This is a genomic window from Pseudomonas sp. RA_5y_Pfl1_P24 (genome assembly GCF_963970945.1).
In the GTDB taxonomy this organism is placed as follows: domain Bacteria; phylum Pseudomonadota; class Gammaproteobacteria; order Pseudomonadales; family Pseudomonadaceae; genus Aquipseudomonas; species Aquipseudomonas tritici.
Genome location: NZ_CAXAOJ010000003.1, coordinates 281,962 through 396,013, shown reverse-complemented (window position 1 = coordinate 396,013; position 114,052 = coordinate 281,962). Strand labels below are relative to the sequence as shown.

The 114,052-nt window shown below is 58.8% G+C and carries 103 protein-coding genes, 5 tRNA genes and 1 pseudogene (2 of these 109 running past the window's edge); 64 read left to right on the top strand and 45 right to left on the bottom strand.

Annotation, left to right across the window (positions count from 1 at the left end; genetic code table 11):
- On the bottom strand, window positions 1-233 hold the 5' end (the start) of the coding sequence (locus AACY30_RS06555; protein WP_339540028.1) for an NAD(P)/FAD-dependent oxidoreductase. 754 nt of this gene lie to the left of the window's left edge; only the first 233 of its 987 coding nucleotides appear in the window; it begins with the start codon at window positions 231-233; its stop codon lies off the left edge, out of view.
- A gap of 209 nt (window positions 234-442) precedes the next feature.
- Here AACY30_RS06555 and AACY30_RS06550 point away from each other — a divergent pair, with 209 nt between their 5' ends.
- The gene (locus tag AACY30_RS06550) at window positions 443-1,342 is read left to right on the top strand and encodes a TIGR01777 family oxidoreductase (RefSeq protein WP_339540027.1); all 900 of its coding nucleotides are present in this window, start codon (window positions 443-445) and stop codon (window positions 1,340-1,342) included.
- A gap of 14 nt (window positions 1,343-1,356) precedes the next feature.
- Window positions 1,357-2,382: a ferrochelatase gene (gene hemH / locus AACY30_RS06545; RefSeq protein ID WP_339468364.1), complete on the top strand. Its 1,026-nt coding sequence runs from the start codon at window positions 1,357-1,359 to the stop codon at window positions 2,380-2,382.
- 82 nt (window positions 2,383-2,464) lie between these two features.
- Here the strand turns inward: hemH and AACY30_RS06540 are convergent, their stop codons facing one another.
- Both AACY30_RS06540 and algW read right to left on the bottom strand, forming a co-directional pair.
- Entirely contained in the window at window positions 2,465-4,561 is a 2,097-nt protein-coding gene (locus tag AACY30_RS06540; protein ID WP_339540026.1) for a TonB-dependent siderophore receptor, read from the bottom strand.
- A 112-nt stretch (window positions 4,562-4,673) separates the two neighbouring features.
- Window positions 4,674-5,828 (bottom strand): Do family serine endopeptidase AlgW, encoded by a 1,155-nt coding sequence (gene algW / locus AACY30_RS06535; protein ID WP_339468366.1) that lies wholly within the window; start codon window positions 5,826-5,828, stop codon window positions 4,674-4,676.
- 102 nt (window positions 5,829-5,930) lie between these two features.
- Here algW and AACY30_RS06530 point away from each other — a divergent pair, with 102 nt between their 5' ends.
- From AACY30_RS06530 to cysN, 4 genes are all read left to right on the top strand, one after another.
- Window positions 5,931-6,689: a Nif3-like dinuclear metal center hexameric protein gene (locus AACY30_RS06530; protein WP_339540025.1), complete on the top strand. Its 759-nt coding sequence runs from the start codon at window positions 5,931-5,933 to the stop codon at window positions 6,687-6,689.
- Between the two features lie 245 nt (window positions 6,690-6,934).
- Window positions 6,935-7,852: a sulfate adenylyltransferase subunit CysD gene (gene cysD, locus AACY30_RS06525; RefSeq protein WP_049710083.1), complete on the top strand. Its 918-nt coding sequence runs from the start codon at window positions 6,935-6,937 to the stop codon at window positions 7,850-7,852.
- A gap of 104 nt (window positions 7,853-7,956) precedes the next feature.
- Window positions 7,957-8,298, top strand: a complete 342-nt coding sequence (locus tag AACY30_RS06520) for a four helix bundle protein (RefSeq protein ID WP_339468368.1) — start codon at window positions 7,957-7,959, stop codon at window positions 8,296-8,298.
- A gap of 53 nt (window positions 8,299-8,351) precedes the next feature.
- Window positions 8,352-10,250, top strand: coding sequence for a sulfate adenylyltransferase subunit CysN (gene cysN / locus AACY30_RS06515; protein ID WP_339468369.1), 1,899 nt, complete (start codon window positions 8,352-8,354; stop codon window positions 10,248-10,250).
- A gap of 106 nt (window positions 10,251-10,356) precedes the next feature.
- Here cysN and AACY30_RS06510 read toward each other — a convergent pair whose 3' ends face one another.
- The 3 genes from AACY30_RS06510 to AACY30_RS06500 all read right to left on the bottom strand — a co-directional run bounded on the left by AACY30_RS06510 (window position 10,357) and on the right by AACY30_RS06500 (window position 13,726).
- Window positions 10,357-11,256 carry an acyltransferase gene (locus AACY30_RS06510; protein ID WP_339468370.1) on the bottom strand — a complete coding sequence of 300 codons (900 nt, stop codon included), beginning with the start codon at window positions 11,254-11,256 and terminating at the stop codon, window positions 10,357-10,359.
- Entirely contained in the window at window positions 11,257-13,356 is a 2,100-nt protein-coding gene (pta, locus tag AACY30_RS06505) for a phosphate acetyltransferase (protein ID WP_049710079.1), read from the bottom strand. It lies immediately after the preceding gene.
- Window positions 13,357-13,435: 79 nt separating this feature from the next.
- Window positions 13,436-13,726 carry a DUF3565 domain-containing protein gene (locus AACY30_RS06500; RefSeq protein ID WP_339419699.1) on the bottom strand — a complete coding sequence of 97 codons (291 nt, stop codon included), beginning with the start codon at window positions 13,724-13,726 and terminating at the stop codon, window positions 13,436-13,438.
- Here AACY30_RS06500 and AACY30_RS06495 point away from each other — a divergent pair.
- Window positions 13,725-14,210 (top strand): FKBP-type peptidyl-prolyl cis-trans isomerase, encoded by a 486-nt coding sequence (locus AACY30_RS06495; RefSeq protein WP_058412780.1) that lies wholly within the window; start codon window positions 13,725-13,727, stop codon window positions 14,208-14,210. The genes AACY30_RS06500 and AACY30_RS06495 overlap by 2 nt on opposite strands.
- Before the next feature lie 245 nt (window positions 14,211-14,455).
- Here the strand turns inward: AACY30_RS06495 and rpsT are convergent, their stop codons facing one another.
- Window positions 14,456-14,734, bottom strand: a complete 279-nt coding sequence (gene rpsT / locus AACY30_RS06490; protein WP_003188401.1) for a 30S ribosomal protein S20 — start codon at window positions 14,732-14,734, stop codon at window positions 14,456-14,458.
- Between the two features lie 253 nt (window positions 14,735-14,987).
- On the opposite strand from rpsT, the gene murJ reads away from it, so the two are divergent.
- From murJ to ispH, 6 genes are all read left to right on the top strand, one after another.
- Window positions 14,988-16,526, top strand: coding sequence for a murein biosynthesis integral membrane protein MurJ (gene murJ, locus AACY30_RS06485; RefSeq protein ID WP_339468371.1), 1,539 nt, complete (start codon window positions 14,988-14,990; stop codon window positions 16,524-16,526).
- 119 nt (window positions 16,527-16,645) lie between these two features.
- Window positions 16,646-17,584, top strand: coding sequence for a bifunctional riboflavin kinase/FAD synthetase (gene ribF, locus AACY30_RS06480; RefSeq protein WP_339468372.1), 939 nt, complete (start codon window positions 16,646-16,648; stop codon window positions 17,582-17,584).
- Between the two features lie 14 nt (window positions 17,585-17,598).
- Window positions 17,599-20,430, top strand: a complete 2,832-nt coding sequence (gene ileS / locus AACY30_RS06475) for an isoleucine--tRNA ligase (RefSeq protein ID WP_339540024.1) — start codon at window positions 17,599-17,601, stop codon at window positions 20,428-20,430.
- Complete coding sequence (gene lspA / locus AACY30_RS06470; protein WP_339468374.1) at window positions 20,423-20,932, top strand: signal peptidase II; 510 nt, start codon at window positions 20,423-20,425, stop codon at window positions 20,930-20,932. Before ileS ends, lspA begins: the two co-directional genes overlap by 8 nt.
- A 7-nt stretch (window positions 20,933-20,939) precedes the next feature.
- Window positions 20,940-21,377 carry an FKBP-type peptidyl-prolyl cis-trans isomerase gene (locus AACY30_RS06465; protein WP_179678478.1) on the top strand — a complete coding sequence of 146 codons (438 nt, stop codon included), beginning with the start codon at window positions 20,940-20,942 and terminating at the stop codon, window positions 21,375-21,377.
- Window positions 21,378-21,570: 193 nt separating this feature from the next.
- Complete coding sequence (gene ispH / locus AACY30_RS06460; RefSeq protein WP_339468375.1) at window positions 21,571-22,518, top strand: 4-hydroxy-3-methylbut-2-enyl diphosphate reductase; 948 nt, start codon at window positions 21,571-21,573, stop codon at window positions 22,516-22,518.
- On the opposite strand, the gene AACY30_RS06455 is transcribed toward ispH, so the two are convergent.
- Complete coding sequence (locus AACY30_RS06455; protein ID WP_339468377.1) at window positions 22,472-23,053, bottom strand: GspH/FimT family pseudopilin; 582 nt, start codon at window positions 23,051-23,053, stop codon at window positions 22,472-22,474. The genes ispH and AACY30_RS06455 overlap by 47 nt on opposite strands.
- Window positions 23,054-23,246: 193 nt before the next feature.
- Here AACY30_RS06455 and pilV point away from each other — a divergent pair, with 193 nt between their 5' ends.
- From pilV to thiO, 5 genes are all read left to right on the top strand, one after another.
- Complete coding sequence (pilV, locus tag AACY30_RS06450) at window positions 23,247-23,732, top strand: type IV pilus modification protein PilV (RefSeq protein ID WP_339540023.1); 486 nt, start codon at window positions 23,247-23,249, stop codon at window positions 23,730-23,732.
- Window positions 23,729-24,436: a PilW family protein gene (locus tag AACY30_RS06445; RefSeq protein ID WP_339540022.1), complete on the top strand. Its 708-nt coding sequence runs from the start codon at window positions 23,729-23,731 to the stop codon at window positions 24,434-24,436. Before pilV ends, AACY30_RS06445 begins: the two co-directional genes overlap by 4 nt.
- A gap of 6 nt (window positions 24,437-24,442) precedes the next feature.
- Window positions 24,443-24,973: a pilus assembly PilX family protein gene (locus AACY30_RS06440; protein ID WP_339540021.1), complete on the top strand. Its 531-nt coding sequence runs from the start codon at window positions 24,443-24,445 to the stop codon at window positions 24,971-24,973.
- An 11-nt stretch (window positions 24,974-24,984) separates the two neighbouring features.
- Window positions 24,985-25,386: a type IV pilin protein gene (locus tag AACY30_RS06435; protein ID WP_339419521.1), complete on the top strand. Its 402-nt coding sequence runs from the start codon at window positions 24,985-24,987 to the stop codon at window positions 25,384-25,386.
- 62 nt (window positions 25,387-25,448) lie between these two features.
- Complete coding sequence (thiO, locus tag AACY30_RS06430; protein WP_339540020.1) at window positions 25,449-26,558, top strand: glycine oxidase ThiO; 1,110 nt, start codon at window positions 25,449-25,451, stop codon at window positions 26,556-26,558.
- Here thiO and AACY30_RS06425 read toward each other — a convergent pair.
- Together AACY30_RS06425 and AACY30_RS06420 are read right to left on the bottom strand one after the other, a co-directional pair.
- On the bottom strand, window positions 26,551-26,778 hold the full coding sequence (locus tag AACY30_RS06425; RefSeq protein ID WP_339540019.1) for a PP0621 family protein: 228 nt from the start codon (window positions 26,776-26,778) through the stop codon (window positions 26,551-26,553). The two genes, thiO and AACY30_RS06425, sit on opposite strands and share 8 nt — an antisense overlap.
- A gap of 124 nt (window positions 26,779-26,902) precedes the next feature.
- Window positions 26,903-27,928, bottom strand: coding sequence for an outer membrane protein assembly factor BamD (locus AACY30_RS06420; protein WP_339468382.1), 1,026 nt, complete (start codon window positions 27,926-27,928; stop codon window positions 26,903-26,905).
- Between the two features lie 149 nt (window positions 27,929-28,077).
- Between AACY30_RS06420 and rluD the strand changes: the two genes are divergently transcribed.
- The 7 genes from rluD to AACY30_RS06385 all read left to right on the top strand — a co-directional run bounded on the left by rluD (window position 28,078) and on the right by AACY30_RS06385 (window position 33,187).
- Window positions 28,078-29,040: a 23S rRNA pseudouridine(1911/1915/1917) synthase RluD gene (rluD, locus tag AACY30_RS06415; RefSeq protein ID WP_049710064.1), complete on the top strand. Its 963-nt coding sequence runs from the start codon at window positions 28,078-28,080 to the stop codon at window positions 29,038-29,040.
- Window positions 29,037-29,762 (top strand): peptidoglycan editing factor PgeF, encoded by a 726-nt coding sequence (pgeF, locus tag AACY30_RS06410; protein WP_339540018.1) that lies wholly within the window; start codon window positions 29,037-29,039, stop codon window positions 29,760-29,762. The genes rluD and pgeF overlap by 4 nt, the downstream gene beginning before the upstream one ends.
- A gap of 130 nt (window positions 29,763-29,892) precedes the next feature.
- The gene (gene clpB, locus AACY30_RS06405; protein ID WP_339540017.1) at window positions 29,893-32,457 is read left to right on the top strand and encodes an ATP-dependent chaperone ClpB; all 2,565 of its coding nucleotides are present in this window, start codon (window positions 29,893-29,895) and stop codon (window positions 32,455-32,457) included.
- 316 nt (window positions 32,458-32,773) lie between these two features.
- Window positions 32,774-32,849, top strand: a tRNA-Asn gene (locus AACY30_RS06400).
- Between the two features lie 9 nt (window positions 32,850-32,858).
- Window positions 32,859-32,935 (top strand) — tRNA-Pro (locus AACY30_RS06395).
- A 5-nt stretch (window positions 32,936-32,940) separates the two neighbouring features.
- A tRNA-Lys gene (locus AACY30_RS06390) sits at window positions 32,941-33,016 on the top strand.
- Window positions 33,017-33,110: 94 nt separating this feature from the next.
- Window positions 33,111-33,187 (top strand) — tRNA-Pro (locus AACY30_RS06385).
- Between the two features lie 121 nt (window positions 33,188-33,308).
- On the opposite strand, the gene AACY30_RS06380 is transcribed toward AACY30_RS06385, so the two are convergent.
- Genes AACY30_RS06380 through AACY30_RS06370 form a run of 3 tightly spaced genes read right to left on the bottom strand, consistent with a single transcriptional unit; the run spans window position 33,309 to window position 35,525 of the window.
- Window positions 33,309-34,607, bottom strand: a complete 1,299-nt coding sequence (locus AACY30_RS06380; protein ID WP_339540016.1) for an NAD(P)/FAD-dependent oxidoreductase — start codon at window positions 34,605-34,607, stop codon at window positions 33,309-33,311.
- A 60-nt stretch (window positions 34,608-34,667) separates the two neighbouring features.
- A complete protein-coding gene (locus tag AACY30_RS06375) occupies window positions 34,668-34,841 on the bottom strand; it encodes a DUF3094 family protein (RefSeq protein ID WP_339540015.1) in 174 nt (57 codons plus the stop codon).
- A 54-nt stretch (window positions 34,842-34,895) separates the two neighbouring features.
- Complete coding sequence (locus AACY30_RS06370; protein ID WP_339417397.1) at window positions 34,896-35,525, bottom strand: DUF1780 domain-containing protein; 630 nt, start codon at window positions 35,523-35,525, stop codon at window positions 34,896-34,898.
- 103 nt (window positions 35,526-35,628) lie between these two features.
- Here AACY30_RS06370 and AACY30_RS06365 point away from each other — a divergent pair, with 103 nt between their 5' ends.
- From AACY30_RS06365 to AACY30_RS06355, 3 genes are all read left to right on the top strand, one after another.
- Window positions 35,629-36,096: an FAD/FMN-containing dehydrogenase gene (locus AACY30_RS06365; protein WP_339468385.1), complete on the top strand. Its 468-nt coding sequence runs from the start codon at window positions 35,629-35,631 to the stop codon at window positions 36,094-36,096.
- Window positions 36,093-36,782, top strand: coding sequence for an energy-coupling factor ABC transporter permease (locus AACY30_RS06360; RefSeq protein WP_339540014.1), 690 nt, complete (start codon window positions 36,093-36,095; stop codon window positions 36,780-36,782). The genes AACY30_RS06365 and AACY30_RS06360 overlap by 4 nt, the downstream gene beginning before the upstream one ends.
- Before the next feature lie 74 nt (window positions 36,783-36,856).
- On the top strand, window positions 36,857-37,072 hold the full coding sequence (locus AACY30_RS06355; protein WP_003171680.1) for a hypothetical protein: 216 nt from the start codon (window positions 36,857-36,859) through the stop codon (window positions 37,070-37,072).
- Here AACY30_RS06355 and yacG read toward each other — a convergent pair.
- Genes yacG through AACY30_RS06335 form a run of 4 tightly spaced genes read right to left on the bottom strand, consistent with a single transcriptional unit; the run spans window position 37,069 to window position 39,957 of the window.
- A complete protein-coding gene (yacG, locus tag AACY30_RS06350; protein WP_003188437.1) occupies window positions 37,069-37,269 on the bottom strand; it encodes a DNA gyrase inhibitor YacG in 201 nt (66 codons plus the stop codon). The two genes, AACY30_RS06355 and yacG, sit on opposite strands and share 4 nt — an antisense overlap.
- Entirely contained in the window at window positions 37,266-37,889 is a 624-nt protein-coding gene (coaE, locus tag AACY30_RS06345) for a dephospho-CoA kinase (RefSeq protein WP_339468390.1), read from the bottom strand. Before coaE ends, yacG begins: the two co-directional genes overlap by 4 nt.
- Entirely contained in the window at window positions 37,886-38,752 is an 867-nt protein-coding gene (locus tag AACY30_RS06340; protein WP_339468392.1) for a prepilin peptidase, read from the bottom strand. The genes coaE and AACY30_RS06340 overlap by 4 nt, the downstream gene beginning before the upstream one ends.
- Window positions 38,749-39,957 (bottom strand): type II secretion system F family protein, encoded by a 1,209-nt coding sequence (locus AACY30_RS06335; RefSeq protein ID WP_339468394.1) that lies wholly within the window; start codon window positions 39,955-39,957, stop codon window positions 38,749-38,751. Before AACY30_RS06335 ends, AACY30_RS06340 begins: the two co-directional genes overlap by 4 nt.
- A 202-nt stretch (window positions 39,958-40,159) precedes the next feature.
- Between AACY30_RS06335 and AACY30_RS06330 the strand changes: the two genes are divergently transcribed.
- The 4 genes from AACY30_RS06330 (at window position 40,160) to AACY30_RS06315 (ending at window position 42,582) form a co-directional block, all read left to right on the top strand.
- Window positions 40,160-40,573 (top strand): pilin, encoded by a 414-nt coding sequence (locus AACY30_RS06330; RefSeq protein WP_339417595.1) that lies wholly within the window; start codon window positions 40,160-40,162, stop codon window positions 40,571-40,573.
- A 35-nt stretch (window positions 40,574-40,608) separates the two neighbouring features.
- On the top strand, window positions 40,609-42,009 hold the full coding sequence (locus AACY30_RS06325) for an O-antigen ligase family protein (RefSeq protein ID WP_339540013.1): 1,401 nt from the start codon (window positions 40,609-40,611) through the stop codon (window positions 42,007-42,009).
- A gap of 48 nt (window positions 42,010-42,057) precedes the next feature.
- Window positions 42,058-42,130, top strand: a tRNA-Thr gene (locus AACY30_RS06320).
- Between the two features lie 146 nt (window positions 42,131-42,276).
- On the top strand, window positions 42,277-42,582 hold the full coding sequence (locus tag AACY30_RS06315) for a DUF6388 family protein (protein ID WP_339468396.1): 306 nt from the start codon (window positions 42,277-42,279) through the stop codon (window positions 42,580-42,582).
- Between the two features lie 51 nt (window positions 42,583-42,633).
- Here AACY30_RS06315 and nadC read toward each other — a convergent pair whose 3' ends face one another.
- Window positions 42,634-43,482 (bottom strand): carboxylating nicotinate-nucleotide diphosphorylase, encoded by an 849-nt coding sequence (gene nadC / locus AACY30_RS06310; RefSeq protein WP_339540012.1) that lies wholly within the window; start codon window positions 43,480-43,482, stop codon window positions 42,634-42,636.
- 191 nt (window positions 43,483-43,673) lie between these two features.
- Here nadC and AACY30_RS06305 point away from each other — a divergent pair, with 191 nt between their 5' ends.
- The 6 genes and pseudogenes from AACY30_RS06305 (at window position 43,674) to AACY30_RS06285 (ending at window position 50,014) form a co-directional block, all read left to right on the top strand.
- Window positions 43,674-45,824: a DUF1631 domain-containing protein gene (locus AACY30_RS06305; protein WP_339540011.1), complete on the top strand. Its 2,151-nt coding sequence runs from the start codon at window positions 43,674-43,676 to the stop codon at window positions 45,822-45,824.
- Window positions 45,825-45,885: 61 nt separating this feature from the next.
- Window positions 45,886-46,449, top strand: a complete 564-nt coding sequence (gene ampD, locus AACY30_RS06300; RefSeq protein WP_339468399.1) for a 1,6-anhydro-N-acetylmuramyl-L-alanine amidase AmpD — start codon at window positions 45,886-45,888, stop codon at window positions 46,447-46,449.
- Window positions 46,446-47,282, top strand: a complete 837-nt coding sequence (gene ampE / locus AACY30_RS06295; RefSeq protein WP_339468401.1) for a regulatory signaling modulator protein AmpE — start codon at window positions 46,446-46,448, stop codon at window positions 47,280-47,282. The genes ampD and ampE overlap by 4 nt, the downstream gene beginning before the upstream one ends.
- Window positions 47,283-47,290: 8 nt before the next feature.
- Window positions 47,291-48,598: pseudogene (locus AACY30_RS27355) on the top strand (HAMP domain-containing protein); the annotation flags it as partial.
- A gap of 144 nt (window positions 48,599-48,742) precedes the next feature.
- Window positions 48,743-49,456: a methyl-accepting chemotaxis protein gene (locus AACY30_RS27350; RefSeq protein WP_445261420.1), complete on the top strand. Its 714-nt coding sequence runs from the start codon at window positions 48,743-48,745 to the stop codon at window positions 49,454-49,456.
- 126 nt (window positions 49,457-49,582) lie between these two features.
- A complete protein-coding gene (locus AACY30_RS06285; RefSeq protein WP_339468403.1) occupies window positions 49,583-50,014 on the top strand; it encodes a hypothetical protein in 432 nt (143 codons plus the stop codon).
- Here the strand turns inward: AACY30_RS06285 and AACY30_RS06280 are convergent.
- Together AACY30_RS06280 and cra are read right to left on the bottom strand one after the other, a co-directional pair.
- On the bottom strand, window positions 49,961-50,737 hold the full coding sequence (locus AACY30_RS06280; protein WP_339540009.1) for a TatD family hydrolase: 777 nt from the start codon (window positions 50,735-50,737) through the stop codon (window positions 49,961-49,963). The two genes, AACY30_RS06285 and AACY30_RS06280, sit on opposite strands and share 54 nt — an antisense overlap.
- Before the next feature lie 2 nt (window positions 50,738-50,739).
- Entirely contained in the window at window positions 50,740-51,735 is a 996-nt protein-coding gene (cra, locus tag AACY30_RS06275) for a catabolite repressor/activator (RefSeq protein ID WP_339540008.1), read from the bottom strand.
- 292 nt (window positions 51,736-52,027) lie between these two features.
- Between cra and ptsP the strand changes: the two genes are divergently transcribed.
- From ptsP to AACY30_RS06260, 3 genes are read left to right on the top strand one after another with little or no spacing between them, the layout of a single operon-like run.
- A complete protein-coding gene (ptsP, locus tag AACY30_RS06270) occupies window positions 52,028-54,886 on the top strand; it encodes a phosphoenolpyruvate--protein phosphotransferase (RefSeq protein ID WP_339437872.1) in 2,859 nt (952 codons plus the stop codon).
- Window positions 54,887-55,807, top strand: coding sequence for a 1-phosphofructokinase (pfkB, locus tag AACY30_RS06265; protein ID WP_339540007.1), 921 nt, complete (start codon window positions 54,887-54,889; stop codon window positions 55,805-55,807).
- 11 nt (window positions 55,808-55,818) lie between these two features.
- Window positions 55,819-57,525 (top strand): PTS fructose-like transporter subunit IIB, encoded by a 1,707-nt coding sequence (locus tag AACY30_RS06260; protein ID WP_339540006.1) that lies wholly within the window; start codon window positions 55,819-55,821, stop codon window positions 57,523-57,525.
- A 108-nt stretch (window positions 57,526-57,633) separates the two neighbouring features.
- Here the strand turns inward: AACY30_RS06260 and AACY30_RS06255 are convergent, their stop codons facing one another.
- Window positions 57,634-58,575: a LysR family transcriptional regulator gene (locus AACY30_RS06255; protein WP_339540005.1), complete on the bottom strand. Its 942-nt coding sequence runs from the start codon at window positions 58,573-58,575 to the stop codon at window positions 57,634-57,636.
- A gap of 458 nt (window positions 58,576-59,033) precedes the next feature.
- On the opposite strand from AACY30_RS06255, the gene AACY30_RS06250 reads away from it, so the two are divergent.
- The 7 genes from AACY30_RS06250 to AACY30_RS06220 all read left to right on the top strand — a co-directional run bounded on the left by AACY30_RS06250 (window position 59,034) and on the right by AACY30_RS06220 (window position 67,506).
- The gene (locus AACY30_RS06250) at window positions 59,034-59,996 is read left to right on the top strand and encodes a proline dehydrogenase family protein (RefSeq protein ID WP_339468415.1); all 963 of its coding nucleotides are present in this window, start codon (window positions 59,034-59,036) and stop codon (window positions 59,994-59,996) included.
- On the top strand, window positions 59,947-61,068 hold the full coding sequence (locus AACY30_RS06245; protein WP_339468416.1) for a threonine aldolase family protein: 1,122 nt from the start codon (window positions 59,947-59,949) through the stop codon (window positions 61,066-61,068). Before AACY30_RS06250 ends, AACY30_RS06245 begins: the two co-directional genes overlap by 50 nt.
- A complete protein-coding gene (locus AACY30_RS06240; protein ID WP_339468417.1) occupies window positions 61,065-62,369 on the top strand; it encodes a hypothetical protein in 1,305 nt (434 codons plus the stop codon). The genes AACY30_RS06245 and AACY30_RS06240 overlap by 4 nt, the downstream gene beginning before the upstream one ends.
- Entirely contained in the window at window positions 62,366-63,586 is a 1,221-nt protein-coding gene (locus tag AACY30_RS06235; protein WP_339468418.1) for an MFS transporter, read from the top strand. Before AACY30_RS06240 ends, AACY30_RS06235 begins: the two co-directional genes overlap by 4 nt.
- Window positions 63,583-64,698: an aminotransferase class V-fold PLP-dependent enzyme gene (locus tag AACY30_RS06230; protein WP_339468420.1), complete on the top strand. Its 1,116-nt coding sequence runs from the start codon at window positions 63,583-63,585 to the stop codon at window positions 64,696-64,698. The genes AACY30_RS06235 and AACY30_RS06230 overlap by 4 nt, the downstream gene beginning before the upstream one ends.
- 203 nt (window positions 64,699-64,901) lie before the next feature.
- Window positions 64,902-65,885, top strand: a complete 984-nt coding sequence (gene gntB, locus AACY30_RS06225; protein ID WP_339540004.1) for a guanitoxin biosynthesis L-arginine gamma (S) hydroxylase — start codon at window positions 64,902-64,904, stop codon at window positions 65,883-65,885.
- A gap of 79 nt (window positions 65,886-65,964) precedes the next feature.
- A complete protein-coding gene (locus AACY30_RS06220; protein WP_339540003.1) occupies window positions 65,965-67,506 on the top strand; it encodes an alkaline phosphatase D family protein in 1,542 nt (513 codons plus the stop codon).
- Window positions 67,507-67,576: 70 nt separating this feature from the next.
- On the opposite strand, the gene AACY30_RS06215 is transcribed toward AACY30_RS06220, so the two are convergent.
- Both AACY30_RS06215 and AACY30_RS06210 read right to left on the bottom strand, forming a co-directional pair.
- Window positions 67,577-70,102 carry a sulfite reductase flavoprotein subunit alpha gene (locus AACY30_RS06215; RefSeq protein WP_339540002.1) on the bottom strand — a complete coding sequence of 842 codons (2,526 nt, stop codon included), beginning with the start codon at window positions 70,100-70,102 and terminating at the stop codon, window positions 67,577-67,579.
- 136 nt (window positions 70,103-70,238) lie between these two features.
- Window positions 70,239-72,524 (bottom strand): TonB-dependent receptor, encoded by a 2,286-nt coding sequence (locus AACY30_RS06210; protein WP_339468425.1) that lies wholly within the window; start codon window positions 72,522-72,524, stop codon window positions 70,239-70,241.
- Between the two features lie 204 nt (window positions 72,525-72,728).
- Here AACY30_RS06210 and AACY30_RS06205 point away from each other — a divergent pair, with 204 nt between their 5' ends.
- Both AACY30_RS06205 and AACY30_RS06200 read left to right on the top strand, forming a co-directional pair.
- A complete protein-coding gene (locus AACY30_RS06205; protein WP_339468426.1) occupies window positions 72,729-73,409 on the top strand; it encodes a Fe2+-dependent dioxygenase in 681 nt (226 codons plus the stop codon).
- Between the two features lies 1 nt (window position 73,410).
- Complete coding sequence (locus AACY30_RS06200; protein ID WP_339417431.1) at window positions 73,411-74,160, top strand: tetratricopeptide repeat protein; 750 nt, start codon at window positions 73,411-73,413, stop codon at window positions 74,158-74,160.
- Between the two features lie 49 nt (window positions 74,161-74,209).
- Here AACY30_RS06200 and AACY30_RS06195 read toward each other — a convergent pair whose 3' ends face one another.
- From AACY30_RS06195 to AACY30_RS06175, 5 genes are all read right to left on the bottom strand, one after another.
- A complete protein-coding gene (locus tag AACY30_RS06195) occupies window positions 74,210-75,373 on the bottom strand; it encodes a type III PLP-dependent enzyme (protein WP_032861941.1) in 1,164 nt (387 codons plus the stop codon).
- Between the two features lie 412 nt (window positions 75,374-75,785).
- Complete coding sequence (locus tag AACY30_RS06190; RefSeq protein WP_339468427.1) at window positions 75,786-76,943, bottom strand: osmoprotectant ABC transporter ATP-binding protein OsmV; 1,158 nt, start codon at window positions 76,941-76,943, stop codon at window positions 75,786-75,788.
- On the bottom strand, window positions 76,940-77,593 hold the full coding sequence (locus AACY30_RS06185) for an ABC transporter permease (protein WP_339417433.1): 654 nt from the start codon (window positions 77,591-77,593) through the stop codon (window positions 76,940-76,942). The genes AACY30_RS06190 and AACY30_RS06185 overlap by 4 nt, the downstream gene beginning before the upstream one ends.
- Before the next feature lie 15 nt (window positions 77,594-77,608).
- Window positions 77,609-78,502 carry a glycine betaine ABC transporter substrate-binding protein gene (locus AACY30_RS06180; protein WP_339540001.1) on the bottom strand — a complete coding sequence of 298 codons (894 nt, stop codon included), beginning with the start codon at window positions 78,500-78,502 and terminating at the stop codon, window positions 77,609-77,611.
- A gap of 19 nt (window positions 78,503-78,521) precedes the next feature.
- Window positions 78,522-79,211 carry an ABC transporter permease gene (locus AACY30_RS06175; protein ID WP_339468670.1) on the bottom strand — a complete coding sequence of 230 codons (690 nt, stop codon included), beginning with the start codon at window positions 79,209-79,211 and terminating at the stop codon, window positions 78,522-78,524.
- Window positions 79,212-79,570: 359 nt separating this feature from the next.
- Between AACY30_RS06175 and AACY30_RS06170 the strand changes: the two genes are divergently transcribed.
- Together AACY30_RS06170 and AACY30_RS06165 are read left to right on the top strand one after the other, a co-directional pair.
- On the top strand, window positions 79,571-81,154 hold the full coding sequence (locus tag AACY30_RS06170) for a peptide chain release factor 3 (RefSeq protein WP_339417435.1): 1,584 nt from the start codon (window positions 79,571-79,573) through the stop codon (window positions 81,152-81,154).
- Window positions 81,155-81,312: 158 nt separating this feature from the next.
- Window positions 81,313-81,558 (top strand): hypothetical protein, encoded by a 246-nt coding sequence (locus AACY30_RS06165; RefSeq protein ID WP_339468430.1) that lies wholly within the window; start codon window positions 81,313-81,315, stop codon window positions 81,556-81,558.
- 131 nt (window positions 81,559-81,689) lie between these two features.
- On the opposite strand, the gene AACY30_RS06160 is transcribed toward AACY30_RS06165, so the two are convergent.
- The 4 genes from AACY30_RS06160 to AACY30_RS06145 form a co-directional block, all read right to left on the bottom strand.
- Entirely contained in the window at window positions 81,690-82,244 is a 555-nt protein-coding gene (locus AACY30_RS06160) for a phosphatase domain-containing putative toxin (RefSeq protein ID WP_339540000.1), read from the bottom strand.
- Window positions 82,245-82,332: 88 nt separating this feature from the next.
- Window positions 82,333-83,322: a hypothetical protein gene (locus tag AACY30_RS06155; RefSeq protein ID WP_339468432.1), complete on the bottom strand. Its 990-nt coding sequence runs from the start codon at window positions 83,320-83,322 to the stop codon at window positions 82,333-82,335.
- Window positions 83,323-83,526: 204 nt separating this feature from the next.
- Window positions 83,527-84,528 (bottom strand): alpha-xenorhabdolysin family binary toxin subunit B, encoded by a 1,002-nt coding sequence (locus AACY30_RS06150; protein WP_339468434.1) that lies wholly within the window; start codon window positions 84,526-84,528, stop codon window positions 83,527-83,529.
- 17 nt (window positions 84,529-84,545) lie between these two features.
- The gene (locus tag AACY30_RS06145) at window positions 84,546-85,646 is read right to left on the bottom strand and encodes an alpha-xenorhabdolysin family binary toxin subunit A (RefSeq protein ID WP_339468435.1); all 1,101 of its coding nucleotides are present in this window, start codon (window positions 85,644-85,646) and stop codon (window positions 84,546-84,548) included.
- A gap of 533 nt (window positions 85,647-86,179) precedes the next feature.
- Between AACY30_RS06145 and AACY30_RS06140 the strand changes: the two genes are divergently transcribed.
- Window positions 86,180-86,437, top strand: a complete 258-nt coding sequence (locus tag AACY30_RS06140) for a hypothetical protein (protein ID WP_339468436.1) — start codon at window positions 86,180-86,182, stop codon at window positions 86,435-86,437.
- A 147-nt stretch (window positions 86,438-86,584) separates the two neighbouring features.
- On the opposite strand, the gene AACY30_RS06135 is transcribed toward AACY30_RS06140, so the two are convergent.
- The 10 genes from AACY30_RS06135 to AACY30_RS06090 form a co-directional block, all read right to left on the bottom strand.
- The gene (locus AACY30_RS06135) at window positions 86,585-87,556 is read right to left on the bottom strand and encodes a peptide ABC transporter ATP-binding protein (RefSeq protein WP_016976250.1); all 972 of its coding nucleotides are present in this window, start codon (window positions 87,554-87,556) and stop codon (window positions 86,585-86,587) included.
- Window positions 87,556-88,524, bottom strand: coding sequence for an ABC transporter ATP-binding protein (locus tag AACY30_RS06130; RefSeq protein WP_339417438.1), 969 nt, complete (start codon window positions 88,522-88,524; stop codon window positions 87,556-87,558). The genes AACY30_RS06135 and AACY30_RS06130 overlap by 1 nt, the downstream gene beginning before the upstream one ends.
- Window positions 88,525-88,534: 10 nt before the next feature.
- Window positions 88,535-89,446 (bottom strand): ABC transporter permease subunit, encoded by a 912-nt coding sequence (locus AACY30_RS06125; protein WP_339437877.1) that lies wholly within the window; start codon window positions 89,444-89,446, stop codon window positions 88,535-88,537.
- Between the two features lie 10 nt (window positions 89,447-89,456).
- Window positions 89,457-90,467, bottom strand: a complete 1,011-nt coding sequence (locus tag AACY30_RS06120) for an ABC transporter permease subunit (protein ID WP_003171721.1) — start codon at window positions 90,465-90,467, stop codon at window positions 89,457-89,459.
- 76 nt (window positions 90,468-90,543) lie between these two features.
- On the bottom strand, window positions 90,544-92,142 hold the full coding sequence (locus AACY30_RS06115) for an ABC transporter substrate-binding protein (RefSeq protein ID WP_339539999.1): 1,599 nt from the start codon (window positions 92,140-92,142) through the stop codon (window positions 90,544-90,546).
- A gap of 80 nt (window positions 92,143-92,222) precedes the next feature.
- Window positions 92,223-93,617 (bottom strand): OprD family outer membrane porin, encoded by a 1,395-nt coding sequence (locus AACY30_RS06110; RefSeq protein WP_339468439.1) that lies wholly within the window; start codon window positions 93,615-93,617, stop codon window positions 92,223-92,225.
- Between the two features lie 170 nt (window positions 93,618-93,787).
- Window positions 93,788-95,332 carry an ABC transporter substrate-binding protein gene (locus AACY30_RS06105; RefSeq protein WP_445261419.1) on the bottom strand — a complete coding sequence of 515 codons (1,545 nt, stop codon included), beginning with the start codon at window positions 95,330-95,332 and terminating at the stop codon, window positions 93,788-93,790.
- A gap of 364 nt (window positions 95,333-95,696) precedes the next feature.
- On the bottom strand, window positions 95,697-97,325 hold the full coding sequence (locus AACY30_RS06100) for an ABC transporter substrate-binding protein (RefSeq protein WP_339468442.1): 1,629 nt from the start codon (window positions 97,323-97,325) through the stop codon (window positions 95,697-95,699).
- Window positions 97,326-97,583: 258 nt separating this feature from the next.
- Window positions 97,584-99,185 (bottom strand): ABC transporter substrate-binding protein, encoded by a 1,602-nt coding sequence (locus tag AACY30_RS06095; RefSeq protein WP_339468444.1) that lies wholly within the window; start codon window positions 99,183-99,185, stop codon window positions 97,584-97,586.
- A 90-nt stretch (window positions 99,186-99,275) separates the two neighbouring features.
- Window positions 99,276-99,989, bottom strand: coding sequence for an SIMPL domain-containing protein (locus AACY30_RS06090; protein ID WP_339468446.1), 714 nt, complete (start codon window positions 99,987-99,989; stop codon window positions 99,276-99,278).
- Window positions 99,990-100,187: 198 nt separating this feature from the next.
- Here AACY30_RS06090 and AACY30_RS06085 point away from each other — a divergent pair, with 198 nt between their 5' ends.
- From AACY30_RS06085 to AACY30_RS06075, 3 genes are all read left to right on the top strand, one after another.
- Window positions 100,188-101,450, top strand: a complete 1,263-nt coding sequence (locus AACY30_RS06085) for an ATP-binding protein (RefSeq protein ID WP_314569373.1) — start codon at window positions 100,188-100,190, stop codon at window positions 101,448-101,450.
- Entirely contained in the window at window positions 101,443-102,003 is a 561-nt protein-coding gene (locus tag AACY30_RS06080; protein WP_339417449.1) for a response regulator transcription factor, read from the top strand. Before AACY30_RS06085 ends, AACY30_RS06080 begins: the two co-directional genes overlap by 8 nt.
- Window positions 102,004-102,103: 100 nt before the next feature.
- Window positions 102,104-103,828 carry an ABC transporter ATP-binding protein/permease gene (locus AACY30_RS06075; protein ID WP_339468448.1) on the top strand — a complete coding sequence of 575 codons (1,725 nt, stop codon included), beginning with the start codon at window positions 102,104-102,106 and terminating at the stop codon, window positions 103,826-103,828.
- A gap of 183 nt (window positions 103,829-104,011) precedes the next feature.
- Here AACY30_RS06075 and AACY30_RS06070 read toward each other — a convergent pair whose 3' ends face one another.
- The gene (locus tag AACY30_RS06070; RefSeq protein ID WP_004372274.1) at window positions 104,012-104,449 is read right to left on the bottom strand and encodes a YhcB family protein; all 438 of its coding nucleotides are present in this window, start codon (window positions 104,447-104,449) and stop codon (window positions 104,012-104,014) included.
- A 147-nt stretch (window positions 104,450-104,596) separates the two neighbouring features.
- Between AACY30_RS06070 and AACY30_RS06065 the strand changes: the two genes are divergently transcribed.
- From AACY30_RS06065 to zapE, 3 genes are all read left to right on the top strand, one after another.
- Complete coding sequence (locus tag AACY30_RS06065; protein WP_049710016.1) at window positions 104,597-105,226, top strand: alpha/beta hydrolase; 630 nt, start codon at window positions 104,597-104,599, stop codon at window positions 105,224-105,226.
- A 24-nt stretch (window positions 105,227-105,250) separates the two neighbouring features.
- Window positions 105,251-106,606, top strand: coding sequence for a tryptophan--tRNA ligase (locus AACY30_RS06060; protein WP_339539998.1), 1,356 nt, complete (start codon window positions 105,251-105,253; stop codon window positions 106,604-106,606).
- Between the two features lie 79 nt (window positions 106,607-106,685).
- Window positions 106,686-107,780, top strand: coding sequence for a cell division protein ZapE (gene zapE, locus AACY30_RS06055; RefSeq protein WP_339539997.1), 1,095 nt, complete (start codon window positions 106,686-106,688; stop codon window positions 107,778-107,780).
- A gap of 67 nt (window positions 107,781-107,847) precedes the next feature.
- Here zapE and AACY30_RS06050 read toward each other — a convergent pair whose 3' ends face one another.
- Window positions 107,848-108,768 carry a GlxA family transcriptional regulator gene (locus AACY30_RS06050; protein WP_339455585.1) on the bottom strand — a complete coding sequence of 307 codons (921 nt, stop codon included), beginning with the start codon at window positions 108,766-108,768 and terminating at the stop codon, window positions 107,848-107,850.
- A 220-nt stretch (window positions 108,769-108,988) separates the two neighbouring features.
- Here AACY30_RS06050 and AACY30_RS06045 point away from each other — a divergent pair, with 220 nt between their 5' ends.
- Complete coding sequence (locus tag AACY30_RS06045) at window positions 108,989-110,125, top strand: acyl-CoA dehydrogenase family protein (protein ID WP_339468453.1); 1,137 nt, start codon at window positions 108,989-108,991, stop codon at window positions 110,123-110,125.
- Between the two features lie 127 nt (window positions 110,126-110,252).
- On the opposite strand, the gene AACY30_RS06040 is transcribed toward AACY30_RS06045, so the two are convergent.
- Window positions 110,253-111,293 (bottom strand): NADP(H)-dependent aldo-keto reductase, encoded by a 1,041-nt coding sequence (locus tag AACY30_RS06040; RefSeq protein ID WP_339417456.1) that lies wholly within the window; start codon window positions 111,291-111,293, stop codon window positions 110,253-110,255.
- Window positions 111,294-111,541: 248 nt separating this feature from the next.
- On the opposite strand from AACY30_RS06040, the gene rplM reads away from it, so the two are divergent.
- From rplM to AACY30_RS06020, 4 genes are all read left to right on the top strand, one after another.
- Window positions 111,542-111,970: a 50S ribosomal protein L13 gene (gene rplM, locus AACY30_RS06035; protein WP_003171742.1), complete on the top strand. Its 429-nt coding sequence runs from the start codon at window positions 111,542-111,544 to the stop codon at window positions 111,968-111,970.
- 14 nt (window positions 111,971-111,984) lie between these two features.
- The gene (gene rpsI / locus AACY30_RS06030; protein WP_003216038.1) at window positions 111,985-112,377 is read left to right on the top strand and encodes a 30S ribosomal protein S9; all 393 of its coding nucleotides are present in this window, start codon (window positions 111,985-111,987) and stop codon (window positions 112,375-112,377) included.
- A gap of 265 nt (window positions 112,378-112,642) precedes the next feature.
- A complete protein-coding gene (gene petA, locus AACY30_RS06025) occupies window positions 112,643-113,239 on the top strand; it encodes a ubiquinol-cytochrome c reductase iron-sulfur subunit (RefSeq protein ID WP_339417458.1) in 597 nt (198 codons plus the stop codon).
- A protein-coding gene (locus AACY30_RS06020; protein ID WP_032877803.1) for a cytochrome b crosses the window boundary here: on the top strand, window positions 113,236-114,052 show its 5' portion. Its footprint extends 395 nt past the window's final position; the window shows 817 of its 1,212 coding nt (coding positions 1-817); its start codon is at window positions 113,236-113,238; the stop codon falls past the right edge of the window. Before petA ends, AACY30_RS06020 begins: the two co-directional genes overlap by 4 nt.

Sequence of the window (114,052 nt, the reverse complement as noted above, 5' to 3'; positions counted from 1 at the left end):
GCCCAACCGTTACTTTGCCAGCGCTGGACTTCGTTGACGAAGCGCCGGTCGCGGGCGGTGAAGTACTGCGCACCCATGTCCAGGGCACCGGCATCGCTGCGCTTGCTGGACATGCGGCCACCGCTGCCGCGGCTTTTATCGAAGAGTTGTACAACGTGCCCCGCGTCTTGTAACGCTCGGGCGGCGGAGAGACCGGCGATGCCGGTGCCGATGATCGCGATGGGAACAGTCATGGGAGGCCTCGTTTTACCGTTGGGTACAGACTACGCCGACACCAATAGCTGTACAATATTGTTTTTTGGTATAAGTTTTGGCTTACCTGTTCTTAGGCGTGACCTATGGTTAACCCAGAGGCTTAATCCAACGTTACGCCCGTTCAAATTGATCCCTGCTTATAAAATAGACCAGTGATCGGCGGCGAACGTTACATGAGGAGCGTCCCATGCACATTTTGCTGACCGGCGGTACTGGCCTGATCGGCCGCCAACTCTGCCAACACTGGCTTGCACAGGGCCATCGCCTGACGGTGTGGAGTCGTCATCCGGACCAGGTCGCCAAGTCGTGTGGCGACCAGGTGTCGGGGGTTGGTCGCCTACAAGAGGTTATCGGCCCGGTGGATGCGGTCATTAACCTCGCCGGCGCCGCCATCGCCGATCGCCCCTGGACCCATAAGCGCAAGGCCTTGCTGTGGAGCAGTCGTATCAGCCTCACCGAAACCTTGCTGGCGTGGCTTGAAGGCCTGGCACAAAAACCAGCGGTGTTGATTTCCGGCTCGGCGGTGGGCTGGTATGGCGATGGCGGTGAACGCGAATTGACCGAAGCCAGCGGCCCCGTGCAGGACGATTTCTCCAGCCAGCTGTGCATCGCCTGGGAGGAAACCGCCCAGCGCGCCGAAGCCTTGGGCATTCGCGTAGTGCTGGTACGTACCGGGCTGGTGCTGGCGGCTGAGGGCGGCTTTTTGTCGCGGCTGTTGCTGCCTTTCAAACTGGCGCTGGGCGGGCCTATCGGTAATGGTCGGCAGTGGATGCCGTGGGTCCATATAAAGGATCAAATCGCCCTGATTGATTTTCTTCTGCACAAGCCTGACGCCGGCGGTCCTTATAATGCCTGCGCGCCACACCCGGTGCGCAATCGCGAGTTTGCGAAAACCCTGGGCCAGGTGCTGCACCGCCCGGCGTTCATGCCGATGCCGGCCTTTGCGTTGAAGGTGGGCCTGGGCGAGTTGTCCGGCCTTTTGTTGGGTGGGCAGAAGGCGGTGCCCGAACGGTTACTGGCCGCTGGTTTCACTTTCCAGTTCACTGAGTTGCGCGCGGCTCTGGACGACTTGTCCAGCCGCCTCTAGAGATAGGATGTTGCATGACGGATCACGCGTTGTTACTGGTCAATCTGGGCTCGCCAAAGTCCACTTCGGTGGCCGATGTGCGCAGCTACCTCAATCAATTCCTGATGGACCCTTATGTGATCGACCTGCCGTGGCCGGTGCGGCGCTTGCTGGTGTCGCTGATCCTGATCAAGCGCCCCGAGCAGTCGGCGCACGCCTACGCCTCCATCTGGTGGGACGAGGGCTCGCCGCTGGTGGTGCTCAGCCGCCGTCTGCAACAGCAGATGACCACGCAGTGGACCCAAGGCCCGGTGGAGTTGGCGATGCGCTACGGCGAGCCGTCCATTGGAACTGTGCTGACGCGCCTCGCCGCCCAAGGCATCCGCAAAGTGACCTTGGCGCCGTTGTATCCGCAGTTTGCCGACAGCACGGTGACCACTGTGATTGAAGAGGCCAAGCGGGTTGTACGCGATAAACAGTTGGACGTGCAATTCTCGATCTTGCAGCCGTTCTACGATCAGCCGGAATACCTTGATGCTCTCGCGGCGAGCGTGCGGTCCTATGTGGAGCAGGATTACGATCACCTGCTGCTGAGTTTTCACGGCCTGCCCGAGCGCCATCTGACCAAGCTCGACCCGACGGGCCAGCATTGCTTCAAGGACGCCGATTGCTGCAAGAACGCATCGGCTGAGGTGCTGCAGACGTGCTACCGCGCGCAATGCTTCAGCGTCGCCCGCGATTTCGCCGAACGGCTGGGCTTGCCGGAGGGCAAATGGTCGGTGGCCTTCCAATCGCGCCTGGGTCGGGCGAAGTGGATCGAACCCTACACCGAAGCCCGCCTGGAAGCCCTGGCCCAGCAAGGTGTGAAAAAGCTGCTGGTGATGTGCCCGGCGTTTGTCGCCGATTGCATCGAGACGCTGGAAGAGATCGGCGATCGCGGGCTGGAGCAGTTCCGCGAGGCTGGGGGCGAAGAGTTGGTGCTGGTGCCGTGCCTGAATGATGATCCGCAGTGGGCGAAGGCGCTCAATACCTTGTGTGAAAGAGCGCCCACGACGCTATAACTTAAGCTGAATGAACATCAAACTGTGGGAGCGGGCTTGCTCGCGAATCGTCGCTCCGGCGCTCCCACATTTTTTACTGTGTTTACAGCTTGAGGGTCAGGCTGACCGTGAGATTGCGCGGCTCACCCGGATTGATCCAATAGCTGCTGTAGGACCGCTCGTAGTACTTCTCATCAAACAGGTTGTTTAAGTTCAAACCCACGGTGACATTCTCCGTGGCTTTGTAATGGGCCAGCAGATCCACCGTGTGGTAAGCCGGCAGTTCGAAACGCGTACCTGCTTCGCCGGAACGATCGCCCACGTAGGTAAGCGCTGCACCCACATCGGATCCGCGCAACGCGCCATCCTGAAACTCATACACCCCCAACAGACTGCCGCTGCGCTTGGCCACGCCGAGAATCCGGCTGCCGGCTGGAATGGCTTTGTCGCCCTTGGTGACTTGGGCGTCGATGTAGGCAAACGCGCCGATCACCCGTACCGCATCGGTCACTTGCCCGGTCAGTTGCAGGTCAAAGCCCTGGCTGCGCGCTTTGCCCATGGCGCGATTCAGGTTGGTGGCAGGGTCCAGGGCCAGCACGTTTTCCTTTTCGATATGGAACGCGGCGAGGGTGGCGCTGAGGCGGTCGTCGAACAGCTCGCTCTTGATCCCCACTTCATAACCCACGCCTTCTTCCGGCTTGAAGGTTCTGCCATTGGCATCCAGGCCGCTGTTGGGTTTGAACGAGGTAGAGGCGTTGGCGAACACGCCGACGTCGGGCGTTAGCTGGTAGAGCAGGCCAGCGCGTTGGGTAAAGGCGTCGTGGGTTTGCCGGCTCTTGGCGTGATTGCGTGTGAAGTCGTCGGTGCTTTGTTCGAAATGCTCGAAGCGCGCGCCAACCATGCCGCGCAAGCGATCGGTGAAGATGATCTGGTCTTGCAGGTTCAGTGCCTGGCTTTTGGTCTGTTCGAAGAAGTCGGTGCCGGAGCGCACGCCGTTGGGTTTGGCCTTGCCGTAGACCGGGTTGTAGATGTCGATGGCATAGTCGCTGCCGCCGATAGCCGTCACGCGTTCCTTCTTGCGGTAGTCCTCGTATTCAGTGCCGACCAGCAGCTCATGCTGCCAGCTGCCAATGTCGAACAACCCACGCAGTTCAAGCTGGGTAATGCTGTCGTGCCAACCCATGGAGCGTTCGCGATAGCGGCGGTTGATAGTGTGGCCGTCGGGGTTCAGTGTGCGGTTTTCCGAAGCGTCGCCCCACAGGCTGCCTTGTTTGTAGTGGCTGGCCAGGCGCAGTTTCCAGGCGTCGCTGAGGTGATGTTCCAGCGTGGCCTGGATGCGGTTGTTGTGGTTGTCGATGTCGCCATCATTGGGCTCGCCGAGGAAGGTGGAGCGCGATACGCCGCTGGCGTCGACGATGCCGCGGTCGAAGGTAGAGCTGTGGCGGACGAATTCGCTTTCCACCAGCAAGCTCGTATCCGGGTCCAGTTGCCAACTGAACGAGGGCGCGACGAATACCCGCTTGCTCTGCACGTGATCGCGGAAGCTGTGGTTGTCTTCCACGGCCAGGTTGACCCGCGATAGCACGTTGCCTTCGCTGTCCAGCGGGGTGTTCACATCCACGGCGGTGCGGTAGCGGTCCCAACTGCCGGCGCTGGTTTGCACGGTGGTGAAGGCTTCCGGTTGAGGCTTCTTGGTGACGATATTCACTGTGCCGCCGGGGTCGCCACGTCCATACAGGCTGGCGGCGGGACCCTTGAGTACTTCAATGCGCTCGATGTTGGCCGTATCCGGTGTGCTCGGGTAGCCGCGGTTGGCGCTGAAGCCGTCCTGGTAGAACTCTGACGTGGTGAAGCCGCGCACACTGTATTCGTAGAGGGTGAGGCCGCCGAAGTTGTTTTGCTTGGACACACCGCCGGCAAATTCCAAGGCACGTTCCACGTTGTTACTGCCCAGGTCGTTGAGCACTGTGGCGGGAATCACGCTGATGGATTGTGGGATGTCACGAATGGCAGTGTCGGTTTTTGTCGCGCTGGCGGAGCGGGTGGCGCGGTAGCCGTTGACCGGGCCGGTGGCGGATTCATATGCATCGGTGGTGACACTGATGGTGTCGAGTTCCAGGGTGTTTTCTTCAGCGAAAGCGGGTTCGAGCAGCAAGCCTAAGGCCAGGCCAGCCAAGGGCGCGATTTTTCGAGACGGCATGATAGAGCGTTCCAATAGCGATATTGAAACAATATAACATGACCAATGAGAATGGATTGCTTTGAAACATAAACTTACAGGTGTCCTCTAGCGGACACCTGTATGAGTCGGCTTATTCCTCTTCTTTAACCGGCGCGGGCGGAGGGCGCAGGCCTATTTCTGCCAGTAGCTTGATCTCCTTGCCGTTGCGCATGACCTGGATCGCCACCTTGTCGGTCGGCTTGATCCGCGCGACCTGGTTCATCGACTTGCGGCCATCGCCTGCCGGTTCGCCGTTGATGCTGAGGATCACATCGCCCAGATGCAGGCCGGCTTTCTGCGCCGGGCCATCGCGGAAGATCCCGGCGACCACAATGCCTGGGCGCCCGGTCAAGCCAAACGATTCGGCCAGCTCCTTGGTCAACGGCTGTACTTCAATCCCCAACCAGCCGCGAATCACTTGGCCGTGCTCGATGATCGATTTCATCACTTCCATCGCCAGCTTTACCGGGATCGCAAACCCGATGCCCTGTGACCCGCCAGACTTGGAGAAAATCGCCGTGTTGATGCCGGTCAGGTTGCCATTGGCATCCACCAGTGCACCGCCGGAGTTGCCCGGGTTGATCGCGGCGTCGGTCTGGATGAAGTCTTCGTAGCTGTTGAGGCCCAATTGGTTACGCCCGGTAGCGCTGATAATGCCCATGGTCACCGTCTGGCCCACCCCGAACGGGTTGCCGATGGCCAGCGCCACGTCACCTACTCGCAAGCCGTCGGAACGGCCGAGGGTGATGGAGGGCAGGCTTTTCAAATCGATCTTCAGGACCGCGAGGTCGGTTTCCGGGTCGCTGCCCACTACGCGCGCCAGGGTTTCACGGCCGTCACGCAGGGCCACGACGATCTGGTCGGCGCCGGTTGTCACGTGGTTGTTGGTAAGGATGTAGCCTTCCGGGCTCATGATCACCCCGGAACCCAGGCTGGATTCCATGCGGCGTTGCTTGGGCCCGTTGTCACCGAAATAGCGGCGGAACTGCGGGTCCTCAAACAGTGGGTGCGCCGGTTTGTTGATGACCTTGGTGGTGTACAGGTTAACCACGGCAGGGGCGGCAATAACCACCGCATCGGCATAAGTCACCGGACCTTGCACCACCGCGTTGGTTTGCGGCGCCTGTTGCAGGTTCACATCAAGGCTGGGTAGACCCACCAGCTCGGGGAAACGCTGAATAATCAGCATCGCGATCAGCACGCCAGCCAACAATGGCCATCCAAAAAAACGCAGCGCCTTGAGCATCAAGTAAGTCCTGACAGGTTGCAGGGGGCGGGAGAGCGCCCATAATGTCGCGCATTATACGAGGCTGCGAGCGCCTTCGAACGGGATATTTAGGAGTCTTTTATGGCCGTCCCCCTTACCACCCTCGTCGAGGAAGCAGACCGCTACCTCGGCAGCGCAAAAATTGCTGATTATTGCCCCAATGGCCTGCAGGTCGAGGGCCGCCCGCAGGTGATGCGCATCGTGAGCGGCGTGACCGCAAGCCAAGCCTTGCTGGACGCGGCGGTTGAAGCCCAGGCCGACCTGATCCTGGTGCACCACGGCTATTTCTGGAAAGGCGAAAACCCTTGTATCACCGGCATGAAACAGCGCCGCTTGAAGACGCTGCTCAAGCACGATATCAGCCTGTTGGCCTACCATCTGCCACTGGACCTGCACCCCGACGTCGGCAACAACGTGCAGTTGGCGCGTCAACTCGACATCACCGTCGAAGGCCCACTGGACCCGGACAACCCCAAAGTCGTCGGCCTGGTCGGCTCCCTTGCCGAGCCCCTGTTGCCCCGCGACTTTGCCCGCCGGGTGCAAGAAGTCATGGGGCGCGAGCCGCTGTTGATCGAAGGCAGCGAAATGATCCGCCGCGTCGGCTGGTGCACCGGCGGTGGTCAGGGCTATATCGACAACGCGATTGCTGTCGGCGTCGACCTGTTCCTGAGCGGCGAGGCCTCGGAGCAGACCTTCCACAGCGCCCGCGAAAACGACATCAGCTTCATCGCCGCCGGCCACCATGCGACTGAGCGCTATGGTGTGCAGGCGCTGGGCGATTACCTGGCGCGGCGCTTCGCGCTGGAACATATTTTCATCGATTGCCCTAACCCGATCTGAGCCTCACCACGGGACAAACTGTGGGCGCAGGCTTACCTGCGAACGCATCGCTGCGGTTCACCTGACTGACCGCGGTGCTTGCATCACAGGCAAGCCAGCAGCCACAGGAAGCCCAAACTTGGGGGCATATTCATATACCGTTTCGATCTAGCTGGCGCCCTGAATAGAAGCAGGTGCTGTGCTAGCATGCCCCGCTCGAACACGGCCCGCTGGCCGTCCACAAGATCGTTTTTCCGTGAGTAACCATGGTCGACAAACTGACGCATCTGAAACAGCTGGAGGCGGAAAGCATCCACATCATCCGCGAGGTCGCCGCCGAGTTCGACAACCCGGTGATGCTCTACTCGATCGGTAAAGACTCCGCCGTGATGCTGCATCTGGCACGCAAGGCCTTCTTCCCGGGCAAACTGCCGTTCCCAGTGATGCACGTCGACACCCGCTGGAAATTCCAGGAAATGTACAAGTTCCGCGACAAAATGGTCGAAGAGCTTGGCCTGGACCTGATCACCCACATCAACCCGGATGGCGTGGCGCAGGGCATCAACCCGTTCACCCACGGCAGCGCCAAGCACACCGACATCATGAAGACCGAAGGCCTCAAGCAGGCCCTGGACAAGCATGGTTTCGACGCAGCATTCGGCGGTGCCCGTCGCGATGAAGAGAAATCCCGCGCCAAAGAGCGCGTGTACTCGTTCCGCGACAGCAAGCACCGCTGGGACCCGAAAAACCAGCGCCCGGAGCTGTGGAACGTCTACAACGGCAACGTCAACAAGGGCGAATCCATCCGCGTGTTCCCGCTGTCCAACTGGACCGAGCTGGACATCTGGCAGTACATCTACCTGGAAGGCATCCCGATCGTACCGCTGTACTTCGCCGCCGAGCGCGACGTGATCGAGAAGAACGGCACGTTGATCATGATCGACGACGACCGCATCCTCGAACACCTGTCCGACGAAGACAAAGCCCGAATCGTCAAAAAGAAAGTCCGTTTCCGTACCCTTGGCTGCTACCCATTGACGGGCGCGGTGGAGTCCGAAGCCGAGACGCTGACGGACATCATTCAGGAAATGCTCCTGACGCGAACTTCCGAGCGCCAGGGCCGTGTCATCGACCACGATGGCGCAGGCTCGATGGAAGATAAAAAACGGCAGGGGTATTTCTAAGCTTCGAGTTACAAGCTCCAAGCTGCAAGTTAAGGGCGGTATACGTAATTTTGTAGCTTGGTGCTTGCAGCCGGTTGTTGCGAGCCGCGATTGAGTGACTCGTAATGGATTTCGAGAAGTTGGTTGTTTGGCAGAGAAGCAAGAGTTTAGCGGTGGGAATCTATCGAGAGTTTGCGCAGTGCCGGGATCTGGGCTTCAAGGATCAGATTACCCGCTCAGCGCTTTCAGTGCCCTCCAACATTGCTGAAGGCATGGAGCGTTGCAGTGACAAAGAAAAGATCCGTTTTCTTTGGATTGCGAAGGCCTCTTATGGAGAGTTGCGTACGCAGATTCTCATCGGTAGTGACATTGCCTACATCGCCCAGCCGCTGGCTGATAACTGGATTACAGAAACTCGCGAGCTCTCAAAAATGCTCTGCGGCCTGATCAACAAAATTTCTGACTAGCTGTACGCCGACAAGCTTGCCGCTTGAAGCTTACAGCTCGGAGCTTAAACACAATGAGCCATCAATCTGATTTGATCAGCGAGGACATCCTCGCTTACCTGGGCCAGCACGAGCGCAAGGAAATGTTGCGCTTCCTGACCTGCGGCAACGTCGACGACGGCAAGAGCACCCTGATCGGGCGCCTGCTGCACGACTCCAAGATGATCTACGAAGATCACCTGGAAGCCATCACCCGCGATTCGAAGAAGTCCGGCACCACTGGGGACGACATCGACCTGGCGTTGCTGGTCGACGGCCTGCAGGCTGAGCGTGAGCAAGGCATCACCATTGATGTTGCCTATCGCTACTTCTCTACCGCCAAGCGCAAATTCATCATCGCCGACACCCCCGGCCATGAGCAGTACACCCGCAACATGGCCACCGGAGCGTCCACCTGTGACCTGGCGATCATCCTGATCGACGCCCGCTACGGCGTGCAGACCCAGACCCGACGCCACAGCTATATCGCCTCGTTGCTGGGCATCAAGCACATCGTGATCGCCGTCAACAAGATGGACATCAATGGCTTTGACCAAAGCGTATTCGAGTCGATCAAGGCCGATTACCTGAAGTTTGCCGATGGCATTGCCTTCAAGCCGAGCACCATGGCCTTTGTGCCGATGTCGGCGCTCAAAGGCGATAACGTGGTCAACAAGAGCGAGCGTTCGCCCTGGTACACCGGGCAGTCGCTGATGGAGATCCTCGAAACCGTCGAGATCGCCAACGACCGCAACTACACTGACCTGCGTTTCCCGGTGCAGTACGTCAACCGTCCGAACCTGAACTTCCGTGGTTTCGCCGGCACCCTGGCCAGCGGCATCGTGCACAAGGGCGACGAAGTCGTGGTGCTGCCGTCGGGCAAGAGCAGCCGCGTCAAATCCATTGTCACCTTTGAAGGGGAGTTGGAGCACGCCGGCCCTGGTCAAGCAGTGACGCTGACCATGGAAGACGAGATCGACATTTCCCGTGGCGACCTGTTGGTACATGCCGACAACGTGCCGCAAGTGACCGACGCTTTCGACGCCATGCTGGTGTGGATGGCCGAAGAACCGATGCTGCCGGGCAAGAAATACGACATCAAGCGCGCCACCAGCTACGTGCCGGGTTCCATCACCAGCATCGTGCACCGTGTGGATGTGAACACCTTGGCCGAAGGCCCGGCGAGTTCGCTGCAGTTGAACGAGATTGGCCGGGTCAAGGTCAGCCTCGACGCGGCCATCGCCCTGGACGGTTACGACAGCAACCGCACCACCGGTGCGTTCATCGTCATCGACCGCTTGACCAACGGCACTGTGGCCGCGGGCATGATCATCGCACCGCCAGTCACTCACGGCAGCGCGTCGCAGCACGGCAGGCTGGCCCACGTGGCCACCGAAGAACGTGCCCTGCGCTTCGGCCAGCAGCCGGCCACCGTTTTGTTCAGCGGCCTGTCCGGCGCCGGCAAGAGCACCTTGGCCTACGCAGTTGAGCGCAAGCTGTTCGACATGGGCCGTGCGGTGTTTGTACTGGACGGCCAGAACCTGCGTCACGACCTCAACAAAGGTTTGCCGCAGGACCGTGCCGGGCGCACCGAGAACTGGCGTCGTGCCGCTCACGTGGCGCGTCAGTTCAACGAAGCGGGCCTGCTGACCCTGGCCGCGTTCGTCGCACCCGATGCCGAAGGCCGTGAACAGGCCAAGGCGCTGATCGGCGATGACCGTCTGCTGACGGTGTACGTGCAAGCGTCACCGCTGGTGTGTGCCGAGCGTGATCCGCAAGGCCTGTACGCGGCGGGTGGGGATAACATCCCTGGCGAGTCCTTCCCGTATGACGTGCCGTTGAATGCCGATCTGGTCATCGACACCCAGGCCCTGTCGCTGGAAGACAGCGTCAAGCAAGTGCTGGAGTTGTTGCGTCAGCGCGGCGCGATCTAAGAGGGGAGCAGTGACAAGCTGCTAGTTTCAAGCGGCAAGAAAAAGCCCGCCACCGAGTCATCGGTGGCGGGCTTTTTACATTATCAAGCCCGCTCCCCCATTTTGATCACTGTTTGCCTGGGAATTCTGTGTGCAGTTTCTCCAGCAATTGATCCTTCTCTTCCCACAACCGATTGATCCACCCCTGGAACGCCAGCCGATACTCCCCCTCCTGCTCATAATTCTTTCCAATGAACTCAGCCGGGATCTGCACCTCTTCAAACTGCACCACCACGTCCTTCACATTCCCGCACAGCAAATCCCAATACCCAGGGCGCCCGGTAGGGTAGTGAATGGTCACGTTGACCAATGACTTCAATTGCTCACCCATCGCGTCCAGCACAAACGCGATACCGCCGGCCTTGGGCTTGAGCAAATAGCGAAACGGCGAGTTCTGCTGCGCATGCTTACCGGGGGTAAACCGCGTGCCTTCGGCAAAGTTGAAAATTCCCACCGGGTTGTCGCGAAACTTCGCACAAGTCTTGCGCGTAGTTTCCAGGTCCTTGCCTTTTTTCTCCGGGTGTTTTTCCAGATAAGCCTTGGTGTAGCGCTTCATGAACGGGAAGCCCAGCGCCCACCATGCCAGGCCGATGACCGGCACCCAGATCAGCTCCTGCTTGAGGAAGAACTTCAGCGGGCGGATCCGACGGTTCAGCACATATTGCAGCACCATGATGTCGACCCAGCTCTGGTGATTGCTGGTCACCAGGTAGGAGTGCTGGTAATCCAGGCCCTCGAGGCCTTTAAGGTGCCAGCGCGTGCGCCGGACCAGGTTCATCCAGCCCTTGTTGTTGGTGACCCAGGCCTCATGTGTGTGGTTCATCAGCCATTCGCTGAAACCCTTGGCAAACGGCAGCGCCTTGAACAGTGCGACGATAAACAAGAACGAGCACAGCAGGATCGTGTTCAGCGCCAGCAACAGCGATGCGATCACCCCGCGCACGGCGGCAGGTAGAAAATCCAGCATTTAGATATCCATAGGTCGGTTGGCGGCTTGGATCGCGGTGAGCGCGATCGTGTACACAATGTCGTCCACCTGGGCGCCACGCGGCAGGTCGTTGACAGGTTTGCGCAGGCCTTGGAGCATCGGCCCCAGGCTCACGCAATCGGCGCTGCGTTGTACCGCTTTGTGGGTGGTGTTGCCGGTGTTCAGGTCGGGGAACACGAACACCGTGGCCTTGCCGGCAACCAGGCTGTCGGGGGCCAGTTGGCGGGCCACGGCTTCGTTGGCCGCGGCATCGTATTGCAGCGGGCCGTCGATCAGCAGTGAGCTTTGCTGTTCATGGGCGAGCAGGGTGGCTTCGCGGACTTTCTCCACTTCCTCGCCGCTGGCCGAGTCGCCGCTGGAATAGCTGATCATCGCCACGCGCGGCGTGATGCCGAAGGCAGCGGCCGAGTCAGCGCTTTGCAGGGCGATCTCCGCCAGTTCGGCGGCGCTCGGGTGCGGGTTCATCACACAGTCGCCGTACACCAGCACCTGCTCAGGGAACAGCATGAAAAACACCGACGACACCAGCGTGCAACCCGGTGCGGTCTTGATCAACTGCAGGGCAGGGCGGATGGTATTGGCGGTGGAGTGGATAACGCCGGAAACCAGCCCGTCCACTTCATCCAGCGCGAGCATCATGGTGGCGATCACCACGGTGTCTTCCAGTTGCTGCTCGGCCATCGGCGCGTTGAGGCTCTTGCTCTTACGCAGCGCGACCATCGGTTCCACATAGCGCTGGCGGATCAGGTCCGGGTCGAGAATCTCCAGCCCTTCGGGCAATTCGATGCCTTGGGCGCGGGCGACCGCTTCCACATCCGCCGGCTTGGCCAGCAACACGCAGCGAGCAATGCCGCGTGCCTGGCAGATGGCGGCGGCTTGTACGGTCAGCGGTTCGCTGCCTTCCGGCAACACAATGCGCTTGTTGGCGGCCTGGGCACGCTGGATCAGCTGGTAGCGGAACACCGCCGGCGACAGGCGCATCTCCCGCGGCGTGCCGCAACGCTGGTGCAGCCAGCGCGCATCGAGGTGACTGGCGACGAAATCGGTGATGATTTCCGCGCGCTCGCGGTCATCGATGGGAATTTCTTTATTGAGGCTGTTGAGCTGGTTGGCAGTGTCGTAGGAACCGGTGCTCACCGACAGCACCGGCAGGCCGGCCTGGAATGCGCCTCGGCATAAATCCATGATGCGCGGGTCTGGCAGGGTGTCGCTGGTGAGCAACAGGCCTGCCAGCGGCACGCCATTGATCGCGGCCAGGCTGACGGCGAGGATGATGTCGTCGCGGTCGCCGGGTGTGACCACCAGCACGCCGGGCTTGAGCAATTCCACGGTATTTCGCATGGTGCGGGCGCAGATGATGATTTTGGTCATGCGGCGGGTTTCGTAGTCGCCGGCGTTGAGGATCTGCGCGCCCATCAGGTCGGCCACGTCGCGGGTGCGTGGGGCGTTGAGTTCGGGCTGGTAGGGGATGCAGCCCAGCAGGCGGAAATCACCGCTGCGCAACAGGGGCGAATGTTCCTTGAGGCGCGCGGAGAAGGCTTCCATGCTTTCGTCGGTGCGCACCTTGTTAAGGATCACGCCGAGTACTTTCGGGTCTTTCGGGCCGCCGAACAGTTGCGCCTGCAATTCCACGCGGCCGGAGAGTTCGGTGAGCACTTCGTTTTCCGGAGCCGAGACCAAGATCACTTCCGCATCCAGGCTCTTCGCCAGGTGCAGGTTGACCCGCGCTGCATAGCTGGCGCTGCGGGTCGGCACCATGCCTTCGACGATCAGCACGTCCTTTCCCACAGCGGCCTGTTGGTACAGCGTGATGATTTCTTCCAGCAACTCGTCGAGCTGGCCGTCGCCAAGCATCCGCTCGACATGGGCCAGGCCCAGGGGTTGTGGCGGCTTGAGGCCGTGGGTGCGCGCTATCAGTTCGGTGGAGCGTTCAGGGCCAGTGTCGCCCGGGTGTGGTTGAGCAATCGGTTTGAAAAAGCCGACTTTCAGCCCGGCTCGCTCAAGGGTACGCACCAGCCCAAGGCTGATGGAGGTCAGACCCACACCAAAATCGGTGGGCGCGATAAAAAAAGTTTGCATGCGAATTCTCTGGAGTTGCATGGCTTGGGTGGCGCTCTATGGCTGAGCGTCTACCGCGAATCAGATGCCAAGGTTATCGTTATTCGTGCACTTGCGCACACCAGCCGCAGGCAAAGGGCTGGCCTATTTTTTCAATACGTTGCGCGGGGTCAAGCACCCAGGCGCGCGACTGCCAGGGCGGCTGGTGGCGCAGGTGCTGAGTGTGGCCGCAGGAAAGCTCGGCAACCCAGTGCCGGTCTTCATCCTGATGAAAGCCGGTGATCGCCGAGTGGCTTGTCTGACCCCGTCCGTCCGGGTTCTGTTCGCTTTCGGGCAAATCCTTGTTTAGACTTGTCCGTTCTTCATTCTTATGCAAAAGGTCTCGCCCCATGACGATCGCCGCTAACAAGGCTGTCTCCATCGACTATACCCTGACCAATGACGCTGGTGAGGTCATCGACAGTTCCGCCGGCGGCGCGCCGCTGGTCTACCTGCAAGGCGCAGGTAACATTATCCCAGGCCTGGAAAAGGCGCTGGAAGGCAAGAGCGTCGGTGATGAGCTGACTGTTGCCGTAGAACCTGAAGATGCCTACGGCGAATACTCGGCCGAGTTGGTCAGCACGCTGAGCCGCAGCATGTTCGAAGGCGTTGACGAACTGGAAGTAGGCATGCAGTTCCACGCCTCCGCTCCGGACGGCCAAATGCAGATCGTCACCATCCGTGACCTGGACGGCGACGACGTTACCGTCGACGGCAACCACCCTCTGGCTGGCCAGCGCCTGAACTTCCAAGTGAAGATCGTTGCCATCCGCGACGCTTCTGAGGAAGAAGTGGCTCACGGCCACGTCCACGGTGAAGGCGGTCATCACCACTGATTGATGCATTGATCAGTTGCTAGCAAAAACGCCCCGACTGGTTCGGGGCGTTTTTTTGTCTGTCTGAAAGCGTTCAGTCGGATTGCCGGGCTTTTGTAGTGAGCGTGCGGTGCGACGATTCGACAAGCCCGCTCACACAGGAGGCAGTGGTAATTTTGGGGCACACACAAAAATGCCCCGTACCTTTCGGTACGGGGCATTTCTTAACTGTTTCACAACCTGGGTTGCGTTGCAGTTGTTACCACTTAGGCTGCAGCAGGAACGCTCAGAGCCTTGATGTGGCCATTCAGGCGGCTCTTATGACGAGCGGCCTTGTTCTTGTGGATGATGCCTTTATCGGCCATACGGTCGATAACTGGCACAGCCAGAACGTAAGCAGCTTGGGCTTTTTCAGCGTCTTTGGTGTCGATGGCTTTAACTACATTCTTGATGTAGGTACGAACCATGGAACGCAGGCTGGCGTTGTGGCTGCGACGCTTCTCAGCCTGTTTTGCACGTTTTTTGGCGGAAGGTGTGTTGGCCACCGTCGAGCTCCTCGAAAGACTTTTTAGGAAATAGCAAACAAAATAGGCCGCGAATCATGCCGATCACTTGATGTGTTGTCAAGAGCGGCTGATGCGAACTGCTGAGTGGTCGATCTGAAGAGGCGGGTGATTTATTTCCGGCGCTTGACCTGTAAACTCGCGAGCTTTGGCTCTGTGCTGTTGCAGGCGCGCAGTATCGCATAAGTGGGCGCTTCTTTCGCCTGCTGTTTATCTATAGGCGCAAACTCTTTCAATGAATCTGCTCAAATCGCTGGCCGCCGTCAGCTCTATCACAATGATCTCCCGGGTTTTGGGGTTTGTGCGTGACACCCTGCTGGCGCGCATTTTCGGCGCCAGCATGGCCACGGATGCCTTCTTTATTGCCTTCAAATTGCCCAACCTGTTGCGGCGGATCTTCGCCGAAGGCGCGTTTTCCCAGGCGTTCGTGCCCATCCTGGCGGAATACAAGACCCTGCAGGGAGAGGAAGCGACGCGCACCTTTATTGCCTATGTCTCGGGCCTGTTGACCCTGGTGCTGATGCTGGTGACCGTGCTCGGCATGCTTGCTGCTCCCTGGGTCATCTGGGCCACGGCCCCGGGTTTCGCCAATACGCCGGAAAAATTCGCGCTGACCACTGACCTGCTGCGCGTGACCTTTCCTTATATATTGCTGATCTCCCTTTCATCGCTGGCCGGGGCGATCCTCAATACCTGGAACCGCTTCTCGGTGCCGGCCTTCGTGCCGACCCTGCTGAACGTCAGCATGATCATCTTCGCGCTGTTTCTCACGCCGTACTTCGATCCTCCTGTGATGGCGCTGGGCTGGGCAGTGCTGGCCGGCGGCTTGGCGCAATTGCTCTACCAACTGCCCCACCTGAAAAAGATCGGCATGCTCGTGTTGCCGCGCCTGAACCTCAAGGACACAGGCGTCTGGCGCGTGATGCGCAATATGCTGCCGGCGATCCTCGGCGTCTCAGTCAGCCAGATTTCCCTGATTATCAACACGGCGTTCGCTTCGCTGCTGGTGTCCGGCTCGGTGTCGTGGATGTACTACGCCGATCGCTTGATGGAATTGCCGTCCGGCGTGCTCGGCGTGGCGCTGGGCACGATTTTGCTGCCGACCCTGGCGCGCACCTATGCCAGCAAGGACCGCCAGGAATACTCGCGCATCCTCGACTGGGGCCTGCGCCTGTGCTTCGTGTTGGTACTGCCATGTGCCCTGGCCCTGGGGATTCTGGCGGAGCCGCTGACCGTGTCGCTGTTTCAATACGGCCAATTCGATGCCCACGATGCATTGATGACGCAGTACGCACTGGTCGCCTATTCCGTAGGGTTGCTCGGCATTATCGTGATCAAGGTGCTGGCCCCAGGCTTCTACGCCCAGCAAAACATTCGTACACCGGTGAAAATCGCGATTTTCACGCTGATCGTCACGCAACTGCTCAACCTGGTATTTATCGGCCCGCTGGCCCATGCCGGCCTGGCGCTGGCGATCAGTGTCGGTGCGTGCATCAATGCCGGGCTGTTGTTTTACCAGCTGCGCAAGCAGCAAATGTTCCTGCCGCAGCCCGGTTGGGGCCTGTTTGCCCTCAAATTGCTGGTAGCGGTGGCGGTGATGTCGGCCGTGCTACTGGGCTTGATGCACTATATGCCCGCATGGGACGAGGGCCAGATGCTGCAACGCTTTATGCGCCTTGGCGTGCTGGTAGTCGCCGGCGTGGCGGTGTACTTCGGGATGTTGCTGCTGCAAGGCTTCCGCCTGCGGGATTTCAATCGCAAGTCACTGAGCTAGAGAGTTTGTCGCAATAAAACGGTTGTTTTATCGATTCGATCCATTTGGCCTGTGCTGTTGCCTGTCGTCCGGAGCCGGGTGTGGTTATAATCGACCACTTTATGAGCAAGAAGCGCGTTATGCAGCTGGTTCGAGGTCTCCACAACCTGCGCCCTGGACATCGGGGCTGCGTCGCCACTATTGGCAACTTTGACGGTGTTCACCGTGGTCACCAGGCTATCCTGGCCCGGCTGCGCGAGCGTGCAGTCGAGTTGGGCGTGCCCAGCTGCGTGGTGATTTTTGAGCCGCAGCCGCGTGAATACTTTACCCCCGAGACAGCGCCGGCGCGTCTTGCCCGCTTGCGGGACAAGCTGCAATTGCTGGCTGAAGAAGGTGTGGACCGCGTCCTTTGCCTGGCTTTCAACCAGCGCTTGCAAGGCCTGAGCGCCGCCGAGTTTGTCGAACGCATCCTGGTCGATGGTCTGGGCGTGCAGCATTTGGAGGTCGGTGACGACTTCCGCTTTGGTTGCGACCGCGTCGGGGATTTCGATTTCCTGCAACAGGCCGGCGCCAACCAGGGGTTTACCGTCGAAGCCGCGCAAACCGTCGAACTGGATGGCCTGCGCGTGAGCAGTACCCAGGTGCGTAACGCCCTGGCCGCTGCCGACTTCGCCTTGGCCGGGCGTTTGCTCGGTCGCCCGTTCCGCATTGCCGGTCGGGTCCTGCACGGCCAGAAGCTGGCGCGCCAATTGGGCACGCCAACCGCCAACGTGCAACTCAAACGTCGTCGTGTGCCGCTGACCGGGGTGTATCTGGTGAGCGTCGACATCGACGGCCAAGCGTGGCCGGGAGTCGCCAACATAGGCGTCAGGCCCACGGTTGCAGGTGATGGCAAGGCCCACCTGGAAGTTCACCTTTTGGATTTTGCCGGTGATCTGTATGACCGGCGTTTGACGGTGGTTTTCCACCAGAAGCTGCGTGAAGAGCAGCGTTTCGCCTCCCTTGAGGCGTTGAAAACGGCGATCAATGCGGATGTCGCCGCCGCCCGTGCACTAGCCGCACCTAGCGCCCATCGCTAACCGAAGAGCCTTAAATGACCGACTATAAAGCCACGCTAAACCTTCCGGACACCGCCTTCCCAATGAAGGCCGGCCTGCCACAGCGCGAACCGCAGATCCTGCAGCGCTGGGACAGTATTGGCCTGTACGGAAAGTTGCGCGAAATTGGCAAGGATCGTCCGAAGTTCGTCCTGCACGACGGCCCTCCTTATGCCAATGGCACGATTCACATCGGTCATGCGCTGAATAAAATTCTCAAAGACATGATCCTGCGCTCGAAAACCCTGTCGGGCTTCGACGCGCCGTACGTCCCGGGTTGGGACTGCCACGGCCTGCCGATCGAACACAAAGTCGAAGTGACCTACGGCAAGAACCTGGGCGCGGATAAAACCCGTGAACTGTGCCGTGCCTACGCCACCGAGCAGATCGAAGGGCAGAAGTCCGAATTCATCCGCCTGGGTGTGTTGGGCGAGTGGGACAACCCGTACAAGACCATGAACTTCAAGAACGAGGCCGGTGAAATCCGCGCCTTGGCCGAAATCGTCAAAGGCGGTTTCGTGTTCAAGGGCCTCAAGCCTGTGAACTGGTGCTTCGACTGTGGTTCGGCCCTGGCTGAGGCGGAAGTCGAGTACGAAGACAAGAAGTCCTCGACCATCGACGTGGCCTTCCCGATCGCCGAAGACGCCAAGTTGGCCCAGGCTTTCGGCCTGGCAAGCCTGAGCAAACCGGCTGCCATCGTGATCTGGACCACCACCCCGTGGACCATCCCGGCCAACCAGGCGCTGAACGTGCACCCGGAATTCACCTACGCCTTGGTAGACGTCGGTGACCGCCTGCTCGTGCTCGCTGAAGAAATGGTCGAGGCTTGCCTGGCGCGTTACGAGCTGCAAGGTTCGGTGATCGCCACCACCACCGGCTCTGCGCTGGAACTGATCAACTTCCGTCACCCATTCTATGACCGCCTGTCGCCGGTGTACCTGGCTGACTACGTCGAACTGGGTTCGGGTACTGGCGTTGTTCACTGCTCGCCTGCCTATGGTGTGGACGACTTCGTGATCTGCAAGAAGTACGGCCTGGTCAACGACGACATTATCAACCCGGTGCAGAGCAACGGCGTCTACGTGCCGTCGCTGGAGTTCTTCGGCGGCCAGTTCATCTTCAAGGCCGACCAGCCGATCATCGAAAAGCTGCGTGAAGTCGGTGCGCTGATGCAAACCGCCACCATCCAGCACAGCTACATGCATTGCTGGCGCCACAAGACTCCGCTGATCTACCGCGCCACCGCGCAGTGGTTCATCGGCATGGACAAAGAGGCGACCCGCGGCGACACCCTGCGTAACCGCGCGATCAAGGCTATCGAAGAAACCAAGTTCGTCCCGGCCTGGGGCCAGGCGCGCCTGCACTCGATGATCGCCAATCGTCCGGACTGGTGCATCTCCCGCCAGCGTAACTGGGGCGTGCCGATCCCGTTCTTCCTGAACAAGGAAAGCGGCGAGCTGCACCCACGTACCGTTGAACTGATGGAAATCGTCGCCCAGCGCGTTGAACAGCAAGGTATTGAAGCCTGGTTCAAAATGGACGCCGCTGAACTGCTGGGTGATGAAGCGCCGCAGTACGACAAGATCAGCGACACCCTCGACGTGTGGTTCGACTCCGGCACCACCCATTGGCACGTCCTGCGCGGCTCACACCCCATGGGCCACGAGACTGGCCCGCGTGCCGACTTGTACCTGGAAGGTTCGGACCAACACCGTGGCTGGTTCCACTCGTCGCTTCTGACCGGTTGCGCCATCGACGACCATGCGCCGTACCGCGAACTGCTGACCCACGGCTTCACCGTCGACGAGACGGGCCGCAAGATGTCCAAGTCGTTGAAGAATGTGATCGAGCCGAAAAAGATCAACGACACCCTGGGCGCCGACATCATGCGTCTGTGGGTAGCGTCGACCGACTATTCGGGCGAGATCGCCGTGTCGGATCAGATCTTGGCTCGTAGCGCCGATGCCTACCGCCGTATCCGAAATACCGCACGCTTCCTGCTGTCAAACCTGACCGGTTTCAACCCGGCCACCGATATCCTGCCGGCCGAGGACATGCTCGCCCTGGACCGTTGGGCTGTGGACCGTACCCTGTTGCTGCAGCGTGAGTTGCAGGAGAGCTACGGCGAATACCGCTTCTGGAACGTCTATTCGAAGATCCACAACTTCTGCGTGCAGGAACTGGGTGGTTTCTACCTCGACATCATCAAGGATCGCCAGTACACCACTGGCGCCAACAGCAAGGCACGCCGCTCGGCGCAGACTGCGCTGTATCACATCAGCGAAGCGCTGGTGCGCTGGATCGCGCCGATCCTGGCGTTCACCGCCGACGAACTGTGGGAATACCTGCCGGGCGAGCGTAACGAGTCCGTGATGCTCAACACCTGGTACGAAGGCCTGACCGAACTGCCGGCCGACTTCGAACTGGGCCGCGAGTATTGGGAAGGTGTAATGGCCGTCAAGGTTGCGGTGAACAAGGAGCTGGAAGTGCAACGTGCGGCCAAGGCTGTCGGTGGCAACCTGCAAGCCGAAGTCACGCTGTTTGCCGAGGAAGGCCTGACCGCCGACCTGGCCAAGCTGAGCAACGAACTGCGCTTCGTGCTGATCACCTCCACCGCGAGCCTGGCACCGTTTGCCCAGGCTCCGGCAGACGCGGTTGCCACCGAAGTCCCGGGCCTCAAGCTCAAAGTGGTCAAGTCGGCCTTCGCCAAGTGCGCCCGTTGCTGGCACTGCCGTGAAGACGTCGGCGTGAACCCGGAGCATCCGGAAATCTGCGGTCGTTGTGTCGACAACATCAGCGGTGCTGGTGAGGTTCGCCACTATGCCTAATGCCGGTCGTTTCGGACGTCTGGGCTGGCTCGTATTGAGCTTGCTGGTGCTGGTCATTGACCAGATCAGCAAGGCTCATTTCGAGGGCACTCTGGAAATGTTCCAGCAGATCGTAGTCATCCCGGATTACTTCAGCTGGACCCTGGCCTACAACACCGGCGCGGCCTTCAGCTTCCTCGCTGAAGGAGGCGGCTGGCAGCGCTGGCTGTTCGCCATGATCGCGGTGGTGGTCAGTGCGGTGCTGGTAGTGTGGCTCAAGCGTCTTGGTCGCGATGACACCTGGTTGGCGATCGCCTTGGCTCTGGTGTTGGGTGGCGCGCTAGGCAACCTGTACGATCGCATTGCCCTGGGCCATGTGATTGACTTCATCTTGGTGCATTGGCAGAACCGTTGGTACTTCCCAGCGTTCAATTTTGCCGACAGCGCCATCACCGTCGGTGCAATCATGCTGGCGTTGGACATGTTCAAAAGTAAGAAAACCGGAGAGACCGTCAATGACTGATCAGGTATTGGCTGAGCAACGCATCGGCCAGAACACGGAAGTCACCTTGCATTTCGCACTGCGCCTGGAGAATGGCGACACGGTCGACAGCACGTTCGACAAAGCCCCGGCTACCTTCAAGGTGGGCGACGGCAACCTGCTGCCGGGTTTCGAAGCGGCCCTGTTCGGCTTCAAGGCGGGTGACAAGCGTACCCTGCAGATCCTGCCGGAAAACGCCTTTGGCCAGCCTAACCCGCAAAACGTGCAAATCATCCCGCGTTCGCAGTTCCAGGGCATGGACCTGTCGGAAGGCCTGCTGGTGATCTTCAACGATGCGGCGAATACCGAGCTGCCCGGCGTGGTGAAAACCTTCGATGACGCGCAAGTGACCATCGACTTCAACCACCCGCTGGCCGGTAAAACCTTGACCTTTGACGTTGAAATCATCGACGTTAAAGCGCTCTGACCGAGGACGCGGTTAAAAATGTGGGAGGGGCGGTGCGACGTTTCGACTTGCTCGCGAATGCGCTCTGTCAGTTATGCATATGTCGACTGACCCACCGCTTTCGCGAGCAAGCCCGCTCCCACCTTTGATCTTCATTGTCAGTTGAGTTAGCGTCAAACTTGACCCTAAGTGGCTGCAAGACACGAGGCACAGCATGCAAATCAAACTCGCCAACCCCCGTGGCTTCTGCGCTGGTGTGGACCGGGCGATCGAAATCGTCAATCGCGCCCTGGAAGTCTTCGGGCCGCCGATTTACGTGCGCCATGAAGTCGTCCACAACAAATTCGTGGTCGAGGACCTGCGCGCGCGTGGTGCCATCTTTGTCGAAGAGCTGGACCAGGTGCCGGACGACGTAATCGTCATCTTCAGCGCCCACGGTGTTTCCCAGGCCGTGCGTACCGAAGCGGCAGGCCGTGGCCTGAAAGTCTTCGATGCCACCTGCCCGTTGGTCACCAAGGTACACATCGAAGTCGCGCGCTACAGCCGTGACGGTCGAGAGTGCATCCTGATCGGCCATGCCGGCCACCCGGAAGTTGAAGGCACCATGGGCCAGTACGATGCCAGCAATGGCGGGGCTATCTACCTGGTCGAAGACGAAAAGGATGTTGCCAATCTTCAGGTGCAAAACCCTGAACGCCTGGCGTTCGTGACCCAGACCACTTTGTCCATGGACGACACCAGCCGTGTTATCGACGCGCTGCGCAGTCGCTTCCCGGCCATTGGCGGGCCGCGCAAGGACGACATCTGCTACGCCACCCAAAACCGGCAGGACGCGGTCAAGCAACTGGCCAATGAATGTGACGTGGTCCTGGTGGTCGGCAGCCCTAACAGCTCCAACTCCAACCGCCTGCGTGAGCTTGCTGAGCGCATGGCAACCCCTGCGTACCTGATCGACGGCGCCGAAGACATGCAGCGCAGCTGGTTCGATGGCGTCGGGCGCATTGGTATCACGGCGGGCGCTTCGGCCCCGGAAGTGCTGGTGCGCGGCGTTATCCAGCAGTTGCATGCGTGGGGGGCCACCGGTGCGGACGAACTGGCTGGGCGCGAAGAAAACATCACGTTCTCCATGCCCAAGGAGCTGCGGGTTCGCTCGCTGCTCTAATTACCCGGGTGCCGGAGTAGCTCCGGCACAATGCCTGCTCGGCACGGTCGCTGCGCAGGCTGATGCGCCCGCTGGGCGCCAGTACGATCTGATACAAGCTCTGTGGCTGCTCCGAGTTGCACACATGCACAGTACCTGCACGAAATCCTCCCCCTGAAAATATTGGCTCGCCCAGCCTGCTGAAGCGCACCTGGTTCTTGAGCGGGCCATTGCCGACGATCGGTACCTTCCCGCTGTCCTGACGCTCCAGCAATACCGGGTTTTTATCGTCCAAGTGGCCGCGTCCGCTCTCATCCACGATCACCCGCCAACCCCGGCTCCAGTCGTCGTCCAGCGCGTGAATGACCACCGCTCGGTTGCGTGCGACGGCTTCGGTGCGTGCGTAGCGAAGCCCTCCCGCTAAGGACTGTGCCGCGCTATGTCTTTGCTGTGACTCCAGCAGGCTCTTGAAACTGGGCACTGCCAGGTTAGCCAGGATGCTGCTCACGATCAGTCCGAGTAGCAGTTCAATCAGGGTGAAACCTCGTTGTTGCATATGCCATCCCTCCATGGATTTGAGTACAGCCATAGGTATAGCGCCCGTGCTGTGGTGCTGGATGGTGGCCTTTATGTCCAAAGTATTTCGCTTTGTTCCGGGAGCAGCGCGGGCGAAAAACCGACGCTAGTCTTGGGCCGTACAGCAGATTTCAGCTGCTTTTTTCTGGCCTTCGACACGGATGACGACGGTAATGCTTGCCTGCCCAAACACCCGCTTTTCCCACGCCTTAGCGCGGCATCAGCTCGGCATGACGCTGATCGAGGTGTTGGTTGCGGTGCTGATTCTCACCATCGGGCTGTTGGGTGCGGCGGTGATCCAGCTCAATGCGCTGAAATACACCGACAGTTCCAGGATGACCAGCCAGGCCAGTTTCATTGCCTACGACATGCTCGACCGAATCCGCGCCAATTCCGCTGCCGACTACGCATGGGAGCGGTCCGAGCATGCCCCGGCGAGCAGCGCTACCGCCAGTGTGCGCGACCAGGACCTGCATGATTTCGAGGCTAATATTCTCGGCTTCGCTGGGGATAGCGCGAAGGGCGTGGTGTCGATCAGTGCAAACGAAGCCACTGTCAGTATCAGTTGGGATGACAGCCGAGGCGCTAACAGCCCGGGTGCTCGGGAAACATTCATTCTGACCAGTCGCGTCAGTGATAAGCCGGGGGTGACGCAATGAGCCATCGCACTCGAGGTTTCAGCTTGGTGGAATTGCTGTTGGCTTTGGCGATGGGCTTGGTGCTCGTGCTAGGGGTCAGCCAGGTGGCGATCAGTTCCAGGACCACCCACGACAGCCAGCAGGCCGCCATGATGCTGCAGGATGATGCGCGGTTCTTGCTGGGCAAGATGACCCAGGATATCCGTCAGGCGGGCATGTTTGGCTGTTTGGCCGCGGAGTTTATCGACAACGCTCCTCCGGCCTTTGATCGGCCTGTCAGTTGGAGTGCCGGGGCGGGTGCAAAGTCGCTGACGCTGGTGACCGCGGATGTCGGCAATGAGAGTGGCAAACCCGATTGGACGGTGCTATCTGACTGCACAGGCAGCGCCCAAGCGTATGCCGGAAATTCCCCTGTGCCTGCACCCGGACAGATCCGTTTTGCACTGCGCCAGCTCACGTACATCTTCGAAGCAGGCCAATTAAAGGTCAGCACGCCTGCGGCACCCGCCAAGACAGTGCTGGTGGATAACGTGCAGGCTTTTGATATCAGCTTTGGCGTGGTGGCCAAAGCCGCATCAACGGAGGTAGTGCGCTACGACTCGAGTCCCGCCGATGTATCCCTGATACGCAGTGTTCGCATCCTGATGACGCTGCGAGATCCGGCCGAACGGGTTAAAGATCAAACCTACAGCGTCGTGGCGGCGCTGCGAAACCGTCTGGGGTAAGCCACCATGATGCTCACGGAGGGTATTCGTTTGCGCCAGGCGGGCATGGTTCTGCTGACCAGCCTGGTGTTCCTGTTGCTGGTCTCGCTGATCGGTTTGTCGTCGATGCAAGGCGCAGTCACCCAGCAAAAGATCGCCGGTAGTCTCTGGCAGCGCAATCAGTCGCTGCAAAGTGCCGAGAGTGGCTTGAGGCGCGGTGAACAGGCCATACAGCAGTCATTCGCGGCGCTGCCGTTGTGCCAGTCGATGGTTGCCTGCGCGCCGCCGCAAGCAGCATTGTCAGTGGTCGGAGCGGGAGTGGACCCCGTTTCTGGCGTCACCTGGGTTGCGCTTAAGGGCGGTGTATACGGCATTCAATTCCTGGGCCCTGCAGTAGGGGTGGCCCATTTACCGCCGCAAACCCGCGCTGCGGTGTATCGAGTGACAGCTGTGGGGCTGAGCGGCCAGTTGCGCACGGTGCTCGAGAGCGTCTACGTACGGGTGGACGAGGAGGGTGGCTCGCGTTTTCGGCGTGTGGCATGGCGGCAACTTCAATAAGGAGCAATGTAATGGGCATGGATAGCCAGGGTTTCACCCTGATCGAGTTACTGATCGCTGTGGCGCTCATCGCGGTTCTCGCTGGGATCGCTTATCCCGGATACACCGGCCATATGAAAAGGGTGTATCGCGCTGAAATCGTCGCGTTGTTGACCGAGCAAGCTCAACACCTGGAGCGCTTTTATACGAGGAATGGCACTTTTATTGACGCGAACGGCGTCAGTGCGGGCAATGATCGCTATAGAATCAGCGCTGCATTGAACCCTCAGGATTTCCAGTTGGTGGCTACGCCTGCTGTCGACTCGATAATGGTCGGCGACCCTTGCGGCGACTTCAGCCTGACCAGCACCGCTGCGCGGTCCAATCCGGGCGCGGCGCCGGACATGTCGCGCAAGCTGTGCTGGGGGCAATAATGAGGGTGCTGGATGATTGGGCGCCGGGTGCGCTTGTTCCTATTTATCGGCTGGATCAAATGATGGCAGAGCAACAGCAGGTAGTGATAGTCGGTGGCGGGGTCATCGGCTTGTTGACGGCGTTCAACCTGGCGACCCAAGGGCAAGCGGTGGTGCTGCTGGAGCGTGCGGGGTTGGGGCAGGAGTCTTCCTGGGCGGGCGGCGGGATTGTTTCGCCGCTGTATCCGTGGCGCTATAGCCCGGCAGTCACCGCGCTGGCGCATTGGTCCCAGGATTTTTATCCACAGTTGGCAGAGCGTTTGTTTGCTGCGACGGGTGTCGACCCTGAGGTGCACACCACTGGGCTGTACTGGCTGGACCTGGACGACGAAGCCGAAGCCTTGGCTTGGGCTGCACGTGAAGGCCGGCCATTGAGCAAAGTGGATGTATCAGCCGCCCATGATGCCGTTCCGGTGCTGGGCAGCGGGTACTCCCAGGCGATCTACATGGCCAACGTCGCCAATGTGCGCAACCCGCGCCTGGTCAAATCCCTCAAGGCTGCACTGCTGGCGTTGCCCGGTGTGACCCTGCATGAACAGTGTGAAGTAACCGGGTTTGTCCTGGACGCTGGCAATGTGGTGGGCGTGAAGACGGCCGATGGCCCGATCTTCGGTGATCAGGTCGTCCTTGCGGCGGGCGCCTGGAGCGGTGAGTTGCTGGGCACGCTGGGCTTGGCGCTACCGGTGGAACCGGTCAAAGGCCAGATGATCCTGTACAAATGCGCTTCGGACTTCCTGTCGAGCATGGTCCTGGCCAAGGGGCGATATGCGATCCCTCGGCGTGACGGGCATATCCTGATCGGCAGTACGCTGGAGCATGAAGGCTTCGACAAGACCCCTACTGAAACAGCGCTGGAAAGCCTCAAGGCGTCAGCGGTTGAGTTGATTCCTGCCTTGGCGGACGCCGAGGTTGTTGGGCACTGGGCCGGATTGCGCCCAGGTTCGCCGGAAGGGATCCCTTACATCGGCCGCGTGCCGGGCTTCAACGGGTTGTGGCTCAACTGCGGGCATTACCGCAACGGCCTGGTGCTTGCGCCGGCGTCCTGCCAATTGTTTGCTGACTTGCTGTTGGCGCGTACGCCGATCATCGACCCGGCGCCTTATGCGCCTGAGGGGCGGATCAGCGCTAAATAGACGTCGGCCCCTGCTCAAGATGCGCCTGGGTGCAATACCACTCCTGGCGCGAGCTCAAGGCGCGATCCTGCGGCAGGTGCACGCCGCAGTGGGCGCAGCGCACCATCAAGGCGGCGTCGGGCTCACTGGCGCGTTGCTGTTTGGCGGCCGGGCTTTTGAATTTGCGCCAGAACCATACAGCAGCGGCAATGACGGCAATCCAGAACAGTAGACGAAGCATGATGGGCAGTTTCTCGACAAGGAATGCGCCAGTTTAGCCAAGGACGTGCCAGGCGCACAGCGCAATAATACCGCTCACAAAAAAGGAGCCTCGAAAGGCTCCTTCTTGATGACGCAGGGTGCAATCAGTCAAACACACCAAAGGTCATGTAGCTGAACCATGAGCGGTCCTGGTTGTTGCCCAGGGCCTGTGGCTCTTCCTCTTCGATCACGTCGCCGTTCTCGTCATGCGGCTTGAGGTCCGAAGGGATAGCGTCCTTGGCGTCCTGGTACTGCTTGATCACGTCCTGGTTGGCGCGGGTTTCGCCCGGCGGCAGCGGTGGACGGGACTCGATCAGGCCCAGGGTGTACTTGCTCAGCCACGAACGGTTGTCGGCTTCGGCAACCTGAGGTACGAACTGGCCATCTTTCAGGCTCGGGTGATCCGGGTAGTTGAGCTTCAGGGTTTCCAGGCTGGTGCTGGCCAGTTCGTCCAGGTGCAGACGCTGGTAAGCCTCGGTCATGACCGCCAGGCCGTCACCCACGGAAGGGGTTTCCTGGAAGTTCTCGACAACATAACGGCCACGGTTGGCGGCAGCTACATAGGCCTGACGGGTCAGGTAGTAGTGAGCCACATGTATCTCGTAGGAGGCCAGCAGGTTGCGCAAGTAGATCATGCGCTGCTTGGCGTCCGGCGCGTAGCGGCTGTTGGGATAGCGGCTGGTCAGCTGCGCGAACTCGTTGTAGGAGTCGCGGGCAGCGCCCGGGTCACGCTTGGTCATGTCCAGCGGCAGGAAGCGCGCCAGCAGGCCAACGTCCTGGTCGAACGAGGTCAGGCCCTTCATGTAGTAGGCGTAGTCGACGTTCGGGTGCTGCGGATGCAGGCGGATAAAACGCTCGGCGGCGGACTTGGCAGCTTCCGGCTCGGCGTTCTTGTAGTTGGCGTAGATCAGCTCGAGCTGAGCCTGGTCGGCGTAGCGCCCGAACGGATAACGCGACTCCAGTGCCTTCAGCTTCGCTGTGGCGCTGGTGTAGCTATTATTGTCCAAGTCTTTCTGAGCCAGTTGGTACAACTCGACTTCGCTCAGGTTTTCGTCGACGACTTCCTTTGTTGACGAGCAAGCAGCAGTCATGGCGAGGATGGCGATCAGCAGCAGGTGTTTCACTTGCATGGCGGCTTGCGTCCCTATGACGGCCGCTGTCTTGGGCGGGGCCGTCCTGTTATGATGAGCGCCCCGTTGAAAGCCTCGGGGCAAAAGACGCCGTATTTAACCACAAGCGCGCAGCCGAAACCAAAGGCTGTGCCACGCCTAGTCTGAGCATGTCCGATAAAATTGAACTTCGCGCAGAGGTGCCGTCCGAATTGGGCGGCCAACGCCTCGATCAAGTCGCCGCACAATTATTCGCTGAGCACTCGCGCTCGCGCCTTTCCGCCTGGATCAAAGACGGCCGCCTGACTGTGGATGGAGCGGTTATCCGCCCGCGAGACACAGTCCATGGCGGTGCGATTCTTGAGCTGACTGCCGAGCAGGAAGCCCAGGGAGAATGGGTCGCCCAGGACATTGAGCTGGACATCGTCTATGAAGATGACGACATCCTGGTCATCAACAAACCCGCAGGCCTGGTGGTTCATCCGGCTGCCGGGCACGCTGACGGCACTTTGCTCAATGCCTTGTTGCACCACGTGCCGGACATCATTAATGTCCCGCGCTGCGGCATCGTGCACCGTCTGGACAAGGACACCACCGGCTTGATGGTGGTGGCCAAGACCATTCAGGCGCAGACGCAGTTGGTCACACAATTGCAAAGCCGCAGCGTCAGCCGAATCTACGAGTGCATCGTGATCGGCGTGGTGGTGGCAGGTGGCAAGATCAACGCCCCGATCGGTCGTCACGGCCAACAGCGCCAGCGTATGGCGGTGATGGAGGGCGGCAAGCAAGCTGTCAGTCATTACCGTGTACTTGAGCGTTTCCGCTCCCACACGCATGTGCGGGTCAAGCTGGAAACCGGCCGCACGCACCAGATTCGCGTGCACATGGCGCACATCAACTTCCCGTTGGTCGGAGATCCGGCCTACGGCGGTCGCTTCCGTATTCCGCCGGCGGCCAGTGTGACAATGGTTGAATCGCTTAAGTCCTTCCCGCGCCAGGCACTGCATGCACGCTTCCTGGAGTTGGATCATCCGACGAGCGGTAAGCGGATGAGCTGGGAATCGCCTCTTCCGGACGATCTGGTCTGGTTGTTGTCGCTGCTCAAGCAGGATCGCGAGGCATTTATCGGATGAGTGACTGGCTGATTCCTGACTGGCCTGCGCCGGCTCAGGTGAAGGCCTGCGTCACCACTCGTGCAGGCGGCGTCAGTCTGGCGCCGTTCGACAGCCTCAACCTGGGCGATCATGTCGAGGACAGCCTGGACGCCGTCCTGGAAAATCGCCGTCGGCTTACCGATGTCTTCGTTATACAGCCGGCTTGGCTGCGCCAAGTCCACGGTATCAAGGTGGTCGAGGCCGACCCTGGCCAGACTGCCGAAGCCGATGGCAGTTGGACAAGCACTCCAGGCATTGCCTGTACCGCAATGACTGCTGACTGCCTGCCCGCGTTGTTCTGCAACCGCGCCGGCACCCGTGTGGCGGCTGCCCATGCCGGTTGGCGCGGGTTGGCGGCAGGCGTGTTGGAAGCTGCTCTCGACAGCCTGGACGCCGAACCCGCTGACGTGTTGGTCTGGCTCGGCCCGGCCATTGGCCCACATGCCTTCGAAGTCGGCCCTGAAGTGCGTGAAGCCTTTATGCAGCAACTGCCGATTACCGCCAAAGCCTTTTTGCCCAGCCGCACCCCCGGCAAGTTCATGGCCGACATCTATCAGTTGGCCCGTCTGCGCCTTGCTGCGCGGGGTGTCACGGCTGTTTACGGTGGCGGTTTCTGCACGGTAACCGATCCACGCTTCTTTTCTTACCGCCGCAGTTCGCGCACCGGTCGGTTCGCCTCCCTTATCTGGCTCGAGCGCTAGACTCTTCTGATCTGCGTCAACTACCCGTAGCTTGAATCTCCCAGAATCGACCGCATCTATAGGGGTATCTGGCAGGTTTCTTCATTCAGGATGTTTTATAGCTCCGGCCTGCTCAAAAGGAAGGTGACTAATGCGTATTGATCGTTTAACCAGCAAATTGCAGTTGGCCTTATCAGACTCCCAATCCTTGGCGGTGGGCCTTGACCATCCGGCCATTGAGCCTGCGCACCTGATGCAGGCACTTCTGGAACAGCAAGGTGGTTCTATCAAGCCCTTGCTGATGCAGGTGGGCTTTGACGTCAACAGCTTGCGCAAGGAGTTGAGCAAAGAGCTCGACCAACTGCCGAAAATCCAAAACCCGACCGGCGACGTGAATATGTCCCAGGACTTGGCGCGTCTGCTCAATCAGGCAGACCGTCTGGCCCAGCAGAAAGGCGACCAGTTCATTTCCAGTGAGCTGGTGTTGCTCGCCGCGATGGACGAGAACAGTAAGCTTGGCAAATTGTTGCTGGGCCAGGGCGTGAGCAAGAAGGCCCTGGAAAACGCCATCAACAACCTGCGTGGCGGTGACGCGGTAAACGACCCTAACCATGAGGAGTCGCGTCAGGCCCTGGATAAATACACTGTCGACCTGACCAAGCGTGCCGAAGAGGGCAAGCTTGACCCGGTGATCGGCCGTGACGATGAAATTCGTCGCACTATCCAGGTGCTGCAACGCCGCACCAAGAACAACCCGGTGCTGATCGGTGAGCCTGGTGTGGGTAAGACCGCGATTGCCGAAGGCCTGGCTCAGCGCATTATTAATGGCGAAGTGCCAGACGGCCTGAAAGGCAAGCGCCTGCTGTCCTTGGATATGGGGTCGTTGATTGCAGGTGCCAAGTTTCGCGGTGAGTTCGAAGAACGCCTCAAATCCCTGCTTAATGAACTGTCGAAGCAGGAAGGGCAGATCATTCTGTTTATCGACGAATTGCACACCATGGTCGGCGCCGGTAAAGGTGAGGGCTCCATGGATGCCGGCAACATGCTCAAGCCTGCCTTGGCGCGGGGTGAGTTGCACTGCGTCGGTGCTACCACGCTCAACGAATATCGCCAGTACATCGAAAAAGACGCCGCCCTTGAGCGTCGCTTCCAGAAAGTGCTGGTGGAAGAGCCGAGCGAAGAAGACACCATCGCGATCCTGCGTGGCTTGAAAGAGCGCTACGAGGTTCACCACAAGGTGGCGATCACCGACGGCGCGATCATTGCAGCGGCCAAGTTGAGCCATCGCTATATCACTGACCGTCAGTTGCCGGACAAGGCCATCGACTTGATCGACGAAGCGGCCAGCCGTATCCGCATGGAAATCGATTCCAAGCCGGAAGTACTCGACCGTCTGGATCGGCGTCTGATTCAACTGAAAGTCGAGTCCCAGGCCCTTAAGAAAGAAGAAGACGAAGCGGCGAAGAAGCGTCTGGAAAAACTTCAGGAAGAAATCGTGCGTCTGGAGCGCGAGTATTCCGACCTGGAGGAAATCTGGACCTCGGAGAAAGCTGAAGTGCAGGGTTCTGCGCAGATCCAGCAAAAGATCGAGCAGTCCCGCCAGGAACTGGAAGCTGCGCGTCGTAAAGGCGACCTGAACCGCATGGCCGAGTTGCAATACGGGGTGATCCCGGACTTGGAGCGCAGCCTGCAGATGGTCGATCAGCACGGTAAAAGCGAGAACCAGTTGCTGCGCAGCAAGGTGACCGAGGAAGAAATTGCCGAAGTCGTTTCCAAGTGGACCGGCATTCCGGTGTCGAAGATGCTCGAAGGCGAGCGCGACAAATTGTTGAAAATGGAAAGCCTGTTGCACCAGCGCGTCATTGGTCAGGAAGAGGCCGTGGTGGCGGTGTCCAACGCAGTACGGCGTTCCCGTGCCGGGTTGTCCGACCCGAATCGCCCAAGTGGTTCGTTCATGTTCCTCGGCCCGACCGGCGTGGGCAAGACCGAGCTGTGCAAAGCCTTGGCCGAGTTCCTTTTTGATACCGAAGAAGCCATGGTGCGGATCGATATGTCCGAATTCATGGAGAAGCACTCGGTGGCTCGCTTGATCGGCGCCCCACCAGGCTATGTGGGCTACGAGGAGGGCGGTTACCTGACCGAAGCCGTGCGGCGTAAGCATTACTCGGTGATCCTGCTGGATGAGGTCGAGAAGGCGCACCCGGATGTGTTCAACATCCTGTTGCAAGTGCTGGAAGATGGCCGCCTGACGGACAGTCATGGGCGTACCGTGGACTTCCGCAACACGGTGATCGTGATGACCTCCAACCTGGGCTCGGCGCAGATCCAGGAGCTGGTAGGTGATCGTGAGGGCCAGCGCGCTGCGGTAATGGATGCATTGACCACGCACTTCCGTCCGGAATTCATCAACCGGGTCGACGAAGTGGTGATCTTTGAGCCTCTGGCACGTGACCAGATCGCGGGTATCACCGAGATCCAGCTGGGCCGTCTGCGCAGCCGTCTGGCTGAGCGCGAACTGTCGCTGGAGCTGGGCAGTGACGCGTTGGAGAAATTGATCGCGGTCGGTTACGACCCGGTGTATGGGGCACGGCCGTTGAAACGTGCGATCCAGCGCTGGATCGAGAACCCGCTGGCCCAGTTGATTCTGTCGGGTAGCTTCATGCCGGGCACCAGCGTCACGGCGACTGTGGAAAACGACGAAATCGTCTTCCACTGAGCCCAGGCTGTTGGCTGATAAGACAAGGCCTCGCATTGCGGGGCTTTTTTTTTCGATAGGGCGTTGAACTGTAAGGCAAAGGCTTGTAAAGTGCGCCCCGCAGCAACGTCAGCCCACGGATTTCTTCTCCCCAAGAAGAAATCAGAAACAAGCGCAAATCATTGTCTTAAAAGCAATTTAAAGGGTTGACAGGGGTTTTTAAGATTGTAGAATAGCGCGCCTCAGACACATGAACGTAGCGATACGGGAAAGTCGAAGAGAAGGTTACACCGCAGTAAAAATGCTTTGAAATAAGTAACACTTTGAAATATGTAGTTCCGTGATAGCTCAGTCGGTAGAGCAAATGACTGTTAATCATTGGGTCCCAGGTTCGAGTCCTGGTCACGGAGCCAATTTCAAGCCGGGGTATAGCGCAGTCCGGTAGCGCGCCTGCTTTGGGAGCAGGATGTCAGGAGTTCGAATCCCCTTACCCCGACCATATTTGGGTCGTTAGCTCAGTTGGTAGAGCAGTTGGCTTTTAACCAATTGGTCGTAGGTTCGAATCCCACACGACCCACCATTTTTGAGACCAGTTAACGCTGGAATCAGATCTTAAGATCAGAGGCCAAAAGCACTGATCGAAGAAGGCGACTGAAAGGTCGCCTTTTTATTACCGGGGTATAGCGCAGTCCGGTAGCGCGCCTGCTTTGGGAGCAGGATGTCAGGAGTTCGAATCCCCTTACCCCGACCATATTAAAAATCCTCGTGTCGAAAGATGCGGGGATTTTTTTTGCGCGCAAATCCTGACTCAGCGCAAAATAAATGTGGGAGCGGGCTCCCACATTTACCAGATCCCATCCGAGGCCGTGTTGTTAGTGCAACTTCAGGCGTGGCTCGGTGCCTCGGCCGATTTTGCTGCCCAGCATCAGCATCGCCGTACGGAAGAAACCGTACAGCGCCATCTGGTGCATCCGGTACAGCGACACGTAAAACATCCGCGCCAACCAGCCTTCCAGCATCACGCTGCCAGTGAGGTTACCCATCAAGTTACCCACCGCCGAGAACCGCGATAGCGAAATCAGCGACCCATAGTCGGTGTACTTGTACGACGGTAGGTCCTTGCCTTCAATGCGCAGCTTCAGCGATTTTGCCAGCAGCGACGCCTGTTGGTGAGCCGCCTGGGCCCGTGGCGGTACGTTGCGGTCGGTGCCCACTTGTGGGCAAGCAGCGCAGTCACCAAAGGCGAAGATGTTTTCGTCGCGTGTGGTTTGCAGCGTCGGCAACACTTGCAGCTGATTGATACGGTTGGTTTCCAGGCCGTCGATATCCTTGAGGAAACCTGGTGCGCGAATGCCAGCGGCCCACACCTTGAGGCTGGCTGGAATCACTTGGCCGCTGCTGGTGATCAGGGCGTCGGCCGTCACTTCACTGACCGCCGAGTTAGTCAGCACCGTCACTCCGAGCTTTTCCAGGGTTTTATGCACAGGCCCGCCGATACGCTCCGGCAGGGCAGGCAACACCCGTGGCCCGGCTTCGATCAGGGTGATGTGCATGTTTTCCGGCTTGATGCGGTCCAGGCCATAGGCGGCCAACTCTTGGGCGGCGTTATGCAGCTCTGCGGCCAGTTCGACGCCGGTCGCACCGGCGCCGACGATGGCGACGCTGATTTTTTCCACCACATCGGTCTGCCCGGCATGGGCACGCAGGTAATGGTTGAGCAATTGCTGGTGGAAGCGCTCGGCCTGCTTGCGGGTGTCGAGGAACAGGCAGTGTCGCGCTGCGCCTTCGGTGCCGAAGTCATTGGTGGTGCTGCCGACCGCGATCACCAGGCTGTCATAGCCGAGCACGCGTGCGGGCACCAGCTCACGGCCTTCTTCATCAAGAGTGGCGGCGAGCTGGATCTTCTTTTGTTCACGGTCAAGCCCGCTCATGCGCCCTAGTTGGAACTCGAAGTGGTTCCATTTGGCCTGGGCGACATAATTGAGTTCGTCCTCCGAAGAGTTCAGCGAACCTGCGGCCACTTCGTGCAGCAAGGGCTTCCAGATATGGGTCAGGTTGGCGTCCACCAGCGTGATGCTGGCGGTGCCACGCTTGCCCAGAGTCTTACCCAGGCGGGTAGCCAACTCCAGGCCGCCGGCGCCGCCGCCGACGATAATAATACGATGGGTCATGGGGATATCTCGCAAGGCTAAAAGAAATCTGAGCGGTTACCCCCGCGAGCGCCAGGCAGCTCATAGCGTCAGGTAACTCAAAAGGCGACTCAACAGGCCGATGCCGATCACCACTACAAGCACCACACAGAGGAGCAGCCATGGCCGGAAAGGCTTGCGCTCGACTCGGTGTTGGGAGAGTTGCAGATACTCTTCGACATGCTGTTGGTCATCGGGGTTCAGGCGGCTGGTCATAAAGGCCTCGTCAGGTAGACGTTGCAAAAGGGCGCCACGTTACAGTCCGGGGGCTCAGAGGCTGATGCCCACGTCGAACACTATGCTGCGGCCCAGGTTGTTGCGCAAGAAATCCGGCGCGTCCGGGTGTGCGAACAGCACCCGTGCAAAGGTCGGCCCCACCAGTGACAGCGAGCGCCAGCCCTGGCGCAGGTATTCCGTCGGTGGCGGGAAGTGGCTGTTAAGGTCGAGTACTTCGCGCTTTAGACTGGAGAAAGCGACGATATCCAGCTCCCCCAGGTCCATGCCGCGCTCTTTATAGTTGTGGGCCTTTTTGCGCAGCGTGGGCGCCAAGCGCATTAAAAACTCATGGGCCGGAATGCGTCGCGGCTTGGCTTCACGTCGTACCAGTTGGCTCAGGGAGAAAGCGCTGCGGCGGCGCAGCAACTCGTCACGCCATTCGTCGTTCAGGCGACGGCCTTCATCCAGTACAAAAAACACTTCGAAACTGGCGTCGCGAAACAGCACGTCCGGCGGTTCTTGCCCCGCGGCGTGAAACTCTTCAGTCCGGTAGGGCACGTTCAAGCCTTGTAGCAGGCGCTGGCAGACCCAACGCTCACGCTCCCACTTGCGGGCATTGGACAGGAAAGCGTTGGCTTGTTCGGCCGCCACGGTGAGCAGACGCAAGTAATCTGAGTCATCCATAGGTAGCAGCTTAGCGCTCAAATCATGACCGCAGGAAGTCCCGCTGTAAAAGCTCGGTGTAGACTGGTCACTCGATCGTCAAATCGTACTTTAGGAGTGCGTAGTGAAGTTTTTAGTGTTGCTGATGCTCAGCCTTTTTCCCGTGTGGTCCCAGGCCGTTGAAGTGGGTGAGCGCCTGGCGCCCTGGACGTTGCTGGATCAATTCGACCAGCCCTACACCCTGAATGACCAAGCGCAGATCTTGCTGGTGGCGCGCAGCATGGAAGCCGCCAAATGGGTGGATACGGCACTGCAAGGGCAGCCCAAGGGGTATCTGGAGGCAAGGCGCGGGGTGTTTGTCGCCGATATCCAGCGCATGCCCCGACTGATCGCCAAACTGTTCGCAGTGCCGGCCATGCAGTCCTATAACTACCGGGTCATGCTGGACCGTGACGCGCGCATCGCGCCGCGTTATCCGGGCCCTGTGGATAAGGTGCTGTGGCTGCAACTGGATAACGGTAAGCTGGTCGCGCAACGCGAATACAGCTCTGGCGCTGAGCTGCGCCAAGCCCTGGAGCAGGTGAAACCGTGATCAGTGCGGCCGTGTTGGCGCCGCAAACCCTTGGCATCGGCTGGCTGTTGTGCGCGCCGGTGGTGCTGTGGGCAATCTTGCGTTCGCCATGGGTCGAGTTGTTTGCCGACCGGCGGCGTCAGCATTTGCTGTTCGGCACGGTGTTCGCGTTGTTCATGCTGTGGCTGGTACGGCGGGATTTCGATACCGGTGTGTCCTACCACTTTATCGGCATGACTGCCGTCACCCTGCTGCTGGATTGGCCTCTGGCGATCGTCGGCGGCTTTGCTGCCCAGGTGGGCCTGATGTTGTTGGGGCGCCAGGACCTGGCCGCCCTTGGTGTCAACGGCTTGCTGCTTATCGGGCTGCCAGTGTTGGTTACCGAGGGCTGCGCATTGCTGGTCGAGCGTGCGCAACCGCGCAATCCCTTTGTGTATATCTTCTGCTCCGGCTTTTTTGCCGCCGCACTGTCGGCGTTGCTCTGCCTGTTGTTCGGGCTTGGACTGTTGTGGTTCGACGGTCTTTTTGCCATGCCGGAATGGCTGGAGGATTTCGTCGGTTATCTGTGGTTGATCATCTTTCCAGAGGCCTTTATCAACGGCATGGTCATCAGCGCTTTGGTGGTGTTTTGCCCGGAATGGCTGGAGACCTTCAACCGTACCCGCTACCTCTCGGCGCCCTGGAAGGACGACGATTCACAGCGTTGACCCAGATCAAATCCCGCATAGCCGAGCAGGCCCATGCTCTGCGAAGTTTTCCTAGGCAAGGCGGGGGCACGATCATGAGTGTGTACGAGTGGGCACGGCAGGAGTTGCGCAGAAGCCAGGATGCGGCACAGGAAATTGGTTTTGACCCAGGCTTGACCCTGCGCGCCATGCTCAGTGCGGTGGTGCAGCAGAGCAAGGGTGTGCGCAGTTTTGAAGACCTGGCCGACGAGCTGCAATACCTTGCAGAGAACCTCGACGACCAGCAGGAATACGCCTTTATGCGCCCTTAATGGCGCGGCGGCAGGTCTTCGGAAAACAGCTCGTCTTCGGCATCCGGAGCCACCGGGATTTTGTGTTCCTCGGCCGCCCAGGCGCCGAGGTCGATGAGCTTGCAACGGTCCGAGCAGAACGGCCGGTTGAGGTTGGTCGCTTTCCATTCCACGGGTGCGCCGCAGGTTGGGCAATCGACGGTCAAGGGTTGGCTCATGTTCGGCCTCCACGCAAAGTAAGGTAAAAGTGGTGCAGTCGCTCGACCTCGCTGTGCAGCCAGGCGAGGTCCTTGTCGTTGACCAGTATGTCATCGGCATGGTTCAGGCGGTCTTCACGGCTTGACTGCGCCTTGAGGATTGCCTGTACCTGTTGTTCGGTGATGCCGTCGCGCTGCAGGGTACGCTGAATCTGCAGCGATTGCGGCACGTCGATCACCAGGATGCGTTGGGTCATGCTGTTCTGGCCTGACTCAACCAGCAGCGGCGATACCAGGATTGCGTAAGGCGACTGCGCGAGCGCCAGGTGGTTGCGAATCTCCTCGCCAATCAACGGGTGTAGCAAGGCTTCAAGCCAGCGGCGCTCTTCGGGTACTTCAAAGATCAGCTTGCGCAATGCAGCGCGGTCCAACTGGCCGTCAGGCTGCAGCACGCTGGCACCGAAGTGCTCGGCGATGCGCGCCAGTGCCGGCCGGCCAGGCTCGACCACCCAGCGGGCGGCGTGGTCGGCGTCCACCAGGTCAATACCCAGGTCAATAAAGTGTTGGGCGGCCGCGCTTTTGCCGCTGCCGATGCCGCCGGTGAGGCCGAGAATCCAGGGTGCTGCAACAGAAGTGGTCATCTGAAACCGACAGACTGCAAATAGAAGTCGGTTATTTGACCACCCCAGAGCAATGCAATCCAGCCGGCAATTGCCAGATACGGACCAAACGGCATGGGCGCCGATGCCTGGGTCTTGCGCAGACGCATCAGGATCAAGCCTGCGCACACCCCAAGCAGGGACGACATCAACAGCGTCATCGGCAGGATCTGCCAGCCACCCCAGGCGCCGAGCAGCGCCAGTAACTTGAAGTCGCCGTGGCCCATGCCGTCCTTGCCAGTGACCAACTTGAACAGCCAGAACACGCTCCATAGGCTCATATACCCGATCACCGCGCCCAACAGGGCGTCCGGCAATGTCGTCAACAGGCCCAACCCGTTGATGATCAGACCCAGCCATAACAACGGCATCACCAACGCATCGGGCAACAGTTGATGGTCTGCATCGATCAGGCTCATCGCCAACAATCCCCAACTCAGCACCATCACCGCTCCCGCCTGCCAGCCAAAGCCGAAATGCCAGGCCACCCAGGCCGAGATCAGCCCGCACGCCAGTTCTGTAAGTGGATAGCGGGCGCTGATCGCGCTCTGGCAATGGGCGCAACGCCCTCTGAGAAGCAGATAACTGAGTAGCGGGATGTTTTCCCAGGGACGTATCGGATGATTGCAGTGCGGACAGCAGGAGTTGGGATGCATCAAATTGTAAGTCGGCCCGGCAGGCTCAGCGGGCAAACCGAGCACTTCATGGGCCTGGGCGCGCCATTCACGCTCGAGCATTTTCGGCAAGCGCCACACCACCACATTGAGAAAACTGCCAATCACCAGCCCCAATACCAATGCCATCATGACAAAAGCCAATGGGTGTTCACCCAGCAGCAGGTTCAAAAGGCACTCCCCAACTGGAAGACTGGCAGGTACATGGCGATCACCAGCGCGCCAACGATACCCCCCAATACCACCATGATCAGCGGTTCCATCAGGCTGGTGAGGTTGTCGACCAAGTTGTCCACATCGGCCTCGTAATGGCTGGCGACCTTTTCCAGCATGCAGTCCAGTGTGCCCGACTCTTCGCCGATGGCCGTCATCTGGATCGCCATTGCGGGAAACAGTCCGCTGGCGACCATGGATTGATTCAGTTGCATGCCAGTGGATACATCGTGTCGCATATGTTCGATTGCCTGTTTGAACGGTCCTGAACCGGCAGCACCAGCCACAGATTCCAGTGCCTGCACCAACGGAACGCCGGCGGCAAAGGTGGTGGAAAGCGTGCGGGCATAGCGAGCCACGGCTGATTTGCTCAGCAGTTTGCCTGCCAGAGGCATTTTCAACAAACCGGTGTCCAGCCATAGACGAAAAGCAGGCAAGGCACGATAGGCGTGGCGCAATCCCAGAGCTCCCGCAAGAGCGCCCAGCGCCATGATCCACCAGGCTTTCTGGATGAACTCGGACAGAGCGATAACCTGCAAGGTAAAACCGGGCAGCTTGCCGTCGACCCCGGCAAACAGGTTCTGGAACTGCGGTACGACGTGGATCAATAGAACGCCGGTGACAACGCTGGCCACCACCAGCACGGCGATCGGGTAGGTCATGGCCTTTTTGATCCTGGCCTTTAATTGCTCGTTCTTTTCCCGATGTATTGCCACGCGCTCCAGCAGTGTTTCCAGTGCCCCGGCCTGTTCACCGGCCGCCACCAGGTTGCAATACAGCTCATCGAAATAGCGCGGTTGTTTGCGCAACGCTTCGGCCAGGCTGGAGCCGGCGGCGATCGCCTGTTTCAACCCTTGCACCTGCTCACGCACAGCTCGGTTGTCGAAGCCTTCGCCGATGATGTCGAAGGCTTGCAGAAGAGGAATGCCGGCCTTCAGCAGTGTGGCCAGCTGGCGAGTGAGTAGGGTGATGTCTGTCGATTTGATCGACGGTGCCAAGCTTGGCAACACGGCAGATTGCTTGCGCACCAGGCCTGGGCTGATGCCTTGCCGGCGCAACTGAGCCTTGACCAAGGCGGGGTTGTGCCCTGCGGTTTGCCCGGACACCTTACGTCCTTTACGGTTGATGCCTTCCCAGGCGTACAGGGTTGAAGCGTTATCCATGACAGGGTTCCGCAGAGAGGTCGTCGAAGATTTATAGCTTAGTCAGGTGACGGATTCGGGCAGGCTGGCAGCGCAGGATAAAATGTCAGAATGTGCGTCCAGTGCGCGATTGAGCGCTTGCGGATGAGTACACTGGCGCCGCTGCACAACACGGGGCGCAGGAAGCGCCTTGTCATGAGTTCTATTCTGGAGAATGAAAGTGATGCGTCAGAAAGGTTTTACTTTGATCGAGTTGTTGATCGTCGTGGCAATCATCGGCATCTTGGCCACCATCGGCCTGCCCATGTACACCACCCACCAGGCCAAGGCCAAGTTCACCGCCGGGTTGGCTGAAATCACCGCGTTGAAGCCTGGGTATGAAGACACCCTCAACCAAGGCACCGTACCCACGCTGGCGTTGATCGGTGGCGTCAGCCCAACCGCCAATTGCAAGATCGATGTGGCAGGGGATGTGGCGACGGGCGCGGGTTCCATCAGTTGCGAAATACTCGACGCTCCCGCGCCAGTACTGGGCAAGACCATCAGCCTGACGCGCAACGCCACCACTGGTTGGAAATGCACCACCACCGCTGACGCGAAATATATCGCCAAGGGCTGCGGCGCCGACGGTGCATAACTGCTAAACCCTCCACAGGGAAGTTGAGGTGGCCGATGTATTTATCCGTACAGCAGCGTGGCAGTATTTTTCTGGTAGCAGTGGTGTGTCTGCTGGTTGTCGGAATTTGTGCACCGTTCAGTGGGCATGATTTACAGCGGGCGATGCAGATTGCCATCGGGGCTTGTGCGGTGCTGTATGGGCTGTTGGTCGCCCCCGTTGAACGGTTGGTAGACCGGCCTACCGCCCTGGGCCTGGCGCTGATTATTGGGCTGGGCCTGGTGTCATCGACGCTGGCCCACCAGACGCTCTGGGCACTGGCCGAAGTGGCTTTATTTGTCAGCTGCGGTGCGATTGCCGTGGCATTTGCCTTGCTGCGTCGCCAGGGCGGTGAGCCTTTGGATCGCGCCTTGATCCTGGTGGTGCTGCTGCTGTGCCTGATCAAGTCGATTCAATACGTGTATGCGGGCGCACTCGCGTTCGCCAGCGCCGAGCGGACGCTGGACCCTGACTTGCTGCTCTCTGGCTTTTCCAACAAGCGATTCTACGGCCAGTTCCAGACGTTCACCCTGCCATTGCTGGCGCTTCCCTTGTTGATCCCGACTCTCTCGCGCTCGCTCAAAGTTGCGGTGTTTGCGTTGCTGTGCGTGTGGTGGCTGATCGCAATTGGTGGCGGCACACGCGGCACCTGGCTTGGCATGGGCGCGGCGGGTGTGGTGTTGGCGGTGTTGGGGCCATGGGGTCGGCGCTGGCTGGGGTGGCAGCTGGCCGCAGTGCTTGGCGGGCTGTTGTTGTACTGGCTGGTGTTTACGGTGTTAGCGGATTACCTGGGGATCGAACTCGCCAGTAGCGCCAGCGATCGCCTCACCCTCTCGTTGTCGGGACGCGGGCCGATCTGGTGGCAGGGATGGCATATGCTCACCGAGCGGCCAGGGCTGGGTTTCGGGCCTATGCATTTTGCCGATATCACCAACAGGATTGCCGCTCACCCCCACCAGGCCATCCTGCAATGGGCCAGTGAATGGGGTGTGCCATCGGCTCTGTGCGTCGCGGTGTTGGCGTGGCGAGGCGGCTGGGCCACATTCGGTATATTGCGTGAGCGCGCGCTGAGCGCCGAGCGTGCGGACCTGCTGCGGCTATGCCTGTTTGCATCGGTGGTTGGCGCGTTGGTGCAGTCCATGGTCGATGGCGTGATTGTGATGCCCAACTCCCAGGTTTGGCTGGCGCTGGTGGTGGGCTGGTTGATGGCGCTGCATGTGTGGCGAACGCCGCCGACCGCTGAGCTGCCATTGGCCCGGAGTGCTTGGAAAACGCTCAGTGTGCTGGCCGTTGGTCTGTTGATTTTTATTGTCGCGCGCGATGTACCTCACATCAAGCAAGCGCAGCAGCAGTACCTGGACGGCCATGACACCTTCCTGCAACCGCGCTTCTGGGCCCAAGGTGTGATTGCCCGTTGACGCCGGCAAGTTGCCGGACTTCCGATGCAGTGCTAGCTTTAGCCCACCGCCCGTGTAGCTCAGCCGGTAGAGCAGCGCACTCGTAACGCGAAGGTCGCAGGTTCGACTCCTGTCTCGGGCAAAAAGGCAACAAAGGCAGCACGTTTTCAGTTGATCCCAGAATGGTTCTGAAGGCCAGACGAGCCGGCATTCGCGCCCGCTCATTTGTATCTGCGCAAACCTTGATGACCCAGATGCATCCCCATTCCTCGATCTAAGAGAACACACATGACCACGACTGAAATGACCCAGGAAGCTCGGCACGAAGAAGCACTCAAGAAATACCTTGAGGACACGCCGCAGCTTAAAGAAGAAATCAAGGACCTGAGCGCCGATGATCAGCGCGATCAGATTCAGTGGGCATTCGAGGACGAGGCCGAGAGCCAGGGCCTTCAGCCTTGGGAGCTGACCCTCAAGTACACCTCGACACCGGAAGCATTCGAAGCGGCACGGCTGGTCTTGCACAAAGAGGCGGCCGAGGTGCTGGGTGTCGATTGGGAAGAGTACTGCGAGATGAATAACTTAGTGGTCTGAGCGTGTAGTGAGCGGGCTTGCCCGCTCACTACACAAGCATTTCTGAGTGTTTTAGATACTCAGCCGCATCGACAAATCCACCGCCTTCACATCCTTGGTCATGGCGCCGATTGAGATGTAGTCCACCCCGGTCTCTGCGATAGGCAGCAGGGTGCTTTCGTTGATCCCGCCACTGGCCTCCAGCTTCGCCTTTGCGCCGTTCAGGCGCACGGCTTCACGCATATCGTCCAGGCTCAACTCATCGAGCATGATGATATCCGCGCCCGCTGCCAGGGCTTCGCGCAGTTCATGCAGGCTTTCCACTTCGACTTCCACCGGCTTGCCGGGTGCGATCTTGTGGGCGGCCGTGATCGCTTGGGCAATGCCCCCGCAGGCGGCGATATGATTTTCCTTGATCAGGAACGCGTCATATAAACCGATACGGTGGTTGTGGCAGCCGCCGCAGGTTACCGCGTACTTCTGCGCCAGGCGCAGGCCCGGCAGAGTTTTGCGGGTATCGAGCAGCTTGACCTGGGTACTGGCGACAAAATCTGCCAGGAATTGGGCGCGGGTCGCGACCCCGGACAGCAACTGCAGAAAATTCAACGCGCTACGTTCGCCGCTGAGCAGCGAGCGTGCCGGACCTTCCAGGTGGAACAGCGCTTGGTTGGGGCTGACGCGTTCACCGTCGGCGACCTGCCAGTGCACGGCGACCCGCGGGTCCAACTGACGGAATACCGAGTCGACCCAAGCCGTACCCGCGATAACAGCGGCGTCGCGCGTGATGATGGTGGCGGTGGCCAGTCGTTCGGCCGGGATCAACTGCGCAGTGATGTCGCCGCTGCCGATGTCTTCCAGCAGTGCGCGGCGCACGTTGGCTTCGATTTCGGCGGTGAGGTCGGCAAGACGGAGATTCGGCATAACAGGCTCCACAAACAAAGTGCCCCGATTATAGGGGCAGTGCGCGTTTGAACCCAGGCTCACCCCTCATTTACCGTGCGATGGCAGAGTTTGCTGGCGCAACCCACCTCATTTGCAAGATAATCTTGCGCCTTTCAATTGGCGTCATAGCTTTGACGTTTAGACAAATACCGCCGTTTCAGGAGGCCAGGATGCACAATGACGGAAAGGTGGTGCCAATCAAAAAGGCACACGCCACGCCATCGCCGCTCGCCCGACTTCCGGTGGTGTTGCTGCAGGTCCGCGACAAGGCGGTGCAACAGTTGCAGCAAGGGCTGCAGGAACTGTTCGATAACGCCGATGACACGTTGTTCGAAATGGCCGACAGGTCGCGCAACATGCTTGACCACCATATTTTCTTTGAAGCCATGCGCGACCTGCGCCTTAAGCGCAAGAATTTTGAGCGCGTGTTCCTGGAGCAGCTGTTTGAAGCCTTCGCCAGCCTGGGCCAGGCGGGGCAGGGAGAGCTGCAACGGGTGCCGGTGGTTTCCTATGACGCGCCGCCTGGTTCATCCAAGGATGCCCTGGAAAAAATCGTGGCGCTTGAAGCCATGCTCGGCCGGGTGCGACAGCGTGACGGCCTGGCCCTTAGCCAACTCACGGCGCGATTGAGCGCATTACTGGGCAATCGCCTGGATGAGCGTGAGAACCCGCTGGGGCCCGCGCTGCTGTGTGAGTTTTTCCTGCAGGCGGGACGCAGCCTCGGTGTGGAGATTCGCGTCAAACTGATCATGCTCAAGCTCTTTGAAAAATACGTGCTCAGTGACGCCGGCCAGTTGTATGGCGAAGCCAATCAATTGCTGGTCGCGACCGGCGTATTGCCGGAACTCAAGGCCGTACCGTCCCCTCGGCTTGAGGCGCGTGCGGCCCGCGAACACGCGCGCGAAGAGGCTTCGCCGGCCGCCGATCAGCCCGTCGACGAAAATGGCCAGGAAGCTTTCGCCGCGCTCCAGAAATTACTCACAGCGGTACGCGGCAGCGTGGCGCCAACGCTTGAGGCCAGTGCCGAACCGCTGCCTATTTCCACCCGTGACCTGTTACGCCTGCTGTCCCACTTGCAGCAGTACGTGCCGGAGCCTGAGGCCGAAGACGATTTCGACCTGTGTAACCAGCTTGAACAGTTGCTCACCCGTGTCAGCGTCAAGAGTGGTAAGTCGCGGGTCGTAGAGGATGCGGACGAAGACGTAATCAACCTGGTCGCGCTGTTATTCGAATTTATCCTCAACGACCTCACCGTGCCCGGTGCCTTCAAGGCTGTGATCGGTCGCCTGCAGATCCCGATGCTGAAAGTCGCGTTGCTCGACAAGAGCTTTTTCAGCCGCGCCGGTCACCCGGCACGACGCTTGCTCAATGAAATCGCGGCCGCCGTCATGGGCAGCAGTCCGTGTGAAGACTACCAGCGCGACCACCTTTATCTGCGTATCGAGCAGGTCGTGCAGCGTTTGCTCAATGAGTTCGTCGAAGACCCGGCGATTTTCCCCCAATTGCTCGCAGAGTTCAGCGCGTTTACCGCCGATGAACGGCGACGCAGCGACCTGCTTGAACAGCACACCCGCGATGCCGAGGCTGGACACGTGCGCACCGAAGCCGTACGCCAGCGCGTGGCCGATGTGCTTAATCGACGGTTGTTGGGCAAGGTCCTGCCGCGTCCGGTGGTGCAGTTCCTGCAGCAGGCATGGAGCCAGGTGTTGTTGCTGGCCAGTCTCAAGCATGGTGAGCAGTCGGTGCAATGGCAAGCGGCGTTGAGCACCATGGATGAGCTGATCTGGAGCGTCAGCCTGCAGCAAGACACCGAAGCCGGGCGCCATTTGCTGGAGCAACTGCCTGGCTTGCTCAAGGCCTTGCGCGATGGGTTGACCAGTGCCGCGTTCGACCCGTTCAGCACCCGTGAATTCTTTCTGCGCTTGCAGGCCTTGCACGTCCAGGCGCCCGAATGCATGGAAGATCTGATCGAAGTGCGCGAGCCGTTTGTCCTCAGCGCGACGTCGCTCGCCCCGGTCATCGACCTGCCGGGCAACGACCCGGACTTGCTCAGGGCTCAAGAACTAAAGGTGGGTAGCTGGGTGGTGTTCCAGACGGACGCGACCAGCCCACTGCGGTGCAAGCTGACGGCGATCATGGCACCGGCCAACACGTATATCTTCACCAGCCGCACGGGGCTCAAGGTGCTGGAGAAGAGTACCGGCCAGTTGGCGCTGGCGTTCAAGCGCGGCACGCTGCATTCCTTGGACGACGGCCCCCTGTTCGAGCGCGCGCTGGCCGCGGTGTTGAATAAACTGCGTCAACTCAATCGCGGCAAGTGATCGCAACCAGAGGGTCGAACGCGGCATACTGGTCATACGTTGTCTCGTTCAAGGAACCTGTATGCAGTTGGACCCCACCAGCGGTTGGTGCCAGGGCATTCGTCATTGCCCTTCGCCCAACTTCAACGAGCGCCCCGCAGGCGAAATCTCACTGTTGGTGGTGCATAACATCAGCTTGCCACCGGCGCAGTTCGCCACCGGTAAAGTGCAGGAGTTTTTCCAGAACCGCCTGGATGTCACGGAACATCCCTACTTTGAAGGGATTGCCGACCTACGGGTGTCTGCGCATTTTCTGATTGAGCGCGATGGCACGGTGACGCAGTTTGTCTCCTGCCTCGACCGCGCCTGGCATGCCGGGGTTTCGTATTTCGAGGGCCGGGAAACCTGTAATGACTTTTCCCTGGGGGTAGAGCTGGAAGGCACGGATAATCAGCCCTTCACCGAAGCACAATATGGGTCGCTGATCGACCTGACCCGCCAATTGCTGGCGGCCTACCCAGGCATCACCCCCCAGCGCATTTGTGGTCACAGCGATATCGCGCCGGGACGCAAGACCGATCCCGGCCCCGCTTTTGATTGGACGCGCTTTCGCAGCGCCCTGCAGGATGGAGGACACGCACGATGAGTTTTCTGGTGTTGGTACTGGCCGTATGGATCGAGAAGTTCTCGGCCCTGCGCCAGCGGTTGCAGCGCGATGGTGGTTGGCTGCGCGAACTGGCCAAGCTGGAATCGAGCCCGAGCATGGGCAAGCGTCCCTGGCTGATTCTGGTAGTGCTGGTGTTGTTGCCGGTGGCATTGCTGGCGTTGTTGCTGCTGGTGCTGGAGCCGGTGGCCTACGGCCTGTTGGCGCTGCCGGTGCACCTGGTAGTGCTGATCTACAGCCTGGGCCGTGGTGATCTGCTCGCTGGGCTCGGTCCGTTTCGCGATGCCTGGCGCCGTGGCGACCTGCAAGCTGCCGAGCACGTGGCCGAACGTGACCTGAACCTCAGCGCCGACAGTGGCGAACAACTGCTCGAATGCGTTCAGGGCCATCTGTTGTGGCAGGCGTACCAGAGCTTTTTTGCGGTGATTTTCTGGTACTTCCTGCTGGGCCCGGTGGCTGCCTTGGCCTATCGCCTGCTTGCCCTGGCCGGTGAGCACAGCAAGAACCCGCTGGTCGCTGAGCGCGCCGGGCAACTGCGCCACGCGTTTGACTGGCTGCCGGTGCGCCTGTTGGCGGCCAGCTTTGCCTTGGTGGGCAATTTCGTCGCGGTTGGCCGCGTGATGCTGCACGAACTGCTGAGCTGGGACATCAGCGCTGCCCAATTGGTGGAAAAAGTCGGCCTGGTCGCCGCCGAAATCCCGCCGCCGGCGGTGGGCGCCGATGGCATCATCAGCCTGGATCGCATATGGGAACTGCTGCTGCGCGCCGCTGTGCTGTGGTACGCCGGGTTTGCCATCTGGGCAGTGTTGCCCTAGTCGAGTGAATGCGGGCACATTATTTTTCGGCAGCCCCGCTGCCGTTAACCTTAAGTTACAAAACTCCCTTTCAAATTGAGCTATACAGATGCTGGCTAACTGCCGCCCTGCGCCTCAATAAAAAAAAGAAAGGGAGTTCACCTGTGAAGAGCTTGCTCTATCCCGCCGTCGCGCTGATGAACCGCCTGAGCTTCGGCATGAAGTTCAGCTTGATCAGCGTGCTGTTCCTGCTGCCCATGCTGGCGACCAACTATTACCTGGTGCGCGATTCGTGGCGTGAATTCCAGGGCACACGCGTGGAATTGCAAAGCCTCGACTTGCTCGGCAGCAGCCTGGCCTTGCGCCGCGACCTGGAAACCCTCAACAACCAAGTCCAAATCAACGCCACCCTCGGCCAGTCCGGCAAGGCCGGCGACCTTGAGGGCAAGATCAGCGCATTGGAAGACAGTGTCCTGAGCCGCCTGCAAAGCCTCAGCGCCATGGCGACCGACCCCGAGCAAGTCGCCGCTTTTGACGGCAAGCGCGACGAGTTGATCGCGGCCTTCAAGGCCCAGCAGCAGGAAACGTCGCTGCTGAGCAAAAGTGCACTGATCGGTAAGTTGCTCAACAAGGCACAGATGCTCAGCCAGATCATCGCCAGCCAATCCGGTTTGAGCCGCGACCCCCAGAGCGATCTGCGCCAGCTCAGCGAATTGATCACCAGCGTGACCCCGCAAGTCACGCAGACCCTGGGTGAAGGTCGGGCAATCGGCGCGTATTCCCTGGGCCAAGGCTTTCTTAATTCATCGTCCAGTACGCGCTTTGACGAACTGTTGCAGCAATTGGAAAAACTCCAGGCCGAATATGGCTTGAAGTTGCAGGATGCCTTGGGCGCCAGCAAGGCTGCGCACGCCGCACTCGATGGCCTGGCCAAGGCCAGCAACGCCAGCTTGAAGCAAGGCAGCGAGTTGTTTGAAGAGCAGGTGGTGATGGCGCAAACCCTTGACGCGCCCTGGCAGGGTTTCTATGACGGTGTCAGCCAGCTGATGGCCCAGACCTACCAGTTGGACGACGCCACGCTGGCATTTCTCGGACAGCAGTTGGAGCAACGCCTGGCGCAGAACCGCACGCACATGGTGGTGCTGGTCCTGGCCCTGACGGTGGTGTTCCTGCTGATCTTCTATTTGTACGCAGGGTTTTACGCCTCCACGCGCACAACCCTGCGGCGCCTGGGGGCGATGATGGACAAGGTGGCGGCCGGCGACATGACGGTCGCCTTTGTCGCGGATAGCCGCGATGAGTTGGGCGACCTGGGCCAGGTGTTCAATGGCACCGTCGCGAAGATCCATGACTTGATCGAACGTGTCGGACACACCGTCAGCCAGGTCGAAATCCAAGCCGGCCAGGTGGAAACGGTCTCAGCCCAGAGCAATCAGGCGGTGTCCGGGCAGCGCACGCAGATTGAGCAAGTCGCGACGGCCATGAACCAGATGTCGTCCACTGCCCAGGAAGTCGCACGCAGTGCGGCGGCGGCGGTCAGCAGTGCCCACAGCGTCAACGATGAAACTGTCAGTGGCCGTAGCCTGGTGCAATCCCAGCAGGGCAGCATCGCGCGGCTGGCCTCGGAGATCGATCAGTCGGTGCGGGTGATTAACCAATTGGCCACCGACAGCCAGTCCATCAGCAGCGTGTTGGAAGTGATCAAGAGCATTGCCGAGCAAACCAACCTGCTGGCACTCAACGCCGCCATTGAGGCCGCGCGGGCCGGTGAGCAGGGGCGTGGTTTTGCGGTGGTGGCCGACGAGGTGCGCACCCTGGCCCGGCGTACGCAGCACTCCACAGAAGAAATCGAACAGATGATCAGCCGCTTGCACAGCGGTGTGTCGGCCGCCGTGACGGCCATGGGCAGCAGCCATGAAATGGCCAATGGCACCGTTGAGCAGTCGGAAAGGGTCCAGCAGGCCTTGGAAAATATCCTCGGTGCCGTGGGCATGATCGTCGATCAAAACCAGCAGATCGCTGCGGCCGTGGAGCAACAGACGGCCGTCGCCCACGATATCGACCAGAACATCGTCGCAATCAATCGGGCCGGCGAACATGCCGCCGAGGGCGCGCATCAGACCGAAGCGGCGAGCCGACAGTTATCGATGCAGGTGATCGAGTTGAAGCAATTGATCGGTGCGTTTCGCGTGTAAGACCTGGGCGTAGGATTTGTCGTCGGATGGCGTGGTGCTTGTCCTGATTTTCCGGCGTCCCTTTTCTGTTCCCCTGAATGGGTGAAAATTGTTTCACTCGATTTCAAGTTCAGGGGAGGCACAGCGATGATCGCTGCAATCGGCATCAAAGGGCACTGCGCCCATTGCGACATCACCTTTGAGCTCAAGCCTTGGCAATTGAATGCCATTGCTATCGAAGAGCCATTCGATTGCCCTTACTGCCAGTGGGTATTGCGATTGAACTGCCCCCGGCAACTGCGTCAGTTCAAGTCCCTGGACCATTGGGCCTTGGTGCGCCCGAGCATGGTGGTCTTGACCTGTATTGTGCTGATTGTGGTGCTGGTCGCGGAGTGGCTGGGGCTGATCAGTGTGATCGGCCAGTTCAACGTCTCGCTGGTGGTGCTGCTGGTACATTTCCTGGCGTTGCGTTATGCCCGTTACCGCCAACAGCTAACGCTGGACCTGCAAGGGGTCACGCCGAACCTACCAATTGAACAGCTCGCAGGCATTGCGTGTGCTCGCCTCAGCCAGCAATAGCGGGCTGATACCCATGCGCTCGGCCAGGGCGGTGCAGATAGCTGGCAGGTGCTCGGGGCTGTTGCGTTGGCCGGGGAACATGGCCGGTGCCATATCGGGCGAGTCGGTTTCCAGCACCACCGCGTCGAGCGGCAGTTGCGCCAATACCTTGTGCATACGCAGTGCCTGGGGCCAGGTAGGGGCGCCGCCCAAGCCCAGCTTGAAGCCGAGCTTAATGTACTCGCGGGCTTCTTCTTGGCTACCGGCAAACGCATGGATGATGCCGCCACGGGGTAGGCGGATGCGCTTGAGGGTGGCGATCACAGCGGCGTGGCTGCGACGTACATGCAGTAACGCTGGCAATTGGAAGTCCACCGCCAGCTTCAGTTGAGCTTCAAACAGGCTCTGCTGGCGTTCGCGGTCCAGTTGCTCGAGAAAGTAATCCAGGCCGATCTCACCGACCGCACACAGTTGCCGATGGCCGTGCAGGCGAGTCAGCCAATCGCCCAATTCCGACAGGTCGGCGGGACGATGCTCATCAAGGTACACCGGGTGCAGGCCAAAGGCGGCGAACAAACCTTCGTCCGCTTGCACCAGATCCCACACGCGCTGCCAATTTTGCTGATACACCCCCAGCAGCACCATGCGTCGCACACCCAACGCCCTGCTATGACTGAGGACGTCCCGGCGATCGCTGTCGAAATCCGCAAAGTCCAGGTGGGTGTGGGTGTCGATCAACTCCACGTTCAGGCCTCGTGAATACGCTGCTTGAACGTCCGGCCAATGGCGTGCACACCAGGTTGGTACTGCTCTTCTTCAATAGCGGCCAGGGCCAGGCGCAGGGCGGTTTCGGCGATCTGCTGATGTTGTTGGGCCATGGCGTTGACCGGCAGCGGCAGGAAGTCCAGCAACTGGGTGTCACCAAACGTGCCCAGGCGCAGCGGGCGTGATTTGAGCGGAAAGTCATGCAACGCATCGAACACGCCTTGCAGCAGCACGTAGGACGTGGTCACCAGCGCGTCAGGCAAATGCCCCAGTTGACCCAGAAGTTGCTCCATCAACTGCCGGCCGCAGTCGCGGCTGAACGCATCGCCGTGTTCGACGATCACCTCGCCGGTAAAGCCTTCGAGCGCTTCACGGAAACCAGCGGCACGTTCCTGGCTGATGCTCAGCTCGGGCCGTGCGCCGATCAGCACGATCTGCTTGGGCAGTGGTTGCAGCAGGCTGCTGGTTAATTGCTGGCACGCCTGGCGGTCGTCGCTGACCACTGAGCAGAATTGATCCGCGCCCATTACCCGGTCGATGGCAATCACCGGCAAACCCTTGGCTTGCAGCGCGTGATAACTGTCATCGCTGGCCGGCAGGCAACTGGCCACAAACAACGCATCACAACGGCGGGCGCGGAACAGTTGCAGTAATTGGCGCTCGCTGTCGGCGTCATCGTCGGAGCTGGCGATCAGCAACTGATAGCCACGCGCCCGTGCGCCTTGCTCCAGGAGCTTGGCGATGCGTGCGTAACTTGGGTTTTCCAGGTCGGGCAGGATAAAACCCAAGGTGCGCGTGTGCCGACTGCGCAGCCCGGCGGCCTGGGGGTTGGGGGTAAAGCCATGGGCTTCGACGACAGCGCGCACCCGTTCGACGGTGGCGTTGCTGATGCGTTGCTGTTCGGCCTTGCCATTGATGACGTAGCTGGCGGTGGTCACGGACACACCGGCGAGACGTGCGATATCACTGAGTTTCAAACCGGGATTTCCTTGTTTTTTGGAGCTTGCCCCGACATTTTGTCCAATCGTAACCGATTCCTGTACACGACCAATGTCCTGGCTCAAGCGCCGAGCGGTTCTTCAAGGATGAGTAATTAACGCGTAGTCTTCCATAAAGTCTAGATTAAACGTTTCAGCCAGCGTATTTTTACGAAGATCGCGTCTGAGTAGCTACTGCCAATTGACTGCTCGGTCAGTGTTCATAAACAACCCTTACACTGTTTGTTTAAAACAATACCTAGTGCGCCACCGCACTAACTAGGAGAACGGCATGCTTGAGCTCACTGTAGAGCAGATTTCCATGGGCCAGGTGGCTGTGGATAAATCTGCTGCCTTGCACCTGCTCGCTGAGAAACTGGTGGCCGACGGCCTGGTCGCCGAGGGTTACCTCAGCGGTTTGCAAGCCCGTGAAGCCCAGGGCTCGACCTTCCTCGGCCAAGGTATTGCCATCCCCCATGGCACCCCTGAAACCCGTGACCACGTATTTTCTACCGGTGTGCGCCTGCTCCAGTTCCCCGAAGGGGTGGACTGGGGTGACGGCCAGATCGTGTACTTGGCGATCGGCATTGCCGCTAAATCCGACGAACACCTGCGCCTGTTGCAACTGCTCACCCGGGCCCTCGGCGAAACCGACCTGGGCCAGGCGCTGCGCCGTGCCGGCACTGCCGAAGCGTTGCTGAAGCTGCTGCAAGGTGCGCCGCAGGAGTTGGCACTGGATGCGCAGATGATCGGCCTCGGCGTGTCCGCCGATGATTTCGAAGAGTTGGTGTGGCGCGGCGCACGCCTGTTGCGCCAGGCCGATTGTGTCAGCAACGGTTTCGCCGCCGTCCTGCAGCAGGTCGACGCACTGCCCCTGGGCGATGGCCTGTGGTGGTTGCACAGCGAGCAAACGGTCAAGCGCCCGGGCCTGGCGTTTGTCACTCCGGATAAACCCATGCGTTACCTCGGCCAGCCGCTCAATGGCCTGTTCTGCCTGGCGAGCCTGGGTGAGGCCCACCAAACGCTGCTTGAACGCTTATGTGCCTTGCTGATTGAAGGTCGCGGCCAGGAACTTGGCCGCGCCACCAGCAGCCGCGCGGTGCTTGAAGTGCTCGGCGGCGAACTGCCGCCAGACTGGCCCAGCGCGCGCATCACCCTGGCCAATGCCCACGGCCTGCATGCGCGCCCGGCAAAGATCCTCGCGCAGTTGGCGAAAAGTTTTGAAGGCGACATTCGCGTGCGCATCGTCGATGGCCCGGTGGGCGCCGTGTCGGTGAAAAGCCTGAGCAAGCTGCTCAGCCTCGGCGCGCGTCGCGGTCAGGTGCTGGAGTTTGTCGCCGAGCCGACGATTGCCGGTGATGCACTGCCCGCGCTGTTGGCGGCGGTGCAAGAAGGCCTCGGCGAAGACGTCGAGCCGCTGCCGACCCTGAGTGCCCAGCCCGAAATCCTCGACATCGAGCCGGTGCTCAGCGCGCCGCTGGCCGGCAGCCAGATCCAGGCCATCGCCGCCGCGCCAGGCATTGCCATCGGCCCTGCGCATATCCAGGTTCAGCAGACGTTCGATTACCCGCTGCGCGGCGAATCCTCGGCCATTGAGCGCCAGCGCCTGCAAAGCGCACTGGCCGAGGTGCGCGGTGATATCAACGGCCTGATCGAACGCAGCCAATCCAAGGCTATCCGCGAGATTTTCATCACTCACCAGGAAATGCTCGACGACCCGGAACTGACCGACGAAGTCGACACCCGCCTCAAGCAAGGCGAGAGCGCCGAAGCGGCGTGGATGAGCGTGATCGAAGCCGCCGCCAAGCAGCAGGAGTCTTTGCAGGACGCTTTGCTCGCAGAGCGTGCGGCTGACCTTCGTGATGTCGGCCGACGCGTGCTGGCTCAACTGTGCGGGGTTGAAACGGTTCAGGCGCCAAGCGAACCTTACATTCTGGTCATGGACGAAGTCGGCCCGTCCGACGTTGCACGGCTTGATCCCTCGCGCGTCGCCGGCATCCTCACCGCCCGTGGTGGCGCGACCGCCCACAGCGCCATTGTCGCCCGTGCCCTCGGTATTCCAGCGCTGGTCGGTGCAGGGCCCGCCGTATTGCTGCTGGCCTCCGGTACGCCGTTGCTGCTGGATGGCCAGCGCGGTCGCCTGCATGTCGACGCTGACGCTGCCACCCTGCAGCGCGCCACGGTTGAGCGCGACACCCGTGAACAACGCCTGCAAGCCGCTTCCGCGCAGCGTCATGAACCTGCATTGACCCGTGACGGCCACGCCGTAGAAGTGTTTGCCAACATCGGCGAAAGCGCCGGTGTCGCCAGCGCGGTAGAGCAGGGTGCCGAAGGCATCGGTTTGCTGCGTACCGAACTGATTTTCATGGCCCACCCGCAAGCGCCGGACGAAGCCACCCAGGAAGCCGAGTACCGCCGCGTACTCGATGGCCTCGGTGGTCGCCCATTGGTCGTTCGTACCCTTGATGTCGGTGGTGACAAGCCGCTGCCGTATTGGCCGATTGCCCAGGAAGAAAACCCCTTCCTCGGCGTGCGCGGGATTCGTCTCACCTTGCAACGCCCGCAGATTATGGAGGCGCAACTGCGCGCGCTGCTGCGCTCGGCGGACAACCGCCCATTGCGCATCATGTTCCCCATGGTCGGCAGCGTCGACGAATGGCGCGCGGCCCGCGACATGACCGAGCGCCTGCGCCTGGAAATCCCGGTGGCCGACCTGCAATTGGGCATCATGATCGAAGTGCCATCGGCCGCTTTGCTTGCGCCGGTATTGGCCAAGGAAGTCGACTTCTTCAGCGTCGGCACCAACGACCTGACCCAGTACACCCTGGCCATCGACCGCGGCCACCCGACCTTGTCGGCCCAGGCTGATGGCCTGCACCCGGCGGTGTTGCAACTGATCGACATCACCGTGCGCGCCGCCCATGCCCATGGCAAATGGGTAGGGGTGTGCGGCGAATTGGCGGCGGACCCGCTGGCAGTGCCGGTGCTGATCGGCCTGGGGGTGGATGAGTTGAGTGTGTCGGCCCGCAGCATTCCTGAAGTGAAGGCGCGGGTGCGCGAATTCAGTCTGAGCGAGGCCCAGGGCCTGGCGCAAAAAGCACTCGCGGTGGGCTCGCCCGCCGAAGTGCGTGCCCTAGTGGAGGCCGTGTAGATGGCAAGGATTCTGACCCTGACGCTGAACCCGGCGTTGGACCTCACGGTGCGCCTGGCGCGCCTGGAACCGGGTGAAGTGAACCGCAGCGAAGCCGTGCTCACCCATGCCGCCGGCAAGGGCGTGAATGTGGCGCAGGTGCTGGCGGATTTGGGCCATCACGTGAGCGTGGGTGGTTTTCTCGGTGCGGCAAACCCCGAGGCGTTTGATGCACTGATTGCCAGTCGTGGATTTGGCGACGCGTTCATTCGCGTGCCGGGCGAAACCCGGAGCAACATCAAGATTGCCGAACAAGACGGCCGGGTTACCGACATCAATGCGCCGGGGCCTGTGGTCAGTGAGCAGGCGCAACGAGAATTGCTCAAGAGGGTTGCGATGATCGGCCCTGAATTCGATGCGGTGGTGGTGGCCGGCAGCTTACCGCGCGGCGTCAGCCCGCAGTGGTTTCAGGGCTTGCTCGAGGAACTCAAGGCGCTCGGTTTGAAAGTCGCCCTGGACACCAGTGGCGAAGCGCTGCGCGCCGGCTTGAAGGCTGGCCCGTGGATGGTCAAACCCAACACCGAAGAGCTGGCCGAAGCCTTGGGAAATGCCACGGACGCGATCAGTCAGTTGCATCAGCAGGGCGTGGAGCATGTGGTGGTTTCCGACGGTGCCGCCGGCGTGAGCTGGTACAGCCCGGCCGGGGCACTGCATGCCACGCCGCCACAGGTGACGGTCGCCAGTACCGTCGGCGCCGGCGACTCGCTGCTGGCCGGGATGCTGCACGGTGTGCTCAGTGGCGATGCGCCGGAGCACACCCTGCGCCGGGCCACGGCGATTGCCGCCATGGCCGTCACGCAGATTGGTTTTGGCATCAGCGATGACGCGCAGTTGGCGCGTCTCGAAAGCGGCGTACACGTACGCCCGCTGACAGAACAATAAGAGGGTTTGTGATGAAATTAGCCATTGTTACTGCCTGCCCGAACGGCATGGTCACCAGTGTGCTGTGCGCTCGCTTGTTGGACGCTGCCGCGCAGCGCCAGGGCTGGAGCACCAGCGTTGAGGTGGTGGACGTACAGCGCCCGGAACGCCAGTTGTCCCAGGCCACGATTGATGACGCTGAGTGGGTGTTGCTGGTCAGCAGCACCCCTGTCGACATGCAACGGTTTGTCGGCAAGCGCGTGTTCCAGAGCACCCCGGCCCAGGCGCTGGCGGATGTCGACGCCGTGTTGCGTCGCGGCGCCGAAGAGGCGCGGGTCTACGTCGCGGCTGCAGCTGTAGCCAAAGATACACCGCGCATCGTCGCGATTACGGCCTGCCCAACGGGCGTCGCCCACACCTTCATGGCCGCCGAAGCCTTGCAGCAGACGGCCAAGCGTTTGGGCTATGACTTGCAGGTCGAAACCCAGGGTTCGGTCGGCGCACGCACGCCATTGAGTCCGCAAGCGATTGCGAATGCCGACGTGGTGCTGCTGGCGGCCGATATTGAAGTGGCCACCGAGCGCTTCGCCGGCAAGAAAATCTACCGCTGCGGCACCGGTATTGCCCTCAAGCAGTCCGAAGCCACCCTCAACAAGGCCCTCGCCGAAGGTGCCGTGGAAAGCGCCGCCAGCGGCGCGGTGGCCAAGAAAGAAAAAACCGGTGTGTACAAACACCTGCTGACCGGCGTGTCGTTCATGTTGCCGATGGTGGTGGCGGGCGGGTTGTTGATTGCGTTGTCGTTCGTCTTCGGTATTCACGCGTTTGAACAAGAGGGCACGCTCGCCGCTGCGCTGAAAACCGTCGGCGATCGCGCTTTCATGCTGATGGTGCCGCTGCTGGCGGGCTACATCGCCTACTCGATTGCCGACCGTCCTGGCATTGCGCCGGGGATGATCGGCGGCCTGTTGGCGGGCACCTTGGGCGCGGGTTTTATCGGCGGCATCCTCGCCGGTTTCCTGGCAGGCTACTGCGTCAAGTTCATCTCGCGTGCGGTGCAATTGCCGCAGAGTCTGGAAGCGCTCAAGCCGATCCTGATCATCCCGTTGCTGGCAAGCCTGTTCACCGGCCTGGCGATGATCTACCTGGTGGGCCCGCCGGTGGCGCGTCTGCTCACGGGCCTTACTGACTTCCTCAGCACCATGGGCACCACCAATGCGGTGCTGCTGGGCATCCTGCTGGGCGGCATGATGTGCGTCGACCTCGGCGGGCCGATCAACAAGGCGGCGTATGCGTTCTCGGTCGGCTTGCTGGCGGCGTCCAGCGGTGCACCGATGGCCGCGACCATGGCCGCCGGCATGGTGCCGCCCATCGGCATGGGCATTGCTACGTTCCTGGCGCGACGCAAGTTCGCCCAGGCCGAACGCGAAGCCGGCAAGGCGGCGATGATCCTCGGCATGTGCTTTATCTCTGAAGGCGCGATCCCGTTTGCCGCCAAGGACCCGCTGCGCGTTATCCCGGCCAGCATCGCCGGCGGCGCCTTGACCGGTGCGCTGTCGATGTACTTCGGCTGCAAACTGGCGGCGCCCCATGGTGGGTTGTTTGTGCTGATCATCCCGAATGCGATGAACCATGCGCTGTTGTATCTGCTGGCAATCGTTGCCGGTAGCCTGTTGACGGGGTTGGTGTACGCGCTGATCAAGCGTCCGGAGGCTGTAGAACTGGTGGTCGCGCCGACCTGATGGCCAGCGCCGGCACTAGGGGCAAGGTGTCGTGGCAGCGCGGGGGTGTTCGCGGCTGAGCATCGGCATGGAAAGGCGGCCTCGGGGTCGCCTGGAGCCTCAAGGGGGTCACGTTCGTCTAAGCCCCCTTAATATGCCGCCCACTGGCGTCAGGCTGGCCGTCAATGCATCCAACAAGGCACTGACCTTCGGCAGTGCCTGACGGCTTTTGATCCAGGCAAGATTGATCGGAATGCCCTCGGTTGCCAGGTGGGGCAACACTTCCACCAAGGTGCCCTCTTCCAGCTGCTGATTAATCAGCCACGATGGCAATTGCGCGATACCACAGCCAGCCAATACCGCCATCAACAAGCCTTCGCCATTGCCGATCACCAACCCCGCAGCCACCGGCTGGCGTTTTATCCTGCCCGGATGATCACCTGCGAAACTCCACGGGGTGATATTGCCATCCACCCAGCCATAGGCGATGCACTGGTGATGCTCCAGATCCTGCTCTGTGAGCGGCGTGCCGTGCCTGGCCAAATAGCTCGGCGATGCGCAGAAGGTATGCCACTCACTGGCCAGGTAACGATGCGCCACTCGTTCGGGCCAGACATCAGCCCCGCCAATGCGCACCATCACATCCACGCCCTCCTGGAACGGGTCGATCAGCCCGTCGGAGAACGTGATGTGCGGTATCACCAGTGGGTGATCCTGCATGAACTGCAGGAGCGTAGGGAGCACTTGTGCGCGGCCGAACGCGCCTGGAAGGTCGATTCGAATCCGTCCACGCGGCTCGATATTGTCGATTTGCAGTGACAACTCTGCCTCTTCAAGGTCGGCGAGCACACCGGTGCAGGTGCGATAGAACGCGATCCCTGCATCGGTCAGCGCAAGGCGTCGGGTCGTGCGTTGAAAAAGCCGGGTGCCCAATCGGCTCTCCAGCCGGGCGACACTTTTACTGATCGCGGAGCCTGTCAAATTCATTCTCTCGGCAGCTGCCTTGAAGCTGCCGGTCTCCGAGACGCAGACGAACACATCAATCCCTTTCAAGCGCTCTGAGGAAAACATACGAACCCTGTATCCATGAATTTAGTTCCACCTATCTGGTAAAAATTATCATAAATCAGAACGTGGCGCGGCGGTAAGCTATAAGCACGAATACCTGTGAGTGATTCGCTATTCGCAATGTCATAAAAATGACCTATTGGATCGAAGAGGCGAGGATGCTGGTCACCTTTAAAAGGAATCTGACGACGTTAAGTGCTCTTTCTCAGCACTTCGTATATCGACCACTTTATGAGCAATCGCTGAGTCACCTATTTGGGGGACAGCTTTGCTTTATATTTCCGAGCATTCTCATGCAGCAGAAATAGGGCAAAACTCCTTATAGGTCATTAATGGCGCCTCCCTGTTCAGGGCGCGATCGCGTGGGTGATGTCGGCCGCGGAGTCCGCAGTAAATAAAGTTTGCTGTTTTGTAAAAAATAAGTTGTGTTTGCGCAAACCATTGTCGGCAAGGAGCAATAAATGCTTTCCAAGGAAGTTTATACACTGGCATGTGCAGGGTTGAAGAAGTTGGCACTCAACCAGGCGTGTCGCGAAGCGTTCGATAAAAACTCATTGTTTTTCAAATTGTTCGAGCACGCCGCCCATCGTTACATTATCGCGTCGGACGCGCAGGAGCTGAGCGGTAAGCTGCATCAGCTTGCGGCAAAAGGCTATCAGCTCGGTGTTGAATATGTGGGTGAAGAGAATCATGATCCCCAAGTTGTAAAAGGCTTTGTCAGCGAATACCTGAGTGCCATTCAAACGTTTGCCCGCGCTAATTTAAAACCACAGTTGGGGTTTGATTTAAGTGCCGTGGGTATGCTCATTTCCCAGGAAACGGCTTATCACAATGCTGTCACTATCCTGTCGGCGGCGGCGGAGCACGATATCCCCGTCATGATCAGTATGGAGCACTCTTCGGCAGTCGATAAAATTCTGCAAGTGTATGCCGAACTTGCCCCGGCCCATCACAATGTCGGTATTACCGTGCAGGCGCATTTGCATAGGACCGTCGAGGATTTACCGCGCATCATCAGCTATGGCCGTAAAGTCAGATTGGTCAAAGGGGTTTACAACGAGGCGCCTGAAATTGCTCTACCTCGTGGTGAAGAACTGGATAAACGCTACCTGGCGTTACTTGACGATTTACTGGTCGCCAATATTCCTGTGAGTTGTGCAACGCAAGATCCCAACTTGATCAAGCGTCTTTTCGACGGTGTTTATCACTTGAAGATCCAGGAACTGGAGATGCTCCACGGCGTGCAACCGGATGTGTTGCGCAGCGTCAGGGAGGGGGGCCTGACCTGCCGGATTGCCGCAGTTTATGGTGATAGCTGGTACCTGCATTTCCTGCACCGCCTGGCGGAGTCGCCGGACAACGTCCTTGAGGCACTTGCCGACTTCTACGACCCCTCGCGTATCACCTTCGGCGCTGGTTATTAAAGGAGCAGTCATGTTTATCGATCTCAGAAGCGATACCGTCACCAAGCCAACGGAAGGCATGCGCAAGGCTATCTACCAGGCGGAAGTCGGGGATGAATGTTTCGGCGAAGACCCGAGTGTGCGTGCCCTGGAAGCGTTCTGCGCCAACTACTTCCAGAAGGAAGCAGCACTCTTTACTACCGGCGGCACACTGAGCAACCAACTCGCGATCAAGTCCCTCACCCAGCCCGGTGATGAGATTTTTCTGGATGCCTCCTACCACATCAACTATTACGAGGCCGCCGCAACCTCGGCGTTTTCCGGGGTCAACTTTTCATTGTCGGCCCACGACAACGGGTTGTTTGATATCAGTGACCTGGAAAAGTTGTATGCCTCGCGCTGCCGCTGGAACCAGAATTACGCCTTGCCGCGTGTGGTGGTGATTGAAAACACCCTTGGGTGCAAAGGCGGCGCGATTTTTCCTCTGGCGCAGATGAACGAAGTCTTCGGTTATGCCAAGACTATCGACGCCTATCGTTACCTGGATGGTGCTCGCATCCTCCATGCCTCTATCGCTTCCGGCATTGATGTGACCTCCTACACGGAAAACGCCGACCTCATGTCGATGTGTCTATCCAAGGCTCTTGGCGCACCTGTGGGCTCGATCATGGTGGGTTCCAAAGAGCTGATCCAGCGCGCCAGGAAATACCGTAAATGGTTTGGCGGCGATCTTCATCAGGCCGGCATGATGGCTGCGGCCGGGCTCTATGCGATGCATAACAATATTGAGCGTCTGGCCGAGGATCATGAGCATGCGGCCCTGCTGCACCGCCTGCTCAGCGATATCGATGAGACGCCTGCGCACTACAAGGGCACCAATATGGTGACCCTGGACATTTCTTCGTTGGGCATGACACCGATGCAATTTGGCATTCACCTGAGCCAACAAGGTGTCGCCGGCTTGCCCTATAACGCACGGGAAATGCGCTTTATGCCGCATATCAATATCAGCCGCGCCGACATCCTCAGGGCGGCGGGCATAATCAAAACCGCCGTGCGTGAATTGAGTTCATCACAGGAGGCAATCAAATGATCTATAAGAAAAATATCGTATTGATTGTCGACGCCTACTCGATTGGCAGTTTGATCGCGCCTGCGTTCATGTCACGGGGGTATGAATGTGTGCACGTGCGTTCGACCGCCGACGTGAATGCGTTTTATGAGGCTTGGTTGCGCACCGGGGATTTCATCAACGACCTGCTTTATCGTTCGGATGCAGAGTTGCAGCAGGCACTGTCTGAGTACAACGTGCAATTCGTACTGGCCGGTTGTGAGTTCGGCGTCGAGTTAGCGGCTCATCTGGCTGCGCTATTCAACGTCCCGCGCCATAACAATCCAGCCCACGCCGTGCGCTGGCGTGACAAGTACCAAATGCACGAGGCGTTGTTCCGGGCGGGTGTACGTTCGATCAAGCACTTCAAGTCAGATGCGCTGCCGGGCATTCTGGACTGGGTCAAGGAAAACCAGATGCTGCCGGTGGTATTGAAACCGGTTAAAAGCGCCGGTTCCGACAACATCCACATTTGCACCGACGTCAGCCAGATTGAACACGCCTTCGAGGTTATCAAATCCAGTCGCAATATCTTTCTGGAAAGTAATGAAGAAATCCTGGTGCAGCAATACCTGGACAACTCGGATTTCAACTCGGAGTTGTTGCTCAGCAAGTCCAAAGACGTCGACATCGAGTACTGCGTCAATACGGTGAGTATCGATGGCCTGCACTATGTCAGCGAAATTATCCGTGTCTACCGCACCCGTATCGGTGCCTCGCCGGTGCATGATTACAACCAGTTGATGTGCCCGGTGGACAATGCCGATGTCTATAGTCGACTGTCCGGTTACATATTCTCCGTACTCGACGCGCTGGGCATCCGGCACGGCGTCGGGCATAGCGAATTGATGATCGTCAATGACGAACCGGTATTGCTGGAGACGGCTGCGCGCATGCCGGGCGGTATCGATCTTTCGGCCTATACCCGAGCCCTGGGGCATAACCAGTTGAGTCTGTGGATCGACTCGTTGATTAACCCAGAGGCCTTTCTCGACTACCGCCAACGGTCGCGAAAAAATCTCTACTTTCATTCCAGCTGTGTGTTTCTCATCTCACGGCATGCGGGGCCGATCAAGCGTACGCCGGACATCACAGCATGGAAGGCGATCCCTGGGGTGCACAGCATAAAGATCCAGGATGACGGTGTACTCAAGCCGACCATTTCCCTGGAAAACAGCCCCGGTCATGTATTCATCCTCGACAGCAACCGAGCGAACATTCAGCACAGTATTGAAGTGCTGCGTGAGCACGAGGCAAGCGTATACAGGGAAATGCTGGCATGAAGAACGTCTCGGAGGGGTTGGTAGTCCAGAGTCAGGCCAGAGTCTATGACAGAACGGTGATTTTGCTGCTGTCGGCGACCTTCATCCTGACCGTTGCCAGGGCACTGGCGTTGCCCTATCTGGTTATTTACTTCTCCGAGGCATTCGGCCTGGGCGTTGCGGATATCGGTATCGCGGTTGGCGGGGCATTGATCGTCAGTTCAATCCTGGGGGTCTATGGCGGGTTCCTGGTAGACAGGTTCTCCAACTACCGGATCATGCTCGCTGCCGCGACAGTGTTCTCGCTTGCGTTCGCGGTGGCCTTCCAGGTGACCAGCCTGGTGCCGTTCATCATCGCGATTGTGGTAGTGAACCTGGCCTATGCGGTGGTGGATATCGCGGTCAAATCCGGCATAGGTTTTCTGGTGGCGCCGGACAAGCGCGGCGGGGTGTTCTCGCTGAAGTACACCCTGACCAACGTCGGCTATGCCATCGGCCCTTTTCTCGGTGTGATGTTTGCCAAAGTCAGCCCCGGGATGCCATTTGCGGTGGCTGCATTGATCGGGGCGGTCTTTGTCGTGCTGTATGGGCTGGTGGGTGGCCGAATTCCTCGTTCGTCTGGCGGTGTGAGTGGCGGTAGCGGATCGAGTTTTGTCAACGTACTGGTGCATTTGGTTACGAACTATCGGCTGGTGTGTTTCACGATCGGCGGCATTCTCAGCGCCATTGTGTTTGGGCAGTTCACGGCCTACCTGTCGCAATACCTGATCGTGACGAGCGATCCGCAAAATGCGTATCGGATTATCAATTACCTGGTCACTACTAACGCCTGTGTGGTTATCAGTCTTCAATATTTGATCGGCTCCCGGATCAACCAGCACAACCTGTTTCGCATGTTGATGCTGGGAATGCTGTTCTTTGTGATAGGGCTGATGGGTTTCGCCTACGCGCAGATGCCGGCTATTTGGGTACTTGCGATGATTGTTTTTACCGTGGGTGAAATCATCATTATTCCGGCGGAATACTTGTTTATTGATTATATTGCGCCGGAGGATATGCGCGGCGTTTACTACGGTGCGCAGAACTTGTCGAATCTGGGGGCGGCCCTCGGTCCGGTATTGTGTGGCGTTGCGTTATCGCTTTATGCCCCCCAGGCGATGTTTTATGTCTTATCGATGTGCATCGTGGTGGCGAGCGGTTTCTATTTTATGGGCTCACGACAAAGGGCTGATGGATGATTCACTTTAATACGGCAGGGGCGGGTCGTATTTCTTCTGAAACGTTGCATCTGATGCAGGTTTACTTACAAGAGGAATATGCAATCGGCGCGTATGAAACCGAACTTTCCTACGCCGCAACGCTGGACGGCGAAGTGTATGAAAACATCGCCCGGTTGCTTGGCACAAACGCACGAAATATTGCTCTTTTCGATGGCGCTACCAAGGCTTGGGTAACGGCGTTGAACGTGCTGCGCTGGCCCAAGGGGGCGCGTGTCGTGGTCACGCCCTATGAGTACGCCGGCAATCTGATCGCACTGTCCGAGTTGCAGCGCCGATATGGCGTTGTGGTTGATGTGATGCCGTTGCTCGCAAATGGTGACCTGGACCTGCAATGGCTGGCACAGCACATGAGCGCGCAAGTCATGCTGGTCTCGGTGGTGCACGTGCCGTCGTGCTGCGGCATCGTGAACGATGTTGAGGCAGTGGGTAATATTTTGCGTGATTACCCGTGTTTCTACTTTGTCGATGCCTGTCAGTCGGCGGGCATGCTGCCTCTGGATGTGCGCGCGATGGGTGCCGATGTGCTGACCGCCGCCGGCAGGAAGTTTCTTTGCGGGCCCAGAGGCACGGGGTTTGCCTACCTGTCCGAGGATTTTATGGCGGCTGCGCAACCGCGCTTCACTGACTTGAGCAGGGCCAGTGTTGATGTGCGCGGGGAGGTGAGCCTGGGGGTTGAGGATGCCCGGCGTTATGAGTATGCCGAGCGTAACAATGCGGCAGTGGTTGGCTTGAACCAGGCGATCAAAGAGCGTCTGTCTGTGGCCTATAACGTTGAGCGTGGGACCTACCGGTTTCTTTATCAGCAACTGGCACAAACGGCGCACATCAGTGTCATCGCTCCTGGTGCACAACAAGCGGGGATCATTTCATTGACCCATGCTAATTATTCGGCAACTGAACTTGTCGCTTATATGCGCACGCGCGGCGTGAATGGCTGGCCGGGGTATGCCTCGCATACGCCTTACTATATGTTGGGGCAAGGGCATGATCGCTTTGTGCGCCTGTCGATTAATAATAAAAACAGTCTTGAAGATGTGCAGGTATTCATGGATCTGTTGGCAAAAATGTAACATTCGGATTATATAAATGTCGTGGAGATGGGAAGGCGATGATCGCCGATTATCTGTCTGTCAGCTAAAGCAGTTGCACTTTATTAAGTGGCTTCGCGAATTGAGGTGTGGTAATCAAACTCGCGTCGCAAGGCTCGTTTTTATAACTTCGCGCATCTGGGGCAATTGCACTGAGCGCCTCGTACTGAGGAAAAGGAATTCTGATGAGTAAAGTAAACAAATTCAATCCTGCCAATGAAGTGAAACAACGACTGCGTGCACTTTATAAAAAGGACAATTGGCATTGGATGGTGGCGGTGCTGGCCGACGTGGCCGTTATCTCGCTGGCGGTGTTTTTTGCAGATCGCTACAACTACCTGTACCCACTGGCTCTCCTGTTCATAGGCTCCCGACAACGGGCCTTGGCCTCGCTTCTGCACGAAGCGGCGCACATGACGCTGACCCAAAGTAAAAAGCTCAACAAAGTCATCGGCGAGTATTTGCTCGGCTACCCGATCTTCCAGAATTATGAGGCTTACCGTCGCTCCCACGTGCAGCTTCACCATCACAATCTCGGTGACCCCTATAAAGATCCGGACCACCGCTATTACATCGAATCGGGCCTGTATAACGCGACTGACCGCTTCGATTTCCTGATCGGACATTTGCTCAAGAGCCTGACACTGGCCAATACCTATCGTTACTTCCTCTACCTGGTGAAGAACCGGGCCGGGGATATCCTGGCCAACCCGTCCCAAGGTTTGAAATTGCTGGGCGTTCACACGGTACTGTTGCTGGTTTTCAGCTACTTCGTCGGTCCATGGGCTTATGTATTGTTTTGGCTGGTGCCGTATTTCACGGTGTTCCAGGTCATTGGCTGGTTATCTGAAGTCTCCGAGCACTTCGGTATGTTTGGCCTCTACCAAGAAGAGGTGCAGCTCACGCGCAATCGCTTCCCCACGCTGCTTGAGCGTTCGATCATCGGGATGCATGGCGATAACTACCACCTGACCCACCACCTGTTTGCCGGTATCCCATTCTGGAACTTGAAGAAAGCGCATCAGGTGTTGATGGACGACGAGCGTTACGCCGCCGCCAACCAAGGTCGCGGTGGGATTTTCACGGCAAAGGGCGATGCCAAATCCAGCATTGATCAAATATTCGAGGCTTATCGCAGCGGAAAAATCAGCGCCGTTACCGTCGCCTGACGCATTCTCGGCTGGACTGTCATAGTCGCTTCATCCGGCCATGTTTAAGTTGTCCTTTTGAAAGTCAGAGGGCACCTGCATGAGCCACTTCGATCTCGGTCGCCGCCGCGTGATGCAAGCCGTCGGCGCCGGCCTGTTACTGCCGGGCCTGGCCCCGGCAGTGATTGCCTCAGTGAAGGACCGCCCGCAACTCACTGACGGTGTGCAGTCCGGCGACCTGCTCGGCGACCGCGCGATGATCTGGAGCCGCAGCGACCGCCCCGCGCGCATGGTGGTGGAGTGGGACACCCGCAGCGTGTTCAGCAACCCGCGCACATTCATCTCGCCGCTTGCCGACAATCGCACCGACTTTACCGCCCGTGTCGAACTCACCGGGCTGCCCGCCGACCAGGCGATTTTCTACCGCGTGCATTTCGAAGACGCCCAGACCGGTGTCGCCAGCGAACCCTGGTTCGGCCACCTGCGCAGCGTGCCGCAACAGCGCCGTGATATTCGTTTTGTGTGGAGCGGCGACACCGTCGGCCAAGGCTTCGGCATCAACCCGGATATCGGCGGCATGCGCATCTACGAAGCCATGCGCCTGCGCCTGCCGGACTTCTTTATCCACAGCGGCGACACCATCTACGCCGACGGCCCGGTGCCGGCGCAGCTGACCACCGAAAGCGGGCGCATCTGGCGCAATATCACCACCGAAGCCAAGAGCAAAGTTGCCGAAACCCTGGATGAGTATCGCGGCAATTACCGCTACAACCTGATGGACGAAAACGTGCGGCGCTTCAACGCCGAGGTGCCGCAGATCTGGCAATGGGACGACCACGAAGTGGTGAACAACTGGTCGCCGAGCAAGCAGCTCGATGAGCGTTACCAGACCAAGGACATCAACACCTTGGTCGGCCGCGCGCGCCAGGCCTGGTTGGAATATTCCCCGATGCGCCGGCAAAGCGCCGATGGCGGCGGGCGGATTTATCGCAAGCTCAGTTATGGGCCGTTGCTGGATGTGTTCGTGCTGGATATGCGCAGTTATCGTGGCCCCAACGATGACAACCTGGGCGGCGAAAAACCCTTCCTCGGTCGTGAGCAATTGGACTGGCTCAAGGGCGAACTCAAGGCGTCCCAGGCGCAGTGGAAAGTGATCGCCGCCGACATGCCCATTGGTCTTGGCGTGCCTGACGGTGAGGTGAGCCCCGGTGTAGCGCGCTGGGAAGCCATCGCTAACAATGACCCGGGTGCGCCGCAAGGTCGCGAGTTGGAAATTGCCGAATTGCTGGGCTTTTTAAGGGCTCAGAAGGTGCGCAACCATGTGTGGTTGACGGCGGATGTGCACTACTGCGCGGCGCATCACTACCACCCGGATCGCGCCGCGTTCCAGGATTTTGAACCGTTCTGGGAGTTTGTCGCCGGGCCGCTGAACGCGGGGAGTTTCGGGCCTAATCCGCTGGATAAAACCTTTGGGCCCGAGGTGGTGTTCGAGAAGGCACCACCGGCACAGAACACCTCACCGTTTGCCGGATTCCAGTTTTTTGGCGAGGTGCAGATTGATGGGCAGACGGCGGAGTTGACGGTCATCCTTCGTGATCTGGATGGCGTCTGCGTATTCGAGCAAAAGCTGCAACCCGCCTGACTTGGAATGCAATCAAAACTGTGGGAGCGAGCAAGTCCGCTCCCACATTTAGATCTTCATTGTGATTAAGTCAGTAGACATCCCGGCGGTAGCGACCTTGCTCGATCAACCGCGCTACGGCTTCACTGCCGAGAATATCCACCAGCGCCTGATCCACCCCAGCCGCCATCCCCTGCAAACTCCCGCACACATAAATCGCCGCGCCTTCGCTCAGCCACTTACGCAGCACGTCGGCTGATTCCCGCAGACGATCCTGCACGTAGACCTTATCGGTCTGATCGCGGGAAAACGCCAGGTCCAGCAACGCCAGATCACCACTGGCCAACCAGCCCTGCAGCTCGTCCTGGCACAGGAAGTCATGGGCGATATTGCGTTCGCCGAACAGCAGCCAGTTGCGTTGCTGCCCGTCGGCAATCCGCGCCTTGAGCAAGCTGCGCAGGCCTGCCAGGCCGGTGCCGTTGCCCAGCAGGATCAGCGGCACCGGTGCCTCCGGCAGGTGGAAGCCACTGTTGCGACGCAGGCGCAGGCTGATGCTTGACCCGATGGTGGCGTGTTCGGTGAGCCAGCCGCTGGCCAACCCCAGGCTGCCGTCGGGGTGGCGTTCCTGGCGCACGATCAGCTCCAGCACGCCCTCGCTGGCAATCGAGGCGATGGAGTATTCGCGCATGCCCAGGGGCACCAACGCGTTCACCAGGGCCTGGGCGTGCAGGCCGACCAAGTGGGTGCGGTTGTCCGGCAGTTGGCGCGTGGCGAGCGCCTGGTTGAGGGACTGCGCCATGCCGTCGATCAATACGCCATCGCTGCCGACCAGGCCGAGGCCGCCGAGGAAGTGTTCGATGGCCCAGGGGCAATTGCGTGGCAGCACTTCCACCAGATCACCGGCTTGCCAGCTTTGAGGCGACGGCGAGGTGAGGCCCAGCAAATACACGTTCGAGCCGCTGCTGTCGTGGTTGAGCAGGGTGCGTTGGCTGAGCGTCCAGTTTTCGTACTGGGCGGTCGGCCAGGCTGCCACGGCGGTGTGGCCTGTGAGTTGTCCAAGCTGTTGTTGCCAGTGCAGCAGCGCGCTGGTGTCACCGCTGTCTACTTCCACTGGCGCGAACAGGGGGTTGCCGCCCTGGTGGGTCAGCCAGAAATTCAGGCGCCGTGCAAAACCGCAGAAGTGTTCGTATTGGCGGTCGCCCAATGCCAGTACCGAGTAGTTCAGACCTTTGAGAGACAGGTCCTGACCGAGCACGCTGCGCTCGAAACCACGGGCGCTGTCGGGGGCTTCGCCGTCACCGAAGGTGCTGACCACGAACAACGCATTTTCCGACTGGCGCAAGTCATCCTGGCTGACGCTGCCCAGGGGCTGCACCTTCACCGGCAAGCCTGCTGCTTGTAGTTGCCCAGCCGTTTGCCATGCAAGCTGTTCGGCAAAACCGCTCTGGCTGGCAAAGCCGATCAGCCAGGCCGGGGCATCGCTGGTATTGGCAGTGAGGCCTTGACGTGCATCGCGCACCTGGCGTTTTTTACGACGACGGTCCAGGTACAGCAGCCAGCCGGTGATGAAGAACAACGGCATCAGCAATGAGCTGACCGTGAGGATAATCCGCCCTGTCAGGCCAAAATAGCTGCCGGTGTGCAGCGCATAAACGCTGGTCAGCAATTGGGCGCCGAGCGTCTTGCTGGCGTATTGGTCGTGGGATTTAACCTCGCCGGTGGCCGGGTCCAGGTTGATCTGGTTCAGCGCGCGGTCATGGGGCGAGTTGCTCAGCAGGTAATAGACCGTGGCCTGTTGCCCCGCGACCGCTGGCATGCGGATGTTATAGGCGCTCAAACCTGGGCCGGCGTTGCTGTAGATGCTGCTCCAGATGGCGTCGTAGTTGGCCACTGGTGCCGCGCCGTCGGGCGCCGGGCCGCGCTTGCGAACCCTTTCATTGTGAGGTGCGTCGGACAACAGTTTGGTCAGGCCCTGGCTGTACCAGTCGTAGGACCAGGTCAGCCCGGTCAGTGCCGACAGAAGATAGGCCAGCAGGCACCAGGTGCCGAATACCGAGTGCAGGTCCCAGTTGAAGCTGCGCCCCTTTTTGCGCCAGTCCAACGTCAGCCAGGCCCGCCAGTTCGCCACTTGGCGCGGCCAGCGCAGGTACAAGCCGGAGAGGCAGAAGAACACCAGAATCAGCGTGCAGGCGCCGGTGATCTGCCGGCCGGTTTCGCCCATGACCAGGAAACGGTGCAGTTGCAGGATAAAACCGAACGCGTCCTGGCCGACGGCGTCGCCCATGTAGTCGCCGGTGTAGGGGTCGAAGTAGCGCATCTGGCCACGGCGCTCGCCGGGCGGCGGGGTGAAGAACACGCGCGCAGCGTTACCGCTTTCGCTTTCCACCCAGAGCATGGACACGGTCTTGCCTTCAGTGGCCTCCAGTTTGCGCACCAGCTCGGCGGGCGGTAGCACACCGGCTTCGCGTTTCTCGACGCTCAGTACCGTGGGGTTGAGCGCCCGCAGAATCTCATCCTGAAACGAAACCGCAGCACCGGTGATCCCCATCAAGGCCAGCACCAGCCCGGCAGTAATGCCAAAGAACCAGTGCAACTGGAACAGGGTTTTCTTCAACACGTCTGACCGCCTCGTCTATCTGAATATGTAGGGCACGGCGCGCATTATGCCGTGGCTTGTCGAGAAACATTCTGTGTAACACGCAAAAGCCCCACGCATCCGATGCGTGGGGCTTTTTGATGCGTGGCGCTGCTGTTTAAAAGTGGAAGCTGGTGGTCAACAGTGCCGTGCGACCGGCTGCCTGGTTGGCGAAGTGGGTCGAGAATGCCTTGTCGTAGTAAACCTTGTCGGTCAGGTTTTGCACGTTCAATTGAAGGTCGACGTTCTTGGTCAGCTTGTAGCTGGCCATGGCGTCGTAGCGGGTGTAGGACGGTACGTAAACGGTGTTGCCGGCGTCGCCGTAAACGTCGTCAACGTAGAACGCGCCACCACCGATGGTGAGTTTGGAGGTGACGTCGTAGGTGGTCCATAGGCTGAAGGTGTTCTTCGGCGTGTTTGGCATTTGGTTGCCTTCATTGGAGCCAGCACTGATCACACCGTTACGACCATTACGTCCGGATTTGACCAGCTCGCTGTCAAGGTAGCTGTACCCGGCGAACACCTGCCATTGGTCGGTCAGCTTGCCGCTGGCCGACAGCTCCAGGCCGTCGACCTGGGATTCGCCAGCGTTCTCGTAGGTCAAGGCATCGACGAGGATGCGCGTGTTTTTCTTCTCGGTACGGAATACGGCGGCAGTCAGCGAGAGGCGATCGTGGAACAGGTCCCACTTGGTGCCCAGCTCGTAGTTGACGGTTTCTTCCGGTTGCAGATCGCTGGTGGCGGCACCGGCTGACAGTGGGTTGCCGTCGGAACCTTCACCTACCAGGCCGCCAGCCGGCGTTGCCGAAGTTGCGTAGGACGCATAGATGCTGGCGTTTTCCACAGGCTTCCAGACCAGGCCGGCCTGCCAGTTGAAGAACTGGCTGTCTTCCTTGATCGTGGTACGGCCGGTGGTCGCGTTGGTGTTGGCTACCGTGTCAAAGGTGTCGTAGCGCAGGCCGACGTTCAGCAGCCATTTCGGATCGAGTTCGATGGTGTCGAACACATAGGCGCCACGGCTGGTGGCCTTGGTGTGGGTGCCGTTGTAGTTGCGCGCGACGCTACCGGTCCAGGCGTCATCCGGGTTCGGATTGCTCAGCGAGGTGCACTGGCCACCCCGTCCTCCGCCGGCCACGGTGCAGGTCGGGTTGGTGTTCGGGCTTACGGTATAGCCGCTGACACGCGTTTCTTCACCGGTGAATTCCAGGCCTGTGGAGTAACTGTGCTTGAAGCCCAAGGCCTGGAAGCTGCCGAACAGGTCGGTCTGGTTGGTGGTCGTGGTGGTGGTCGATACGCGGGTGTTGGCACGACGCCACACGGTGCCGTATTTGTTGACGTTGAGCTTGCTGTCGTCCGGCTGTGTCAGCACGTAATCCTGGCCGGTGCTGCCATGACGCAGGGTGTTTTTCAGGGTCATGTTGTCGTTCAAATCGTGCTCGATGGAGAACGTACTGATATCGGCGCGGGTCTTGCGGAAGTCGCGGCTCTTGAGGCCGTAGAAGTTGTTGCTGTCGCCGCCGTCGGTGGGTTTGTCATGCACGTGAGCGGTCGCGGTCGACGAGCTGTAGCCGTAGGGAATCCCCGAGTCCGGCAGATCGTTGCTTTCCATGTGGTAGTAGCTGAGGTTGACGCGGGTCGGTGTGCCCAGACCAAACGTCAGCGACGGCGCTACGCCCCAACGGTCGTAATTCACCGCGTCGCGGCCCGCCACGTTCTGCTCGTGGCTCATCAGGTTCAGGCGGAACGCGGCGCTGTCGTCGAGGAACTGACGGTTTACGTCGAGCACATAGCGTCGGGTCTGGTCGGAACCGTAGGTAAAGCCACCGTTGGTGAAGTCCCGCGCTTGCGGGGTCTTGCTCACCAGGTTGAGGCTGCCACCGGCCGAGCCACGGCCGCCGAAGGAAGAGTTCGGGCCTTTGCTGACTTCAATCGACTCGATGTCGAAGATCTCCCGGCTCTGGCCACCGGTGTCGCGCACGCCGTCCAGGTAGGTGTCGCCCTGGGCGTCAAAACCACGGATGAACGGACGGTCGCCCTGGGGGTTCCCGCCTTCTCCGGCGCCGAAGGTAATACCCGGTACGGTGCGCAAGGCGTCCTGCAACGAGGTGGCCGCGGTGTCCTTGAGCACTTGTTGTGGCACCACGGTGACCGAGCGCGGGGTGTCGACCAGCGGCGCGGTGTATTTCTGCGACGAGGCTTTTTCGACCTGGTAGGAGGTGTTGTCCTGTTCTTCCCCGGTGATGCTGGTGGCGCCCAGGGAGATGCTGTTGCGCTGGCCTTTTTGTTCAGTGTCTTCAGCCGCCTGCGCCAAATGGGCAACAGAGCTGGCGCTGAGCGCAACGCCGATGGCCGAAGCCAGCATGCGTGGTGAACTGGCAGGTATTTTTGTAGTAGTGGGCGACATGACGTGTCCTTTCCCCAAGGATGTGAGGCCGCGGAATATAGTGGTAACAAGTATTTCTATCAATTGAGATATATTGCTAATTGCACTGAATTTACATTCTTTACACTTTTTGCTTACGGTATTTACGAACTCATTCGTCGACCTGTTTTACAGGGCGGATAAGAATCAATACCATTGGCGCTTCTCTGATCCCAGGTATTGCCCATGCTGCTGCACATCCCCGGCCTGTTCTCTCGCGAGGAAGTACAGCGCATCCGCCAAGCCCTGGAAAATGCCGATTGGGCCGACGGTAAAATCACCGCCGGGCATCAATCTGCCAAGGCCAAGCACAACCTGCAGTTACCTGAGGGCCACCCGCTTGCCAAGGAAATCGGCGCGGCGATGCTTGAGCGTTTGTGGCAAACCCCGTTGTTTATGTCAGCGGCGTTACCGCACAAGGTCTTTCCGCCGTTGCTCAACTGCTATACCGCGGGGGGCAGTTTCGACTTTCATATCGACAACGCCGTGCGCCAGCCCAAAGGCAGCCACGAGCGCGTGCGCACCGATCTGTCGTCCACGCTGTTTTTCAGCGACCCGGACGAATACGACGGTGGCGAACTGGTGATCCAGGACACTTTCGGCCTGCAGCGCGTGAAGTTACCGGCCGGTGACCTGGTGCTGTACCCCGGTTCCAGCCTGCACAAAGTCAACGCCGTGACCCGTGGCGCGCGTTACGCCTCGTTCTTCTGGACCCAAAGCCTGGTGCGCGAAGACAGCCAGCGCACCTTGCTGTTCGAAATGGACGGCGCGATCCAGCAACTGACCGCCGATGTCCCCGACCATCCGGCGCTGATCCAGCTTACGGGCACTTACCACAACCTGCTGCGCCGCTGGGTCGAGGTCTGACATGGGCTTTTTATTGCGACGTGAAGAAGTGCTCAACATTGAGCAGCTGCAAAGCATGCTCGACGACTCGCCGGTACGCGCTGCCCAGGCGATCTTGATCGCGGCGAAGGAGGGTGTGGTCGATGCCCAGGCGCTGCTCGGGCAAATCTTGCTGCAAGGGCGCGGCATTGCGCGCGATGAGGCGCTGGCGTTGCGCTGGTTTCAGATCGCGGCACAGGGCGGGCATTTGATGGCGCGCAATATGGCCGGGCGTTGCCTGGAACATGGCTGGGGATGCGCTGCGGACGAGGCGGCCGCTGCACGCGAATACCGTATGGCCGCCGAGGCCGGGTTGGATTGGGGCCAGTACAACTACGCCAATCTGCTGGCCACCGGGCGCGGGGTTGCCGAGGACCCACTACACGCACTGGCCTTGTATCTGCAGGCAGCCGAACAAGGACACGCCAAGTCGATGAATCTGCTGGGCCGTTACCTGGAAGAGGGCCAATTCTGCCCACGGGACCTGGATGCTGCAGTGCACTGGTACCGACGCTCGGCCGAAGGCGGTGATTTTCGCGGGCAGTTCAGTTACGCGGCGGTGCTGGCGGACAGAGGCCAGATTGAGACGGCGCTGGCGTGGTTGCGCAAGGCGTTGAGTGGCGGGAATTTGAAGTTTCTGCGAACGGCACACAAGGCTCTGGCGGCGGCAAGTGATCCGCAGGTCAGGGCAATGGCAGACGCCTACCTGCAACGTGCCGACAGCCTTTGCTGACGCATAAAAAAACCCATGACATGTCATGGGTTTTTTATTGGCAGCCGTCTTACACGTAGAACGACTTCAACGGCGGAAACCCATTGAACTCAACCGCGCTGTAGCTGGTGGTGTACGCGCCGGTCGACAGCCAGTACAAACGATCACCAATCGCCAGGTTCAGCGGCAGGCCGTACTTGTAGTTTTCGTACATGATGTCGGCGCTGTCGCAGGTCGGGCCGGCGATGACCACTTCTTCCATCTCGCCTTTCTTCTCGGTCCAGATCGGGAACTTGATGGCTTCGTCCATGGTTTCGATCAGGCCGGAGAATTTGCCCACGTCCGTGTAAACCCAGCGCTCGACGGCGGTGCGCGATTTACGCGCGACCAGCACGACTTCGCTGACCAGGATACCGGCGTTGGCAATCAACGAACGGCCCGGCTCAAGGATGATTTCCGGCAGTTCATCGCCAAAGTCTTCCTTGAGGAAACGGATGATTTCCTCGGCGTAGGTTTCCAGGCTGTTGGTGCGGGTGATGTAGTTGGCCGGGAAGCCACCGCCCATGTTGATCAGCTTGAGGTGAATGCCGTCTTCTTCTTTCAGGCGTTCGAAGATCACTTTGACCTTTGCGATCGCCGCGTCCCACACGCTGATGTCGCGCTGTTGCGAGCCAACGTGGAACGAAATGCCGTAAGGCACCAGGCCCAGGTCGCGGGCGAGGATCAGCAGGTCCATGGCCATGTCGGTCTGGCAGCCGAATTTGCGCGACAAAGGCCAGTCAGCCGTGGTCGAGCCTTCGGTGAGGATACGCACATACACTTTCGAACCCGGCGCGGCCTTGGCGATGTTGCGCAGGTCGGCTTCGGAGTCGGTAGAGAACAGGCGCACGCCCTTCTCGTAGAAGTAGCGGATGTCCTTGGATTTCTTGATGGTGTTGCCGTAGCTGATACGGTCGGCGCTGACGCCGCGGTCCATCACTTTGTCCAGCTCGTAGATCGAGGCGATGTCGAAGCTCGAACCTTTGTCCTTGAGCAGGTCGATGATCTCGACGGCCGGGTTGGCCTTGACTGCGTAGTAGACCTTGGCGAATTCGAAACCGGCGCGCAGGTCATCGTAGGCCTGGCTGATCATCGCGGTGTCGATCACCACGAACGGGGTTTCTTGCTTGTCGGCGAATGCCTTCATTTTGTCAAAAGTGGCGCGCGCGAAATAATCTTCGACGTTGATCGACATGCTGGGAACTCCTAAGGGCAAACTGTTTTAGTCAATGGGTGCAAATGAACGTCCTCCGTATCCCCACTTTGGTTCGCCTACTTCCCAAGGCATGTCGCCGAAAGCAAAAAGGCCATGGGATCAACCGCTTCCCTTGGCCTTGCTGTCTCGTCGTCAGTACTTGAGCCGGATGGATCGTTTCCAGCATGGACGTTCGGCGCGAACTTTAGGGCGTGAGGGGCCATAGATCAACTAAAAATGTCGCGTTTTTGCACGCGTTCGTCGCGAGGACCGGTACAGCTACTTATGTAACCGACCGGTGTGACGGAATGATGTTCCCCGAAGCGGGCGAATTCGCGGGAATTGCTGACACCCGGCAGATCCAAATGTGGGAGCGGGCTTGCTCCCACAGTTTTAACCGAGTTGTGTCAGGTCAGGCTAAAGCAGTCTCAGCAGGCGAAACGATACTGGTCTTGCCCCCACGCGATTTACCCGAGCTCAGGTACTCAGCAATCGACTCCTGTGTCACCTCGCCCAGGAACACCCGCTCCGCATCCATCACCGGCAACCACGAGCGGTTGAACTCGTACATGCGCGACAACAGGATGCGCAAATGCTCGTCATACGCCGCCGTGGCGTTGAATTCGCGCAGGTACTGCCCGCAAGTACCGGTCTGACGGTGCAGGTCGCGACGTCGTACGTACCCCAGCGCCTTGTTCTCGGCACAAGTGACCACCACATAGCGGCGGTCAGTTTCATCCATCAATTCCAATGCTTCGGCCACCGGTGTTTCCGGGCTCACAGACGGCGCGTTGTCCGCTGCGTCTTCGGCTTTCACCAGCAATAGGCGCTTGAGGGTGCTGTCCTGGCCCACGAAGTTGCTGACGAACTCGTCGGCCGGGTGCGCCAGCAAGGTGTCCGGGTGATCGATCTGCAGCAGCTTGCCGGCGCGGAAGATCGCGATCTTGTCGCCCAGCTTGATGGCTTCGTCGATGTCGTGGCTGACCATGATCACGGTCTTGTTCAGCGCGCGTTGCATCTCGAAGAATTCGTTCTGGATCATCTCGCGGTTGATCGGGTCGACCGCGCCGAACGGCTCATCCATCAGCAGCAGCGGCGCATCGGCCGCCAGTGCGCGGATCACGCCGATACGCTGTTGCTGGCCGCCCGACAATTCGCGCGGGTAGCGATGCAGGTATTGCTTGGGTTCCAGCTTGATCATGCTCATCAACTCGCGGGCGCGGTCGTGGCATTTCTGCTTGTCCCAGCCCAGTAGTTTGGGCACGACCACAATGTTTTCCTCGATGGTCATGTTTGGGAACAGGCCGATCTGCTGGATCACATAACCGATGTTGCGGCGCAGTGTCACTTCGTCGAGGTCGGTGGTGTCTTCACCGTTGATCAGAATCTTGCCCGAGGTGGGCTTGATCAGGCGGTTGATCATTTTTAGCGTGGTGCTCTTGCCGCAGCCCGAAGGGCCAAGGAATACGCAAATCTCGCCTTCGTTGACGGTCAGGCTTACGTCGTTGACGGCAGAAACAGTCTTGCCGTTGCTTTGAAAAGTCTTGGTCAGGTGTTGAAGTTCGATCATTTGAGCAGTCCTTTTGGAGTCAGCGAGCGTTGCAGCCATTGCAAAAGCAGGTCGGCGAAGATGGCCAGGAGACTGACCAGCACGGCGCCAACGATCAGCATCGACATGTCGCTGCGGCTGATGGAAGCCAGAATAAGTACACCCAGGCCACCGGCGCCGATGGTGGCGGCGATGGTCATTACGCCAATATTCATCACCACGGCGGTGCGTACACCGGCGAGGATCACCGGCACGGCGATAGGCAGCTCGACCATGCGCAGGCGCTGGCCGAAGGTCATGCCGATGCCTTTGGCGGCTTCACGGATGCCCGGTTCCACACCAGTGAGGGCGAGGTAGGTGTTACGCATGATCGGCAGCAGGGAGTAGAGGAACACGGCGGTGATCGCCGGCATGGGCCCCAGGCCCTGACCGAATTTGGAGTAAAACGGCAGCAACAGGCCGAACAGGGCAATGGAGGGCACGGTCAGCAGCACTGTGGCGCTTGCCTGCAGTGGGCCGGCCAGGGTTGGGAAACGCGTCATGAGTACGCCCAGGGGCACGCCGACGACAATCGCCAGGATCACGGCGAGGCCGACCAAGGTGATGTGCTGCCAGGTCAGATGCAGGACGAGTACCCAATCAAGATGGGAAAAGGCGTTCAGAAATTCCATGTCTTCTCCTCTTAATTAGTTGATCGGATGTTGGCGCAGGAAATCTGCGGCCACGCTGGACGGGCTTTCATGGTCGACGTCGACGCGTGCGTTCAACTGGCGCATGGTTTCATCGTCGAACAGCGCGGCCAACGGCTTGAGGTCAGCCGCCAGTTGCGGGTGAGCATCGAGGTACGCCTGGCGCACCACCGGCGCGGCGGTGTAGTCGGGGAAGTAATGTTTGTCGTCTTCCAGCAGCTTCAATTTGAAGGCACTTAGGCGACCGTCGGTGGTGTAGACCAAACCGGCAAACACCTGGCCATTACGTAGCGCGGTATAGACCAGGCCGGCGTCCATCTGGCGTGTGTTTTCGCGGGTCAGGTTCATGTCGTACAGCTTGACCATGCCGCCCATACCGTCGGAGCGGTTAGCGAACTCTGTGTCAAGGGCTACCAGGCGTGTACCTTTGGTGGTTTGCGCCAGGGCTCGGGTCAAGTCGCTGATGGTGTTGATCTGCGGAAATTCCTTGGCCACGTTTTCTGGCAGCGCCAACGCGTAGGTGTTACTGAATTTCGACGGCGACAGCCAGGCGAGGCCTTTTTTCGCGTCGAGTTCCTTCACTCGTGCGTAGGACTGTTCGTTGTTGAGTTTCTCGTCCACATGGTTGTAATTCACCAGTGACACCCCGGTGTATTCCCAGAGCATATCCAGTTGCCCGCTTTCCTGGGCACTGCGTGCCAGATTGCTACCCAGGCCGCCGGTTACGCGCGTGTCGTAGCCCTTGGTGCGCAGGTACTGGGCAGTGATTTCGGCGAGCAAGGTCTGCTCGGTGAAGACGCGGGCGCCGATGCGGATCACCGGCTTTTCAGCGGCTTGCGCAAAACCTGCGAACAGCAGGACGCAGCTCAATATCAAGGTCAGTTTTTTCATGTTGGTTCCTGTTTCAGGCCTAAGACGGACGCAACCCGCGTTCCAGCCAGAGGCGGCTGGTCATAGTCACCAAAGCGTCGAGCAGCAATGCCAACAACGCGGTGCATGCGGCACCGAGCAGCAACTGCGAGTGGTTGTTCAGGGCTATGCCAGGGAAGATCAGGCTGCCGAGGCTGTTGGCGCCAATCAGGAACGCCAGCGGTGCAGTCCCCACATTGATCGCCAGGGCCACGCGTACACCGCCGATGATGATTGGGACAGCGTTGGGCAGTTCCACGCGAAACAGCACCTGGCGCGGCGTCATGCCAATGCCGGTGGCGGCTTCTTTCAGGGAGCCCTGGACGTTTTTCAGGCCTTCGTAGGTGTTGCGCACGATGGGCAGTAGGGAAGCGAGGAACAGCGCGAAGATCGCCGGCCCGCTGCCGATGCCGAGGACGCCCAGGGCGATGGCCAGTACGGCCAGGGGCGGGACGGTGTTGCCGATGTTGAAGATCTGCATGAAGCGTTCTGCGCGCCCAGCCATGTTCGGTCGGCTTAGCAGGATACCGGCGGGGATGCCCACAATCAGGGCGGCCAGCATGGAGACAAGCACCAGGATCAAATGAGCTTGCAGGTAAAACAACAAATCGTCGTGGTACCGTTCGATCGTGTCTATGCCGATCCAGTGGACCAGCAGGGCCAGGAGAGCGACGACAACCGCTCCTCCCATAAGCCCTTTGCCATAGCGAATAGCCACAGGCGGACTCCTTTTTTTCTTCTGTCGGCGTCCACATTTCCGAGCGGCAATGCCATTGCTGGCTGCCTCTGAATGTGGTCGCGAAATGCAGCTCGCCGATACCGGCAACGCGGTATGCGATCGAGCCATGAGCGCAGCCTCGTCAGGCTAACTTGCTGATTTATCAGCCCCTGTTCCGAGTACGGCATGAGGGGAGTGGACGTCTCTACCTTTTAAAAGGTTCCACACTTGGCAGCATTTAGCCACCCCCAATGGGCTGAATGGTGGTCTGGCCGCCTGGGTTTGCGCTATACTCGCCGCCCTTTTTTGACTCACCTGCCAGGCGATTTCCCATGACCCACCAGGCCGCCGAAGTCGCGAAACGCCGCACTTTCGCCATTATTTCCCACCCCGATGCCGGTAAAACCACCATCACCGAGAAGCTGTTGCTGATGGGCAAGGCAATCGCGGTGGCAGGCACGGTGAAATCCCGCAAATCCGACCGCCATGCCACCTCTGACTGGATGGAAATGGAAAAACAACGGGGTATCTCCATTACCACGTCGGTCATGCAGTTCCCGTATCGCGACCACATGGTCAACCTGCTCGACACCCCGGGCCACGAAGACTTCTCCGAAGACACCTATCGCACCCTGACCGCGGTCGACTCCGCGTTGATGGTTCTCGACGGCGGTAAAGGTGTCGAGCCACGGACCATCGCGCTGATGGACGTGTGCCGTCTGCGTGATACGCCGATCGTCAGCTTCATCAACAAACTCGACCGCGACATCCGCGACCCGATCGAGCTGTTGGATGAAATCGAAGCCGTCTTGAAGATCAAGGCCGCGCCGATCACCTGGCCGATTGGTTGCTACCGCGACTTCAAGGGCGTGTACCACCTGGCCGATGATTACATCATTGTCTACACCGCCGGCCACGGTCACGAGCGCACCGACGTCAAGATCATCGAGAAACTCGATTCGGACGAAGCCCGCGCCCACCTGGGTGACGAGTACGACCGCTTCGTCGACCAGTTGGAACTGGTGCAGGGCGCCTGCCATGAATTCAACCAGCAAGAATTCCTCGACGGTCAGCTGACCCCGGTGTTTTTTGGGACGGCCTTGGGTAACTTCGGTGTCGACCACGTGCTCGACGCCGTGGTGGACTGGGCACCCAAACCCCTGGCTCGTGTTGCCAACGAGCGCACAGTTGAGCCTGTTGAAGAGAAATTCACCGGCTTCGTGTTCAAGATCCAGGCGAACATGGACCCGAAACACCGCGACCGTATTGCCTTCATGCGCATCTGCTCCGGTAGATACGAAAAAGGCATGAAGATGCGCCACGTGCGCACCGGCAAGGACTTGCGTATCGGCGACGCCCTGACGTTCTTCTCCTCCGAGCGTGAACAGCTCGAAGAAGCCTACGCCGGCGACATTATCGGTCTGCACAACCACGGCACCATCCAGATCGGCGACACCTTCACCGAAGGCGAAGCGCTGGGCTTCACCGGTATCCCGCACTTCGCCCCGGAACTGTTCCGCCGCGTGCGCCTGCGCGACCCGCTGAAATCCAAGCAACTGCGCCAAGGCTTGCAGCAACTCGCGGAAGAGGGCGCCACCCAGGTGTTCTTCCCCGAGCGCAGCAACGACATCATCCTCGGCGCCGTCGGTGTGCTGCAGTTCGATGTGGTCGCCAGCCGCTTGAAAGAGGAATACAAGGTCGAATGCTCCTACGAGCCGATCACCGTGTACTCCGCGCGCTGGATCGATTGCAGCGATAAGAAGAAGTTGGAAGAGTTCTCCAACAAGGCCGTGGAAAACCTGGCGATCGACGGCGGTGGTCACCTGACCTACCTGGCGCCGACGCGGGTCAACCTGGCGCTGATGGAAGAGCGCTGGCCGGATGTGAAATTCCGTGCGACGCGTGAGCATCACTAAGGTCTGAGCGATATATAAGAGGGCGAAGCTGTGATGGCTTCGCCCTTTTTTATGAACAATGCAAAACTCACATTTCGATTTTCATTCGGCATGGGATTGGCGAGAAACTCGCATCCGGTCTAGCGTTGCTCTATCCAGGAACTGAAAAGGAGATCGCTTTGCGTAGTGTTCAACGCATCATCCACTTGGTATTGCTCGCAGGCTTGGGATTGTCCGCCGTCGCTGTACTCGCAGACGCGGGTACACCGCAGTGGAAAGACACCGGCCCCGTCTCCAAGAAAAAGCAACAAGAAGTCAACTCCGGCAGCTGGCAGCCGCAAGTCCAGCCCGCCCCGAAGGAAGACGCAGAAAACCCCTATAACGAAGGCGAAGACAGCGAAACCTACGACGACGGCGACACTTGATCCCTGGCGTAAATCCGGTATCTCGTACTTCGCCTCGAGACTGCTATGCCGCGCCAGCGCTGCAAGGTTTGATTGAGAAGATAGAGAGTGGCCACGATGGCCACTCTTATGCTCAACGCAACGCAGGCTTTCTAGGGGTTTAGCAGCTTGTAGAGTGATCGCAGACTTGCTTCCTGGTCATTGGTCTCTGCGGTAGAGGTGGCGATGATGGCGTCCAGTTTGGAGGTCGCACTGCCTTTGGGTAGTTTATATATCTCATAAGCCGTGATCATCGTTCCTGTTCTTCCTTGGCCAAAACCACAGAAAACCAAAACATTGCCTTTGCTCAACGCACTATCGATTGACTTGCAACCCTGCAAAAGCTCTGGAGCTGTGGGTGCATCAAAGTCTTTGACCGCAAGGTGGTGGTAGGTGATGTTAGCCGCACTTATTACCGCTGCACTGGTGCTGTCTAGCAGTTTTTTATTTAGGCTGATAAGGCCTTTGATTCCGTAGTTATTTAAGAGCGCAACTGCGGCAGCATCAAATTTTTGAGGCGTGTCATCTGTGCCGTTATAGTAGGGTTGCGAGCTTCGGAATACTCGGGTCGTACCTTGAACGAAGGTGATCCAATTTTGGAACACGATCACTTTGTTGTGAGAGAGGTTTGCAACATAACCTGGGAGGGTGCTGACGCTCTTTTTCATTTTGGTGTTCTCAAGTTAATGGGTTGGCTTAAGTGCTATTGGGTGGCTGAAACGCTTGCGCAGGCGGTTGTATCAAGAAGGTGTTGTCTCACTGTAGGGGGATGGGCTGTGCGCCTAGAAGGGTTTTCACATTACTCCAATCATTCATTATTTTTTGCATTCTGGTTCTGAAAACTTTAAGCATTTTTACATCTTGAATTGTGTCGGAATTTTGTTTGGAGTTTAGAATGAAACTGTGCGTTTCTATCCAAAGCAGTTCAAATTGGGATAGTGCTGGCTGTACGAGGGATAAAGATTCGGAAAGTTCGATAAATGCTTCTAATACATTATCATAAGACAATGGAGATGGGTCTGGATAATAATTATCTGAGTTCACAGCGTCTTGTAGGTCCGAGTACATCTTTTCCAAAGTCAACGCTACGCTTGAAGAGGTTCCGTTGTTGTTCGCGTCGTGTATTACAGTACGAGCATTATTTAGAACGTTGTTTACGGTTTTGCCACATAGGGCTAACGCGCCGTCAACAGTAGGGCGCACGTTGTTGGCTAAAAGTAATTTCAGATCGGAAATCTTTTTTTGATATGCGGAAACCTGGTCGACCGCGTTAGAGGTTGCGTTGCTTAATGCATCCATGTAACTCGAAAAACTCAGAACACAGGCGCAGTCATTGACGCTCAATAACGAAGCGTCAAGCGCATCTATTTGTGCTTGTGTGAAATTTTGAGTGTTGGTGCCAGCTGACGTGTTATCGATGACTTTAATAACTGAGTCGCCAAATAAATTTATTTTCTCGGCGATAATTAAAAGGTCGTTCCGAACAGCTAAGGTTTCTACGTCAAGATCGTCGTAGGTATCTGCATAGGTATTCAGGTCTTTAGCGAATTGTTCAAGTTTTTTTTGGTCGCCTGACCAATAGTGAGATTTGCCAGGCCAGATTTCTTCGAACCATTTGACAGAGTCTAAAAGTGTAACTTCCCATCCGTCATTTATTATGTCAATTAAAGTCCAGTAATTCCATTTTGGTTTTAAGCAGTTGGAGGAGTTTTCCACTAGAAAAAGATCAATGGTCAATTTGTCCACGGTGAGTTCCTCATTGAGTGTGTTGGGTTTTACCGGCCAGCGAAGTTCAAGATTGAAAAAAGGCAACTTATTCCGACTTACTGTAATGCATGGGTTGTGCCCCTGGGAGGGCTTTTACATTGTTCCGGTCGTTAATTATCTTTTGCAGTGTTGATGTAATATAAATGGATTTTTAGTTGGTTAGTGCAACCGCTATCTGCTTGTCTACACGTTACGTAACCAATAATACGCGATTTCATCAATATGATTTGGGAATGCAGGACAATTTTCCAGAAGCTTATCCGTCGCGGCGATAAGCCCTTCTCTGCTAGTTAAATCGCTATTGATGAACACGTTATTTATAAGGTCTACAAGCATGTCAACAATTCTTCGTGCCTCCACTACATATAGCGTGCGAGGCTCAGCAATGTCTGAAAGCGCCATTAGTTGTGATTTTTTATCATCTATAATATCGACCTGTTTTTGCTCATAGCTCATTTGTGCCTGCCAAATAGAGATTTCACCTGCTAATTTGTCGCGTGCTTCAACTAAGTTATTAAACTTAAGTTGTTCATTCGCAATATTCAGTAGGTCTTTGGCAATGTTCATCCCCGCCTTGACCGCCGTTTTCGATTTTTCGGAGGGTTGGTCAATAACCTCTGTGACCGCTTTTTGCATTTCGTCAAAAATGGGCATTCCTTTATCAATGAACGTCTTTGATTTGAACTCAATGATTGCCTTTTCAAGCACATCACGTTGCTCCCGAAGGTTGCTTAATTTTTTTTGGTCTTCGGGAAGGTTACTAAGCAATCTAGTGCGTTCAGACTCTAACGTGGAAATCTCCCCGGAATAGTCGCTGATGGTGGCTGTTTCAAAGTTACCCAAGGAAGACTTCATGTCGCGTGAAAGCGTTTCAAGTTCCGACTTGAGTACTTCAAGAGCCTTTTTCAGCTCTTTTTTATAGGGAGCGATACTGGATTCATCCGTCGAGCCATTGAGAATGTCCAAATAGCTTCTGATCTCGGTGACATCTAAAATGCTCGAAACTTTGCTTAGAGAATCGTTAAAGACGCGATCAGTATTGTCAAGAGAGGTCTTAAGGCTTTGTAGTTCCTGGATGAGTGCCTGGATATAGGCGTTGCTCAGTTTGATGTTCGCGTATTCGTGGATGAGGATTCTGGCCTTAAAAATACCAGGCTTATACGGCGTGATTAATGCAACGGTCATTTTCGTGTACTCCAGGCTTAGTTTCTTTGGCCAAAGGCAAGTGTCATGTCATTCATGTAGTCTTTGATTTTCTTCCACCGGGCGAGCACGGCGGTCATTTTTATAATAAAAATTGCCAGTTCGCTGAAGTCTTTGGTCTTGCTCAGTAGGTTCTTGGAGGCGATGATTTCCGCGAGCGTTGCAGTCCACAATGCTTCGATTTGCATCATGCCGTCGATGGCACCTTTTGTAAAAATGCCAAGGCTGCGCATCGCGGAATGAATGTTATTCAGTACTGCTGCGACTTTTTGGAGATCGGCCTGCCGGGTCAGTAACATACTTTCTTCGTTATGCAGGGCGTCAATTTTGGCGCTAAAGGCACTGTCCCGACTAGCAAAGTACCCGGCAGTCACGGGCACACCGATCACTGGGACTACAAGAGTGGCAAATAAAAACCACTCGCCAACACTGTATTTTGATTCTTTTCTTAGATCGCTGACTTCATTATTAATGGCAACCAGCCTTGCAGTAATATCTCTAAGCTCCGTCAATGTGTGGGAGGCCAATGCTCTCGCTGCCTTTTGACCTACATCGACTTCAATTGCGTTCAGGTCCATGTCGAAGGCCACTAATTGGTTTTTTATCGTGGTGGCTTCAGCTTGTTTGTTTTGAATGGATTGAATTATGGCAACGACGTATTCGTCGATGGTCTTATAGGTGTTTTGTGTCGTGGTATCCCCTTCATCTAAAGGGGATTTAAACATACTGATCTGATCTTCGGTCAGGCTACTCGTTTGGAGCGCGTAATTGCTGTATCCCGGCAACGCTTTAATCTCTTCAATGGCAGGTTCCGTATAGTCCTTGAGGTCTTCTGCAAACCTTTTTAGGGAAACAGCTACTTTTATAATTTCAGTCTCCAGAGGTGACCATTTGGCGGCATGCCCATGGATAGTTGAAAACGTGGCAAGAAGTTCGGTGTCACTGATTCCATTGTCTACAACAGTTCCGTTATAGGCGTAGGCAATAGCCGGTAACGTTGTCGGAAGTGCTAATCCTTGAGTTACGTACTTTTTCACTTTTTCCACATCGTTGGCGGTGACTTTTGCATTCGGTGGGGTGTACTCGATAGCGGTACTCATGGATTGTTCCTTATGTTAAGCGGGTTTGTTAAGTTCTGAATCTAGCAGGCGTTTTTAAATCGATATACTGTTAGGTTTAACAGTTGACATTTTGTTTTTTTGGGCCAGCTATAAAATACTGATGAGTGGGGTTTAAAAACAATAGGTTGTGAATGCTGGGGATTTTAAATGTGGGTGCTTTGCACTCGATAAACAAAGGTTTCTTTGTTTGCTCAGTGGTTGGGGGCAATGCATTAGGAATAATGACGTTTGGATTAATAATCTATTGAAATAGCTCAACGCCGCTTATGCGGACTTCAGTGTTTAGCTATTACGGTGCGGTACGTCGATATTAGGGACGTGGCATCAAGCTCTGCGGCACTGTCCAAACCACAGTGGTGAAACCCATCGATTCAAAAGGCGAAGACAGCGAAACTTACGACAACGGCGACACCTGAGGCCTGGCGTAAACCCGGCATTGGGACTAGCGTCAACGCTGGCGACGGTGAACGGCTGTCGCGTGGGATTTACCTACTGACTGGGCGGAATCAACCATGAGTATTTTTCAACGAGTCGTGCTGTTGATAAAGGTGCTGGTGCTGTTGTCGTTGGGGACGTCGTCGGCCTGGGCGCATAATCCGGTGCAGGGCGGTGCTGCATTGACTGCGGTGCACAGCCAGGATCTGCAATTGGCCAAGTCCGAGGCTGAACCCGGCGACAAGGACCAGGGCGGCAGCCAGGACGACGATGACTCCACCACCGATGAGCCGGACAGCGACGATTCGGACGACGAAGGCGATAGCCAGACGTAGGCCTCGCCCAAAAGAAAAACCCCTCCCGCCAGGCTGATGCGCAACCTGATGGGAAGGGTTGTAGAACGCTGTATCACTCCAATCCTGGAGTCGGACTACTGTGGCGAGGGAGCATCCCTCGCCACAAAAGCAGACCCGCGCAGGGGCTTACGCGACAAACTGCTCCGCATAGTGGCAAGCCACCTGGCGGTTATCCAAGGCGCGCAGTTGCGGCTCCTCGGTGCTGCACCGCGCAGTTGCGTACGGGCAGCGCTTGTGGAAGGCGCAGCCGGGCGGCGGGTTCAGCGGGTTGGGCAGTTCGCCAACGATCTTGATTTTCGGCTTGTTCGGGTCCGGGTGAATGGTCGGGGTCGCCGACAGCAACGCCTGGGTGTACGGGTGCAGCGGGCGGGCGTAGATGTCTTCCTTGGGGCCGACTTCCACCGGGCGACCGAGGTACATCACCATCACATCATCGGCAACGTGTTGCACCACGGCCAGGTTGTGGGAAATGAACACGTAGGCCGTGTTGAATTCCTGCTGCAGGTCCATGAACAGGTTAAGCACCTGGGCCTGGATCGACACGTCGAGTGCCGAGGTCGGCTCATCCGCCACCAGCACTTTCGGTTGCAACATCATCGCGCGAGCGAGGGCGATACGCTGGCGCTGACCACCGGAGAACATGTGCGGGTAACGCTGATAATGCTCAGGGCGCAGGCCCACTTGCTTCATCATCGCCTGCACTTTTTCGCGGCGTTCGGCGGCGGACAGGTTGGTGTTGATCAGCAGCGGCTCGCCGAGTTGATCGCCGACTTTCTGCCGTGGGTTCAATGAGGCATAGGGGCTTTGGAACACCATCTGCACGTCTTTGCGCAATTGCTTGCGCTGGGCCTTGTCGGCGCCGGCGACTTCCTGGCCGGCGATTTTCAAGGACCCGGAAGATGGCTCCTCAATCAGCGTGAGCGCACGGGCCAGGGTGGATTTGCCGCAACCCGACTCGCCAACAACGGCGAGGGTCTTGCCGGCTTCCAGCTCAAAGGACACGCCATTGAGCGCACGTACCAGAGCATGGCCCTTGAACAGGCCACGGGACACTTCGTAGTGACGGGTAAGGTCGCGGGCGGTAAGAACGACGGCCATTACGCCACCTCCTGGTTCAAGGGGTAGAAGCAGCGCGCGAGGCTGTTGGTTTTCGGGTCAAGGTCAGGACGCTGGGCACGGCAGGATTCCTGCACGTACGGGCAACGTGGTGACAGTAGGCAACCCTGCGGGCGGTCGTAACGACCAGGAACGATACCCGGCAGCGTGGCCAGGCGCGTGGCGCCGAGGCTGTGCTCGGGGATCGCCTTGAGCAGCGCTTCGCTGTAGGGGTGCGCCGGAATGTCGAACAACTGCGGCACCTGGCCGACTTCCACTGCTTGGCCGGCGTACATCACGCACACGCGCTGGGCGGTTTCCGCCACGACCGCGAGGTCGTGGGTGATCAGCACCAGGCCCATGTTCTGTTCTTTCTGCAGGGCCAGCAGCAGTTCCATGATCTGCGCCTGGATGGTCACGTCCAGCGCGGTGGTCGGTTCGTCGGCGATCAGCAGCTTCGGCTCGCCGGCGATCGCCATCGCGATGGCCACACGCTGGCTCATGCCGCCGGACAGTTGGTGCGGGTAGGCGTCCATACGGCTGGCGGCGCCTGGGATTTCAACCTTTTCCAACAGTTCGATGGCACGCTTGCGCGCTTGCTTGCCGGACATCTTCAAATGCAGGCGCAAGACTTCTTCAATCTGGAAACCCACGGTGTAGCTGGGGTTCAGCGCGGTCATCGGGTCCTGGAACACCATCGACAGGTCTTTGCCGACGATCTGGCGACGCTGGCGGTTGCTCAGCTTGAGCATGTCCTTGCCGTCAAAGTTCAGCGCGTCGGCGGTGACGATGCCGGGATGCTCGATCAGGCCCATCAGCGCCATCATGGTCACGGATTTACCCGAACCCGACTCGCCAACGATCGCCAGTACTTCGCCTTTGTCGACCGAAACGTCGAGGCCATCGACCACCGGCACGGCGGTCTTGTCGCCGAAGCGGACGTTGAGATTCTTGATTTCTAACAGTGACATGGGAATCTCCTCAGGCGGCGTTCTTGAGTTTCGGGTCCAGCGCATCGCGCAGGCCGTCACCCATCAAGTTGATTGCCAGCACGCTGAGCAAAATGGTCAGACCCGGCAGGCTCACCACCCACCAGGCGCGTTCGATGTAGTCACGGGCCGAAGCCAGCATGGTGCCCCACTCCGGGGTTGGCGGTTGAACGCCAAGGCCGAGGAAGCCCAGGGCCGCGGCATCGAGGATCGCCGAGGAGAAACTCAAGGTGGCCTGTACGATCAGCGGCGCCATGCAGTTGGGCAGCACGGTGATGAACATCAAGCGTGGCAGGCCGGCGCCGGCGAGGCGGGCGGCGGTCACGTAGTCGCGGTTCAGTTCGCCCATCACCGCAGCGCGGGTCAGACGCACGTAGGACGGCAACGAGACGATAGCGATGGCGATCACGGTGTTGATCAGGCCAGGGCCGAGGATCGCGACAATGGCAACGGCCAGCAGCAGCGAGGGCAAGGCCAGCATGATGTCCATCAAACGCATGATGGTCGGGCCGAGCAAGCGCGGGAAGAACCCGGCGAACAGACCCAGCAGGATCCCCGGGATCAGCGACATCACCACCGACGACAAACCGATCAGCAACGACAGGCGCGAGCCCTGAATCAGGCGTGAGAGCAAATCACGGCCCAACTCGTCGGTGCCCAACAGAAATTGCATCTGCCCGCCTTCCAGCCAGACCGGCGGGGTCAGCAGGAAGTCGCGGTATTGCTCGCTTGGGTTATGCGGCGCAACCCAGGGCGCGAAGATCGCGCAGAACACGATCAGCAACATGAACAACAGGCCGGCAACCGCGCCCTTGTTCTTGGAGAAGGCTTGCCAGAATTCTTTGTACGGAGACGGGTACAGCAGGCTTTGATCGACTGCTGACACTGGAGTAGGTGTGGTCATGGTCATGATCTCAGCGCTGGTGACGGATGCGTGGGTTGGCGAAGCCGTAGAGGATATCCACCACGAAGTTCACCAGGATCACCAGGCAGGCGATCAGCAGAATGCCGTTTTGCACCACCGGGTAGTCTCGTGCGCCAATGGCTTCGATCAGCCATTTGCCGATGCCGGGCCACGAGAAGATGGTTTCGGTCAAGACCGCACCGGCCAGCAGCGTGCCGACTTGCAGGCCTACCACGGTCAATACCGGGATCAACGCGTTACGCAGGCCGTGCACGAACACCACGCGCGCCGGCGACAGGCCCTTGGCCTTGGCGGTGCGGATGTAGTCTTCGCGCAGTACTTCGAGCATCGACGACCGGGTCATCCGCGCGATCACTGCCAGCGGGATGGTGCCAAGCACGATGGCCGGTAGGATCAGGTGGTGCAGTGCATCCCAGAATGCGTCCGGCTCGTCAGCCAGCAGGGTGTCGATCAGCATGAAGCCGGTGCGCGGCTCGATGTCGTAGAGCAGGTCGATACGCCCGGAAACCGGAGTCCAGCCCAGGCTCACCGAGAAGAACATGATCAGGATCAGGCCCCACCAGAAGATCGGCATCGAATATCCCGCCAGGGAGATGCCCATCACCCCGTGGTCGAACAGGGATCCTCGTTTAAGTGCCGCGATCACCCCGGCCAGCAGGCCCAGGATACCGGCGAACAACAGGGCGGCCATGGACAGTTCCAGGGTCGCCGGGAAGAGGGCGGTGAATTCGGTCCACACGCTGGTGCGGGTGCGCAGCGATTCGCCAAGGTCGCCCTGGGCGAGCTTGCCGACATAGTCCAGATATTGGGCATACAGTGGCTTGTTAAGGCCAAGGCGTTCCATTGCCTGTGCGTGCATCTCGGGGTCGACTCGTCGTTCGCCCATCATGACTTCGACGGGGTCGCCAGGGATCATGCGAATCAACGCAAACGTCAGCAACGTGATGCCGAAGAACGTGGGGATCAGTAACCCCAGTCGGCGGGCAATAAAACTAAACATCTTGTTGTGTACCTCGATCAGCCGGTTAGGCAGGTCCGGCGCCGTCAATAGCGACGGCGCCGAGCGTTTTTCTTATTTACTTCACCTGGGTGGTGGCGAAGTTATTTGTACCCAGAGGGCTTTGGGTAAAGCCTTCTACGTTCTTGCGCATGGCGGTGAACAGTTTCGGATAAGCCATGGGAAGCCATGGTTGGTCCTTGTCGAAAACGTCCTGTGCTTGTTCATAGAGTGCAGCGCGCTGGTCGGGTTCAGCGACGGCGCGTGCCTTATCGATCAAGTCTTGAAACTCTTTGTTACACCAGCGTGCGTAGTTTTCGCCGTTTTTCGCAGCATCGCAACTCAGGTTTGGCGTCAGGAAATTGTCCGGGTCGCCGTTATCACCTACCCAGCCAGCCGAAACCATGTCGTGCTCGCCGTTTTTAGCACGCTTGAGCATCTCGCCCCATTCCATGACTTTGATATTCACCTTCAAGCCGACCTGCGCCAGGTCCGCCTGCATGCGCTGTGCGCCGAGCATCGGGTTAGGGTTGGTCGGGCCGCCGCCGTTACGGGTGAACAGGGTGAACTCGGTACCTTCCGGTACGCCGGCTTCCTTGAGCAGGGCGCGGGCCTTCTCCAGGTCGCGGGGCGGATTCTTCAGCTTGTCGTTGAAACCCAGCAAGGTCGGCGGATAAGGGCCGGTGCCCACCACCGCATTGCCTTTGCCGAACAGGGCTTCGGTATAGCCGGCCTTGTCGAACGCGATGTTGATCGCGTGACGGACCCGCGCATCGCTCATGTATTTGTGGGTGGTGTTCAACGCGGTGTAGCTGGTGGTCATCGCCGCCAGTTCATCGACTTTCAGGTTCGGGTCTTTCTTGATGCTTGGAATGTCATCCGGCTTGGGAAACAACGCGATCTGACATTCGTTGGCCTTGAGCTTCTGCAGGCGCACATTGTTATCGGTGGTGACCGCCAGGATGAGCGGGTCGACTGCCGGTTTGCCGCGGAAGTAGTCGGGGTTGGCTTTGAACCGCGCCTGGGCGTCTTTCTGATAACGGGTGAAGATGAACGGGCCAGTGCCGATGGGCTTGGCGTTGAGGTCGTCGGTCTTGCCGGATTTGAGCAACTGGTCGGCGTATTCCTTCGAATGGATTGAAGAGAATGCCATGCCCAGGTCGGCCAGGAACGGTGCTTCACGGCGCGTCAGGGTAAAGACGACAGTGTGATCGTCGGTCTTCTCCACGCTCTTGAGCAGTTCCTTGAAGCCCATGCTTTCGAAGTACGGGTAGCCCACGAGGGACTTGTTATGCCACGGGTGATTCGGGTCCAGCTGGCGCTGGAAGCTCCAAAGTACGTCGTCGGCGTTCATGTTGCGCGTGGGTTTGAAGTAGTCGGTGGTGTGGAACTTGATGTCGTCACGCAGGTGAAAGGTGTAGGTCAGGCCATCGGCGCTGATCTCTGGCAAGGCTTTGGCCAGCGCGGGGATCACTTCAGTGGTGCCGGGCTTGAAGTCCACCAAACGGTTGAACATGGTTTCAGCGGCAGCGTCAGCGGTCACAGCTGTGGTGTACAGGACCGGGTCGAAACCTTCCGGGCTGGCTTCGGTGCAGACCACCAGTGGTTTGGCCGAAACGCCGATCGCCACGCTCAACAGCGCGGCAGCCATGGCGGCTTGTAGTGGGAGCAATTTCATTCGGAGCCCTCTGCAATCGATGGGACCAGACAAACGTAGACGGCGGGCTCGTCCTGAGCCCGCCGTCTACCTGGTGCTAATTAAAGGATGTTGAATGGAACGGTGGTGACCAGACGGAACTCTTTGATGCTGCCATCTGCCTGGAACTCGCTGCCACGGTGCTCAACATAGGTTGCGCGCACGGTGGTGGCCTTGAGTGGGCCGCTTTGGATGGCGTAAGAGCTGCCGACACCGTATTCCTGGTGTTTTTCGCCGTCCTGGTTCTGGATGCCGGCGTAGGCGAAATTGGCCCGACCGTTGTTGCCGGTGTAGTGAGTGCCGTCGATGCCCCAGCCACGCGCCGAGTAGATGTTGAACTTCAAGCCTGGCACGCCGTATTCGGCCATGTTGATGGCATAGGCAACCTGGAACGATTTCTCGTTCGGGCCGTTGAAGTCAGAGGTCAGGGAGTTGGCAAGGTAGATGCCGTTGGTTTCGTGCAGGTAGTCGAAGTATTCGTTACCGTTCACAGCCTGGTAGGAGAAGGTCAGGCTGTGCGCCTGGTGAGCCAGGCCCAGGGACAGGGAGTAGGTATCGTTGTCGATTTCCCCCATCTCTTTTTTGCCTTCATCGACAGTCTTGTAGTAGTTGAAACCGGTGGTCAGCGCCAGTTGCTGGGCATCACCCAACTCGTGGGTTGCGCCGAAGTAGTACTGGTTCCAGAAGTCCTTCACGTTGGCGCCGAAGACGCTGACTTTCAGGCTTTTCAGCGGCTGGTAGTTCAGGCCCAGGGTGGACACCTTGTCGGTTTCCGCGCCATTGCCGTATTCGCTGCGGAATTTCGACAAGCTCTGTTCGGTACGTGGCGAAACGCGGTCAAACACGCCACCTTGGAACGACAGGTTGCTGAACTCTTCGCTGTTGAAGCTCACACCTTCAAAGCTCGATGGCAGTGCACGGTTGCCGATGGTGTCGACGATGCCGCTGCTGAAGTTCTGACGACCGGCAGTCAACGTGGTGTTCGACACACGGAACTGCACGTTGGCCAGGCCCAGTTTGCTCCATTGGTCTACTGCATCACCGTCGGAGTCAGCCAGGGTACGGTTGGAGCCGCCCTTGATATCACGCTTGCTGCGGTCCAGGACCACGGCGTTGTACACCGCCAATTCAGTCTTGACGCCTACGGTGCCCTGGGTGAAACCCGAGCTGGCGTTGATGATCGTGCCCTGTACCCAGTTGGTACGGTTACGGTCAGTCAGGGTCTGGCCATGCTTTTTGTATGTGAAGGTGCCGCCACGGTATTTGCTTTCGTGGGCGTACCAGTTACGCGTCGTGCCGCCCAGGCTGAAGTCTTCGATAAAGCCTTTGGCCTCGCTTTGCGCGCTGGTGCCGGCCAGGGTAGTCGGAACGAAGTCCTGGCTGACGGGTTCAGCGTAGGCGGTGGCCGTGATGCTGCTGATGGCCAGGGCCAGAAGCGCTTTGCTGCTCAGTTTCATGAATGAAGCTCCTTTGGTTCTCTTTTTAATGCCGGTCTTTTTTGGTGATCCGGCTATTGGTTGTGTAACTCGTTCAAGCCTATGCAAACGTTTGCCGTAGGAAAAATCCTAATAGAAGGCCGCACGTTTGCAGCAAGGCGATGTTCGCCCTGCGCAATCCGGTTATTTTCTTATGGGGTGATACTGACGCCCGAGAACACGTTGCGGCCGAAGGGGCTCACTTTGAAACCTTCGACTTTGGTGCTTAACGGCTGGTTGACCGTCGAGTGGGCGACTGGCGTGATGGGCACCTGCTGCTTGAGCAGTTGCTGCGCCTGTTTGTACAGAACAGTCCTTTGTTCGCGGTCGGTCACGACCTTGGCTTGCTTGATCAACTTGTCGTACGCCGGGTCACACCACATGGAGTAGTTGTTCCCGCCGATGGCGTCGCAGCTATAAAGAGTGCCCAGCCAGTTGTCCGGGTCACCATTGTCGCCGGTCCAGCCGATCAGGCTGATGTCGTGCTCACCGTTCTTGGTGCGCTTGATGTATTCGCCCCACTCGTAGCTGACGATCTTGACCTTGAGGCCGATTTTGGCCCAGTCGCTTTGCAGCATCTCGGCCATCAGCTTGGCGTTGGGGTTGTACGGCCGTTGTACCGGCATTGCCCACAAGGTGATCTCGGTACCTTCCTTCACGCCGGCGGCCTTGAGCAGTTCCTTGGCTTTTTCCGGGTTGTAGGCGGCGTCCTTGATGCTGTCGTCGTAGGACCATTGCGTCGGCGGCATGGCGTTGACCGCCAGTTGCCCAGCGCCCTGGTACACGGCATTCAGAATGCTCTGCTTGTTCACCGCCATGTCCAGTGCCTGGCGCACTTCGAGTTGGTCGAATGGCTTGTGGCGCACGTTGTAGGCGATGTAGCCGAGGTTGAAGCCTGGCTTGGTCAGCAGTTGCAGGTTCGGGTCCGCCTTGAGGGCGTCCACGTCAGCCGGGCGCGGATGCAGGGTTACCTGGCATTCGCCGGCCTTGAGTTTTTGCACCCGCACCGAAGCGTCGGTGTTGATGGCGAAGATCAACTGGTCGAGCTTGACCCGGCTAGGGTCCCAGTATTGTTTGTTGGCCAAATAACGGATCTGCGAATCTTTCTGATAGCGCTGGAAAACGAAGGGGCCAGTGCCGATCGGCTTCTGGTTGATATCGCTCGGCTTACCGCTCTTGAGCAACTGCTCGGCGTATTCGGCCGACAGGATCGCAGCGAAACTCATGGCAATGTTCTGCACGAACGCAGCGTCGACCGTGTTCAAGGTCATCACCACGGTGTGCGGGTCAGTTTTCTCGACCTTGGCAATGTTCTTGTTCAGGCTCATCCCGTTGAAGTACGGAAACTCGGTGGGGTAGGCCTTGCGAAACGGATGCTCAGGGTCAAGCATGCGGTTGAACGTGAACAGCACGTCGTCAGCATTGAAGTCCCGCGTTGGCTTGAACTCCTTGTTGCTATGGAACTTCACCCCTTCGCGCAGGTGGAAGGTGTACGTCAGGCCGTCTTCGGAAATATCCCACTTGGTAGCCAGCCCGGGCACCACATTGGTCGCGCCTTTTTCAAACTCAACCAAGCGGTTGTACAGCGGCTCGGCCGCATCGTTATCGGTGGCGGTGGTGTATTGCGCGGTGTCAAAACCTGCTGGGCTGCCTTCCGAGCAGAACACCAGGCTCTTCTTTTCGGCGGCTTGGCCCATCGTGGCCACAGCCAGCAGGCTGGTGCCAAAAATTGCGGATAGAACGGTGGTATGGCGCATGACGATCCCGATCCTTGTTTGTAGTTGTCATCAGCGAGCAATCACCTTGGCGTTCGGCCAGGGGGACATCACTGATCCCACACGCAGCAAGTACCCTTCCGAGGTTGGTGCCTCTGCTGTCCTACGACGTTATGGGTCGCGGACCTGGCAGTAAATGCACCAAATCGGATTGACCTTGTAGGTAACGGAGTCGCGCATCGCAGTTCGCTGCTGTAGGAAGCAACGATTGCAAGCGTGGTCTGTTTCCTACGGGTCAGGCGGATGCAATAACGGCGACGTTATGCAACGTCGCCGTTATTGGTCCTTACTTGCCGCTGACGCTCACGCCGTAGAAGGAGTTCAAGCCAAACGGGCTGATCTTGAAGTCCTGCACGGTGTTGCGCATGGGTTGATACACCGTCGAGTGCGCGATAGGTGTCATCGGGACAGCATCTTTGAGGATATGTTGCGCCTGCTTGTACAGCTCGGTGCGTTTGGCGACATCCGACGTAGCCTTGGCTTCTTTCACGATGCCGTCGAATTTCTTGTCGCACCATTTGGAGAAGTTGTTACCCGACAGCGAGTCGCAGCCGAACAGCACGTTCAGCCAGTTGTCTGGATCACCATTGTCACCGCTCCAGCCAATGATCATGGCCTGGTTCTCGCCACCTTTGGAGCGCTTGATGTACTCGCCCCACTCGTAGCTGGTAATTTTTACGTTGAGACCGATCTTCTTCCAGTCGTTTTGCAGCATTTCAGCCATCAGCTTGGCGTTCGGGTTGTACGGACGCTGAACCGGCATGGCCCACAGAACGATTTCGGTACCTTCCTTGACGCCGGCTTCCTTGAGCAGCGCCTTGGCTTTCTCAGGGTCGAACTTGGCGTCCTTGATGGTGGTGTCATACGACCATTGGGTCGGTGGCATGGCGTTCACGGCCAGTTGGCCAGCGCCCTGGTACACGGAGTCGATGATCTGCTGCTTGTTCACCGACATGTCTAGCGCCTGGCGCACGCGCAGGTCGGCCAGCGGGTTTGGCTGGTCGCTGCCCTTGACCTTGTCCATAACGTTGTAGGCGATGTAACCCAGGTTGAAACCGGCCTGGTGCGGCAGTTTCAAGTCCTTGTCTTCACCCAGCGCCTTGAGGTCGGCCGGGCGTGGGAACAAGGTGATCTGGCATTCGTTTTTCTTGAGTTTCTGGATACGCACCGACGGGTCGGTGGTGATGGCGAAGATCAGGTTGTCGATCTTCACGTCTTCAGGTTTCCAGTAGTCCTTGTTGCCGGTGTAACGAATGTTCGAGTCTTTCTGGTAGCTCTTGAACACGAACGGGCCAGTGCCGATTGGCTTCTGGTTGATGTCCGCAGGCTTGCCTTCCTTGAGCAGTTGAGCGGCGTATTCAGCCGACTGGATCGAGGCGAAGCTCATTGCCAGGTTCTGGATGAACGCGGCGTCCACAGTGCCAAGGGTGAACTTGACGGTGTGCTCATCGACTTTCTCGATGTTCTTGATGTTGGTGTCCATCCCCATGTCCGTGAAGTACGGGAACTCAGTGGGGTAGGCTTTGCGGAACGGATCGTCCTTGTTGATCATGCGGTTGAACGTGAACAGCACGTCATCGGCATTGAAGGTACGGGTCGGCTTGAAGTACGAGGTGGTGTGGAACTTGACGCCATCACGCAGGTGAAAGGTGTAGGTCAAGCCATCCGAGGACACTTCCCAGCTGGTGGCCAGCCCAGGAATCACAGCGGTGCCGCCACGTTCGAACTGGGTCAGGCGGTTGAACATGGTTTCGGCCGAGGCATCGAAGTCTGTTCCGGTGGTGTACTGGCCTGGATCAAAACCGGCCGGGCTCCCTTCGGAGCAGAACACCAGGTTAGTCGCCGCTTGGGCGAAAGGTGCCGCGGCCATTAGGCCAGCGCTAACAATTAACGGAATGACTGCGTTTCTAAGCATGTTGGCCTCATGATTTGTTGTCATTTTTGATGGTGAGGGCGACCTCGTGAGCCGGCCTGCGGATACTTATGCAGGCGCCATACCCATTGCAAGATGCTGAACCGTTCCGAGGGTGAAAGAGTGGTACGAACGTACAGGAATGTCGCAATTATGAAAGTTTGTACATATTTGCGCATATTTCGAGGGTTTTTTCGGTGCAAGCAGCGCACTAAAAAAGACCAACCGAGGCGTCTGGCGCACTCGGTTGGGGCGTTGCTGTTACTTATCTAGACTCACGCCATAGAACGGCGTCAACCCGAAGGGGCTGATCTTGAAGTCTTTGACTTCCTTGCGCATGGGTTGGAAAACCGTCGAGTTTGCGATAGGTGTTATAGGTACTTGTTCCTTAAGGATTTTCTGTGCCTGTTGATACCACTTGATGCGCTGCTCGCGGTCATTGCTGATCTTGGCTTGTTGAACGAGTTTGTCGTACGCCGGGTTACACCATTTAGCGTAGTTGCTGCCCTTGACCGCGGCACAACTGTAGAGCACGCCAAGCCAGTTATCCGGGTCGCCATTGTCGCCAGTCCAGCCATAAATCATCGCGTCGTGCTCGCCGTTTTTGGCGCGCTTGATGTATTCGCCCCATTCATAGCTGACGATGTTGGCCTTGATGCCAATTTTTGCCCAATCCTGTTGAATCATTTGGGCCGACATGCGCGCATTCGGATTGGACGCGCGCTGGACGGTCATTGCCCACAGGTTGATGGTGGTACCTGGTGCAACCCCTGCTTCTTTTAGTAGCGCTTTGGCCTGGGTCGGGTCGTAGGGCGCGTCCTTGATCGCGGGGTCATAAGACCACTGTGCAGGTGGGAGTGCATTCTGCGCCAATTGCCCGGCGCTCTGGTACACGGCTTTGATAATCGCGGGCTTGTCGATCGCCATGTCCAGGGCCTGGCGCACCTTGAGCTGGTCAAGCGGCGGATGGGTCACGTTGTAGGCCAAAAAGCCCAAGTTGAAACCGGCTTGCTGCAGCACGCGCACGTTCGGGTCCTGCTTCATCACTTCGATGTCGGCGGGGCGTGGATAGCCGCTGACCTGACATTCGCCGGCCTTGAGCTTTTGCAGGCGTGACGCGGCATCCGGGGTAATGGCGAACACGAGGTTGTCGAGTTTCACATCCTCGGGCTTCCAATACTGTTTGTTGGCCACGTAGCGGATCTGCGAATCCTTCTGGTAGCGCTTGAACACAAACGGCCCAGTGCCCACCGGCTTCTGGTTGATGTCGGAGGCTGTGCCTTGTTTGAGCAGTTGCGCGGCGTACTCGGCGGATTGCACTGAAGCGAAGCTCATGGCCAGGTTCTGCACGAACGACGCATCGACGTTGTTCAGGTTGAAGCGCACGGTGTGTTCGTCGAGTTTGTCGACGCTCTTGATCGTGGTGTTCAAGCCCATGTCGGTGAAGTAAGGCGACTCGGAAGGGTAGGCCTTGCGGAACGGGCTTTCGGCATCCAGCAGGCGATTGAAGGTGAACAGCACGTCATCCGCGTTGAAGTCGCGGGTAGGCGTGAAGAAATCCGTGGTGTGGAACTTGACGCCATCGCGCAGGTGGAAGGTATACGTCAGGCCGTCCTTGGAAACATCCCAACTTGTCGCCAGGCCAGGTTCGACTTCGGTGCCACCGCGCTTGAACTGGGTCAGGCGGTTGAACACGGTTTCGGCAGATGCATCAAAATCGGTGCCGCTGGTGTACTGGCTGGGATCGAAACCGGCGGGGCTGGCTTCGGAGCAGTAGACCAGGGTGCTGGCCGCCTGGGCCAACGGCATAAAGGCCAGCAGGCCTGCGGCGAGGAGGAGCGGCTTTAAGGCGATTCTTTCCATGGAGACCCCTGAAGTGGCAGGCATACATAAGCTGCCCAAACGAAAATGGCGTCACCGAGGGTAACGCCGTTCAGGTTTGTCAGGTAGGGGTCACTGCATCTGCACTTCGATCACGCCATCGGCACTCATGGTGACTTGGCTGGTGCCGGCTTCGACCTCCGGTGTCGGTGCCGAATCGGCCATCGCTGCCTTCATCATCATGCCGCCACGGGCATAAGGCGTTGGGTAGCCGTTGGTGTTGAAGTTCAAGTTGACGATCTTGTAGCCCTTGCCGCCCAATGCATCGGTGGCCAGTTGCGCGCGAGCCTTGAAGGCGGCAACCGCATCCTTGAGCAGTGCATCTTCACTGGACTTGCGCGTGGCGTCGGCGATGGCGAAGTCCATGCTGTCCATTTTCAGGGTGGTCAGCAGTTCGCCGGTGAGCTTGGACAGCGCCGGGAAGTCCGCGCTTTCCAGGCGCAGTTCGGCACGCTCACGCCAGCCGGTGATCTTCTGGTTCTTGTTGTCGTAGATCGGGTAGCTGTTACGGCTGCCTTGGCGCAGGGTCACGGCTTTGACTTCGCTGGCCTGGCCGAGGGCCTTGTTCATCGTTTCAGTGATTTCGGCGGCGAGTTTGGCCGGGTCGCTGTTCTGGGATTCTGTGTACAGGGTGACGATCATCTTGTCGCGGGCCACTTCCTGGCTGGCCTCGGCGCGCAGGGAGATCTGGTTGTAATGCAGCTCATCGCCAGCCAGGGCCGGAAGGCTGGCCAGGGCGCTGACGCTGAGCGTGATAACGGCTGCACTGCGAGTGAAACGAGACATGAAAGCTCCTTGGGATGTTCGTGTTCGGTAAGACTGTAGACGATGGCGTTGGGTTCTTCGGGTTTAGGAATTAGAAAAAAAAGCTGCAAGCTTCAAGCGGCGGCGCCCACTGCGTCAAAGAGCCACACACCCAATGCCCAAGGCGCTGCTTCGTTTATACTCCTGCCGATCCGCCTGCAGCGCTCACCGGGAGAGCTCATGCTCGCCGCCGTAAAACTGACTTCCGCCACCCGCCAGAACCTCTGGCGCCTGACGTTCATACGTACCCTGGTACTGGCCGCACAAGCCGGCTCCGTGGGGCTTGCCTATTGGTTTGACCTGCTGCCACTGCCCTGGCTGCAACTGGGCGTAACCCTCGGGTTTTCCATCGTCCTTTGTGTGTTTACCGCGATCCGCTTGCGTACCACCTGGCCGGTCACCGAGCTGGAATACGCGCTGCAACTGGCCTGCGATCTGTTTATCCACAGTGTGTTGCTGTATTTCTCCGGTGGTTCCACCAACCCGTTTGTGTCTTATTACCTGGTGCCACTGACCATTGCCGCCGTGACCTTGCCGTGGCGCTACTCGGTGGTGCTGTCGGGCATCGCGCTGACCCTGTATACGTTGCTGCTGGCGCAGTTCTACCCGCTGCAAACTTTTCCTATCGCCCGCGAAAATCTGCAGATCTACGGGATGTGGCTGAGTTTTGCCCTGTCTGCTGCGGTCATCACCTTCTTCGCCGCACGCATGGCCGAAGAACTGCGTCGCCAGGAAGAACTGCGCGCCATTCGCCGTGAAGAGGGCCTGCGCGACCAACAACTGCTGGCCGTCGCCACCCAAGCCGCCGGCGCCGCCCATGAATTGGGTACGCCGTTGGCCACCATGAGCGTGCTGCTCAAGGAAATGACCCAAGACCATCACGACCCGGCCCTGCAAGATGACTTGAGCGTGTTGCAGGAGCAGGTCAAGCAGTGCAAGCAGACCTTGCAGCAACTGGTGCGGGCCGCCGAAGCCAATCGCCGCCTGGCGGTGGAGATGCAGGATGTGACCCAGTGGCTCGACGAAGCGCTGAACCGCTGGCACCTGATGCGCCCCGAAGCCAGTTACCGTTTTCATCTGCTGGGGCAGGGCAGCGTGCCGCGCATGGCGCCGCCACCGGATTTGACCCAGGCATTGCTCAACCTGCTGAACAACGCCGCCGACGCCTGCCCCGAAGGCCTGGGCGTACAGTTGGATTGGGATGCCGAGAACGTGACCATCAGTATTCGTGACCACGGTGCAGGTGTGCCGCTGGCGATTGCCGAGCAGATCGGTAAACCGTTCTTTACCACCAAGGGCAAAGGCTTCGGCCTCGGCCTGTTTTTGAGCAAGGCCAGCGTGACCCGCGCGGGCGGCTCAGTGAAACTCTATAGTCATGAGGAAGGCGGTACGCTCACCGAGCTGCGCCTGCCCCGTGTCGCACGAGGAGATATCGATGAGTGACGAGATCCAAGTCGAAGGTGAAGAACTGCCGCACCTGTTGCTGGTAGATGACGACGCCACCTTTACCCGCGTGATGGCGCGCGCCATGAGCCGTCGTGGTTTCCGCGTCAGCACCGCAGGTTCCGCCGAAGAGGGCCTGATCATCGCCCAGGCCGACCTGCCGGACTACGCTGCGCTCGACCTGAAAATGGACGGTGACTCCGGCCTGGTGCTGTTGCCCAAGCTGCTGGAGCTCGACCCGGAAATGCGTGTGGTGATCCTCACCGGTTACTCCAGCATTGCAACTGCCGTCGAGGCCATCAAGCGCGGCGCGTGCAACTACCTGTGCAAGCCGGCAGACGCCGACGACGTACTGGCCGCCTTGCTGTCCGAGCACGCTGACCTCGACACGCTGGTGCCGGAAAATCCGATGTCGGTGGACCGCTTGCAGTGGGAGCACATCCAGCGCGTGCTGACCGAGCACGAAGGCAATATATCCGCCACTGCCCGTGCCCTGGGCATGCATCGCCGCACCTTGCAGCGTAAGTTGCAGAAGCGCCCGGTACGTCGCTGAACCTAAGCTGAACAGTCTGCTTCAGGCCGCACAGAGCCCTGAACCGATCACTTATGATCGGTTCATACGCCTGTGACCTTATCCCTACCGAGCCTGAACGATGAATCAGAACGCTGAGTACTCCGCGGTCAACGACGCGGTGCGTGGGCAATTTTTACGGCGGGTGTGGGGGCTGATCACGCCTTATTGGCGCAGCGAAGAGAAGGGCAAAGCCTGGCTGCTGCTGTTGGTGGTGCTGGGGCTTTCGCTGTTCAGCGTCGCCGTGTCGGTATGGTTCAACAGCTGGAACCGCGATTTCTATAACGCCCTGGAGCACAAGGACTACGACGCCTTCACCCATCTGCTGATGTACTTCAGCGTGATTGCGGTGGTAGCAATCGTGACCGGTGTGTTCACCTCCTATTTGCAACAGATGCTCACCATCCGCTGGCGCCGCTGGCTGACGGAAACCTACTTTGCCCAATGGCTGAGCCACAAGAATTACTACCACCTGGAATACGGCGGCTACACCGATAACCCCGACCAGCGTATCTCCGAAGACCTCAACGCCTTTACCAGCAGCACCCTCAACCTGGGGCTGGGTTTTATCAGCAACCTGGTGAGCCTGGTGTCGTTCTCGGTGATTCTGTGGGGCGTGTCCGGCAGTATCGACGTGTGGGGCATCACCATTCCCGGCTACATGTTCTGGGCGGCGCTGGTTTACGCGGTGGTCGGCAGTTGGTTGACCCACTTGATTGGTCGAAAACTCATCGGCCTGAGCAACCGTCAACAACGGTTCGAGGCCGACTTGCGTTTCAGCCTGGTGCGGGTGCGCGAAAACGCGGAAAGCATCGCGCTGATCAATGGCGAACGCAACGAACACCAGCAATTGAGTGCGCGTTTCGGGCGGGTGTGGAGCAATTTCTGGAGCATCATGCAGCTCAAGAAGCGCCTGAATTTCTTTACCAGTGGTTACTCCCAGATCGCGATCATCTTTCCTTTTGTGGTCGCGGCGCCGCGTTATTTTTCCGGCAAAATCGAACTGGGCGTACTGATGCAGGTGGCCCAGGCGTTTGGCAGTGTGCAGGGCAGCCTCAGTTGGTTTGTCGACGCCTATACGATGCTGGCCAGTTGGCGCGCCACCTGTGATCGTCTGCTGAGTTTCGGCCAGGCCATGCAAGACAACCAAAACCGCACCATGGGCATTGGCTTGCAACATCAAGGCGGGGATTTGCAGGTCAAGGACCTGAGCCTGGACCTCGCCGACGGCCGTCATTTGCTGCAGGGCGCCGACCTGACCGTCGCCGAGGGTGAGCGCTTGATGCTCAGCGGTCGTTCCGGCAGCGGCAAGTCGACCTTGCTGCGGGCCATGGGCAACCTGTGGCCCAACGGCCACGGTAATATTCGCCTGCCGGCCGAGCGCTATCTGTTCCTACCGCAAAAACCGTACTTGCCGATTGGCACGCTGAAGGCGGTGTTGAGTTATCCACAGGACGACAGCGTCTACCCGGCAGAACGTTATGCACAGGCCCTCGAGACGTGCCGTCTACCCCATCTGGTTGCTCGTCTGGACGACGCCAACCACTGGCAGCGCATGCTCTCACCGGGCGAGCAGCAGCGCCTGGCCTTCGCCCGTGCGTTGTTGTATGCGCCGCAATGGCTGTACATGGATGAGGCGACGTCGGCTATGGATGAAGAGGATGAGGCAACGCTGTATCAAGCGTTGATTGATGAGCTGCCGGGGCTGAGCATTGTCAGTGTGGGGCATCGCAGCAGCCTCAAGCGTTTCCATGGGCGGCATGTGCGGATTGAGGGTGGGCGGTTGCAAGAACAACCATTGGCGTAAGGTCAAACTCGGTCAATGTGGGAGTCGGCTTGCTCGCGAATACGGTCTATCCGTTACCGATGTGCTGACTGACCCACCGCTGTCGCGAGCAAGCCCGCACATTTGATTGATGTTGTTTGTGAGACTCACAAAAAAGCCCGGCTGATCATCGATCAGCCGGGCTTTTTGTTGCTTGAAGACGAGTTACTTCTTCAAGCCGTAATGCTCATCCAGCATGCCAGGGGCGTTCGGCGTTTTTGGCGCGTAGTCCCGTGGAGGCTCCTGGTTTTCCCGCGGCGGGGTCAGGCGCTCCCGCGGCGCTTGAGGTGCATCGGAATGCAACGCGGCCAGCAGACGCTGACGGGTAATGTCATCGAGGGCCAGGCGGTTGGCACCATCGGCGAGGTGGTCCTGTACATCCTGGTAGCTCTGGGTGAGCTTCTTGACCAGGGTCGCGGTGCTGTTGAAGTGGGTAACCACCTCATTCTGATAACTGTCAAAACGTTCCTGAATGTCATCCAGCTGACGCTGCGTGCGGTTAGGCGCGGCATTCGGCAACAGGCGAGCAACCAGGAATCCAATGGCGACACCGGCAACCAGGGCAAGAGTCGGCAACAACCAAACTAAGAGCGAGTGTTCCACGAGTCCTTCCTCTATAAACGGCTTTGCTTTACGTTAACGGCTCAAACCTGCGCTGTATACCGCGATTAAGCTCGCAATGATGCCAAGCACAGACTTTTAGCTAGACGAGTCGACCCATTGAGAGGTCACGGAGTTCATCTCTTGCTCATGCGTGAAACCCCCGTTTTGATCGATGGCCCGGTAGGCCAATTGGAAGCCCTGTATCTGGATCACCCCGAGCCGCGTGGCCTGGCGTTGATCTGCCACCCTAACCCGGTGCAGGGTGGGACCATGCTTAATAAAGTTGTGTCGACCCTGCAGCGCACTGCCCGCGATGCTGGATTGATTACTTTGCGTTTCAATTACCGTGGTGTCGGCGCAAGTGCCGGCACCCACGACATGAGCACCGGTGAAGTGGACGATGCCGAAGCGGCCGCCGCTTGGCTGCGGGAAAAACACCCCGAGCTGCCGATCACCTTGCTCGGTTTTTCCTTCGGTGGCTACGTCGCTGCCAGCCTCGGCGGCCGCCTGGAAGCCAAGGGCGAAAAACTGTCACATCTGTTCATGGTGGCCGCTGCGGTGATGCGCTTGAGCGATAACGACCTGCTGCCCCAGGGGTGCCCATTGACACTGATCCAGCCTGAAACCGATGAAGTGGTCGACCCACAACTCGTCTACGACTGGTCCGCCGCCTTGAAACGCCCCCATGAGCTGCTGAAAGTGGCAGAATGCGGACACTTTTTTCATGGCAAGCTCACCGATCTCAAGGATCTGGTCCTGCCGCGCCTCTCGAATTGATAGCAGTCTGATAAGCGATTACCCATGACGACTCGTACCCGTATCCTCACCGGCATCACCACCACCGGCACGCCGCACCTGGGCAACTACGCCGGTGCGATCCGCCCGGCGATCCTTGCCAGCCAGGACGCCAATGCCGACTCCTTCTACTTCCTGGCCGACTACCACGCCCTGATCAAATGCGATGACCCGCAGCGCATCCAGCGTTCGCGTATGGAAATCGCCGCGACCTGGCTGGCCGGTGGCCTGGATGTAAACCGGGTGACGTTCTATCGCCAGTCGGACATCCCGCAAATCCCCGAGCTGACGTGGCTGCTGACCTGCGTGGCCGCCAAGGGCCTGCTCAACCGCGCCCACGCCTACAAGGCCTCGGTGGACAAAAACATAGAAACCGGTGAAGACCCGGACGCGGGCATCACCATGGGCCTGTACAGCTACCCTGTGCTGATGGCGGCGGACATCCTGATGTTCAATGCGCACAAAGTGCCGGTCGGCCGTGACCAGATCCAGCACGTGGAAATGGCCCGCGACATCGGCCAGCGCTTCAACCACCTGTTTGGCAACGGCAAAGAATTCTTCACCATGCCTGAGGCGTTGATCGAAGAAAGCGTCGCCACCTTGCCGGGCCTGGACGGCCGCAAGATGTCGAAAAGCTACGACAACACCATTCCGTTGTTCACCAGCGCCAAGGACATGAAGGACGCCATCTCGCGGATCGTCACCGACTCCCGCGCGCCAGGCGAAGCCAAGGACCCGGACAACTCGCACCTGTTCACCTTGTACCAGGCCTTTGCCAGTAAGGCCCAGGAAGAAGAATTCCGCGCCGAGCTGCAACAAGGCCTGGGCTGGGGTGAGGCGAAAAGCCGTCTGTTCCAGCTGCTGGATGGGCAGTTGGGCGAAGCGCGCGAGCGCTACCACGCGCTGATGTCGCGCCCATCGGATATGGAAGACCTGCTGCTGGTCGGCGCCAAAAAAGCCCGTGCCGTGGCGGCGCCGTTCCTCGCCGAGCTGCGTGAAGCGGTTGGCCTGCGTTCGTTTGTCGAGCAAGCTGCGGCGCCGGTCGCTGCGAAGAAGAAAGCCGCAAAAGCCGCGCGCTTTGTGAGCTTTCGCGAAGACGACGGCAGCTTCCGCTTCCGCCTGTTGGCCGCCGATGGCGAGCAATTATTGCTGTCGCGTCATTTCGCCGACGGTAAGGCCGCCGGTGCCGTGACCAAGCAACTGCAAAACGGTGACGCGCTGGATGTGCGCCCTGAGGCCCTGAGCTTCAGCGTATGGCTGGACGGTAGCGCGGTAGCGGACAGCGCCGAGTTCGCCGACGAAGCGTCCCGCGATGCCGCCATCGCCGCGCTGCGCGTCGCGTTGACCCCCCTCGAGGATTAACCCGACCAAGGGTTGATTGCCATTATCCAGGGCCGTCGTTACAGTGACCGCCCGTTTTTGTTGCCTTGCTAACGAAATTATGACGCCCCTAGAACGATATCAAGCTGATTTGAGACGCCCTGAGTTCTTCCATGACGCGGCCCAGGAAACGGCAGTGCGTCATTTGCAGCGCCTGTACGACGACCTGGTCGCGGCCTCGCAAAGCAAGCCAGGTATGTTCAGCAAGCTGTTTGGCAAAAAAGACCACACGCCGGTCAAGGGCCTGTATTTCTGGGGCGGCGTGGGCCGTGGCAAGACCTACCTGGTCGATACGTTCTTCGAAGCACTGCCGTTCAAGGAAAAGGTGCGGACGCACTTCCACCGCTTCATGAAGCGTGTGCACGAAGAGATGAAGACCCTGCCGGGCGAGAAAAACCCGCTGACCATCATCGCCAAGCGCTTTTCTGATGAGGCGCGGGTGATTTGCTTCGATGAATTTTTCGTCTCCGACATCACCGACGCCATGATCCTTGGCACGCTGATGGAAGAACTGTTCAAGAACGGCGTGACGCTGGTCGCCACCTCGAACATCGTGCCTGACGGTTTGTACAAGGACGGCCTGCAACGCGCACGCTTCCTGCCGGCCATCGCGCTGATCAAGCAGAACACCGAGATCGTCAACGTCGACAGCGGCGTCGACTACCGCCTGCGCCACCTGGAGCAAGCGGAGCTGTTTCACTTCCCGCTGAACGAAGCGGCCCATGAAAGCTTGAAAAAAAGCTTCCGTGCGCTGACGCCGGAATGCACCCAGGCGGTGGAAAACGACAAGCTGATGATCGAGAACCGCGAAATCATCGCATTGCGTACCTGCGATGATGTGGCCTGGTTCGAGTTCCGCCAACTGTGCGACGGCCCGCGTAGCCAGAACGACTACATCGAACTGGGCAAGATCTTTCACGCGGTGATTTTGAGCGGCGTGGAGCAGATGAGCGTGACCACCGACGACATCGCGCGACGGTTTATCAATATGGTCGACGAGTTCTACGACCGTAACGTCAAGCTGATCATTTCGGCGGAAGTCGAGCTGAAGGACCTGTATACCGGCGGTCGTTTGAACTTTGAGTTCCAGCGCACGCTGAGCCGCTTGTTGGAAATGCAGTCCCACGAGTTCCTGTCGCGCGGTCACAAACCTTAAGAATGATGTAAATCAAATGTGGCCGCGAGCAAGCCCGCGTCCACATTTTTACCGCGTTCAACCTAACTTAGGCAGCCTGCTGGAACTGCTGGCGATACTGGTTCGGCGACAGTTCGGTGTGCTGCCTGAACAGCCGCGCAAAGAAACTCGCATCGTCATAACCCACCTCATAACTGATGGTCTTGATGCTCTTGCGGCTGCCCGAGAGCAGTCCCTTCGCCGTCTCAATTCGCAGCCGCTGCAGGTAATGCAGCGGCTTGTCACCCGTGGCGGTCTGGAAGCGGCGCATGAAATTGCGGATGCTCATGCCGTGTTCCCGTGCCACATCTTCGAAGCGAAATTTGTCTGCGAAATGCTCTTCGAGCCAATGCTGGATCTGCAGGATGATCACGTCCTGGTGCAGCTTCTGCCCGCCAAACCCAATGCGTCCAGGTGCATAGCTGCGCTGCACTTCGTAGAGGATGTCGCGGGCCACGGCCTGGGCGATGTTGGCGCCGCAGAAACGCTCGATCAAGTAGATGTAGAGGTCGCACGCCGAGGTGGTGCCGCCAGCGCAATACAGGTTGTCGGCGTCGGTGAGGTGCTTGTCCTGGTTGAGCTGGACCTTGGGGAAGCGCTCGCTGAAGGCGTTGAAGAAACGCCAGTAGGTGGTCGCCTCCTTGCCGTCGAGCAGGCCGGCTTCCGCCAGCCAGAACACCCCGGTGGCTTCGCCGCACAACACCGCACCGCGGGCATGTTGCTCGCGCAGCCACGGCAGCACTTGAGGGTAGCGCGCGCACAAGGCGTCGAAGTCATCCCAGAAGGCCGGTAATACGATGATGTCGGCGTCTTCCAGGCCGCCGTCCACCGGCATGATCACATCACTGAAGCTGCGCACCGAGTGCCCGTCGGGGCTGACCAGCCTTGTCTCGAACGCAGGGGTCAGGCCCTGGCCCAGTTGCTTGCCGTAACGCAGGCTGGCGAGGTGGAAAAAATCCTTGGCTTGCATGAGGGTTGAAGCGAATACCCGATCAATGGCCAAAATGCTGATGCGCCGCAACGGCGTGGAGATTTGGTTAGACATAATTTCATTTATTCTTATAGGGGAAAGTGGTCACCAGACGGCTGGATCGTCTTATTTTTTGTCGCATGTGTCCAGTGTCCCGTGATGCCTTCGCGGCATAGTCTCTGTGGGTTCGTCTTTGTCCGACAATCCATGCAGGTGACCCATGATTCCCAGAACCTTATTCAGCCCGGAACACGAACTCTTCCGCGAAAGCGTGCGTACCTTCCTTGAAAAAGACGCCGCGCCGTTCCATGGGCAATGGGAGAAACAGGGCTACATCGACCGAAATTTGTGGAGCAAAGCGGGGGAGGCGGGGATGCTGTGTTCTCATCTGCCGGAGGAATACGGCGGGCTGGGCGCGGACTTTTTGTACAGCGCGGTGGTGATCGAGGAGATCAGCCGGCTGGGCCTCACTGGCATCGGTTTTTCCCTGCACTCGGATATTGTGGCGCCTTACATCCTGCATTACGGCAGTGAGGCGCTGAAGCACAAATACCTGCCCAAGTTGATCTCCGGCGAGAGGGTCACGGCTATTGCCATGACTGAACCGGGGGCGGGTTCCGACCTGCAAGGGGTCAAGACCACGGCGGTGCTGGAGGGCGATGAGTATGTGATCAATGGTTCCAAGACCTTCATCACCAACGGCTATCTGGCCGAGCTGGTAATAGTCGTCGCCAAGACCGACCCCAAGGCCGGCGCCAAAGGCATCAGTCTGTTTCTGGTGGAAGCCGACACGCCGGGGTTCGCCAAGGGCAAGCGCCTGGAGAAGGTAGGCATGAAGGCCCAGGACACATCGGAGCTGTTCTTCCAGGACGTGCGTGTGTCCAAGGAAAACCTGTTGGGCCAGGCGGGCATGGGCTTCGCGTACTTGATGCAGGAGTTGCCTCAGGAGCGATTGACGGTGGCGATCGGCGCGCTGTCGTCGGCCGAGGCGGCGTTGGCGTGGACCCTGGAATACACCCGCGAGCGCAAGGCGTTCGGCAAGGCGATTGCGGACTTCCAGAACACCCGCTTCAAGCTGGCGGAGATGGCCACCGAGATTCAGATCGGCCGCGTGTTTGTGGACAAGTGCATGGCGTTGCACCTGGAAGGCAAGCTGGATGTGCCTACGGCAGCGATGGCCAAGTATTGGGCCACGGACTTACAGTGCAAGGTGCTCGACGAGTGCGTGCAGCTGCACGGCGGCTACGGCTTCATGTGGGAATACCCGATCACCCGGGCCTGGGCGGATGCGCGGGTGCAGCGGATTTATGCGGGGACCAATGAGATCATGAAGGAAATTATTGCGCGGGCGCTTTGATGGTTTTGTAGCGATGCTTAGGACCTCTTCGCGAGCAAGCCCGCTCCCACATTCAACCGCATTACAAATGGATGTACTCGGTCAAATGTGGGGGCTGGCTTGCCTGCGATAGCGGTCTACCGGTCAATCAGGGAGCAGGATTTGGGTGATCCTTCTGAATCGCCTCAATCCCTTCCAGCACCTCCTTCGTGAGCTTCAGATCAGCACTGGCAATGTTGCTGTCCAACTGCTCCAGGCTTGTCGCCCCGATGATGTTGCTGGTCACAAACGGCTGCTGCGTGACAAACGCCAAGGCCATCTGTGCCGGGTCCAGACCATGCTCCCGAGCCAGCGCCACATAACGACTGCACGCCGCTTCCGACTGCGGGTTGAAGTAGCGGCTGAAGCGGCTGTATTCCGTCAGTCGTGCTTTTGCAGGGCGCGCGCCGTTCTCGTACTTGCCGCTGAGCATGCCGAACGCCAGTGGCGAATACGCCAGCAAACCGCACTGCTCACGAATCGCGACTTCCGCCAAACCCACCTCAAAACTGCGGTTGAGCAGGTTGTACGGGTTCTGGATCGACACCGCGCGGCTCCAGCCACGGGCTTCGGCCAGGGCGAGGAATTTCATGGTGCCCCACGGCGTTTCATTGGACAGGCCGATGTGGCGGATCTTGCCGGCTTTCACTTGCTCGTCCAGCGCTTCGAGGGTTTCCTCCAGCGGGGTGAGGTCGTCTTCGTCCTTGTGCTTGTAGCTCAGTTGGCCGAAGAAGTTGGTGCTGCGCTCCGGCCAGTGCAGTTGGTAAAGGTCGATCCAGTCGGTCTGCAGGCGCTTGAGGCTGGCATCCAGGGCTTCAACGATGTGCTTGCGGTTGTGGCGCAGGTGGCCGTCGCGGATGTAATCAATGGTGTTGCCGGGGCCGGCGATCTTGCTGGCAAGGATCCAGTCGGCGCGGTCGCCACGGCTTTTGAAGTAATTACCGATATAACGCTCGGTGGTGGCATAGGTGTCGGCCTTGGGCGGCACCGGGTACATTTCGGCCGTGTCGAGGAAGTTTATCCCCGCGGCCTTGGCTCGCTCGATCTGTGCGAAGGCCTCTGCCTCGCTGTTCTGCTCGCCCCAGGTCATGGTGCCCAAGGCTATCGCGCTCACATTCAGATCCGTACGGCCCAGCTGTCGATAATCCATCGGGTACTCCTTCAGGGAAAACAATCATAAAAGCAGGTTGAATTTTTTTTCGCAATCTGCATAATTGCCCACCTCTTTCTGCAGTGGAAGTGATGCGCCGTCTGCCGAAGAATCTTGCCGTTGAACGGACGCGCCGACCCGAGCCCCCGATAGCGTCTGTATCCGGCTGCCTTTGACTTGTCAAAGTACGCACTATTCAGTAAGATCCGCCGTCTAATTTACAGGGCGGCCCCTGAGGCTATTAAAGAATGACAACTTTTACTGCAAAACCGGAAACAGTTCAGCGCGACTGGTTTGTCGTCGACGCCGCTGGTCAGACCCTGGGTCGTCTGGCCACTGAAGTCGCCAGCCGTCTGCGTGGCAAGCACAAGCCTGAGTACACCCCTCACGTTGACACCGGTGACTACATCGTGATCATCAACGCTGAGCAGGTACGTGTTACCGGCAACAAAGCGCAAGACAAAATGTACTACCGTCACTCCGGTTTCCCAGGCGGTATCAAGTCTTCGAACTTCGAAGGTCTGATTTCCAAGAAGCCTGAAGCCCCGATCGAAATCGCGGTCAAAGGCATGCTGCCGAAGGGCCCACTGGGTCGCGATATGTTTCGCAAGCTGAAAGTCTATGCGGGCGCTGTACACCCTCATGCTGCTCAGCAGCCCCAAGAACTGAAGTTTTAACGGAATAGTTCATTATGTCGGCGACTCAAAATTACGGCACTGGCCGTCGCAAAACCGCAACCGCACGCGTTTTCCTGCGTCCGGGCACTGGTAACATCTCGATCAACAACCGCACTCTGGAAAACTTCTTCGGTCGCGAAACTGCCCGCATGGTAGTTCGTCAGCCGCTGGAACTGACCGAGACCGTTGAAAAGTTCGACATCTACGTCACCGTTATCGGTGGCGGTGTAAGTGGTCAAGCTGGCGCAATCCGCCACGGTATCACTCGCGCTCTGATGCAGTACGACGAAACCCTGCGTGGCGCTCTGCGCAAAGCTGGCTTCGTGACTCGTGATGCCCGTGAAGTTGAACGTAAGAAAGTCGGTCTGCGTAAAGCGCGTAAGCGTCCGCAGTACTCGAAGCGTTAATTCGCTTTACGTTCCACAAAGCGCCCAGCCTCCTCACGGAGCTGGGCGTTTTTTATTGCCTGCGATTTATGCATAAAAATCGCCGTGACAACTTGCCACATCCGTAGACCCCCTATACTACAAGGCCTGGAGGCGGAGCCCCGGGCAATTCCCTTGTCATACGTGGGGCTTTTCATTACCATTCGGCAAAATTTTTATAAGTTCAGATTTAATACTTAGTAGACGCCTGATTTAACAGGCCAAAAAGCTGATGGGAGAGGACTGAATGAGCAATGACGGCGTGAATGCAGGCCGGCGTCGCTTCTTGGTAGCAGCCACATCCGTGGTGGGTGCTGCAGGAGCGGTGGGGGCTGCGGTCCCGTTCGTGGGGTCATGGTTTCCCAGTGCCAAGGCGAAAGCCGCAGGTGCACCGGTGAAGGTGAATATCAGCAAAATCGAGCCAGGCCAGCAGATGATTGCTGAATGGCGCGGCCAGCCGGTTTTCATTGTTCGTCGTACAGAGGAAATCCTGGGGAATCTCAAGAAGATCGAGGGCCAGTTGTCTGACCCGAAGTCCGAGAAGTCCGACCAACCCGCCTACGCCAAGAACGAAGCACGTTCGATCAAGCCAGAGATCCTGCTGGTGGTTGGTCTGTGCACCCACCTGGGGTGCTCGCCGACCTTCCGCCCGGAAGTCGCTCCTGTGGACCTGGGCAAGGATTGGGTCGGAGGTTATTTCTGCCCCTGCCACGGTTCCCACTACGACCTCGCCGGCCGCGTCTACAAGTCCCAGCCTGCGCCTTTGAACTTGCCGGTTCCTCCGCACGAGTACGAATCTGACGACATCATTGTCATTGGCCTCGATAAGGAGAACGCGTCATGAGTAAGTTCATGGATTGGGTAGATGCGCGCTTCCCCGCCACTAAAATGTGGGAAGACCATCTCAGCAAATATTACGCGCCGAAAAACTTCAACTTCTTCTACTTCTTCGGCTCCCTGGCCCTGTTGGTGCTGGTCAACCAGATCGTCACCGGCGTATGGCTGACGATGAGCTACACGCCGTCGGCGGAGGAAGCGTTTGCTTCCGTCGAATACATCATGCGTGACGTCGAGTACGGCTCGATCCTGCGCCTGCTGCACTCCACGGGCGCGTCGGCGTTCTTTATCGTCGTGTATATGCACATGTTCCGTGGCCTGCTCTACGGTTCGTACCAGAAGCCGCGCGAGTTGGTGTGGGTCTTTGGCATGCTGATCTACCTGGCGCTGATGGCCGAAGCCTTCATGGGCTACCTGCTGCCCTGGGGCCAGATGTCGTACTGGGGCGCCCAGGTGATCATCTCGTTGTTCGGCGCGATCCCGGTAATCGGCAACGACCTGACCCAGTGGATTCGCGGTGACTACCTGATCTCTGGTATTACCTTGAACCGCTTCTTTGCGCTGCACGTTGTTGCCCTGCCGATCGTGATTCTCGGCCTGGTAGTGCTGCACATCCTGGCGCTGCACGAAGTGGGTTCCAACAACCCTGATGGCGTGGACATCAAGAAGCACAAGGACGAAAACGGCATCCCGCTGGACGGCATTCCGTTCCACCCTTACTACACCGTCAAAGACATTGTCGGCGTAGTGGTGTTCCTGTTCGTGTTCTGCTCGATCGTGTTCTTTTTCCCGGAGATGGGCGGTTATTTCCTGGAGAAAC

Coding starts and splice junctions, on each gene's coding strand:
- AACY30_RS06550 (WP_339540027.1), top strand. CDS start 443: ATGCACATTTTGCTGACCGGCGGTACTGGCCTGATCGGCCGCCAACTC.
- hemH (WP_339468364.1), top strand. CDS start 1,357: ATGACGGATCACGCGTTGTTACTGGTCAATCTGGGCTCGCCAAAGTCC.
- AACY30_RS06540 (WP_339540026.1), bottom strand. CDS start 4,561: ATGCCGTCTCGAAAAATCGCGCCCTTGGCTGGCCTGGCCTTAGGCTTG.
- algW (WP_339468366.1), bottom strand. CDS start 5,828: ATGCTCAAGGCGCTGCGTTTTTTTGGATGGCCATTGTTGGCTGGCGTG.
- AACY30_RS06530 (WP_339540025.1), top strand. CDS start 5,931: ATGGCCGTCCCCCTTACCACCCTCGTCGAGGAAGCAGACCGCTACCTC.
- cysD (WP_049710083.1), top strand. CDS start 6,935: ATGGTCGACAAACTGACGCATCTGAAACAGCTGGAGGCGGAAAGCATC.
- AACY30_RS06520 (WP_339468368.1), top strand. CDS start 7,957: ATGGATTTCGAGAAGTTGGTTGTTTGGCAGAGAAGCAAGAGTTTAGCG.
- cysN (WP_339468369.1), top strand. CDS start 8,352: ATGAGCCATCAATCTGATTTGATCAGCGAGGACATCCTCGCTTACCTG.
- AACY30_RS06510 (WP_339468370.1), bottom strand. CDS start 11,256: ATGCTGGATTTTCTACCTGCCGCCGTGCGCGGGGTGATCGCATCGCTG.
- pta (WP_049710079.1), bottom strand. CDS start 13,356: ATGCAAACTTTTTTTATCGCGCCCACCGATTTTGGTGTGGGTCTGACC.
- AACY30_RS06495 (WP_058412780.1), top strand. CDS start 13,725: ATGACGATCGCCGCTAACAAGGCTGTCTCCATCGACTATACCCTGACC.
- AACY30_RS06500 (WP_339419699.1), bottom strand. CDS start 13,726: ATGGGGCGAGACCTTTTGCATAAGAATGAAGAACGGACAAGTCTAAAC.
- murJ (WP_339468371.1), top strand. CDS start 14,988: ATGAATCTGCTCAAATCGCTGGCCGCCGTCAGCTCTATCACAATGATC.
- ribF (WP_339468372.1), top strand. CDS start 16,646: ATGCAGCTGGTTCGAGGTCTCCACAACCTGCGCCCTGGACATCGGGGC.
- ileS (WP_339540024.1), top strand. CDS start 17,599: ATGACCGACTATAAAGCCACGCTAAACCTTCCGGACACCGCCTTCCCA.
- lspA (WP_339468374.1), top strand. CDS start 20,423: ATGCCTAATGCCGGTCGTTTCGGACGTCTGGGCTGGCTCGTATTGAGC.
- ispH (WP_339468375.1), top strand. CDS start 21,571: ATGCAAATCAAACTCGCCAACCCCCGTGGCTTCTGCGCTGGTGTGGAC.
- AACY30_RS06455 (WP_339468377.1), bottom strand. CDS start 23,053: ATGCAACAACGAGGTTTCACCCTGATTGAACTGCTACTCGGACTGATC.
- pilV (WP_339540023.1), top strand. CDS start 23,247: ATGCTTGCCTGCCCAAACACCCGCTTTTCCCACGCCTTAGCGCGGCAT.
- AACY30_RS06445 (WP_339540022.1), top strand. CDS start 23,729: ATGAGCCATCGCACTCGAGGTTTCAGCTTGGTGGAATTGCTGTTGGCT.
- AACY30_RS06440 (WP_339540021.1), top strand. CDS start 24,443: ATGATGCTCACGGAGGGTATTCGTTTGCGCCAGGCGGGCATGGTTCTG.
- AACY30_RS06435 (WP_339419521.1), top strand. CDS start 24,985: ATGGGCATGGATAGCCAGGGTTTCACCCTGATCGAGTTACTGATCGCT.
- thiO (WP_339540020.1), top strand. CDS start 25,449: ATGGCAGAGCAACAGCAGGTAGTGATAGTCGGTGGCGGGGTCATCGGC.
- AACY30_RS06425 (WP_339540019.1), bottom strand. CDS start 26,778: ATGCTTCGTCTACTGTTCTGGATTGCCGTCATTGCCGCTGCTGTATGG.
- AACY30_RS06420 (WP_339468382.1), bottom strand. CDS start 27,928: ATGCAAGTGAAACACCTGCTGCTGATCGCCATCCTCGCCATGACTGCT.
- rluD (WP_049710064.1), top strand. CDS start 28,078: ATGTCCGATAAAATTGAACTTCGCGCAGAGGTGCCGTCCGAATTGGGC.
- pgeF (WP_339540018.1), top strand. CDS start 29,037: ATGAGTGACTGGCTGATTCCTGACTGGCCTGCGCCGGCTCAGGTGAAG.
- clpB (WP_339540017.1), top strand. CDS start 29,893: ATGCGTATTGATCGTTTAACCAGCAAATTGCAGTTGGCCTTATCAGAC.
- AACY30_RS06380 (WP_339540016.1), bottom strand. CDS start 34,607: ATGACCCATCGTATTATTATCGTCGGCGGCGGCGCCGGCGGCCTGGAG.
- AACY30_RS06375 (WP_339540015.1), bottom strand. CDS start 34,841: ATGACCAGCCGCCTGAACCCCGATGACCAACAGCATGTCGAAGAGTAT.
- AACY30_RS06370 (WP_339417397.1), bottom strand. CDS start 35,525: ATGGATGACTCAGATTACTTGCGTCTGCTCACCGTGGCGGCCGAACAA.
- AACY30_RS06355 (WP_003171680.1), top strand. CDS start 36,857: ATGAGTGTGTACGAGTGGGCACGGCAGGAGTTGCGCAGAAGCCAGGAT.
- yacG (WP_003188437.1), bottom strand. CDS start 37,269: ATGAGCCAACCCTTGACCGTCGATTGCCCAACCTGCGGCGCACCCGTG.
- coaE (WP_339468390.1), bottom strand. CDS start 37,889: ATGACCACTTCTGTTGCAGCACCCTGGATTCTCGGCCTCACCGGCGGC.
- AACY30_RS06335 (WP_339468394.1), bottom strand. CDS start 39,957: ATGGATAACGCTTCAACCCTGTACGCCTGGGAAGGCATCAACCGTAAA.
- AACY30_RS06330 (WP_339417595.1), top strand. CDS start 40,160: ATGCGTCAGAAAGGTTTTACTTTGATCGAGTTGTTGATCGTCGTGGCA.
- AACY30_RS06325 (WP_339540013.1), top strand. CDS start 40,609: ATGTATTTATCCGTACAGCAGCGTGGCAGTATTTTTCTGGTAGCAGTG.
- AACY30_RS06315 (WP_339468396.1), top strand. CDS start 42,277: ATGACCACGACTGAAATGACCCAGGAAGCTCGGCACGAAGAAGCACTC.
- nadC (WP_339540012.1), bottom strand. CDS start 43,482: ATGCCGAATCTCCGTCTTGCCGACCTCACCGCCGAAATCGAAGCCAAC.
- AACY30_RS06305 (WP_339540011.1), top strand. CDS start 43,674: ATGCACAATGACGGAAAGGTGGTGCCAATCAAAAAGGCACACGCCACG.
- ampD (WP_339468399.1), top strand. CDS start 45,886: ATGCAGTTGGACCCCACCAGCGGTTGGTGCCAGGGCATTCGTCATTGC.
- ampE (WP_339468401.1), top strand. CDS start 46,446: ATGAGTTTTCTGGTGTTGGTACTGGCCGTATGGATCGAGAAGTTCTCG.
- AACY30_RS27350 (WP_445261420.1), top strand. CDS start 48,743: ATGAACCAGATGTCGTCCACTGCCCAGGAAGTCGCACGCAGTGCGGCG.
- AACY30_RS06285 (WP_339468403.1), top strand. CDS start 49,583: ATGATCGCTGCAATCGGCATCAAAGGGCACTGCGCCCATTGCGACATC.
- ptsP (WP_339437872.1), top strand. CDS start 52,028: ATGCTTGAGCTCACTGTAGAGCAGATTTCCATGGGCCAGGTGGCTGTG.
- pfkB (WP_339540007.1), top strand. CDS start 54,887: ATGGCAAGGATTCTGACCCTGACGCTGAACCCGGCGTTGGACCTCACG.
- AACY30_RS06260 (WP_339540006.1), top strand. CDS start 55,819: ATGAAATTAGCCATTGTTACTGCCTGCCCGAACGGCATGGTCACCAGT.
- AACY30_RS06255 (WP_339540005.1), bottom strand. CDS start 58,575: ATGTTTTCCTCAGAGCGCTTGAAAGGGATTGATGTGTTCGTCTGCGTC.
- AACY30_RS06250 (WP_339468415.1), top strand. CDS start 59,034: ATGCTTTCCAAGGAAGTTTATACACTGGCATGTGCAGGGTTGAAGAAG.
- AACY30_RS06240 (WP_339468417.1), top strand. CDS start 61,065: ATGATCTATAAGAAAAATATCGTATTGATTGTCGACGCCTACTCGATT.
- AACY30_RS06235 (WP_339468418.1), top strand. CDS start 62,366: ATGAAGAACGTCTCGGAGGGGTTGGTAGTCCAGAGTCAGGCCAGAGTC.
- AACY30_RS06230 (WP_339468420.1), top strand. CDS start 63,583: ATGATTCACTTTAATACGGCAGGGGCGGGTCGTATTTCTTCTGAAACG.
- gntB (WP_339540004.1), top strand. CDS start 64,902: ATGAGTAAAGTAAACAAATTCAATCCTGCCAATGAAGTGAAACAACGA.
- AACY30_RS06220 (WP_339540003.1), top strand. CDS start 65,965: ATGAGCCACTTCGATCTCGGTCGCCGCCGCGTGATGCAAGCCGTCGGC.
- AACY30_RS06210 (WP_339468425.1), bottom strand. CDS start 72,524: ATGTCGCCCACTACTACAAAAATACCTGCCAGTTCACCACGCATGCTG.
- AACY30_RS06205 (WP_339468426.1), top strand. CDS start 72,729: ATGCTGCTGCACATCCCCGGCCTGTTCTCTCGCGAGGAAGTACAGCGC.
- AACY30_RS06200 (WP_339417431.1), top strand. CDS start 73,411: ATGGGCTTTTTATTGCGACGTGAAGAAGTGCTCAACATTGAGCAGCTG.
- AACY30_RS06195 (WP_032861941.1), bottom strand. CDS start 75,373: ATGTCGATCAACGTCGAAGATTATTTCGCGCGCGCCACTTTTGACAAA.
- AACY30_RS06190 (WP_339468427.1), bottom strand. CDS start 76,943: ATGATCGAACTTCAACACCTGACCAAGACTTTTCAAAGCAACGGCAAG.
- AACY30_RS06185 (WP_339417433.1), bottom strand. CDS start 77,593: ATGGAATTTCTGAACGCCTTTTCCCATCTTGATTGGGTACTCGTCCTG.
- AACY30_RS06180 (WP_339540001.1), bottom strand. CDS start 78,502: ATGAAAAAACTGACCTTGATATTGAGCTGCGTCCTGCTGTTCGCAGGT.
- AACY30_RS06175 (WP_339468670.1), bottom strand. CDS start 79,211: ATGGGAGGAGCGGTTGTCGTCGCTCTCCTGGCCCTGCTGGTCCACTGG.
- AACY30_RS06170 (WP_339417435.1), top strand. CDS start 79,571: ATGACCCACCAGGCCGCCGAAGTCGCGAAACGCCGCACTTTCGCCATT.
- AACY30_RS06160 (WP_339540000.1), bottom strand. CDS start 82,244: ATGAAAAAGAGCGTCAGCACCCTCCCAGGTTATGTTGCAAACCTCTCT.
- AACY30_RS06150 (WP_339468434.1), bottom strand. CDS start 84,528: ATGACCGTTGCATTAATCACGCCGTATAAGCCTGGTATTTTTAAGGCC.
- AACY30_RS06145 (WP_339468435.1), bottom strand. CDS start 85,646: ATGAGTACCGCTATCGAGTACACCCCACCGAATGCAAAAGTCACCGCC.
- AACY30_RS06140 (WP_339468436.1), top strand. CDS start 86,180: ATGAGTATTTTTCAACGAGTCGTGCTGTTGATAAAGGTGCTGGTGCTG.
- AACY30_RS06135 (WP_016976250.1), bottom strand. CDS start 87,556: ATGGCCGTCGTTCTTACCGCCCGCGACCTTACCCGTCACTACGAAGTG.
- AACY30_RS06130 (WP_339417438.1), bottom strand. CDS start 88,524: ATGTCACTGTTAGAAATCAAGAATCTCAACGTCCGCTTCGGCGACAAG.
- AACY30_RS06125 (WP_339437877.1), bottom strand. CDS start 89,446: ATGACCACACCTACTCCAGTGTCAGCAGTCGATCAAAGCCTGCTGTAC.
- AACY30_RS06120 (WP_003171721.1), bottom strand. CDS start 90,467: ATGTTTAGTTTTATTGCCCGCCGACTGGGGTTACTGATCCCCACGTTC.
- AACY30_RS06115 (WP_339539999.1), bottom strand. CDS start 92,142: ATGAAATTGCTCCCACTACAAGCCGCCATGGCTGCCGCGCTGTTGAGC.
- AACY30_RS06110 (WP_339468439.1), bottom strand. CDS start 93,617: ATGAAACTGAGCAGCAAAGCGCTTCTGGCCCTGGCCATCAGCAGCATC.
- AACY30_RS06105 (WP_445261419.1), bottom strand. CDS start 95,332: ATGGGCCAAGCCGCCGAAAAGAAGAGCCTGGTGTTCTGCTCGGAAGGC.
- AACY30_RS06100 (WP_339468442.1), bottom strand. CDS start 97,325: ATGCTTAGAAACGCAGTCATTCCGTTAATTGTTAGCGCTGGCCTAATG.
- AACY30_RS06095 (WP_339468444.1), bottom strand. CDS start 99,185: ATGGAAAGAATCGCCTTAAAGCCGCTCCTCCTCGCCGCAGGCCTGCTG.
- AACY30_RS06090 (WP_339468446.1), bottom strand. CDS start 99,989: ATGTCTCGTTTCACTCGCAGTGCAGCCGTTATCACGCTCAGCGTCAGC.
- AACY30_RS06085 (WP_314569373.1), top strand. CDS start 100,188: ATGCTCGCCGCCGTAAAACTGACTTCCGCCACCCGCCAGAACCTCTGG.
- AACY30_RS06080 (WP_339417449.1), top strand. CDS start 101,443: ATGAGTGACGAGATCCAAGTCGAAGGTGAAGAACTGCCGCACCTGTTG.
- AACY30_RS06075 (WP_339468448.1), top strand. CDS start 102,104: ATGAATCAGAACGCTGAGTACTCCGCGGTCAACGACGCGGTGCGTGGG.
- AACY30_RS06065 (WP_049710016.1), top strand. CDS start 104,597: ATGCGTGAAACCCCCGTTTTGATCGATGGCCCGGTAGGCCAATTGGAA.
- AACY30_RS06060 (WP_339539998.1), top strand. CDS start 105,251: ATGACGACTCGTACCCGTATCCTCACCGGCATCACCACCACCGGCACG.
- zapE (WP_339539997.1), top strand. CDS start 106,686: ATGACGCCCCTAGAACGATATCAAGCTGATTTGAGACGCCCTGAGTTC.
- AACY30_RS06050 (WP_339455585.1), bottom strand. CDS start 108,768: ATGCAAGCCAAGGATTTTTTCCACCTCGCCAGCCTGCGTTACGGCAAG.
- AACY30_RS06045 (WP_339468453.1), top strand. CDS start 108,989: ATGATTCCCAGAACCTTATTCAGCCCGGAACACGAACTCTTCCGCGAA.
- AACY30_RS06040 (WP_339417456.1), bottom strand. CDS start 111,293: ATGGATTATCGACAGCTGGGCCGTACGGATCTGAATGTGAGCGCGATA.
- rplM (WP_003171742.1), top strand. CDS start 111,542: ATGACAACTTTTACTGCAAAACCGGAAACAGTTCAGCGCGACTGGTTT.
- rpsI (WP_003216038.1), top strand. CDS start 111,985: ATGTCGGCGACTCAAAATTACGGCACTGGCCGTCGCAAAACCGCAACC.
- petA (WP_339417458.1), top strand. CDS start 112,643: ATGAGCAATGACGGCGTGAATGCAGGCCGGCGTCGCTTCTTGGTAGCA.